Below are 114195 nucleotides of genomic sequence, written 5' to 3' on the forward strand. Positions count from 1 at the left end.
CATGCGCCCGCCTGAACTGGTTCTGTCTTGAGCTCAGTTCCTGCATGACATCATTCAGGCAATCCTCTGACTTAAGGCTCTGAAAATCAGAAAACAGGTGCGGCAGACCTTTATAATCCTCATACCCTTCACCGCTGAGGGCGAAAACAAATTTCAGATCATGCGGGGTATGGTTCATCAAAAGCGACATGATCATATTATCGATCAAATGCTCGGCTTCAGAATCTTCCCCGCCGTGGACCAGCAGGTGCCCGGCTTTTAAAAGTTCAAAGCTGAAAATCTGGTCATCGGCAATCTTTCCGAGAGTGAATTTGTAATCATTTTTCCTGAGCTTCAGGCTGCTCTTCTGGAACAAAGTGCTGAAATAAGCGGGCTTCGGCTCCCTGACGGGCGTTTCGATGCCGATATGACTCGTGCCGATTATGGGGGCGACGATCCGCATGTGGTCGACAGGCAGATGAGGCAGGATATGCGCCTTCAGCTTCGGGATGTTATTGATCCTGAAACTCCTGCTCAACTGGATTTCGTGGGTGCCGATCACACCATTGGAAATATACCGGTGAACGTCTGCAGGGATGCCTGCCGTTTCAAAGGCATGCACAATCGCTTCGCTCAGCTCTTTGTCCTCTTCGGCATAATCCGGTGCCTGCGCCTTCCCGAGCATATTCATGGATGGGAGGCTTTGCGTCGGGCCGAAGCGTTTCTCTGTGGAGCGTTCCTTGATTTTGACTTCGGTGCCCATGGTCCGTATCGGTATTTTTTCATCCAGTAGAGTATCTTTCTTTTTTCCGAGCGGCTTTTTAGCCGGTTTCAGGTTGTAGGTGTCTTCCGCCTTTTTAGCGCGTTTTTCGGCACTTTCCCTTTTCCGTCTTTCATCCCGGGCCTTTTTACGGTTCCTCTCCCTGACGATCTCCCTCACGATATTGGATTGGATGGCATCATAGTTGATGTCGTCTTCATACGTCTCCTCAGCAGCTTTGTTGCCGCGTGGTGAGGCAGGCACTTCAGTGTCCCTTTTCTTCAGCCCGTGTATCGCTGAAGGGATCTCCCGCGCTTTTTTCAGTATGAAGCCGGAATTGTCTTTTCCGGGCAGTCGTGTGGAAGGACGTGGCTCACGTCTTTCAGGCTGCTTCATGAACTCATCGCTCCCGGAGGCGTCGTCCCGGGCGGGCTTTGGGGGTTCATTGATGAAGTCGCTTCCCAAATCCATCGGAAACCTGAAACGGTCGTCCGGCAGATTTCTATCATCCGCCGGCTTGAATTCTCTTCTTTTCCTTGATCTGGACATAGTCTCACCCTATTTCACTTCGAATGGCTGGCCGGTTTCATAGTCATCGCCCAGGACATATATGCCGTCAACGCCGTCGTCCTCAAGATTGAGCTCTTTTCTTGAACAGATCATCCCGCTTGATTCGACCCCTCTTAATTTTGAAGGCCTGATATGGAGTCCGTCCGGCATCCACGCCCCGACTCTGGCAACGACGACTTTCTGGCCCGCATCAACGTTCGGTGCACCGCATACTATATTGAGTGTTTCATCGCCTACATCGACTTTGCAGACGCTGAGCTTATCCGCATCCGGATGCTGGGATTTCTCCTCGACATGTCCGACGACGAACTTCGGACTCAAGTCCGCATCGATTTCCGGTTCACCGAGAGATTTCAGGATTTCATTGATTTTATCGAGGTGCGCTTCCGTCGGTGTGACATTGATGGTCCCGTCTTCAAGATCGAACTTTTCGGATGCTTTGAATATATTCAGCCCGGCGATCTTCTCACCCTCTTTTATCACCGTCACATCACCGTGATGGGTGTATGACGGTGATCCGGCACTTTCCAATGATACAAATAAAACATCGCCTACATGCGCTTTATTATATGTCAGTTTCATTTATTTCCCTCTTTTTGAATTCTTTTGTTTGCCGAGTATGAACACCGGCTGTAGTTTTTTGTCCATATATGAGAATGATAAGGATGTGATCGGCGTCAGGCCTTCTGCGAAATACTGCATCATCATCTGTGCCATGATGTCATAGCCGACCTGGTTCTTCACATCTGCAATGATCAGCACATCCTGGTGCGGCAGGCCGACCATCATTTCACCTTCACATATATCATACATCTCGTTCAGGAATTTTTCATTCAAAATCCTGGATGCGTCATAACCGTCATTATGGTTCACGAAATAAAAATCATTTTCCTGGACGGTCTGCTTCTTATAGTCGATCTTCAGGTTTTCAAGGTTGTTGAATGCAAGCACCCTGATATCTTCATGGCTCATATCGAATGACGATGCAAGTGCCTCGTCGATCAGCCGGTAGCTGTTCTTCAAGTCGATCGCATAATAAATTCTCGTCTCATTCGTATGATCATCCGTTATGAAAGCATTGCCCTCCTTCGTCTCCTTATGGAAACTTGTGGCCCTGACGACCGGATAGATCATCGCCTGATCCAGGTTTACGGGATCATCGGCCATGCGGCTCAGCGTTTCATCGATATAGTAAATGATTTCATCGATGAAATTTTCGTTGTTCTTTGCTTTCTGGACGGCTTTGGCGAGTTCAATATCCACGCCTTTTTTATTGTCTTTCCTTTCAACCCTCAAAGCTTCATCTTTCCGGTTGAATTTGAAATCGAAGTCATTCCTTTTCGAATCCAGTTTTTCAATGATTATATCTTTCAGTTTAAAAACATTCATGCGAATGCCTCCATTAATTTCTACTTATTTAATCCGATGACCTGGTCACCGTCTCTGATCATGTTCATTTGACGCATCAGGGCATAGATGACATACGTGACGAGCGCCGGTAATATGATATGGAATACTGCAATGAGCACCACCACATCCACAGAAGGCCCCATCGTTTCGACCGCCATGATCTGTCCGACGAATCCGCTTGTGCCCATTCCGGCACCGGCTGCATTATTCTCCATCGGGAAGAACACTGTCATGACCGGAGCGATGATGGCACTTGCAAGCGTCGGCGGCACCACGATGAACGGGTTCAGGAAGATGTTCGGCACCTGCAGCATCGATGTGCCGATGCCCAATGATATGAGTCCCGACACGCCGTTATCCCTGTAGCCCTGGACCGCGAAACCGACCATATGGCAGCAGCATCCGATCACAGCTGCACCTGCTGCAAGGCCGCTTATTTCAAGCATCAGCGCAAGGGCCGCGCTCGATAACGGGGCCGTCAGCATCAGCCCGAAGACCACCGCAACGAGCATCCCCATCACGAATGGGCGCTGTTCGGTCGCAAATACGATGAATTCCCCGACATTCGTCATGAAATCCCCGATCCACGGGCCGACGGACTGCGCCACCAGGTAACCTGCAACGATGGTCAACAGCGGGGTGATGATGATATCGATTTTTGTCCTGCCGCTGTAGAGGCGGCTAATTTCAACGGCAGCGACACTCGCGATGAAACTGCCGGCGGCGCCCCCGAATTCATAGGCGGCATGACTCACGACGACCGTCGAAAAAATGACGAGCGGCGGTGCCTTCAAACCGTAACTGATTGCAGCCCCGATTGCAGCCCCCGTCAATGTCATGGCGACAGCGCCGATTTCTGTCATGAACGATAACAAAGGTATATAAGTTCCGATCGTATCCATGATCAATCCAATGATCAGTGATGAAAAGAGCCCGAGCGCCATGAAACCCATGCCGTCTATAAACCATCTTCTCAATAGTTTTCTCATATGTGCCCCCACCCGATCAGTTGCCCTTCAGCGTATTGACCACTCCGGAATCAATGCCCTGGATCAACTCTTTCAAAAATTTATGCGCCTCTAAATAATCGTTGTAATTGATGATCGAGTGCGAAGTGTGGATATAGCGTGCGCAGATTCCGACGACACCTGAGATCACACCTTCACCTGATATATGGATGCTTCCTGCATCCGTTCCTCCGGGCGATGTGTAATATTGATATTTTATCCCATTATCTTCGGCGATTTCAATCATATAATCTCTCATGGGTTTCGACAGTATCATTGAACGGTCCATGAGGCGCAGCAGTGTGCCTTCACCGAGCCTGCCCACATCGTCGCTTTTACCCATCATATCATTGGCAGGTGAGCAATCCACAACGAAAGCTATGTCCGGCTCGATCATATTGCTGCTCACTTTGGCGCCCCGGAGGCCCACTTCTTCCTGGACAGTGGCACCGACATATAAGTCACAGTCGAGTTTTGCGTCTTTCAGTGATTCCAATACTTCGACTGCGATCAGGCAGCCATATCTGTTGTCCCAGGCTTTCGCCAGCAGTTTTTCCTCTTTCTCCATCACTTCGAATTCCACATCCGGAACGATGGAATCGCCGGCTGCTATGCCCATCGCTTCAATTTCCTCCCGGCTGTCCGCACCAACGTCAAGGAGCATGTCCTTGATCTCAGTCTTTTTATCTTTACCGCCTTTTCGGAAATGCACCGGTACACTGCCGACGATGCCGGTGATTTCCTTGTTGTCTTTGGTCCTGACCTTCAGTTTCTGGCTGAGCAGCACATCACTCGACCAGCCGCCGAGCGGGACGAATTTCAGCATGCCGTTCTTCTTGATTTCCGTCACCATGAAGCCGACCTCATCCATATGGGCAGCGATCATGACTTTCGGTGCATCTGTCTTTCCGCTCTTTTTGACGGCAAAAATACCGCCCAGTCCATCGGTGATGATTTCATCGGACAGCGGTTCAAGCTCTTTCCTCAAATAATTCCTGACGAGATCCTCAAAACCCGGTGCACCGTGCAGTTCAGTCAATGTTTTCATTCTATCCAATGTTTTTTGTGATAAATTCATGATAAATCCCCTTTAATTATGATTTTCATATAATCCATATGGTAAACTACATTTAAGGAGGTAGTTTTATGTCAAAAAGATCAATGTTTCTATTATTATCAGTCATCACCACAGTTCCATTCCTGATATGGTTCTTCCTTTACAGAACGGTGGATGCACAAAAAGTGATTGACGGTCTGCATTTACAGTTTGACGATGTATCGTTCATCTCACTGGATTACCATACGGATGAAAGGAACCTGCTCGGCATGAAATCGAAGGTCATCAACGGCATCGTGCACGTCGGTGAAGGCGAAGAGACTTCCAAATACGAATTCACCGCTGATGCCTACACAGGTGAAATCATGGAGATTACTAACCAGTAATCTCCTTTTTTTATACCTTACTTTCCTCTTTAAGACGTTCGATCGTCCTGTGGATCCGTTCCATGCCTTCCTCGATCCTTTTTCTGCTGGAGGCGACATTCATCCTGAAACGGCCATTTTCAGCCAGGTCATACATATGTCCCGGAGATACTGCGATCTCCCCGATGTCCACAAGTGCCTTATGCATGACTGCATCCGGGATGCCGGACTTCTCGAAACTGATCCATGCAAGGTATGTCGAATCGGGTTTTTTGAATGACAGATGTTCAGAGAGGTGTTCATCGATGTAATCGGATATATAATCGAAATTCCCTTCCAGATGGTCGTTCAATTCATCCACCCAGTCCCCGCACTCCATATAAGCCGCTTCGATTGCAGCAAGTATAAGGCTGTTCGCCGTACCGACATTGTAGCGGTGGTCGAATTCGCGGACGATCTTCTCCTTCAACGGCTCATTTTTCGTGATGAAATATGAGTGCGGAAGGCTTGCCAGGTTGAACGTCTTTCCAAGACCGGTCGTGACGAGGATCGGGTCATCCTCTTCCATCAGCTCCGCCATGGAGACAAAATCCTCTTTCGGTCTCACGAAGTCCATATGGATTTCGTCACTGACAAAAAAGACATCGTTTTGAAGACAGATGTCCTTCATCTTCTGAAGTTCTTCCCTCGTCCACACCCTGCCCGTCGGATTATGCGGATTGCAGTGTACATAGACTTTATTCTCCGGTTCGCGGCACAGTGCCTCGAAATGTTCAAAATCAAACGAATACTCATTGTTTTCTTCGATCAGCGGACAGGAGACCACTTTACGGTCGTTCCCCTTCAACACTTTTAAAAATGCATTATATGTCGGCATGGTCAGGATCACTCCGTCGCCCTTTTCGGAATTCAGGCGGATGGCTTCGCTCACCGTATACAGCACAGAAGGCGCATAAGTGATCATGTCATCTGTCAGATCCACATCAAAGCGTGATTTCCACCACTGCTTGACAGGCCCGTAAAATTTCGGGTTCTTCCATATCGTATAACCGAAGATCCCGTTGTCCAGCCTTTTCTTCATTGCTTCGGTGATCGCCTCCGGGGTTTTGATGTCCATATCGGCAATCCAGAAAGGTGCAAGGCCAGTCCTTCCGAAAACCGGTTCCGTACCTTCATATTGAATGCTGAAAGTGCCTTCCCTTGTTGTTTCCTCTTCGAAATTAAACTTAGTCAACTGCATTCCCTCCACAATAAATTTGCTCATAATGTATTTTAGCATTCTTTAATGATAATTACATTGCAAAGAAAAAAAGCATCTTAAAAAGATGCTTTCAAGAAAAATATTTTGCTGCCGTTTCCGGAAAATTTCTCCTCATATTCCGTCCGGATATTGTCTTCCGGCTCTTCTTCATGGAGATCCAGGATGATTTCTTCAAATTTCATGCCGTATGCATTGAGGCTCTGCAGACTATACTCGAAAAGTCCACGGTTATCCGTTTTGAACTGGATTGCACAGCCCGGTTTCAAAATGCTTTCATAACGGCTGAGGAAAGTCTGATGCGTCAGCCTTCTTTTCGCATGGCGGGTCTTCGGCCATGGATCGGAAAAATTAAGATAGATCTTTGAAGCCGTATCAGGCAGGATATAGTCACTGATGAAATTGGCATCCAAAAGTACCAGCCTGACATTCTTCAAATCCATCTCGACGATCTTCTCAACGACCCGGATGATGATGTTCTTATCAAGCTCGATGCCGAGGTAGTTGATGTCGGGGTTCCTTTTTGCAAGTTCTGTGATGAACGTGCCCATGCCCGTCCCGATCTCAATATGAAGGGGCTGTTCCTCTTCAAAGAAATCATGGATGTTTTTTTCATATGCATTTGTTATGTCGACGATGTGACTATGTTCTTCCAGATAGTCCATCGCCCATGGTTTGTTGCGGATTCTCATTTCGTTACTCCATTTCAATTTTACGGCTAGATGAAGCGGTCTCTCCTGATCACATGGTTCAGGAACAAGATCCAGTCATTCATATCTTTGAAACGCTTATGGTCTTCATACCACTGGACCATCGTGATCGCCTGCACCAGTGTATACCACTTCATGCGTTTCCTCAGGTCCCGTGTATATTCGATGCCGTATGATTCGAGCCACGCGTCCCAGTCCTCAGGCTTGACATAAGTATATAGGATCATACCGATATCAATGGCCGGGTCCGCGATCATAGCGCCTTCCCAGTCCACCAGGTAAAGCTCGTCCTGATCGGAGAGCAGCCAATTGTTGTGGTTGACGTCCCCGTGGCAGACCGTGCACAATGACTGGTCGAGCTTGGGGATTTCATTTTCCAGGTATTGGATGGCGCTCCTCACAGTGTGATGGGCATTCACTTTCGGGGATAATGAAGACTGGATTTTGTTCAACAGCAGATCAGGGAGCATGGGTTTCATGCCTATCTTTTTAAGCATGGTCAACAAAGGGCGTGATGAGTGGATCTTCTTCATCAGTGCTGCCACCCTTTTTGAAGTCATTTCCTCATGGGTCAGCTCGCGGCCATTCTTCCAATGTTGTGCTGTTACGACTTCTCCCGTTTCAATGCGTTTAGTCCAAACCAACTTCGGCACTATGCCTTCTGCAGACAGTGCAGCAAGAAAAGGGCTGGCGTTGCGTTTAAGAAAGAGTTTGCGACCATCCTGTTCCGCCTTGTAGGCTTCACCTGAGGCGCCTCCCACCGGGTCCAGTGTCCAGCCGAGCTGATAGAAATGCTCCAAATTCCACACCTCTTTTCGTCCTTAAAAAAAACGCTAAAATAATTGAGGATAGATTAGCGCTTTTTTGTTTCGTGATTAAAATAATATAGTGTTTATGGACGAATTTCAAGACTCATATCCATTTCTTCAAATGACAACTCGAAAAAAACAGCTGTCAAAGTCACATTGTATAAGGCTTCAACCTCTTTTAAAAATATAAGTGTAATATCTCCCGTTAACTTTGTTTAACTGATTTTAATTGTGTGATTTTTTTATTAAAGAGTGACTGCAGTTTACGCGTCGTCCCGCCGACCGAGCCGTCCCCGACCTGTCTCCCGTCGATATTGGTGACCGGTGTGATTTCCTGTGTCGTGCTCGTGTAGAACACTTCATCCGCTTCACTCATGTCGGGGACCGTGAAGCCTTCTTCACGGAAAGGTATTTCATTTGCTTCAGCCAGTTTAAGCACTTCCTGGCGGGTGATCCCATTCAGGATGAGATTGTCCGCCGGGTGGGTGAACAGCGTCCCGTTCCTCACCATGAACACATTTGTCGAGGAACCTTCCGTCACCACACCATCACGGTGCATGATCGTCTCCTTGGCGCCATTTTCCACCGCATATTGCTTCTCCATGACATTCGCCAGCAGGTTCAAGCTTTTAACATGGCACTTCAACCAACGGTAATCTTCCGTCGTCACTGCCCTGACACCTTCCTCCATCTGACCGTGCGGCCGCTTCGCCTCGCGGATGCTCGCATAGATCACTGGTTTGCTGCCATCCGGAAAACTGTGGTCACGCGGGGCGATGCCCCTTGAGACCTGAATGTACAGGGCACCGTCTGTGATTGCGTTCCTCTCCCTGACTTCATGAAGTATTTCAACGATTTCATCCCGCTCCAGCCCTCTGATCATCACTTCTTCTGCACTGGCCATCAGCCGGTCGGTATGTTCATCCAATGTGAAAAACCGGCCGTCGTATATGCGGACCACTTCATAGACGCCGTCACCAAAGTAGAATGCCCGGTCCCCGCTTTTGATCCTCATCTCGTCATGATTGACGTATTCCCCATTATAATAACTTATCCTCACTGATCTCACCCTCTACACATATTCTGTAAACCGCTTCTAAATAAATGGCTGTCGCATTCAACAGTTCTTCGATCTTCATCGTTTCATTCTTCTGGTGCATCGTGTCTTTGGTGTCCTTGAACATCGCCCCGAAAGCCACACCCCGTTCAAGCGTCCTCGCGTAGGTCCCGCCGCCTACCGTGAATGGTTCCGACGGATCATCCACATGGTTGCGGTAACTGTCGAGCAGCACCCCGACCAGCGGATCCGCGGGATCTACGAAATGCGGCGGCTCATCCGACACGTCTTCGATCATGAATCCTTCATCCGAGATCTTTTCTTTGAATGCATCGATCTTCCCCTGGAAATCCAGACCTTCCGGATACCGCAGGTTCACACCGAAGCTTGCCCCGTCCACCTCCGTATAGTTGATCATGCCCGTGTTGACACTCACTTCACCCATCTCTTCATGCCTATGTGCCATATCGAACCGGCTGCCGTCATAGTGGTCAATAATATATTTTTGGGCAAAATGCACAAAATTCCGCGCGTTGTCATCGAGTTCCAGGGTGCTCAGGAATTCAATCAGTATGAACCCGGCATTGACACCCGCTTCAGGCGTCGAGCCGTGTGCGCTCTGCCCTTCGGTGCGGATGATCAGGAAGCCGTTGTCGACTTCATAGTCCCCCTTCACCTTATTGCTCCTCAGGAAATCTTCAAATGACTGGATGACTTCTGTCATATTCTGTATCACTTTCAGCTTCGCCTCGGCCTCTTCAGGGACCATGTTGTACCTCTCCCCTGAAATCAGCACTTTCAATTCAATGTTCGGCTCTACTTCATCAAGATGCGTATGTTTCTGGACGATGTTGAAGGAGGTGATGCCCTTCTCCCCGTATATCAGCGGGAATGATGCATCGGGCGCAAAACCCGCATCCGGCATCTCCTCACTGTCGAAATAAGCTTTCGTGCATTCCCAGTCGGATTCTTCATCGGTGCCGATGATCAGGCGTGTCTTCACCTTGAAGTCGAGGTTCTGCTCTTTTAAGATCTTCAATGCATAATAAGCCGCCATCGTCGGCCCCTTGTCGTCCTGCACGCCGCGTGCCGTGATCGTCTCATCTGTAATGAGCGGATCGAACGGCGAGTGGTCCCAGCCGCTTCCGGGCGGTACGACGTCCACATGCCCGAGTATGCCGAACAGTTCCTCACCCGAGCCTATTTCAATATGCCCTGCCAGTCCATCCACTTCCTTCGTCGTGAAACCGTCCCTTTCACCAAGTTCCATCATATAGTCAAGCGCCGCTTTCGGCCCTTCACCGACCGGTGCATTTTCCGACGGGTCGCCTTTGACGCTTTCCACTTTAAGTAATCCGGCCAAATCTTCAATCAGTGAATCTTTATGCTGCATGACAAGTTCCTGAAAATTCATGACGTACATCCCTGCCCATTCGTTATTTGTACTTCATGATAAATACATTTGCCTCTGAACACAAGTGTTCATCAGCTGTTTTAAGGGAATTTTTTTGAAAATAAAAAAACCGGTTCCTAAGAACCGGTCGCGTCATTTCAAATGACTTACTTATTGTCTTTATTTTTGTCTGATTTTTCATCGGAATCTTCGTCGTAGACGACATGGATGTTGTGGTTGTCGTTTATATCGCCTTTATCGCTGACCACTTCTGCACCCGGTGTTTCCTCTGGATGGAGTATGCCGCCTTCAGAATCGAAGTTGCCCTCCTCCTGATCGGTCGTAAGGTGCCCGTCGCCGTCTTCTGCATCCGGCTTCACATCATAATCGGAATCATTATTTTTATCTTCCTCATTATCTGTGTTCCCACTGGAGCTGTCGGATTCGGATTCCTCTGATTCATCCTTCATCTTTTCAATCTCTTCTTTGGCTTGTTCCTGATACTGCTGAGCCTGCTCGCTCATTTTACTCTGATAATCCTTAGCCTGCTCGGTCACTTTGGACTGCACATCCTGTGCGTAACTCTTAGGATCATCCTTGGCTTTGGAATATTCTTCCTTCGCCATACCCTGGACTTCCTGAGCCTTTTCAGTCACTTTGCTCTGGACGTTCTGAGCATATTCCTTAGGATTTTCCCTAGCTTTCTGATACTCGTTCATGACGGCATCCCTGTTCTCCTTTTCGGATAACTTCTTGACTGCCGCTGCGATACCGACTAATGCTGCAATTCTGAGTAAACCACTAATTAATCTTCCCATTTGTTATACACCTCTATTGAATTTAGTTTCATTTGAATACTAATCAATATTTACCCACTCTAAAATGATTTAAACAAGTTGCATTAATTTTTTCACTTCAGCAGTGGTGAGGTATCTGCTTTCACCGGGTTCCAGGGACTCATCGAGCGGGAGGTTCCCAAACCTGGTCCGCTTCAGGGCCGTCACTTCATTGCCGAGATACAGGAACATCCTTTTGACCTGATGGAACTTCCCTTCATATATGGTGAGGCTGACTATCCCGCTTCCGGTGCGTTTTGCGATCGCCGGGGAGCTGGTGAAATCCTTAAGCGGGATGCCTGCCTCGAGTGCCGCAAGATCTGCGTCGGTGACCTCATCCCTGAGCGCCACTTCGTAAGTCTTGCCGACCCTGCTCCTCGGGCTGAGGAGCGCATGGGAGAACTTGCCGTCATTGGTGATGAGCAGCAGGCCCGTCGTATCTTTATCCAGCCTGCCGACCGGGAACAGCTCATCGATCTGCGGGTGGTCGATCAGTTCCATCACCGTCTGGGTAGGGCCTTCCTCGGTTGAGGAGATGACGCCTTCAGGTTTGTTGAGCATGAGGTAGATGTATTCTTCAAGGATCACCCGCTCGTCATCCAATGCAACATGGGAGTCGTATGAAACATGGTGGTTGGGTTTACTGACGACTTCCCCTTCCACTTTGATGCGTTTATTCCTGATCATTTTGGAAACTTCTTTGCGGCTGCCGATGCCGGCATTGGCCAGAAACTTATCCAAACGCATTATAAAAACCTCAATTTCCGTCTGATTTTATCCGCCCTTGCACCGAGGATCTCATCTGCCAGTCCGCTTCTGAATGACAGCAGTATATAGACCACCGCACCGATCGGTACGGTGATGGCCAGGATGATCACGGAATCAAGCTTCTGCTCGACATCAAAGTAGAACATGAGAAGCAGATAGACGACTTCCACTGCAAGCAGCATGACGATCGTATAGAACCCGATCTGTAAGAGCGGCTTCATCAATGGACGGATATGGAATTTCCCGTATTTCTTGATGATCCACAAGTTGAGCACGACGCCGAGGCCGAGCGCAAGTGCCGTCCCTATGACGGCGCCGACCGTATGGAACTGCATGATCAGCGGGATGTTGACCGCGAGTTTCACGACAAGCACCGCGAGTACGACGTAAAGCGTCAGGTTCTGTTTATCGATGCCCTGCACGATTGAGCAGGTGATCGAGAACAATGAGATGATGATGCTCACCGGTGCATAGAACAGGAGGATCTGTATGGCCACTTCATTATATTCGAAAAATGATGTGTAAAGCGGCGCGGACAGTATCATCATGCCTGCAGCGGCCGGAACCGCGAAGAACAGGAGCATCATGATCATCAGTTTGATCTGATGATGCACATCATCCATCTGTTTGCGCTGGAAGTTCTTTGTGATGAAGGGCAGGATCGTTATTGCGAACGCCGCTGCCAGGGATGTCGGTATCATGACGAGCTTATGCGTCGTCAGATTCAGCATGCCGAACCATGTATCATGGTACCTCGACGGCACACCCGCCAATGCAAGGCCGTTGTTGTGGGTCAGCTGGTCGATGAATATGATGACCGGGATGCTGATGCCGACGATGATGAATGGTATGCCGTAGCGGATGATCTCACCGTACATCTCTTTGTAGCTGAAATCATATCCGGTGTCATCCGAATCCACCAACTTTTGAATGTGCGGGCGCCTCTTCCTCCAGAAATACAGCAGTGTCGCGATTGCGCCGAGACCGCCGATGAATGCGGCGAACACCGCCACTTCATTGGCCGTCTGAACCGTGCCGCCGAGTACATAAATGACGATATACGCACCGCCGAGCAGCACTGCGATCCTCACGATCTGTTCAATGACGGATGAGGCACTCGTCGGACCGAATGATTCGAAGCCCTGGAAGATGCCCCGGAAAGTCGCCATGAACGGGATGATGATCACGGCAATCCCAATGATGCGGATGATGCGTGTGATATCTTCCGCCGACCAGCTGCCTTCCCCGCTCCCTGCCGCCAGCGTCTGGAGATTGGCTATGTAAGGAGCTGCGATATATAATGCGATGAATGCAAGCAATCCCGAACCGACCATGACCCATAAACTCGACCGGTACAATTTCTGGCTGGTCTGGTAGGCGCCGAGTGCGTTATACTTGGCCACATATTTCGATACGGCACCGGGCACTCCTGCAGCAGCAATGGACAGCATGATCGTATACGGCGTATAGGCGTACCCGTAGAGGGCAAGGTTTTCCTCCCCATCCATTATTGCGTAGAATGGGATCAGGTAAAGCATTCCCAAAATCTTGGTGATCAGTGTCGCCAAAGTTAAAAAGAATGTCCCTCTGACTAATTTATTGGAATCTGACATGTTTTAAAACCTTCTTATTTTATACTAAACTACATTATAATCAATATAATATCACTTTCAAACCAAAAGGAGAAAATCATGTATGACGTAATTGTGATTGGCGGCGGTGTGAGCGGCCTGATGGCAGCCTACTCCGCCTCCAAAAATGGCAAAAAAGTAATCCTCATCGAAAAAAATAAAAAACTCGGGCAGAAACTGCTCATCTCGGGCGGCGGCCGCTGCAACGTCACGAACCGCCTGCCCTACGCGGAAATCATCAGCCATATCCCCGGCAACGGAAAATTCCTGTACGGCCCGTTCAGCATCTTCGATAATGAAAACATCATCGACTTCGTCGAGTCCCGTGGTGTGGCACTGAAGGAGGAAGACCACGGCCGCATGTTCCCCGTCAGCAACAAGGCCGTCGATGTACTGAACGTCTTCCTCCGGGAACTGGAGGAGAATAAAGTGACCATCCGCTACAATACAATTGTTGAGGAAGTATCTTCCGAGGACGACAGGATCACCGGCGTCACCTTGACCGACGGCGAAGTCATCAAAGCCGGGAACGTCGTCATCACCACCGGCGGCCGGAGTGTGCCGAACACCGGGTCAACCGGCGACGGCCATAAATTCGCACGAACGGCCGGGCACACCATCACTGAACTGTTCCCGACGGAAGTGCCCATCACCTCCTCCGAGGACTTCATCAAGGCGGGCACCTTAAAAGGGTTGAGCTTTTCCAACGTCGCTTTATCGGTGCTCCGTAAGAACGGCAAACCGCGCATCACCCATCAGATGGATATGATATTCACGCACTTCGGCATCTCCGGCCCCGCCGCCCTCAGATGCAGCCAGTTCGTGTATAAGGAGCAGAAGAGTCAGAAACGAAACGACATCAGCATGATGATCGACTTTTACCCCGATACGGGAAAAGGCGCACTTCAGGAGGAACTCGATGCACTGATTAAAGAAAGCCCCAATAAATCCATCAGGAATATACTGAAGACCATGATGCAGGACCGGCTCGCCGAATTCCTGATCGACTACAACGGCATCGACCGGGAAGCGAACAGCCACCATCTGAAAAATGAAGATAAGCAGAAAATCGTGGAATTCCTGAAAGGCTTCACTTTCAAAGTCGACGGCACCCAGTCCATAGAGAAGGCATTCGTCACCGGAGGCGGCGTCAACTTAAAAGAGATCACGCCCCAGACGATGGAAAGCCGCCTCGTCGAAGGACTTTATTTTGCCGGCGAAGTCCTGGACATCCACGGCTACACCGGCGGCTACAATATAACGAGCGCACTCGTCACGGGCTATGTCGCAGGCCACAGCGCCGGGATGAAGTGAAGAGGCGGCTGATTGGCGATCGCGTCCGCAACTTCCAGGTGAAAGTCGCGTCACCGTTGCGAAATCAGAGGCTGAATCCGCAACCTTCGGATGGAAACCCGGGCAACGTTGCGAAACCGGAGCCAAAATCCGCAAACTTTGAGTGAAAACCTCGCCAACGTTGCGAAACCGGACTCTGAATCCGCAATCTTCGGATGGTAACCCGGGCAACGTTGCGAAATCAGAGCCAAAATCCGCAACCTTCGGATAAAAACCTCGCCAATGTTGCGAAATCAGACCCGCCCCATCTGCGCTCCCCTGCAAATAAACCCCGCAGCTCACTTGAACTGCGGGGTCTGTTCTTATTCCGGCAGGTGCCGGTAGGCGATGTCATAAATGCGTATTTCATTATCTATGATCGGATTGTCCGCAAGTTTCTCCCCGGACGGTTTTGAACCGTGGGCTTTCTGGTTCTTCCTGCTGTCCCTCCATGCCTCAAAGGATGCATGGTCTTTCCACGTCGTCGCGACCAGCAGTTCATCGTGATCTTCAAGCTTTTCGTTCTTCAGCACTTCCATCAGTTCAAAGCCTTCAAAAGTATGGACGGCCTTCGGTTCCTGGAACCTCACCGCAACCTCATCGATCCGGCCCTTCTTGATGCTCAATGCGTTCACCACTTTGATCATTCATACTCATCCTTTCATGATATATCTACATAAACAATATCATATATTCACCGGCACGCCTTATATCAAAGGTTACGAAAAAGCGACGGTGAAAAGTTTGAACATGATGTTATAAAGGAATTGGCTTTAAAGTGCAATTTCCAGAATAAAACCCCAAAGGAGCGTACATATGTCATTTGAAGATATGTTTTTAGGTGATTATGAAACCATACTGCGCACGCTGGTCGTCGGCCTGCTCGCCTATATCGCCCTGGTCGTCATCGTAAGAGTCAGCGGCAAGCGTACATTATCCCAGCTGAATGCCTTCGACTTCATCGTGACGGTGGCCCTCGGCTCGATACTTGCAACAATCATCCTCGACAGCAGCGTGTCGCTGCTTCAGGGCGTCACCGCCTATCTGGTGCTCGTCCTTATGCAGTATTTGATCACGAGGTTCACACTGGCGAGCGACAGGTTCGATGATGTGGTCAAATCCGACCCCAGGCTGCTCTTTTACAAGGATCAGTACCTTGAGGAAAATCTGAAGAAAGAACGGCTGAACAAATCTGAAGTCCATCAGGCGGTGCGGGCAAGCGGAACCGCCAACCTTGAAAAAGTCCAGGCGGTCATCCTGGAGAGTGACGGGAGCATCTCCGTGATCCCAAAAAGTGACGGCCCTTCGGAAAATGATGAAAATGACATCATGAAACATGTAAAAAAGTGAAGCGGGATCCAAAGATCCCGCTTCACTTTTTTAGTTTGCGACTATATTCACGAGTTTGCCCGGTACGACGATCACTTTCCGGATGGTCTTGTCCCGGATGTCATCCTGGATCCTGTTGGATTCGATTGCGATCCTTTCAAGATCTTCCTTCGATGCATCAGCGGGTACATTCCGCTTCTCTTTCACTTTGCCATTGACCTGGATGACGATTTCCACTTCCTCTTCAACGAGTTTGGCTTCATCGTATTCCGGCCATTCCGCATATGCGACCGTACCGGTGTTTCCGAGCCTGTCCCATAATTCCTCGCCGATGTGCGGTGCGATGGCGGAAAGCATCTTCACGAAACCTTCGACATAAGTCTTTGAGACTTCTTCTTTCTTATAACACTCATTCACAAATACCATCATCTGTGAAATGGCCGTGTTGAAGTCGAGGTTCGTATAATCCTCGGTCACTTTCTTCACCGTCTCGTTATAGACTTTATCGAGGTCCGGTGTGTCCTTATCCACGATCTTCGCATTGACTTCGCCGGTATCTTCATTGATGACGAGGCGCCATACGCGGTCAAGGAAGCGCCTGGAACCGTCAAGGCCGGTGGTGCTCCATGCGATAGATGCATCAAGCGGCCCCATGAACATTTCATACATACGCAGTGTATCTGCACCATGTGAATAGACGATATCATCCGGATTGATGACATTCCCTTTGGATTTGCTCATCTTCTCGTTGCCTTCACCGAGGATCATGCCCTGGTTGAACAATTTCTGGAACGGCTCTTTCGTATGGACGATGCCGAGATCGTAGAGCACTTTGTGCCAGAAACGCGCATACAGCAGGTGCAGCACCGCATGCTCCGCCCCGCCGATATAGAGGTCGACCGGCAGCCAGTGTTTCAATTTCTCAGGATCTGCAAGCGCCTCTTCATTATGAGGGTCGATGAACCTGAGGTAGTACCAGCAGCTGCCGGCCCACTGGGGCATCGTGTTCGTCTCGCGGCGCCCTTTGACACCGTCCTCCCTCACGACTTCCACCCATTCCGGATTGTTTGCGAGCGGTGATTCGCCCGTGCCGGACGGCTTGATCGCATCCATCACCGGCAGTTCGAGCGGGAGCTCATCTTCAGGCACTGTGGACATCGTGCCGTCCTCCCAGTGGATCACCGGAATCGGTTCGCCCCAGTAACGCTGACGTGAGAACAGCCAGTCGCGGAGTTTATAGGTGGTCTTCTTCTCACCGTAATTTTTCTCTTCCAGTATTTCAAGCGACTTTTCAATGGCCTCTTCCGTCTCGAGTCCGTCGAGCTCGCCTGAATTGATATGCGGGCCGTTGCCTGTGTAGGCTTCCTCGTTGATGTTACCGCCCTCGACCACTTCAACGATCGGCAGGTCGAACTTGGTTGCGAATTCATAGTCACGCTGGTCATGCGCCGGTACGGCCATGATTGCACCTGTACCGTATGAAGCGAGCACGTAATCCGAAATCCAGATCGGCAGCCTTTCACCGTTGAACGGGTTGATTGCATAAGCGCCTGTGAAGACGCCCGACTTATCCTTGGCAAGATCTGTCCGTTCGAGCTCACTCTTCATCGCTGCCTTATCCTGATAGGCCTTCACTGCATCCTTCTGCGCGTCGGTCGTGATCTTTTCCACGAGCTTATGCTCAGGTGCAAAAACGGCGTAAGTCGCCCCGTAGATCGTATCCGGACGTGTAGTGAACGCCGTGAACTGCTCATCGGTGTCCTCTATCTTGAAATCGATGTTTGCACCTTCGGATTTGCCGATCCAGTTGCGCTGCATATCTTTAAGCGACTCCGGCCAGTCGAGGTCATCAAGATCTTCGAGCAGACGGTCGGCATATTCGGTGATCTTGAGCATCCACTGCCTCATCGGCTTCCTGACCACCGGGTGGCCGCCGCGTTCAGACAACCCGTCGATGACTTCTTCGTTCGCAAGCACTGTGCCAAGCGCCTCACACCAGTTCACAGGTACTTCGTCTATATATGCAAGCCCTTTATTGTAGAGCTGGATGAATATCCACTGTGTCCATTTGTAGTAATGGGCATCCGTCGTATCGATTTCGCGGTCCCAGTCATAGCTGAAGCCGAGCTCTTTGATCTGACGGCGGAAATTATCGATATTCTTCTTATTGAATTCGCGGATATCATTGCCGGTATCGATGGCATACTGCTCTGCAGGGAGGCCGAATGCATCCCAGCCCATCGGGTGGAGGACATTATAACCCTGCATCCGCTTCATCCTTGAGACGATGTCGGTCGCCGTATAACCTTCCGGGTGCCCCACATGAAGCCCTGAACCGGACGGATACGGGAACATGTCCAGTGCGTAGAACTTCTTCTTATCATATTCTTCCTCGGTTTTGAATGTCTTGTTGGTTTCCCAGTATTCCTGCCATTTTTTCTCGATTTCTCTGTGGTTATAAGTCATTTGGCTCCTCCTATTGTATGTAAAAAAGTATATAAAAATCCCATGTTCATAAAAACATGGGACGATCTATCTGACCGCGGTACCACCCGCATTCACTTTGAAAGTGCATCTCTTGAATATTCAGTTGAATGGTATACAGACGAGTTCATACTGCACTGCTGCCGGTTCACACCACCACCGGTTCTCTTGGAACAGTGTCATACTACTACTTCTGTACAAGTACTAATATATGTCATTTGAAAAATATTAGCAAGCATAATCAGGAATTATATGAGCTGCAGCCCTTCAATCGTGAGCAGCGTCGATTTCTTATCCAGCCCGCCCGTATAGCCGCCGAGGGTGCCGTCGCTGGAAATCACCCTGTGGCATGGGACGATGATTGAGACCGGGTTCTTCCCGTTGGCATTCGCCACCGCCCTCGAGTAATTGACGCCGCCGCACCTGAGTGCCAGCGCCTTATAGCTGATGGTCTGTCCGTAAGGTAATTTTCTCAGTTCATTCCATACTTTCTGCTGGAATTTCGTCCCTTTGAAAGATAAGTTCACCGGCACGGTGAATACCGTCCGCTCTCCATCGAAGTACTCACGAAGTTCTTCTCTGCACCGGTTGAGGACATCATTACCGCTGCCCTGCTCCCCTGGTGCATCCTTATAATCCAGACCGGTGATCTCCCCGTCTGCACTCCGTATCTCGAGCCATCCGACCGGACTGTCGTAATAGATTGTCTCTTCCATCCACTTCCCCCCCTTAAACTGAACTTCGTCTTCATAATAAAAACTTTATATTTTGTAGGAATGCCCCGCAACTGATATGGTATCATCTTTACGAGGTGATCATATGCTCATGAAAATACTGCCGGCCGCCAAAAAACTGATGGAGGAGGCTGTCTCCCCCGGTGATACGGTCGTCGACGCTACATGCGGCAACGGCCATGATACAAAATTCCTCTCAGAATTGACGGGGCCCGCCGGAAAAGTGTACAGCTTCGACATACAGAAGGCTGCAATCGACAATGCCCGGGAACTGACCAATGGATCCGGCAACATCGAATTCATACACGATTCGCACGCCCGTGCCGAAAAATATATCGAAACGTCCATCCAGGCCGTCATGTTCAATCTGGGCTACCTGCCGCGGGGCGATAAGTCCATCACGACGGAAGGTGAATCGACCATCGAAGCAATCAGTCAGCTCTTTGAACTGTTGAAGCCCGGCGGCCGCATCGTCATCGTCGTCTACCACGGGCATGAAAAAGGGAAAGAGGAGAGGGATGCACTCTATAGATACCTGTCCGGATTCCCGCAGGAAGCAGCGGACATACTCGAGTACCGCTTCATCAACCAGAGGAACAATGCACCCTTCATACTGTGTGTGGAGAAGGCTCATAAGACCTGACGAAACCCCTTTTTAAAGCAGTCCGATCCTGAACAGCTGGGCATCGAAGAACTTCTCCAGGTGATAGAATGGGATTTCTATATTCTCGCGCTGGAAGATGCTGTGGTCTTCACTGTCCAGCATGATGATATGGAGATCTTTATTCTCGATCTTCTTTACATAATTCGCCGATATGAACGGTTCGATGATTTCATTGCCTTCTGTGAATATGGCGAGGACCGGTACATCGGGGAATTCATCCATGTTTTCAGTGGTGTTCTTCATCTGGTTGATCACGGTCTTATACCAGTGGTAGCTGACTTTGCCCACGATCAGCTCATCGTTCTCGTAGCGGTCCAGATAGTTTTTATCGGTCGTGAAGTCCTTCATGCTGATGCCGGGGTTGAACCTGGTTTCATCGCTCGAAGTCCTGACACTCGTGATCAGGGTATTCTTGCGGTTGATGAACGACTGTTTGAATGATAACAACGGATTCAACAGTGCAATCCCGTCAATATGAATATTATGCTGTTTGATCAATTCTATCGCAATCAGTCCGCCGAGGCCCTGCCCGATGACGAACGTGGGCAGCCGGTAGCCCCTGGTCATTTCAAACCATTCCATCACCCGGTCGATATATTGATAGAAATCGGTGATGTGTCCTTTATGAACCCTTGTGGTCTGTCCGTGCCCCGGCAGATCACCGGTGACGACATGATAGTTTGCATTTCTCAGCTGGCTGATCAGGCCGGTGTAGTACTCATGGTGTTCAAGCATATCATGTATGACGACGACGACACCTTTCGGTTCATATTCCGTTTCCCATTTCCACATTTAACGCAAGTCTCCTTCAGTCCTTTTATAAGTCACTATGATACAATTATTATAACAACAATTGAATGAAAGGATAGTGCAAATGATACTCGATTACAAAGGAATTGAACCACAGATTGATGAAAGCGCTTTTGTAGCCCCGAACGCAACGGTCATCGGGGATGTCGTCATCGGAGAATATGCTTCGGTCTGGTTCGGCAGCGTGCTGAGGGGGGACATCGCACCCATCAGGATCGGCCGGCACAGCAACATCCAGGACCTCTCCGTCCTGCATGAATCACCGGACATGCCCCTCACTATCGGGGACCATGTCACCGTCGGCCATAAAGTGACGCTGCACAGCTGCACGATCGCGGACAACGCATTGATCGGCATGGATTCCACCATCCTGGACGGGGCCGAAATTGGCGAAGGGGCCTTCATCGGCGCCGGAAGCCTGGTCACGCCGGGCACCAGAATCCCGCCTGGGAAGCTTGCGTTCGGGAGACCCGCAAAAGTGGTGAGGGATCTGACTGAGGCTGACATAAAGGAAATGCAGCGGATCAATGAGACATACACCGGCCACATCCCCCACTATAAAAAATAGCACGCTTTAAAAATTCTAAATTTATACAATATTTTTCATGATTTTAATGTTACCGCTTTGGCTTTACGGGTAGACTGTATATTGATATGGGATACTGAATATAATTAAAGTAGGAGAGGTTTTATGCCAGTATTACGAGATTTTTTCATACATCTTTCAGAAAATAAAGTACTCAATGAGGCAACAAAAAAAATCGGCCTGAAATTCGGCGCCGACAAAGTGGTCGGCGGCATCAAAGTCGAAGACACGATTGAGCGCATCAAGGATTTGAACGGCCAGGGCATGGGCGTCACATTCGACAACCTTGGCGAGTTCATCACCGAAAAATCGGAAGCGCTCCAGGAAAAAGGCAATATCATAGAAATGATCAAAGCGATCGACGAACATGGGCTGGATGCCCACGGCTCGGTCAAATTATCGCAGATCGGCCTGCACATCGACTATGACTTCTGCCTTCAGAATGTGAGGGAGATCCTCACTGTGGCGAAGCAGGCGGACATGTTCATCAATCTGGATATGGAGAATTATGCGTCATATGACGATACCATCCGCCTCCTTGATACGGTGAGGGAGGAATTCGATAACGTCGGCACGGTGATCCAGTCATACTTATTCAATTCAAGGGAAGACATCATCAAATATAAGGATATGCGCCTGCGTCTCGTAAAAGGCGCATATAAAGAGGCACCGGAAGTCGCTTTCCAGGCGAAGAAGGATATTGATGCGGCATATATGAGGCTGATCAAGACCCATCTGCTGGAAGGCAGCGGCTACACTTCGATCGCGACGCATGACCACAATATAATAGAAGAGACGATCGACTTCATCAAAGAAAATGATATCCCCGATGACTCTTTTGAGTTTCAGATGTTATACGGGTTCAGGAAGGACTACCAGAGGAACCTTGTGTCCCGCGGCTACAGGACGGTCGTCTACCTGCCGTTCGGCAAGGACTGGTATGCATACTTCATGCGACGTCTTGCAGAAAGGCCGCAAAACATCAACCTTGTCTTAAAAGGTGTGACGAAAGACAAGCGGGTCCAGACCGGTGCTGCAGTGCTTGCCGCTTCCGGTGCACTCCTTGCCGCCTACAGGCTCGTCAAAAATCAATAATAGAAGAAACCCCCGCAGATGCGGGGGTTTTATTTATCCAAATCCTCCATCGCCCCATCCACCATTCTGTTGATGTTTTCAACGAGGATGCGGACCGTGTTTGACAGATAATCCGAATCGAATGTCAGGTGGCCGATGGCATATATGCCGTTCAGAGTGCCGTACCTCGGGCTGATCACCCGGTGCCTCCTGTCGACCAGTATACCGCCGAGGCTGCCGGGTGCGATCAGCATGCGGTCCAGCATATTGGCGATTACGGGCGAACCTTCTTTGGTGATATCCTTTTCCGGCCCTGTCGCGTTGATCAGCCAGTCGATTCCGTATGATGCATCATCCGTCCTGACGGTGAAATCCCCGTCAGACCGTACTTCACTGATATCGTCTATTATTTTAATCCGCCCTGCATCGGCCCATTCCACCAGCTGCTCCGCCACTTCTGCGGGCATCGGAGAATGATTTTTATCGATGTAAGGATGGATCTCCTCCATGAAAATCTCTTTATCTTTTTTTGAAAAGTAGGGAAAAACCCTGCTGAATAAAGGATTCAGCGCAATGATGAGATATTGCAGTTTCCCGACTTGACCGCTGTTGGCAATATCATATTTCAAATCTTCAAGCGTATTGCCGGAGTGCCTGTAAAAAAGGGATTCTTCAATGTTTTGTGCAGCCATTTCCCTTCTGAACAATGTAACGACCGCTTCCAGTGGAATCAGATCATCTTCCATCAAGGCATCCAGCGCTTCCTCTGTGAAATGCCGGATTTCAAATTGATGGCTCTTTCCGCGTACGGAAGGCATGTCCCCGCTTCGCGAAAAGAGATGTACCCGGTCCTTCCCCCTTTCCAGCAGCAGGTATCTGACACAGTCGATCGCTGACAATCCGGTGCCGAGGATGCCGATTTTTCCATCGGCGTCTTGCAGGCGTGCCTTGACGGGATAAGGGTCATGGACGAACTTTTCCATGCCTTCCAGGCCGTAAGGGTCTGCATAACCCATCTGCCCCATTGCCAGAAATACAAGGTCATATTTTTCAGAAGAGGTGTCTGTATCCACCCTGTAGGAAGCCTCTTCGGCATCATATATGATGTCGGTGACTTCCCCGAAGATGGGACGGACGCCTTCATTTGAAGCCGTGAGCCCCCGGAATAGATCCAGAGAGTACGCGCCGAAATGTTTCCTCGGATTGTAGTCATGTACGGGGAGCGACCGGGCTTTCAGCCAGTCCGTGAAATCACCGTCATCGGTGATCCTCATCTCATCAGTCGGTATATTGAGCAGAAGATGTTCGTTGTCATCCATATACGGCTTGCCCCGCCCCATCTTCTCCTCGGTATCATAAATGTCGATTTTCCAGCCATCATGGGAGCCATGATGTGAAATGAGCTGCCGGGTGATATTGACACCGGCGACACCTCCGCCTATGATCGCTATTCTCAGACTCATTTTTTTTGCCTCCCTGCAAAATTGCCAGATGAATATTATTGCAGCATCACTTCAAAGATTTCATGCAAGTCAGTTCTCATGACCTGCCTTCTTCAATCCGGCCACTTCTTTTTGTAATGCCTCGATGGCCCGCTTCATCTCATCAATATCATTTTTAAAGCCGCCTGCATCATCAGGCTCCATGCCTTCAGGCACTTCGAATCTATACATGAGCAGTGTATCCCATTCATTTTCCGAAGTCACTTCTATATGAAGTTTCGGGGTGAACCCCAGAAGAAAGAGGAGGAAATCTGTCAAATGCTTCTCAGTACCCGCAGCGATCAACTGTGTCCTGCCGTCATCGAGTTTCCTCATCCTGCCGCCGAGCCTGTGTCCGGCGGCGGCGTTGAATATCTCCTTCCTGTAACGGTCCACGTCGCCTTCCAGTGTCAGTTCCCTGAGTTCAATCCCTTCCTTCGGCAGCGGCGGCAGGGTGACTTCCCTCGCCGTGCCCTTCCTCATGAAATTGATGATCCTGTCATAGTCAAAGATGAAATACTCGTTTCTTCCTTTGTCCAAACCGGCAGTCTCGGGAAAATAGTAATCGATGATCGCCCCGGGCACATCCCTGAATTTCCCTTCCACCGGGAATAAATGTCCGCCGATGTCCGGCCTGCAGTTGATTTCCAGCACCTTGTTCGAGTCCTGTTCCTCATCCATGATGATGTCCACCCCGGCCATGTTCATCCCCGGGATGCTCTTCACCGCATTGACTGCAGTCGCTTTGTAGTCTTCCGTCATATCATCGGTGATATCCACAGTGTCTGATGCGTCTTTTGCGAAAGTGCTGCTGGTCAAATTGATCCTTTCACCTTTTTTCGGAATGGAAGTGAAGGTGTATCCCTGGCTTTCCACAAAACTGACCAGATCATCATTGATCTCAATCTGACTGCTTTTCAAGTGCGGGTTCATCCTGCGCTCCCGGTTCTTCAATTCTATCAATTCACCAACGGCACTCTCACCGTCTCCTGTTATATTCGCCGGCACCCTTTTGAATGCGGCAATGACCTGATCTTCAATGACGTATGCACGCGTATCAAAACCCGCGGCATGACGCTCTATGATGATGTCGGTATACCCCAGATCCCCATGGACATGGTCCAGTGCAGCGGTGAGGGATGCCCTGTCGGTGAGATTCGTATGTACGCCGATGGTCAGGCTCGCATGCGCCGGTTTTATGATCACCGGATAACCGAGGGTATCAGCGAAATCACAGATCTCCGTATAATCGGCATTTTTCACCTTGAGTACTTTCCCTTCAGGGACTGAGACCCCTGCTGCCGTTAAATATTCCTTCGTCAAAGATTTGCTCTTACCTATTTTTCTCGCTTCTTTTGCCACTTTATCCCCGAGCGACAGCTGGAATTTATATTCTTTGCCGCCGTACAACAGCTTATGACGGATTTTCAGTTCATTTTTGACAAAGACAGTCATGAATTTCACCTGTATCCCCCGCCGCCACGCTTCCAACGCAAGGCTGTATGTACTTATGCCCGCCCCGTACGCTTCAGTTGGATGATGAGCGAGCATCTCCTTCAAATTCAGTTCTTTTTGCATCGTATGTCATCTCCTTCTCCGACTCGTAATTATTGGTTGAAGGCATCTCCTCGAGGATGACCATCCATGAGGGAAGCCTTCTTACCAGTACCCTGTAATGGAATAAGGTAATTAAATTTCACAGTGTACTTTTTCATATGACAAAACCCCGTACATGAAGTACAGGGTTTTTGTCCGTGTATGGAAATCAAGGGTTCAGTGACAGGATTGCATCTTCAATTTCCGCAAGTTCCTTCACCGTATACTGGAATCTGCCATGGAAAATATATTTGAGGAAGAATTCCTCCAATTCCTCTTTTCCGACCAGAACTTTCACACTGTCATCCTCCGAATAATTTGCGATGGAATATCCGCCGCCATCTTTTGGATTGAAGTAGATCATCGGCACCACATCATACTGGAGCTTCAGGATGTTCCGGAGCTTCTCGGCAGAAATTCTCGTTTCATCAATCACCTGATTATAGTGGTTGACCGAAATATTGCTGTCATCCGCTTTATCGAAGATAAGGGTCTGTTCCTGCCTCTTATCGAGGTCGAGGAGCTCGAAGAAAGATTCAATATATGGTAATTCTTCGAAGTTATTCTCGTTCACACCGTGAAGGATATGCCCGCTCCAGTACCTTGAGTCGATCAGGTACAGCCCGGTACGGGTCAGCACGAGATGATCGATTTTGCGGGTGTTCGTGTAGTTACGGCTCGGGAGGAAGACGTTCGATAAAATCAGCATATCCGAGCTGCGGATCTTTTCTTCCCTGACCAGTTTCTCCTTCAGCTGGAACAAAGCCAGATCTGTCAGATATTCTCCCTTATCCACCGTGAACTGGTGGAGACTCGTGAGTTTATTGTTCAAAAGACTCGTATCGTTATGATATTTCTCATTGAGCGTTGAAACTTCTTTTTTACGAGTCAGGTGCTCTTCTTCAAGTTCACTTTCATATTTATCGACCAGGGATTTCTTCTGATCTTCATATGAGTTCTGGACCTTGCTGATATCATTGCGGTGCTTTAAATAATAGACCAAAAATACGATTGCCAGAATAACCAGCAATGCAGCAACCGCTATAAAAACCGGGTCTGTAAAAATTTCTGTGTTCATTCGCATATCTCCTATCCGATTATAATTCCACAAATCTTTTCCATTGATATTATAACAATACTGCAAGTGGTTTTCGACAGAAAAGATAAAAATTATCGGGTGCAGCCCCTCACAATCTTTGATGATCATTGACAGAATTCCCTCAAGAGATTGAAAATTTCTACTTTCAAAAAGTGATTTTTCCACCTTTTCGTTTAACAAATATATGAATATATGTTTTAATGGGTTCAACATGGGTAATATAGATATAACTTGCTGCATAGACAAAGAGAGTCAGCAGGTATTACCCATAAAATATATTAGGAAATAAAATTAGGAGGCTTTTACTATGGACTTGAAGAAATATCTAATGGCAGGCGGACTTGCGTCAGTACTCGTACTTGGAGCATGTGGCGGCGGAGAAGAAGAAGAGGAAGATCCGGCAGCAGAAGATCCAGCAATGGAAGAAGGCGCTGAGGATCCTGCAACTGAAGATCCAGCTGAAGAAGAAGAGGAAGAAGAAGAAGAGGAAGACGACGAAGCTTAATCTCTTCCATGAAATTAAAACCCGAGGGAAAATCCCTCGGGTTTATTTTTGTGTTCAACGGTTTAAATATTCTTTTATATATGCGACCTTGTCCACTGCTTCCCACGGTGCGTCCAGATCTTCACGCCCGAAATGGCCGTAGCTTGCCGTGTCCTTGTAGATCGGCCGCTTCAGATCCAGCATTTCAATGATGCCGTCCGGTGATAAGTCGAACAGTGCACGGATCGCCTCGACGATTTCCGTTTCACTGATATCCGAAGTGCCGAAAGTGTCGACTGCAATGGATACAGGCTGGCTGACGCCGATGGCGTATGCGAGCTGTATCTCACATTTATCACATATGCCGCTTGCCACGATGTTCTTTGCGATGTACCTGGCAGCATAGGCAGCCGAACGGTCGACTTTCGTCGGGTCTTTTCCGCTGAATGCGCCGCCGCCGTGGCGTGCATACCCGCCGTAAGTGTCCACGATGATCTTCCGGCCGGTCAGGCCCGCGTCACCCTGGGGTCCGCCGATGACGAACCTGCCTGTCGGATTGATGAAGTAACGCGTTTCCGAATCAAGAAGATGCTGCGGCACCACCGCTTCAATGACGTGCTCAAGCAGGTCATCGTAAATCTGCTGAGTCGAAACGCCCTCACTGTGCTGCGTGGAGATGACGATGGTATCCACCCGCTTCACATTATCTTCCTCATCATATTCGACCGTCACCTGCGTCTTGCCGTCCGGCCTCAAGTAATCGAGTGAGCCGTTCTTCCTGACTTCAGCCAGCTGCTTGGACAGCTTATGTGCAAGGGAGATCGGCAGCGGCATCAGTTCAGAAGTTTCATTTGATGCATAGCCGAACATGAGGCCCTGGTCCCCTGCCCCTGTCGTCACTTCATCGGTCTTCCTCGTCTCTATCGCATTATCCACACCGACTGCGATATCTTCAGACTGCTCATCGATGCCTGTCAGGACCGACATCGTCTTGTAATCATAACCGTATTTTGCATCGATGTAGCCGATGCCCTTCACCGTCTCCCTCACGATTTTGGGGATGTCCACGTAAGTCTCGGTGCTGATTTCACCGACGATCAGTGCAAGACCTGTGTTGACCACCGTCTCACATGCCACACGCGCATCCTTATCCCGTGTGAGGATTTCATCCAGAATCGCATCCGAAATCTGGTCCGCTATTTTATCAGGATGACCTTCGGTCACCGATTCCGATGTAAATAAAATTCTTTCGCCCATTTTTGTATATTGCTCCTTTAAGTTATTGGCTATCTCTTAAAACAAAATAAAGTCTTTTCTCAAACATAGAGAAAAGACTCCGCTCTTCCCCTTATCGCTCAGAATACTCTGCGTTCTTTAGCACCTTTCTTTAATAAAAAGAGGTTGCTGGGCTTCAACGGGTCTGTTCCCTCCACCTGCTCTGGATAAGAGATAACTCAGGTTATAATATACTAGAATGGCTGCGACAATACAAGAGGATCAGTTTTCTCAGTCCAGGTTATCCACGGCATACTGCGCCTCTTCGGCCGTGAACTGCTCCCCGTATTCCGATATCAGCTGGTCATATATCGCGGCGTTCGACATGCTCATGATTTCCCTGTAAGACTTTGCAGACTCCAATGCATTCGCATTCCAGTCCCACTCCATGGTGTCCACAGCATACTGTGCTGCTTCAGCCGGGAAATTCTCGCCGTATTCAGAGACGAGCTGATCGTAGATGCCGGCTTTTGACATATGCATGATTTCCGCATACGTATAGGCACTGTCAAGCGCCGCCTGCCATTCCGCCGGCACGTCATCCCCCGATGCCGCTTCCTCAGTGTCACCGATATCACCGGTGCCGAGGTCTGCCTCAGCTTCATCCTCTTCTGCGTGGAGGGAAGAAATGTCCTCTTCCAATGATGCGATCTTGCCGTTCAATTCATCGTTTTCCGTTTCCAAATCTTCGACTTCAGACGCCAGGGCCTCATTTTCCTCCTGCAGTTCGGAATTCATTTCTTGAAGCTCTTCATTCTCATTCTGCAGTCCAGTAATTTCTTCATCATCACCTTCACCGCCGGCAGCTTCTTCAGCCTGATCCCTCAATTCCTGGTTTTCTTCTTCCAGGTTTCCGATCTCTTCATTCAACTGCTCGTTTTCAGCTTCTGTCTCAGCGAGTGCTTCAGACACTTCATCAGTTGCGGTATCAGATTCCGCTTCAGGGCTGCAGCCGCTTAAAAGTATCATTATTCCAAGCCCTGATCCTACAAAGAATTTTTTCATGACTTTTACTCCCCTTCTAAATATTTACATATAAGTATATAGCATTTTATTTGTGAAGTAAGAGGGAATATCCTTTTATTTCAAATATTACGAATAATGAATTAATATTATTATATAATAAGTATAAAATGTATCTTTTATAAAAGGTTATCTTAACATTTTATTTCACAGATAGTATGATGAAAGGTAAACGTGAATAGTCCCATTTTTAATGTGTTACATCATTTGATAATGTGTTATACTATTTGCGAATAGTCATCAAATTCTACTCCTGGAGGCATACATATGGTCAACCATTCTGAATTAATTTCCAAGCTGGTATCCAAAGATACCACAAAAGTTCAACTTTCCACTCCCCATCTGGTCACCGCTTCACTCAGAAGAGGCGAAGGCGCACTGACGGACACAGGCGCACTCAGGGCAGAAACTGGAAAGTACACCGGGCGCAGTCCCAAAGACCGCTTCATCGTTGAAGATAATGTTTCGGACCATAAAATCGACTGGGGTGAAGTGAACCAGCCCATTTCCGAAGAAGTATTCGACAATCTCTTCGAAAAAGTGATTGATCATCTGAACAGCAAAGATGAGACATTCGTATTCAAAGGTTATGCAGGGGCTGACGAACGCACACGCCTGAACCTGCAGGTCATCAATGAGTTCAGCTGGCACAACCTTTTCGTACAAAACCTCTTCATCCGTCCGGACACCAAAAAGGAAGCCTTGAATATCGATCCTGAATTCACCATCGTCTCCGCACCGAACTTCAAGGCCGATCCTGAAACGGATGGTACAAACTCAGAGGCATTCGTCATCGTCTCCCTTAAAAAGGGCATCATCCTGATCGGCGGTACGGAATATGCCGGCGAAATGAAGAAATCCATCTTCTCGATCATGAACTATCTGCTTCCGGAGCAGGGTGTCATGAGCATGCACTGCTCTGCAAACGTCGGCGAAAATAAGGATGTCGCTTTGTTCTTCGGCTTGTCCGGGACAGGCAAGACGACATTATCAGCCGATCCCCACCGTGACCTGATCGGTGACGACGAGCACGGCTGGAACGACGAAGGCGTCTTCAACATCGAAGGCGGCTGTTATGCGAAGACCATCGACCTCTCAGCGGAAAAAGAACCTGAGATTCACGGCGCCATCCGGTTCGGTGCAGTTCTTGAGAACGTCGTCCTCGATGAAGACGGCGCACCGGACTATGAGGATAATTCACTGACTGAAAACACACGTGCAGCCTACCCGCTCCACCATATCGACAATGCACGCATCCCTTCAGTGGCCGGCCATCCGCAGACGATCATCTTCCTGACGGCAGATGCTTTCGGTGTGCTTCCTCCGATCAGCAAGCTCGACCGTGATCAGTCGATGTACCATTTCTTAAGCGGCTTCACTTCCAAGCTTGCAGGTACTGAAAGAGGTGTCACAGAGCCGCAGCCGGTATTCTCTTCCTGCTTCGGTTCACCGTTCCTTCCATTAGAAGCGACCGTCTATGCGAAAATGCTCGGCCGTCTGATTGAAAAACATGACGTGAACGTCTACCTGGTGAACACCGGATGGACCGGCGGCGGTTACGGCGTCGGACGCCGCATGGACCTTAAACATACACGCACGATGATCCGCCGCGCAATCAGCGGAGAGCTTGAACTCGGCGAATTCGAAAAGGATGAAGTGTTCGGCCTGAATGTCCCTGTCACGATTACAGGTGTACCCGACGAACTGCTGATGCCTAAAAATACATGGCTGGATGAAGACGGCTATGACGAGCGTGCGAACAAACTGAAAGATCTGTTCAAGGAAAACTTCTCCAAATTCGGTGAAGAATCAAAAGAAATCGCTGAAAAAGGCGGATTCTAATAACACCTTTAAATAATATGAAACCCATCTGAGTTTTCTCAGATGGGTTTTTACATTACATGTGGAAATCCATCCACTTAGGTTACTTTTACAAAGTGCATTACATATAAATATTATAGAACCATATATTAGGTGGTTTGCTTAATATATTCCGTTATGTTAACGTTGATAATGTCGTACAAAAAATAAAGCATTGAAAAGCTTAATTAAGGAATGGGTATTTTGAGTGTGATAGAAATTAAAAATGTCACCAAAGTGTTTGGGACATACACCAAAGAAGTGGAACAGTTATTACATAATAATGCATCCAAAGATGAAATTCTGGATGCGACCGGCGCCACCGTCGCTGTAAAATCCGCGAATCTGGCAATCGAACAAGGTGAAGTCTTCGTCGTCATGGGCCTGTCGGGCAGCGGCAAGTCGACCTTGATCCGGCTGATCAACCGTTTGATCGAGCCGACCGTCGGTGATTTGATGATCAAAGGGAAAAATGTTGCGAAACTGAGCGCCGGGGAACTGAGGAATTTCAGAAGGGAAAACTTGAGCATGGTTTTCCAGAACTTCGCCCTCTTCCCTTTCAAGAGTATATTGGAGAATGCGGCATTCGGCCTTGAGGTGCGCAGCATTCCGAAAAAAGAACGTCTTGAAAAAGCGCGGCATGCGCTTGAGCTGGTCGGCCTCGGCGGTTATGAGAACCAGAAGCCGAACCAGCTGTCGGGCGGCATGCAGCAGCGTGTGGGACTCGCCCGAGCGCTCGCAAGCGACACCGATATTCTGCTGATGGACGAAGCGTTCTCCGCCCTCGATCCCCTGATCCGGAAAGAGATGCAGGGAGAATTGCTCCAGCTTCAGCAGAAGATGCAGAAGACCATCGTCTTCATCACCCATGATCTCGATGAAGCGCTGAGCATCGGGGACCGCATCGCCTTGATGAAGGACGGGGAAATCGCGCAGGTCGGCACACCTGAGGAAATAGTGACCAATCCGGCCAATGACTATGTCAAAGCTTTCGTGAAGGACATCGACCGTTCGAAAGTGTTGAAAGTCAAACACATCATGCGTCCGGCGAATCCGCAGGAAAACACCGATGCCAACCCGGCAATAGATGCCGAAGCCCTCTTATATGAATCTTATTATTCATTCAAGAACGGCGTCAGGGAACTCACTGTGAAGGATAAAGGCGAAGTCGCCGGCATCGTGGAGTTCGAGAAGGTATTCGAAGTTTTATCCATAGGAAATGAGGTGGAAGAAGATGTTAGATAATCTCCCCCGCCTCCCCCTTTCAGAATGGACTTCTGACTTTGTCAGATGGGTCACCAGCGCCTTCGACTTCATTTTCGATCCGATCAACAACTATCTCGGGACTTTGATGGGTTGGATCATCAATATACTGGAGTTTATACCGCCTATAATATTCATCCTGATTGTGATGGGCCTGTCAGTCATCTTCATGAAGAAGAAGATCCTCTCCCCCATCCTTATAGGCATCGGCCTTCTGTTCATACAGAACCAGGGATTATGGGAGAACTTCATTGATACGACGACGCTCGTCATCATCAGTGGATTGATATCGATCGTGATCGGTGTGCCGCTCGGCATATTGATGTCGAAGAGCGACATTTTTGAAACGATCATGAAACCGATACTCGATCTGATGCAGACGATGCCGGCATTCGTCTACCTGATACCGGCAGTGGCATTTTTCGGTATCGGCATGGTGCCCGGTGTGTTTGCATCGGTGATTTTCGCTTCACCGCCGACGATCAGATTGACCAACCTCGGCATCAGGCAGATTTCGACGGAATTGAATGAAGCAAGTGACTCATTCGGTACCACACCAATGCAGAAACTGCTCAAAGTGCAGCTGCCCCTCGCAAGCCCGTCCATCATGGCGGGCATCAACCAGACGATCATGCTTGCACTTTCGATGGTCGTCATCGCATCCATGATCGGTGCGCCGGGATTAGGTACAGAAGTATTGAGCTCGCTCCAAAGGGCTCAAGTTGGACCAGGATTTGTTGCGGGACTTGGAATCGTCATATTGGCAATCATCATTGACCGATTCACCCAGTCCGGCAGTACAAATAAATAAAATATATACAGGAGGATTCATTATGAAGAAATGGCATCTTTTATTTCTTACAGCCGCTCTGACACTCGTGCTTGCTGCATGTGGTGATGAGGGCGCGGAAACAGACACTGGCGAAGAAGACAGTGCAGACAACACCGGAGAAGAAGGTTCTGAAGCATCAGGCGATCTTGGCGAGGAAGACCTCACACTTTCATATGTGGAGTGGGATTCGGAAATCGCATCCACACACGTGATCCAGAAAGTCCTGCAGGATGAAGGCTACAACGTTGAAATCACACCTTTGGACAACGCAGTGATGTGGCAGTCCATCGCAACGGATGAGGCGGATGCGATGGTCAGTGCATGGCTGCCGCTGACACACGGTAACCTGTACGAAGAATACGAAGGCGACATTATCGACCTCGGGCCGAACCTTGAAGGTGCGGCAATCGGCATGGTCGTCCCTGAAGACTTCCCTGTCGATTCAATCGCCGACCTCGGCGATGAAGCAGGTCAGACCGTGACGGGCATCGAACCAGGTGCAGGCGTCGTCCAGGCAGCTGAAAGAGCCGTTGACGAAGATTACGAAAACTTGAGTGACTGGGAAGTCCAGACTTCATCATCAGGCGCAATGGCGACTGAGCTCAGAAGCGCGGTTGAGAACGGTGAAGAGATCGTCGTGACCGGATGGTCACCACACTGGAAGTTCCAGGAATTCGACCTCAAATACCTTGAAGATCCGGAAGGCTCATTCGGGGAAGCTGAGACGATCAACACGATCGTAAGAGAAGACCTTGAAGCAGACAGCCCGCATGCGTACAGTGTACTCGATAATTTCCATTGGGAAACTGACCACATGGAAGAAGTGATGCTTGAAATCGAGCAGGGTGCTTCTCCACAGGAAGCTGCTGAAACATGGGTTGAAGACAACGCCGATCTAATATCAGAGTGGACTGAGTAAAATAAAGATCCCCTGACATCCGTTTGAGATGTCAGGGGATTTTTTTGATCGTTTCTGTATTTATCATTTATGCGATTTGAACGGAAATTTCCAGCGCGTGTGATCGGTTTTTATTGTCTAATCCGATTTGAAGCGCTTGATTTGCTGCCTGAAATCGGTTTTTATGAGTGTATCCGATTTGCAGGCCTTTATTTATCCCGTGAGATCGGTTTGCCCAAGCATATCCGATTTGAGCCTCAAATTACAGGTGTGCAAATCGCTTTTCAAACGGAATTCCGATCTGCGGGAATATTTATTCCCCTTCAAATCGGAAAACCCATTATCTAAAGAATACATTTCCCTGGCTCTCTTCATATAAATACCGGATGCACTCATCTTCCAGAAGCACACTTCTCTCCTCACCCGGGATGTCGTCGACGGCGTCAAAAGTCTCGGGGCCGTGGGTCTCCATATATTCGCACCTGAAGGAGAGGTCGCGCACTTCAACATAGAAGACGGCCTTGTTGAACGGCTTTTCCGCATGCACTGTGTAGGTCCCGATGAATTTCAAATCCTCCACGGAAGCGCCGGTCTCCTCGAACAGCTCCCGCTGCACCGCTTCTTCCGGCGTCTCCCCCGCTTCGACTTTTCCGCCGGGGAATTCCACGCCGCGGACTTTATGGCGGGTGAACAAGTATTTCTGATTGAACTTCGGTATTGCCAGCACATGTCCCGTATCATCCAGCCGCTCTTCAGTGAATGTCACTCTTCTGCCTTCAAAATCCGTAAATTCCTTCATATCATCAGCATCCTTTATTTGCCTAATCTCGGTATACCCTTTATCATTATTATGTATAAAATAATAAAAAATCTGGTGAAATCATGAAAAAGATAGTCATATATGTCTTCCGTTTCTATCAAAAAGCCATCTCGCCGATGTTCCCGCCTTCATGCAGGTTTAACCCGACATGCAGCAATTACGGCATAGAAGCGGTTCAGGAACACGGGGCGCTGAAGGGCAGCTACATGGCTGTGAAGCGCATCCTGAAATGCCATCCGTTCCATCCGGGCGGCTATGATCCTGTACCCTTGAACCCCAAAAATTATCCCGACGGCAAATCAAATCACTAGTCCGGCCTCCCGGACTGGTGATTTTTTATATACTTTTCATAATTTTTCTGCCGGGAGACTTTGCCCGTCGATGTCATGATGACTTCATCAACGAAATGAATTTCACTCGGCATCTTATATCTTGCGAGCGTCTCCGTGAGATGCTTCAGGATATCCTCTTTGATCCCGGCATCACCCTGGACCAGGAGGACCGGGGTCTCGCCCCACTGCACATCCTGTGCTTTTATGACGACGCAGGTCTCCACGCCGTCCACTTCATGCACCCTGTCCTCAATCTCTTTTGGATAGATGTTTTCTCCACCGCTGATGATCAAGTCTTTCCGCCGGTCCAGTATATAAAGATACCCTTCTTCATCCAGCCGGGCGAGATCGCCGGTCCTGAAATAACCGTCCACCGTCTCCATATCGGCATTCAAATATCCGGGGGTGACATTTTCCGCCCTCACCAGCAGTTCACCGCCTGCATCCACTTTCAACTCGACATTGTGAAGCGCCTTTCCGACGGTACCGTCCAGGATTTTCCCATCAGTGTAAGGAATCGAGACGATCTGCGAGCACGTCTCCGTCATGCCGAATGAGTTGTATACCGGGAGCCCGTTATCGAGTGCTTCCTTGAGCACTTTTTTCGTCACACCCGCCCCGCCAAGCAGTATCCCTTCAAGATTTTCTCCAAAGTCGCTGCCGGCTTTCAACAGCCGCTGCAGCATTACGGGTACGAGGCTCGTATGTGTAACTTTTTCGTCTTTCAGCAATTTAAAAATCTTCTCCTCATCGAATTTATCCACGAGGATGTTCGTGCACTGTGCGATGACGCACCTCAATACAATAGACAGGCCGGAGATATGGAAGATCGGGTTTACCTGCAGCCATACACTGTCTGCACCATATCCGAACCTCTTCTCACAGCCTTTGGCGGAGGCGTAATGGTTGGAATACGTCTGCTTGACGGCCTTTGCCCGGCCCGTCGTCCCTGATGTGAACATGATGGAGAGTATATCATCCCCGTTGATGGGACGCTCTTCCAGTGGGACAGGCGCCAGATCATACAACGTCTCAAAACGGACCACTTCAAAGCCTTTCATCTCAAGCGGTTTTGTCGCTATGATCATCTTGACGCCGACATCATTCAATTGCTGCCTGATTTCATGGGGCGTGAGCCTTGTATTGATGAAAACCATCTCGACGCGGGCCTGCATCATTGCATGGATGAGCTTCAATGATTCGGGTGAGTTGTAGATGAAGACACCGATTCTGTCCTCGCCGAGGGACTTTATCCTGTCGGCAAGGGTCTGCGCCTCCCTGTACAGTGCTTCATATGTGATTGTTTCGGAATTGAACTTGACGGCGGTTTTCTCCGGCGCCGCTTCACTTGCCGTTTTCAGCCAGTTCTCCATATTGGACACCTCAAAAAACCCATCGCTCGGATGGGTTTGATTTTTACGGGAATTTCGGGAATTGATCGAAATCCGGTTTCCTTTTCTCTTTGAATGCATCGCGGCCTTCTTTCGCCTCTTCCGTCGTATAGTACAGAAGTGTCGCATCGCCCGCCATCTGCTGGAGGCCGGCGAGGCCGTCCGTGTCGGCGTTCATGGCAGCTTTCAGGAAACGGAGTGCAGTCGGTGAGTGTTCCATCATCTGCTCACACCACTTGATCGTTTCATCTTCCAGGCTCTCAAGCGGCACCACCGTGTTGACAAGACCCATTTCAAGCGCCTCGTCCGCATTATACTGGCGGCATAAGTACCAGATTTCGCGTGCTTTCTTATGTCCGACGATTCTTGCGAGGTATCCTGAGCCGTATCCTGCATCGAATGAACCGACTTTTGGACCGGTCTGTCCGAATCTTGCATTGTCAGCAGCAATCGTCAGGTCACAGACGACATGGAGCACATGGCCGCCGCCGATCGCATAACCTGCAACCATTGCCACAACCGGTTTCGGGATGACGCGGATCAGCCTTTGAAGGTCGAGTACGTTCAGTCTCGGAATCTCATCTTCCCCGACGTAACCGCCGTGACCGCGCACTTTCTGGTCCCCGCCTGAACAGAATGCAAGGTCGCCTTCACCAGTTAAAATGATGACGCTGATATCCTGGTTGTCGCGTGCACGGGTGAATGCATCGATCATCTCCTGGACCGTGAGCGGTGTGAATGCATTGCGCACTTCCGGACGGTTGATCGTGATCTTGCCGATGCCGTTGTAATACTCATATTTTATCTCTCTGTATTCTTTTAACGTTTGCCATTCTACTGCCATAATCATTTGCCTCCTAAGTTAAAAACTCTGATATCATTGTATCAAATTTTTTCTGCGATTCTAAATGAATGTTGTGTCCGGCGCCCTCCACGACCTCAAATCTTGCATGAGGTATGCTTTCCTGCATCTCTTCGTTGATGGAGACGAACTTCCCATCCCGCTCCCCGGCGATCAGCAGCACCGGCATTTTAAGTTCAGCCAGCCTGTCCCAATACGCCGGCTGGACGCCTGTGCCGTATTTCCTGAGACTGTCCGCCACTTCTTCCGGTACTTGCGATTCCCGCATCTTCCGCTGCTCATGGAACGTCTCTTCCGTCAGGGACTGCTGCGACTGGAATAAACCCATGCTCTCCCATTCATCCAGGAAAGCCCGGTAATCATCCGTGATCTTCACTGCCCGCTCTTCATCGATCGCCTGTCGCGCTTCCCTGTCAGACGCGGTCTTGAGACCCGGGGAGGCACTTTCCAGCATCAATGAACGGACGCGCTCCGGATGGAGTATGCCGAACGATAAAGCGACCCTGCCGCCCATGGAGTAGCCGAAGACGTGCACTTCACACAGTCCGAGCTCATCCAGCTTATTTTCAAGGGCGCCGGAGAGCACTTCCATATCATAATCATGTCCCGTGCTCCGTGTGCCCCCGAAACCCGGCAGGTCGATATAGAGTATGTTGAACCGGCCGCTGAGGGCATCACCCACCTTGCTCAGACTGCCCGAGTCGGCCATGAAGCCGTGCAGCAGCAGCACGGTTTCATCACAACCGTTGTCGCTGAAGTGATGATGCAACTTAAATTTCAAATTTTTTCACCAGCTGTCCAATTTCTTTTTTGAGTGCCTGATGTGAATTCAGGTTATCGGTGCGGTCGGTCATGATTTCAATCAGGTTCCTGCCGGATTTTGGAATCACCAATTCATTAAGGTCAGCTGTCGATTCGATTTTGGAGTAAGTGAAGTCATAAAGTTTTGCGGTATGTTCAAAGTCCAGTCCGAGCGGTGTGCCGAACAATCGCTCGAAATGGTCTTTATTTTCGTACTGCGGCAAAAAGTTGAATATGCCGCCGCCATCATTGTTGAACACGACGATGTTGATGTCGATATCATTCAATTTTGCCATGACGAGGCCGTTCATATCATGATAAAGTGCGATATCCCCGATGACGAGCGTGACGCTGTCACTTGCAGCCATCGCAATCGCAGTCGAGACCACGCCATCAATCCCGTTCGCCCCGCGGTTGGCATAGATTTTATGCTTGAGCCGCGTGTCATAACGCTCGACATCCCGAATCGGCATGCTGCTCGAGGCGAAAATGATCCCGTCCGGTGAACGCCTGAGGACTTCATGCATGAAACGCCCTTCATCATCGTAGTCCCCGATTCTTTCTTCGATATGATTTTTCATCTCCCGGTCGAGCCTGGTGAACATCTCCTTCACCGGTGACGCTCCACCGGTCCCGATCAGCTCTTTAAGTATCGCACCGGCATCTCCCGTGTAAACCGTTCCCGGCGGCACCGGGAATGTTTTCAGGCCGTCGTATTCACTGATCAATATCTGTGGAACCGAAGAATTGCCCAGGAAGCGGTTCGTCAGCTTCGATGTGACGGGTTCCCCGACACGCACGATGTAATCGAGTGCATTTTCGAGCTGCCCCAGCTGTTCTTCCGAAAAAGTTGAGAACATCAGATCGTGCGTCGTGACGATATGTTCACTGCCGAGGCGTGCATGCTGCCTCGGGTCTGCGATCACCGTGACATTTTCCTGGCTGAAGACCGCCTCCAAATCATCAAGTGGACGTGACGTCTCACCGAGGATGATCAGTATGTCACCCGTCAGTTTTTCAACATTGTTATGGATCGTCCGTTCCACCGTTTCGATTTTTTTCCTGTGGAATAAATCCGTCCGGCTCAAATCCGGCATCAGCGGCTCACGGATCGGGATGTTGAAATGGACCGGTCCTGTATTCGTACCTGTAAAGAACTGCGCAGCCTGCATCACTTTCGTCTCTATGAGGCCCTTATAATCCTGCGTCCCTTCAGCAACCGGCAGTTCCGTGTAGTATGAAACGTAATTGCTGTACATATCCGCCTGATCGATCGCCTGCGGCGCACCGATATTTTGGAGTTCCGCCGGCCTGTCTGACGTCATGATCACGAGCGGCGAACGGCTGAGGCCCGCTTCAGCGACCGCCGGCGTATAGTTTGCCGCAGCAGTCCCGGAAGTACATATCAGCCCCACCGGCTTCCTGTCTTTCTTCCCGAGCCCGAGGCCGAAAAACGCGGCACTCCGCTCATCCGGATGGATATATGTCGTGATCTCCGGATGGATTTCTGCAGCCAGCGCGAGCGGCGTGGACCTTGAGCCCGGCGAGATGACGACTTCCTCCATGCCACGTGCGTAAAGGCAGTCGATCAGATTGAAGACCTGCGTGGTCAATGCTTCCTGATGATTCAATTCTCCACCTCCAAAACATTCATCATCGGTGTGAATTTCACGTCCGTTTCCTGGAATTCCTTTTCCGATGACGAACCTTTCACGATGCCGCATCCGGCAAAAAGGGTCGCACTTGTCCTGGAGACGAGCATGGAGCGCAGGCTCACGACGAACTCTGAGTCGTTATTATCATGGATGAGCCCGATCGGTGCTGCATACAGACCCCGTGTGCCGTATTCCTGATCCTTGATGTAGTCTTTCGCGATTTTTTTCGGCAGTCCGCCGACTGCAGGTGTCGGATGGATCGCCTGCAGTATATCGAATACTTCGATGCCGTCATTCAGACTGACTTTAATCGGGGTGTGCAGATGATATATATATTTATTTTTCAGGATATGGGGCACTTCATCATATTCGATGATGTAACTGAAAGGCTTCAAGTCTTCAACAATCGACTGCCTCACCAGTTCATGCTCATAACGGTTCTTCTCATCGTGCAGGAGAAAATTCTGCTGATACGTATTATCATCCTCATCATCCGTCCTTGGGGCGGAACCCGCTATCGCATTCGTCCAGAGCTGGTTGTCTTCGATTTCAAAGAGGCGCTCGGGTGATTTCGAAACGAAAGCACTCGTGCCCTTTTCATAGTAGACGGTATAAGTTTCTTTCTCATCCTTCAGACGGTCCAGTATGAACAGCGGGTCGATGCCGGATTTGAATGTGATCAGGCGCTGCCTGGCAAGGACGACTTTCATGAAAGTCTCCTCATCGAGCACTTCCACCGCTTCATCCACAAGTTCTTTCCATTCATCCGGGAAGATGTCCTTGATGATGCTGACTTCAGCCTTTTCATAAGCGTCGGGTTCCGTCTGTGATAGCCCACTCAGTACCTCCGACAAATCCGCCAATGCCTCCGTCAGCTTCTGCGAATGCTGCGGGATGGTATAAAAAACTTCCTGACGCACCAGATCGAACTGATAGACCGGCAGATGGAATTCGACCATCTGGAAATCGGACCATTCATCGTTTGTATCTTTATCATCGAATTTCACCCCGCCGAATAAACTCAGGCGCGATGACAAATCACCATTGAGCGGTACCATCTGTATGCTGTTGTAAAGATCGTTTTTCTCGGAAGTTAAGGATGCTGCTTTGAATTTGTCCCTGGAGATACTCTTCCTGTATCCTATACCGATATTGTCAAATCCACCGTCTTTCGACTGGAACCAATAGCGCTCGCCCGCATAATCCTTGAAATAAGTGAACAACTGGGCATGGCTGATATCATATTCGTGAATCGGTATATGTAAAGTGATATATTTTGAATCAGAGTCTATAATCACTTCCTCGACTAAATCTTCATATTCTACCAAATTCATTCTTTTACACTTCTTTCTCCATAGATACTCATATTTTATCATTTATTGGCTATACTGTGTATCCAGAGTTATCATTTAAGGCGACAAATATGATAATATTAACTCGTCAACTTAAAGGTAAAGGAAGATGAATGTGCAAGGTCCAGATACTCATACAGGCATCAAAAAATACATAAGCTTAACGAGACCCCATACGCTGACTGCAAGTTTCGTCCCCGTCCTCGTCGGAACCTTCAGCGTCCTGCTGTTCGGCCCGATAAGGTGGGACATGTTCATAGCCATGCTGGTTGCAACGCTACTGATACAGTCCGCGACCAATATGTTCAATGAATACTTCGATTACAAGCGCGGGCTCGATACCCGCGACTCTGTCGGCATTGCAGGTGCAATCGTGAGGAACGGCATGTCCCCGCGGTCCGTCTTCAATATCGCGGTCATATTCTACATCATCGCTGCAGCCATCGGACTTTATATCGCGTTCAATTCATCACTGTGGATACTCGTCATCGGAGTGGTGTCGATGGCGGTCGGATATTTTTATACCGGCGGCCCCGTCCCGATTTCCTGGACGCCTTTCGGTGAAATCTTTGCCGGGCTCTTCATGGGCACGGTGATCATCATGATCACGTTTTTCATCCATACGGGCACGCTCCACTACTTCCCGCTGCTGATGTCCATACCGGTCGCGATCACCATCGGGCTCCTTAATATGGCAAATAATATAAGGGACCGTAAGAAAGATCAGGAAAGCGGACGTAAAACATTCGTCATCCTCGTCGGCAAGCCGGTTGCGGTACTCACGTCTGCAGCACTGCTCGCCTTCTGCTACGTCTTCCTGATATGGATTGCGCTTTTCGAATCCTTCGGTTCGGTATTCCTGCTTCTGCCATTGTTGTCCGCCCCGCTCGCATTCAAAACCGTCGTGAAGTGGAAAAATGGCGACACCCCGGTCGAACTGATTCCGGCAATGGCTTCCATGGGCAAATTGAATACGATGTTCGGCCTGCTGCTGTCGATCGGTCTCCTGATTTACGGCATCACCGGCATCTGATGAAAAACCTCTTCGAATGAAGAGGTTTTTTCATTTCCCCCAACATATCAGAAATTCCAGCGACAGCATATGAAAAGCTGCTGTAAAACAATAATTCCATATAATTTAAGGGGAAACCCGCTTCATTACTTCAAAATCCGGAATAAAAATTGATTATTTGTCAAAATATTATTATAATTGTGATGTATCTATAAATTAGGGGGAAACTAAAGATGAGTCTAAAAAAATATTTGCTCGCAGGCGGACTTTCCACAGTTCTGCTTCTTGGAGCGTGTAACGGGGATGACACCACCGAAGAAGAAACTGATGATGCAGCAACAGAAGAAGCCGGGGAAACTGGAGAAGATACTGCTGATGAGGAGGAAGAAGAGGAAGAAGAAGAAGATACAGCAGCCGAGGAGGATGCTGGATCCGAAGATTCGGCCGACAGTGAATCAGGCAGCGATGGAGAAATTACATATTCAGGTGAATATGGAGACTTTGTTGTGGCCGGTTTCGAACAGTACACTTTAGAACCGGAAGAAGCTGAAGAGGAAGAAGAGGAGGAGGAAGAAGAGGAAGCTGAAGAAGCCGAACCGACTGAACTTGTACTCATCGAATTTGAATATACAAACAACGGAGATGTACCGACGACTCCGGAAGAAGCTTTCGGACTTGAGATGGCTGTAAGACAGCTGGCTGAAAGCGGAGATATAACGCTGGATAACCTGACTATGGATCTGCCTGAAGACCATGAGCAATCAGACCTTGTCGACCAATCAGTCGAACTTGTCGAGCCAGGTGAATCAGCCACTGCTCTTGTAGCCTACGGCCCTGTGGACACTACGCTTGAAACAGCACTTCAAAGCCGTAATGACGATTCTCTCAATGAAACGATCGAACTGGAAGACACCGGCACTGAAGAAACCGATGACGAAGAAGAAGAGGAAGAAGAGGATTCCGAAGAGTAAAAGTGAATTTACAGGATGCCTCAGGGCCCGGGTTTATGAACCCCGGCCCTTTTTTCAATATCGTTCTGCTTGATTTTTACACCTCACATGTTGTTATAATGAATTCAGAGCTAATTGGAGGGGTAAAAGATGGTGGATATTAATCTTAAGACAATTGATGAATCTGAGGAAGAAGTCATCGTGAAGAATCATTCTTTCCAGGATGAGGGAGAAGCGAAAGATCTGTATTATAAATTGACGGAGGAGTATGCGGAACAATCCGTACCTTTCTTTGAAAAAGATGAAAAACTGATTAAAATCGAACTGGTGAAAAAAGACTCGGATGAAATGGATTCCGAATGCTATTTGGAGTACAGCAGAGAGCTGCTCCACAGCCTGAGCGAAAGAATCTGAATATGATCCCGGCCAGCTGAAATCAAAAATGGCGGCTCATCGTGATACCTGATGAGCCGCCATTTTTTCATGCCTTTTATATGCCCGGTCATTTAAACACCGGCTTCAATATGATATCGACATCCTTGTTTTCCCTCACGGTGATTTTTATCTCGTCCGGCATTTCATCCAGGTAATATGAATAAGTCATCTCTTCTTTCGGCTGCACCACGGTCGTGCCGAGGAAATTCATGCTGATTAGATGACTGATGTCACGGATGCGCTTTGAATCAATCCGGACGATATCACCGTCCACTTCTTCCGGTGCCTTGAAGCTCGGGTGATGTCCATTATCGAAAATTTCAGTGCCGTTCGAATATAACCTGACATCTGTCAGGACCACAGACTGATCCGATTCATTCGACACTTTGAAACGGTACAATTTTTCATCGTCCATCTCATCTTTAGTGGTCTGCTCATCCTTCAACTTGAGCTTCACTGCCGACTTCCGTTTTACAAGGAGTATCTGCGCCAGGATTCCAATCAGCACCGCTGCGGCGATGATTAAAATTACAGAACCAATATCCATAAGCATCGACTGCCTTTTCTTCCAGACTACTGCAGCTTCCCTCTTGCAGAAACTGCAGCTTCATCCACCACTTCACCATTTTCCACGATATATGCTTTTTCGTAAAGGTTCGAGACCGGGCAGATGTGATTCATTATGATCTCGACTTTCTCGCCGATTTCCACTTCATCACTGAAATTCTTATCATAGATGATTGCATGTTCATCAAAGACACTGTCGACATGCACATCATCGAATCCGACGACCTTACCGAGTCCCTTCGTTGCGGTCAATCCGACCTTCCTGTGCTGCTGGGTGATGCCTTTGGCTCCGACATCGGTGATCACACGTTCATCTGTCGGTTTGCTGATGATGGTCGTCAGGATCGTTGCTGCACACGTGTCATTGTGGCCGAGTACATTGGCCTGTGACCCATCCATCAGTATATAGGTGCCCGGGCGGATTTCAGTGATGCCTTCAGGAATGTCGAAGCCGAGTACGAACGGCGGCGTGGAACCGATGCTGACGACCTCACATTCCATCCCATGATTACGTGCAAGACCTGCAAAGTGAAGTGTTCTCGCTGAACTGTCGTCATACAGTTCTTTCAATTCGTCGGTCGTCTGAGCTTTATACGTATGCCCGTCATGTGAGAATACACCTTTGAAGCTGACATTCCGGCTGTTTTTTATCTCATCCAGCAGGGCGGTGAAATCATCCGGCTGGATGATGCCCGAGCGCTTCTCCCCCACTTCGATTTCAATCATTACATTCGCTTTTTCATCCGCACCTTCGAATACTTCATCAATCTCCTTCACACTGTAGATGCTGTCCACACCGAAGGAGATGCTGACCGATTCGGATAATTTGCGTATCCGCCCCACCTTCGATCTGCCGATGATCTGGTTTGCGATGAAGATGTCACGGATGCCGGCTTCGGCCATGACTTCCGCTTCCCCTACTTTCGCCACCGTGATGCCGGCCGCACCCGCCTCCATCTGCATTTTGGCAAGCTTCGGCATCTTGTGGGTTTTAGTATGCGGCCTTAAGTTCACACCCTTACGGTCGGCATACTCCTGCATGGAAGTGATGTTCTGCTTCAAAATTTTACGGTCGATCAACAGTGCGGGTGTATCCACTTGAATGTCGTTCATCATCATTCTCTCCTGTCCATTGATTACATACCTCCACTATATATTTATTTGACTGAAAAATCCATACGGTCATTTCAAGCATCAAGAAAGACGGCATCGGCTGAAATAAACACCTGTTTAGTTGCATTTCACATACATATTGTTTGTAAGCGAATTTCAAAACCAGGCGTATATTTGTTATAATGAAGGGAATGTAACAAATTTCACTAAAAGGAGAAAACATATGTTAAGTATTAAAGGACTAACAAAAGTTTACCAGGGGAGTACAAAGGCTGTAGATGGCCTTTCCCTGGATATTAAACATGGGGAATTCATCGCCTTCATCGGCACATCCGGCAGTGGCAAAACGACTGCCCTCAGAATGCTTAACAGAATGATTGAACCCACATCGGGCACCATCACGATCAACGGCAAGGATGCCAGTAAGATGAATCCGGTGGAGCTGCGCAGAAAAATCGGTTATGTGCTGCAGCAGATTGGCCTGATGCCCCATATGACGATAAAGGAAAATATCGTACTCGTACCGAAATTATTGAAATGGCCCGAGGAGAAGAAAGAGGCAAAAGCGAAGGAACTGATCAAATTGGTCGATCTCCCGGAAGAATTCCTGGACAGGTATCCATCCGAACTGTCAGGCGGCCAGCAGCAGCGCATCGGCGTTGTACGCGCCCTCGCAGCGGAACAGGATATCATCCTGATGGATGAGCCTTTCGGTGCCCTCGACCCGATTACACGTGATACGCTTCAGGATCTCGTGAAAGAGCTTCAGAAGAAACTGAACAAGACGTTCATCTTCGTCACCCACGATATGGATGAGGCGATCAAACTGGCGGACAGGATATGCATCATGTCCGAAGGCAAGGTGCTGCAGTTCGACACGCCCGATAATATACTGCAGGCTCCTGCCAATGATTTCGTCCGGGACTTCATCGGTGAGAACCGCCTGCTGCAGGACCGTCCGAACATACGTACAGTAGAAGAAGTGATGAAAGTGCCGATCACCGTCAAAGTCGATGAATCATTGAGCAGTACGGTCAAAATCATGCGCGATAAACGGATCGACACGATCTTTGTGGTGAATAACGAGCAGAAGCTCCTGGGCTACCTGGATATAGAGGACATCCAGGAAGGCGTGCGCAAAAACACGGAGCTGATCGACATCATGGAACGTGATGTCTACAGGGTGAGGCTGGACTCCAAACTCCAGGATTCCATCCGCACCATCCTGAAGAGGAACGTACGCAACATACCGGTCGTGGATGAAGATAACATACTTAAAGGGCTCATCACCCGCTCCAACCTGGTCGACATCGTTTATGAATCCATATGGGGAGAAGATGAAGTCACTGGAGCTGATAGCCAATGATGGATTTCATAATGGAAAACAGGGCTGAACTGCTTGAGAAGACTTTGGAGCACTTCTACATTTCAATTTTTGCGCTTGTGATCGGGATTGTCATAGCGGTGCCGCTCGGCATACTGATCGCCAAGAATAAAAGGCTTGCCGGCATCATACTGACGACTGCGGGCGTCCTGCAGACGATTCCGACGCTTGCCCTGCTCGCTTTGATGATACCTTTATTCGGCATCGGGAAAACACCCGCGATCATTGCACTTGCGGCGTATATCCTCCTCCCTATGCTGAATAACACCATCATCGGTGTTCAGAGCATCTCTGGGGAAGTGAAGGAGGCCGCAAAAAGCATGGGCATGACGAATATGCAGCTCATGCGTTCCGTCGATTTCCCGCTGGCTCTGCCCTACATCATGTCAGGCGTGCGCTTATCGAGTGTATATGTCATCAGCTGGGCGACACTCGCAAGCTATATCGGTGCAGGCGGGCTCGGTGATTATGTTTTCCAGGGTCTGAACTTGTATGAACCAGTGATGATCCTTGTCGCTGCCATACTTGTAACAGCAATAGCGCTTATTACGGATGTGCTCCTTTCCTTTGTGGAAAGATGGTCAGTTCCGAAAGGCCTAAAAGTATCCAGATGAATAAGGAAGGAGATCGATTACAATGAAACAATACAGGAAAATATTCATAGTCATGCTGACCTCTTTACTGGTTTTGTCCGGATGCAGCCTGCCGGGGCTCGGCGGAGGTACCGACGACCCGATAAGGATCACATCACTCGATACGAGTGAATCACAGATCATGGCTCATATCGTGAGGCTCATGATTGAACATGACTCGGACGGCGAGCTGAATCCGACAATCATCAATAATCTCGGCGCATCTACACTGCAGCATAACGCAGTATTGAACGGTGATGCGAATATGTCGGCGATCCGCTATTCAGGGACCGAAATGACAGGTCCGCTCGAACAGGAGCCGATCAATGACCCTGAACTGGCAATGGAGACGGCCAAAGAGATATTCTCGGAGCGTTTCGATCAGATTTACTTCGATTCCTATGGTTTTGACAATTCCTATGCGTTCATGGTGACCAAGGAGACAGCCGAGGAATATGACCTCGTAACGACATCCGACCTTGAAGAATACAAGGATGAGCTGCGCTTCGGCGTGGACACCACCTGGCTGAACCGTCCCGGTGATGGTTATGACGGTTTTACGGAACACTACGGCTTTTCATTCGGCAGCATCAGTCCGATGCAGATCGGCCTGGTGTATGATGCACTGGACACCGGAAGCCTGGAAGTCGCACTCGGCTATACATCCGACGGCCGCATCGCAGCTTACGACCTCGTCGTCCTGGAAGATGATAAACAGTTCTTCCCGCCTTATGACGCTGCACCCCTTGCCACAAAGGAGCTGCTCGATGAATATCCGGAACTGATGGATACCATGGATAAGCTTGATGGCATCATCACGACGGACGTGATGCAGCAGCTGAACTATGAAGCGGACGGCCAGGGTAAGGAGCCTGCGATCGTCGCCGAGGAATTTTTGGAAGCGAACCATTATTTCGAGAACCCGGAAAGTGAGGATCAGTCATGACTGGAAATATCGTTACAGACTTTTTCAATTACTATATCGTGAACGGCGGCTACATGTTTGAGCTGTTTTTCAACCATCTGCTGATGTCAGTATATGGAGTGATTTTCGCTTCCATAGTCGGCATCCCCGTCGGGATACTGATTGCACGCTTTTCAAAACTCTCCGGCCTGGTCATCACATTGACCAATATCATTCAGACGATTCCCGTCATCGCGATGCTCGCCATCATGATGCTCGTGATGGGGCTCGGAAGCACCACGGTTGTGATCACCGTATTCTTCTACGCCCTTTTGCCCATCATCAAGAACACATACACCGGCATATCGAACGTCGATTCAAACATTAAAGATGCCGGTAAAAGTATGGGCATGACACGCAACCAGGTGCTGACCATGGTGGAACTGCCGCTTGCACTGTCGGTCATCATCGGCGGCTTAAGGATTGCGCTTGTGGTGGCGATAGGCGTCGTCGCCGTCGGCTCATTCATCGGCGCGACCACCCTTTCAGACGTCATCATCCGCGGGACGAATGCTTCCGACGGAACGGTCTTCATACTCGCCGGTGCGGTCCCGATCGCAATCATTGCAGTGATTGTGGATATCATCCTGAGACTCATTGAAAGAAGGCTCGATCCGACAAGGAGGAAGAAAGCACCAAGTGAAAAGAACCACCGTGTACAGACCATCAATTGAATAAAAAAAAGAGCTGACGGAAAATGATTCGTCAGCTCTTTTACTTATTCACACGCATGACCGTCATTGTCCCTGTCCATCTTCGACTGGTATGCCGGATGGTCGGATGGCACGCCGTCCGGGAAGACTTCACGCAGTTCGGTGCAGTTTGCGAAATTATAATTTCCTGTATCTGCCGAAGTATCGGCAGGTTCCTCAATGGAAGTTTCCGCCGAGCTGGATGAACTTATCTCACATGCATAGCCGTCATTGTCCCTGTCCATCTTGGACTGATATGCCGGGTGATCGGACGCCACACCATCCGGGAAGACTTCACGCAGCTCAGTGCAGTTTGCGAAGTTATAAGATCCGGTATCCGTGCCGCCTCCATCATCTGCAGGCTCTTCAACAGCCGGTTCTTCTTCGTAGTTGAAGCCTTCCCCGCCCTCATTGACATAACCCGGAATCGACCAGATGCCGAGGCCGTTATCTTTCGCATACTGCTCGGCGACCTTGAAATCTTCCAGATACCGCTGCTGCTCATAGATGTAACCGACCCTGGCGAGACCCTCTTCAAGCAGGACTTCATGTACGTTCACATCGTCTGCATAAAGATAGACAAGCTCCCTTCCATAATGATCCTGCTTATCGCCGTCATCATATTCTATGTACAGCTGACCAGCTCCATTCAGGAGATCGGTGAGCCTTTCAGAAGCCTCCGGACCGTATGGCTGTACCGGCTCATTCGGATGGACGGTTTCCGGCGTATCGATCAACAATAACCTCAAGTTCAGATTGTTGCCATCCTCGTCGATGACATGGACCGTATCACCATCCACAACACGGTATAGCTGAACAGGTATCAGTCCATTTTTGACAACATCTTCTTCCTCTGTTTGCTTCTCGGCTTCAGTCTCTTCTGCCGCTTGCTCTTCCTCCGCCTGTTTCTCGGCTTCAGTCTCTTCTGCCGCTTGCTCTTCCTCCGCCTGTTTCTCGGCTTCGGCCTTTTCTGCCGCTTGTTCTTCCTCCGCCTGTTTCTCGGCTTCGGCCTTTTCTGCAGCTTGTTCTTCCTCCGCCTGTTTCTCGGCTTCGGCCTTTTCTGCAGCTTGTTCTTCTTCCGCCCTCTGCTCGGCTTCGGTTTCTTCAGCATCTTCTTCCTCAGTCATTTCATCGATGCCCGCTTCTACAGCGATTTCTCCACTGTCCAAGTGCTCTTCTGTTCCCTCCGGATCTGCAGACAGACCAATCACAACGAATGATAACACCATCAAGCCGAGCGTGATGCCCGTCGTACGGTTGAATTTTCCTCTTTCATTATATTTATTTTTGTAATTCCGGTTGAACAAAAGAGACAGCACCAGTCCGGCAGTCGCCATTAAAAGTATGCCGGTGAATATATCTGCGATGCCGACAGTGCTGCTCACAGCAGTATATAAGAGCATAAGCAAAATTGTCACTGATGCAGATATGGTGGTGCCTTTCCATAAATCATTCTGCGACTCACCGCCCACGCTCCGACTGTAAAGTGCCCTGAGGTAAATTCCCAAAGTGACTAGCACCCCGGTGAATATTAAAGGTAAAAAAATGAAACCCACTGCTCCCGCCTCCTATAATATGTTATTAATATAATTATACAGCATATATTATAGTGATAAATGAAGATTATTTAATACAACTGACAAAATGATACAGTATCCTGTTCCATGTTTTTGACATGTAATACGTTTTTAACATCCCTGCCAATGGGTATAGTAGATATAAATCTATTAATAATGGGAGGATTTATAAATGAACTTCAAGAAATATTTACTTGCCGGCGGTCTGGCTTCCATATTGGTATTAGGCGCCTGTGGAGATGATGCTGCAGATGAGTCTGCAGAAACTTTGGATACTGAAGGCGGCACCGAAGTGGATGATGAAGGCACCTCTGACGGCCCTGTCGAAACCATCCAGGATTCAGGTGAAAGTGTAGACGAAGATGAGATAGACCATGATAGTACGGAGACGGAAACTGAAGCTGATAACACTGCAGATGATGCCGGTGATGAAAACCCGGATGAGGAAGACTCGGAGTGATAAAATCATAAGGGGCTGATGATATTGGCTGATAAGCGAAAAGTCCACCCTGAAAAAGATGAGAAGAAAAATGCATTGGGGTTCAGTTGGATCGTACTCATTGTAAGTGTCATTGTTCTGGTCGGCGGCTTCATATGGCTGCTGTTATAAAAACCATCAGTGCCCGGGAGTGACCAGCTCCCGGGCTTCTTTGTGATCATACCGGCATAAAAAAAAGCGCTGTTCATTTCATATGAAATGAACAGCGCTTTATATCAAGGTAAGCCGACAGCGAGAATCGAACTCGCATCGCAGCCTTACCATGGCTGTGTTCTACCATTAAACTATGTCGGCGAAAATTTGCAATGGCTTGATTGCATTACTTATACATTATAGCAGTGAATGTCAAAATCATAAACACCTTTTTGCAACTTTTCATTAAATAAAGTGGTAAAAATCCACGAAATCCGTACCAGGAAATTTGAGAGGTGCCGGCTCCCCTCACCCAGCGGGCTCCAGATCGGCACACTCATCAATTTTTGAACAGGACTTTTCTCTTCCAGCCACCGAATTTATAGTACAGATACGCAAATGCGCTGCTGATGATGAAACTGACACCCATTCCGATCCCGATACCGGTCTCCCCATATATTGAAGAGAAAATATCGGCCAGCGGGAACCTCAGGACCCAGAACGAAATGATGTTCAGTATGAGCACCTGATACATCGCACCGGATGCCCGTACGATACCGTTCAACACGAAATTCAATCCGAGGAATGGATAACACAGTGCAACTGTCCTCAAGTAGGTCGTACCGAATGCCACAGCCGCTTCATCCTGGATGAACAATCGAATGGCATGCTCTGCAAATATGATTGCGAGGATGGCGACAGTGACCATCAGGCCGAAGTTGTACAGTGAAGCGTATCTTGCTATTTTCTTCACCCGCGACCAGTTGCCGACACCGATATTCTGCCCGGCCATACTGTTCACTGCGGTGCCGAGTGCCATCGCTGGAAGCATGATCAGGCTGTCCAGCCTCTGGGCCGCACTGAAGCCGGCAACCGTGTCGCTGCCGAAGCCTGTCACAACACTGAGTATCGCAGCAATGCCCGCATGGATGACTGCCATCTGGAGACCGCCCGGTATGCCGAGTCCAAGTATCAGGCTGACCTCTTCTTTCTTCGGCAGTGATGGACGGCTGAAAGGAATCAGCCGGTGCCTGAATGAATGCTGGATGCTGTACAGGAAGGCGAGCCCCTGGGAAATGACGGTAGCAAGCGCCGCACCGACGATGCCGAGATCAAGCACGAACATGAAGAAAGGTGCCAGTACAGCATTCATGATGACCGCAATCAGGACGATCCTCATCGGCGTCTTGCTGTCACCGAGTGCACGGAGCACCGTATTGATAAAGTTATATCCGAATAAGAAGAACATGCCGAGGAAACTGATCTGCAAATATGTAACGGCCATGTCCATGATGGCTTCCGGCGTGCCGATCAGGCGCAGCAGGGGTTCTGCAGATATGTAACCGGCGATTCCAAAACCCACCGACATCATCGACATGATGACGATGAAAGCATTCAAATAATTCCGGAGCCCCGCATCATCGCGGCGTCCGTATTGCTGGGACAAAATCGTGAGGGCCGCATTGTTCAAGCCGAGTATGAACGACAGCACCGTCACAAGAATCGTCGTCGCAACCGCCACGGCGCCAAGCGCCTCTGCCCCGAGGATGTTCCCGACCCAAAGGCTGTCGACGATCTGGAATGATGTCTGCAGAAGGTTCGTCAGCATGATGGGCCCTGAGAATAAGATCAAGGGCTTTAAAATCGGCCCGGTCGTAAAGTCATATTGGTTCTTTTTCATCTTTTCACCCACAAAAACTTTTAAGTACAATGTTATATTATAAGACCTTCGGCCATTTAATGCTAAAGAACCGGTTTGTATATACAATTCGATTCATCTCAATAAAAATGGAAGTGCATGTTCTGCACCTCCATATATAAATCATATGAAATCTAAAAGATCAATTTCACGTCTCCGATTTATCTGCCAGATGAGCTGTACCCAGTTCCATCACATCATCGAGAGACAGATCATTCAGCCTTTCATCCTGAGCTTTGGCCAATTTTTTGACACCGGCATGATTGGCCTCGTCACTGAATATGTCGATGAACAGCTGTCCTCTGTCGGTGAGGTGCGCTTTACTTAAGAAATGCCAGCTCCCGCCGGCGGCGCTGCACTCAAATTCAGCAAGCCCATGCTCCCGCATCAAATCGTATTGATGCAGATCGGCGTCATTCACCATTTCAACGAGCGCATTCGATTTCTCGTTCCCCTTCATATCCTTCGCGAGTTCTATTATACGGTCCAAGTTACTCTTGTGAGTCGATCTCTCCATTAGTCTCCTCCTAATATCATACTTATCAAGTATATCAAATAATGACACAAAAGAGGCTTTTATGGTTTACATGCACCGCAGCGGAGACCCTTTCCCTAACCATTTATTGATTATTTCCAACCGTATTATTAACTTTATATAATTTCGTAGTTGTCTCTTCCTATATGCAGCGCCATTTTTTTAAGATGCTTTTCCACCACTTTATCGAATTGAGTTGTATGTTCTTTATCAGTTAGGATTGGAAGTCGTATTAAGTTTTTGTCATCTCCACTAATTGGGTTGAAATCTTCGTAATAAAAATATTTATCATCATTTAATACCTTAACCAATATATTAGCCAGACCTAAACTGTCTACCTCGATAGTAAACTTAGTAGTATCATTACTTTCTTTTTCACTGTCTTTCAACAGATGATAACTGATTAGGGGTTTATTATTATATAACACTTCTATTGTCTCACCTGTTTTATATGGTTGGAATTCTTTCACCCCGTCAGGATTCTCAACATGTTTTTTAACATCGGCATGAACATTAAACCTGTCACTTACAGCTCCCACAATGGAGGCATATTCTTTCAGCAGTTTATCCAGATCTTTTTCTACAGCCTCCCGCTTGAGCTCCCTTAACCGCTCCTGTTCTTTAGCCCCATCATACTTCGCTTGAATGCTGTCTAATTCATCAATAAATATCTGCTTATAGTCCATCCATTTCACCCCCTGAAGTTTACAGTATATATTTTGAATCTATTTCAATTATTATATTTGCCAATAAAAAAATATGTATTCTATAAATTTTTCCAATTACTTATAGTGTCTTCATAAAAAGCATTCATGAATCCTTTAAACAGGTCAAACTTTTAAAGGTTAATCTTTATTACCCTGTCACCTCTATAATGTAACTCAATTCAGGCACAAAAAATGCACCACCATTTCAAGTAATTTGAAATGATGGTGCATATGTAAACGGACAGCGAGGGATTTGAACCCTCGATACGGGGTTGCCGTATACACGCGTTCCAGGCGTGACAGTTAATCCACAATTGAAGACCAATTTTATATCTATTAAGTGTCTCATTCATGCCTTAATTTAATCGGTTCTCAGCGTCTTTGTATACTTCTTTCTCTGAACGTTTCCCAATTGCCACTATCTCGATGATTTCTATATTATCACCGTCTTGTCGAAAAATTATTCTCAAACCGGCTTTCTTATACTTAAGTTTACGGCAATGTTTTAACTCACCACGAAGTTCTTGCCCGGCGCTCATGCCCTGTTCTTGAATTCGTCTTAAACCTTTATTGATTAATTTCTTTTGGCTACCGTCTAAATTCTTGTATTCTTCCTCTGAATAGACGTTGAAATGAAGATGATACATAGGTTATTCCCAACCATCATCTTCATGAAGTTCATCCGAAGATAAATCGTATCCTATTACTTCATTGACTGGAACACGGCCACGGTCAGAATCGGCCAGGCGCGATTTCACTTCCATTTCATCTATACGCTCATAAAGTGCCTCAATTTCATTATTTAAACTTTCATACTGTTCCTGGGTAAGGATGACTCCGACCACTTTATTACGATTAAAAATGTAGACTCCGTTGTTCAGTTCTTCAGCTTCTTTAAATATATCCATTGGAGCTCGTTTAACATCACTGATACTTTTATGTGGAACGTCTAATATTTTCATGATTTAAGCCCTCCCAGTTAAATGAAGATTTTTTATTCATATATTATTTATACTTATTATAGCACTTCTTAAAGTCTTTTAAAAGTACTTTCAGGGCTGGTGAAAACCCTTTTCTCCATCATTTGTGTTGATTAAGGGAAACGGATTCTGCTGTTTTCAATCAATAAAAGCCCTATTTATCGAATAAGTTTCGATAAATAGGGCTTGATGAAGCCTATCTTTAAGTTAGTTATAAAAGTACGGACAGCGAGGGATTTGAACCCTCGATACGGGGTTGCCGTATACACGCGTTCCAGGCGTGCGCCTTAAGCCGCTCGGCCAGCTGTCCACAATAAAAATAGAAGTGCGTTTTACACTTCTAATATGACCCCTACGGGATTCGAACCCGTGTTACCGCCGTGAAAGGGCGGTGTCTTAACCGCTTGACCAAGGGGCCATGGCTCCACAGGTAGGATTCGAACCTACGACCGATCGGTTAACAGCCGATAGCTCTACCACTGAGCTACTGTGGAATATTGACAAAAGCGGGTGATCGGAATCGAACCGACAACATCAGCTTGGAAGGCTGAGGTTATACCATTTAACTACACCCGCATGGTGCTTTAAGGGCGGCTGATGGGGATCGAACCCACGAATGCCGGAACCACAATCCGGTGTGTTAACCACTTCACCACAACCGCCATTCTGAATGGTCCAGGACGGAATCGAACCGCCGACACAAGGATTTTCAATCCTTTGCTCTACCGACTGAGCTACTGGACCTGCATATGTACTCAAAAAAAAATGGCGGTCCCGACGGGAATTGAACCCGCGATCTCCTGCGTGACAGGCAGGCATGTTAACCGCTACACCACGGGACCACTGAAAATAAAAAAATTGCGGGAGTTGGATTTGAACCAACGACCTCCGGGTTATGAGCCCGACGAGCTACCACTGCTCCATCCCGCGGTAATATTATTAATGCGTTATTTAACGCCTGAATATTATATTATACTTTCTTCGAAGGTTTTTCAAGTGTTATTCACCATGTTTTAATAACAAATTTACACTTTCTTGATTATTGCCGGTGATAATTATCCAACCGCCATTATGGGTATTGCATATATAAACATGTTAGGAGGATGAGAATGGAAAAGAATCAGGATGTCAAAATGTCTTATTGGAGTGCTTCCGTGGACCTCCCCCAGTTCCCGGAACTGGAGGAGGACATCGACACCGAGGTGCTTGTCGTCGGTGCCGGCATCACAGGGATCATGAATGCCTATCAGCTCATGCTGAAAGGTTATGACGTGACTATCATCGAAGGAAATGAAATCTTAAGCGGTACGACGAAAAATACCACCGCAAGGGTCACTGCACAGCAGGGGGTGCTCTACGGACAGCTGGCAAAACAGATGGATGAAGCATCCGCCCGTAAATATTATGACTCCCAGATGGCTGCCATCACCGAGATGGAAAACGTGGCAGTGAAGCACGATATCGACTGTGACTTCAAACGTGTGGACACTGTGATATATGCGGTCAATGAAGAATCCATAAAAGAGCTGGAACAGGAAGCGGAGATGTATGACTCACTCGGCATTGAGGGTCACCTGTCCAAAGGGGAACTCAAACTGCCGTTCGAAACCGTTGCTGAACTGGTGATGAAGAACCAGGCTGAATTCCATCCGCTTAAATTCCTAAAAGGTGTGTTGGATGTCGCAGTGGACAGCGGCGTCAAAGTATATGAACAGACGCGCGCAAAATCAGTCGACGAAAACACTCTCCATACTGAAAACGGTCAAAAGATTAATTTTGAAAATCTTGTGATTGCCACCCACTTCCCATTTCTTGATTTTGATGGTTTTTATTTCAACAGTTTCAAAATCAGCTACGGTTACGGCCTGGTCACCACAACCACCACCCCTCCGCCTGAAGACATCAATATGGCCGGATATGATGGACCGGGTCTTTCCTTACGGAACATCGTCAACCCGTCGAAAGAAACTCCGACGGTGCTCTTCGGCGGAGCCGGTCATATGTCATATGAAGATAAAGATATGGATAAGCAGCTTGAGGTATTGAAATTGTATGCAGATCAGATGACGATGAACGAAGAAACGCTTTATGCCTACCGTGCCCAGGATCTGATGACCGGGGATTCACTGCCGTTCATCGGCAAGTTCCAGAAATCCCACGATAACCGTTTCGTCGCGACTGGCTTCAATAAGTTCGGTATGACGAACGGCGTTTTGTCATCGATGATCATCAGAGATTTGATGACCGGGGATGATAATGAATATGCAGACCTGCTCGACCCGCACAGGAAGCAGACGGCCTTCCAGCAGCTGAAGCAGCATATCACCAATCCACTGCACATCATCGAGTCTGAAGCAAAGAATATGACGGATTCCCATCCGGATATCGAATCGATTGAACTCGACAGCGGCCAGGGCACCGTCGCCAGCGAAGGTATGAAGAAAAAAGGCGTCTACCGTGAAGACGATGCCTACTACGTCGTCTCCAACCGCTGTACCCATATGGGCTGCAGCCTCGGCTGGAACGGCGAGGACAAGACTTGGGACTGCCCTTGCCACGGCTCCCGCTTCAACTACGACGGCAAAGTGATTGAAGGACCGGCCGTCGACGATCTCGATATGGAGATCAGACGTTTGGATTCATAATAAAATGACTTTAAATCACTTCAATAAAATTCGTTAAGATAAAACCCTACACCACTACTTCTTTCTTAAATAATTAAAGAAGTAGTGGTTTTTACTTAATCACTTTATAAATATTAAAAATTCAGATATTTAGTTTATAAATTCCTATAAATGTATTATACTGGAATTATAAGAAAATATATCTATACATATCAGGAGGCGTAGGTTTTGGCAGAAGAAGAGAGAAGGCAATTGGATGAAGAAAGACGAAGATTGGAGCAGGAAAGACGAGAATTTGAAGCCCAAAAACAGGGGCCTGGTAAGAAAAAGAAAGGCGGATGTCTCAAGTGGGCATTAATCATTTTCGGTGTCTTAATCTTGTTCGGTGCATGTACAGCCATGATTACAGATGATGACCCGGTTGACGAAGAAGCACAAGAACAATCCTCCCCTGAAGATGACACTGCGGAAGAACAAGGCACCGAAGAAACAGAAGAAGCAGAAACCACTGAAACAGATAGCGGAGAACAGGAAGAAACCGCTACAGAAGATGAAGAGGTTGTTGAAGAAGAAGAGGCTGATGAAATTGTAGGTATCGGAGAACCTCTGGAAGTTGATGGTGTAGAATTCACTGTGAATGAGTGGTACCAGTCAGATACTGTAGGGTCAGATTTCATGGTATCAGAAGCAAATGACACTTATATCGTCATGGATGTATCAGTTGTAAATAACCAAAATGAAGCCATTACTATCGACAGTAACTTCTTTAAAATCATAGAAGGCGAAAGAGTTTTTGAACCGGATTCTTCAGCTTCTATGGATGCAAACGAGGATGATATCGGCTTGTTTTTAGAGGAGATCAATCCAGGATCATCACGTACAGCCAATGTCGTTTTCGATGTTACACAAGATGTAGTTGACAGCAGTGAAAAGCAATTACAGGTGCAGTCAGGTTTCTGGGGAACGGAAACGGGCATCATCAATCTTCAATGACTTTAAGAGTCCAATCATTACTGATTGGACTCTTTTTTTACTCTATATTATTTAAAGTCATTTTTCTCCTTTCAAAATTCTGGTATAATATATATGTTATTTTACAGGCTGGTATATCACTGGATATAAGGAGCCATTGAGAGGATTGTACTATTATGAAAGAAAATTTTTGGCATGAGCTCCCCCGCCCGTTCTTCGTGCTGGCGCCGATGGAGGATGTGACGGATGTCGTATTCCGCCATGTCGTGGCCGAAGCTGCGGCACCGGATGTCTACTTCACCGAGTTCACGAACTCTGAAAGCTACTGCCACCCGGAAGGGAAAGCGAGTGTGCGCGGACGCCTGACGTTCACTGAAGACGAGCAGCCGATTGTCGCCCATATATGGGGGGACAACCCGGATCATTTCCGTGAAATGAGCATTGGCATGGCCGAGGCCGGATTCAAGGGGCTCGACATCAATATGGGCTGCCCTGTGCCGAACGTCGTCGGAGACGGTAAAGGCTGCGGTCTGATCCGGCGTCCGGACGTTGCCGCGGAATTGATTGAAGCCGCCAAAGCGGGCGGCCTCCCCGTCAGCGTGAAGACACGTCTCGGCATGACCGACGTGGACGAATGGCATGACTGGCTCAGGCATATACTGGAGCAGGATATTGTTAACCTGTCCATCCACCTCAGGACAAGGAAGGAAATGAGCAAGGCGGACGCGCACTGGGAACTCATTCCGGAGATCAAGAAACTGCGTGATGAAGTCGCACCGAACACGCTGCTCACGATCAACGGCGACATCCCCGACCGTGCCAAAGGGCTCGAACTCGCGGAGAAGTACGGCGTAGACGGCGTCATGATCGGCCGGGGGATCTTCAAAAATCCCTACGCTTTCGAACATGAAGTAAAAGAGCATACGAGTGAGGAACTTTTGAATCTGCTGCGTGTCCACCTCGATCTGTTCGATGAGTACTCCGAGATCGAGCCTCGCAAATACACACCGCTCCACCGCTTCTTCAAGATTTATGTCAAAGGGTTCAGGGGTGCTGCGGAACTGAGGAATGCACTCATGAATACCCGTTCGACCGATGAGGCAAGAGCATTGCTCGACAGTTTCCAGCACAAATCTACAGACGTTTAAATCTTCAAAGGAGAGATGTTCATGAGATATGTGGCCCTTCTCCGCGGCATCAACATCGGCGGAAGAAATAAGATCGATATGAAAACCCTTAAAACCACTTTCGAGAAGGCCGGCATGAGAGACGTCGTCACCTACATCAATTCCGGCAATATCATCTTCACCGATGACAATACCCCGGAAGAGGCGCTCCCCGGCATACTTGAAGCGGCGATTCAGGAGGATTTCGACCTGGATATCAAAGTGCTAGTGCGCAGCAGTACAGAGATCGAGGCGATCGGTGCGTCACTTCCTGAATCATGGCGGAACGATAAAGAGATGAAAAGCGACGTCATGTTCTTATGGGAGGATATTGATGACGCCTCCATCATGGACAGCTTGAAGATACGCCCGGGCGTCGACACCGTCATATACAGCCCCGGCGCAGTGCTCTGGTCCGTGTGGAAGCGGGATGCGGACAGAAGCGGCATCTCCAAAATGGTCGGCACCGACATTTACAGGCATATGACCGTGAGGAATGTGAACACCTTCCGTAAAATCCACAGTTTGATGACAGAAAAATAACCCCTGACGGGGTTATTTATTTTGGTCATAATATTCAGCCATGGCATCCCGCATGAATTCAGCAAGGCCGCTGCCGTATTGATCGATGTTCTTTTTGAACCTCTCATCCTCGACATACATCTCCCCGAGTCCTTTGAACATCTCCGGAGTGTAGTCGCCCATTTCATTAAGGAAGTGATACCACTCCCCTATCCTGCTCTGCGCCTCAACCGATGCGGGATCCATATGCCTGATGGCTGCAAGGCCCAAGTATATTTCATCGAATCTTTCCTTTGCATGTTCAGGGCCCATCTGTTCAAGCTTTTCCCCGGCCTGATCGACCGCTCCATCACCCCAGCGCGCCCTCGCCTCCGCTTCATAAGGATTGCGGCTGAAATCGATGCCTTTGAATTTATCCGCATTCGTCATTTCAATCTCTCCTTTCAAGTCTCTGATCGTCAGATCAATCGTTTCAATCATTTTAGAAATGCGCACCTTCTCTTCTTGCAGCATTTCTTTCTGCATCATCAGCGCCTCTTGCTGGTCATAGTCCGGGCGGCTGAGGAGCTCTTTTATATGGGAGAGCTTGAAACCCAGCTTCTTGAAGAATAAAACCTGCTGCAACCGGGCAAGGTCCGCATCCGTGTATTCACGGTAGGCATTCTCCCCCGACCGCTCCGGACTGATCAGACCGATATCATCATAATGATGCAGCGTCCTGACGCTCACCCCCGTCAGTGCCGCCGCTTCCTTTATTTTCATGTCCCCACCTCCCTTAATTACAATTTAACCTATGACGCTGCGTCAGGGTCAACACTTTTTAATTACTTTAAGTATATGTAGTATAATGAAGAGCAATGATTTTTAAATGAAGGATGTTCAATATGAGGCAGAATCGAAAATTCGATGTCAGTGCACTTGATAATAAAAGAAACCGGCGGATGATCAAAAAGCTCGGCTGGCCTGGACTTGTACTCATCATCGTCATAGCCGGCATCACCTATCTCTTTTCAGGGACGGAGAATGATGGGGAGGAATACACACTCGGTGTGTTCCATGAAGTCACCGTCGATCAATTCATCGACGGCGATACGACGCGTTTCAATTTCAACGGCAGCAGCGAAAGCTTCCGGTATTTGATCATCGACACGCCTGAGGTGCGGACAAATTCAGGCAGGCCTGAGCCCTACGCCGTCGAAGCGTCAGAGAGGGTGCGGGAACTTCTGACTGAAGCGGATACTGTGGAAGTCGAATTCGATGTGGGTCCCCTGACGGATGATTACGACAGATATTTGGCCTACATCTATGCAGATGGGAAAATGGTCAATGAAATACTCGTCCGGGAAGGGCTCGCCGAGGTGAGGTATGTACATCCGCCGAATATGAGCCACCTGGAGCGCCTTGAAGAGGCGGAGGCAGCCGCGCAGGAGGAAAATGCCGGCATGTGGGCGGAATGAAAAGAGCACCAGGGAAATTACTCCCGGGTGCTCTTTCATTTCATAAAGCTTCACTTTTCGACAGTTTCTTTTTCTGTATCAGGCTTTTCGATCCATTCCTGCGACCAGTTTTCAATATCCCTCAGTACAGGCTCTAGTGATTCACCCTTTTCAGTCAATGAATATTCAATGACTACAGGTGTTTCCGGATAGACATCCCTCTTGATCAGACCTTCCTGCTCCATATGCTTCAGTCTGTCGGATAAAACTTTCCCGCTTACGCCGATTGCCGACTGTATTTCACCGAAGCGCCTTGGTGCGTCAAGCATCTGATATATGACGAGCGCAGTCCAGCGCTGACTTAAAATATTAACAGCCTTTTCAAAACGAGGGCACATTTCACTTTTAACTTGCCTCATAGCTATCACTTCCTTTTCAAGTATTATATCATATGTACCTTTCTTTTAAAAGATAAATACATAACTTGATTATATCAGTTGTTTATATTATACTTACTAACGTATAGTAAGTTAATGAGGAGGATATAAATGAATTTCCATAAAGCACCCGTAAATTATGTTTCTGAAGTAACAATAAATGTAAGTGATTTGAAAAAATCTCTGGATTTCTATCAGGAAGTCATCGGTTTCAAGGTGAAGTCCCAGACAGGTAAAGAAGCAGAACTGACTGCAGACGGCAAAACCACGCTGCTCAGACTGGTTGAACCTTCAAATCCTATAAACAGACACCGTACAAGTGGATTATACCACTTTGCGATCCTTCTGCCCGACCGTTCCGACCTTGCGGCTTTCATCAAACATCTGGCAGAGAAGGATGTCCGGCTCGGCGCTTCCGACCATGCCGTCAGTGAGGCACTCTACCTTGATGATCCGGATGGCAACGGTATCGAAGTATACCGTGACCGCGCACCGGAAGAATGGTCCTGGAACAATGGCGAAGTCCATATGGTCACGGAACCCTTGAATGTACAGGATGTAATGTCGACTTATAAAGGACAGCCATTCAACGGCCTGCCTGAAGACACCGTCATGGGTCACCTGCACCTTCATGTGTCCAATATAGAAGATGCCGTGAAATTCTACACAGAAGGACTCGGCCTTGAAATGATTTTAAGATTCGGACCGCAGGCGGCATTTATGGGCTTCGATAAGTACCACCACCATATTGCGGTGAACGTATGGAATGGTGTCGGTGCACCAAAACCTGCCAAAAACAGTGTCGGTCTGAACCACTATATTATGAAGTATCATACTGAGGAAGCGGTCGAAGAGATTGTGAACAATTTGAAATCCCTTGGCTACCCTGTTGAAGAAACACCTGAAGGCACCTTCTCCGAAGACCCAGCGGGCAACAGAGTCAAAATCAGTGTATAATTTCCCAATGGATTCTTATATATTCAATTGACAACGATTCTCATTTAGAATATAATTCTAATTGAAAATGATTATCAGTTAATAATTATTGGCCCCCCAAAATTAGTACACTTGAGTACTGTACCAAATCATTTTCAACTACGAGAAAATATATTCGAAACTTGAGACCGGGAACCCCGGTCTTTTTTTATTCGCCTATCTCGTCAGCACATAATATATGACGTAGATCCAACTCAACAGGCCGTGGATGATCGCCCAAAGGATCGACTGATGCACGCTCCATGATATCGTGATCGCCAGCACCGTGCCAAACCCCACCCCTGTTTTAACAACAGACTTCCCATTATCCATAAAAGCACTCCCTTTATTGAGAAGGTGTAAATTTCTCTTAATAAATGCCTGTTTGCCATTGAAAAGGTATGGTCATGTTGCTATAATTGATAATGTTCGATTGAAAAAGAATTATTATTCCACAGTAGCTCAGTGGTAGAGCTATCGGCTGTTAACCGATCGGTCGTAGGTTCGAATCCTACCTGTGGAGCCATATGGAGATGTACTCAAGTGGCTGAAGAGGTACCCCTGCTAAGGGTATAGGTCGCATTGCGCGGCGCGAGGGTTCAAATCCCTCCATCTCCGCTCCTAATTTATACCCGCTAAACGATAAGTTTAGCGGTTTTTTTATTTTTCCCGGCTCTGCACAGGCGGCAAAAAAGCAGGCATTCCTGGAAATCCACGGATGCCTGCTTTTTTAATATTGTAAAGTGCATTTATAAAATAATAAATTACTCACCTTCACCTGCTCCAGTAATTCTGTAGATCAGCCCGCCATCAGTGCTAGCAATAAGCGCGCCATCCTCAGTGACAAGAATATCACGGAAACGTTCGCCTTCTTCAGTCAATAGACGTTCCTCCCCAACGATGATGTCATCTTCTATAATGACACGTACAATATAGTTCGGCGCCAGTCCCCCGATGAACAAGTTGTTCTCCCATTCAGGAATTGCGTCGTTATCATAGAATGACATACCGCTTGGTGCACTTGTCGGATCCCAATAATATCTTGGTTCAACAAAGCCCTGCGCCTCGTGTTCTGAAATGCCCTCATTGATTAATTCACCAGTGTACTCGATACCGTAGGAAACAACCGGCCATCCATAGTTATTGCCCGGTTCAATGATATTCAGTTCGTCCCCGGCCTGCGGACCGAATTCAACAATCCATAAGTCCCCTGTTTCAGGGTGGAAGTCCACACCTTGAGTATTACGGTGACCGTAGCTGTAAATACCGTCCAGTGCGTCTTCATCTTCGATGAATGGGTTCGTATCCACTGGTTCCCCGTCTTGTGTAATGTAAATGACTTTGCCCAGGTATGCATCCAAGTCCTGTGCACGTTCGCGGATTGGGTCATCTGAACGTTCACCAGTTGTTAAGAATAAATTCTCCTCATCATCAAAGATGATACGTCCGCCATAGTGTAAGGTCCCGTCATATGCCGGTGTTGCCTGGAAGATCACTTCAAAATCTTCAAGTGAGGTTTCATCTTCTGATAAAGCACCTTTACCGACAGAAGTTACAGTACCACCTTCAATATCTTGGGAAAACGTCAAAAATACTAACCTTGATTCGTCAAAATCAGGTGCAATGGTTACATCAAGCAAGCCACCTTGATCTTCGTTATTCACTTCCGGTGTACCTTCGATTGGATCTGAAACAGAGCGATCTTCAAGGTTTACAATAAGAAGTTCTGCTGAATCCCTTTGCGTAACAAGTAAGCGGTTTGTATCAAACTCTTCCATACCCCAGGACACACCAAGATCCTCAACAACAACTTCCACATCCAATTCCGCTTCAGTCACGACTTCAGGTGCTCTTGTCTGTTCTGGAAATGCCGGTTCAAAATCAGTAACTTGTGGTTCAGTTTCTGCCGGTTCGGCTTCTCCATCTGTATTTGCACTTTCGTCAGCACCCTCGTCAGCACTTTCCTCTGTTGAAGCATCCGACTCTTCACTTTCTTCTGTTGCGGTATCCGGGTCATCGGTTGGTTCTTCTAAAGCATCATCATTGCCGCATGCTGCCAACGCCAATATAAAGATCAGCATCAGCGAGAACGTTGATCTTGGCCACGAAACTTTTCCCATTGTTTTTTCTCCCCTTTTATAAGATATTGAACTGACTATATTAAAATTCAGGCCACTGAAACCAGCACCAAAAATCAATTAAGACTTTCATATCTTGGTTCAAAAGGTGAATCTCTTAAAATTATTTTATCATAATTATCTGAAAACATAATAACTATCCGTTTCTTTCATTGTTGGCATATTTTTACTGCTACGCTGAAATTCATCGCCGTTGGTCCTGTACAGACCCTCTCCCTTCTACGATTTGCCCTCGGACAATCTATGATAGAATAAATCCGAGGTGATAGATAAATGGAAAAAATCAAGCTCGGTGCTTCGACACTCGAGGCTTCAAGAATCGTGCTCGGCTGCATGCGCATCGCTGATATGGAAGATAAAGCACTCGCCACACATGTCAACAGGGCTATTGAACTCGGCATCAACCTGTTCGACCACGCGGACATCTACGGCGATGGTGAGTGTGAGTACAAGTTCAGCAAGGTACTCGCCTCTGAGGTGAACCGTGAAGATATATTGATACAAAGTAAATGCGGCATCCGTCATGCCGGCAACAGCACCAGCAAAGAAAATGAGTACTACGACCTTTCAAAATCACATATACTAGATTCCGTCGACGGCATACTCGAGCGTCTCGGTACGGATTACCTGGATATACTCATGCTTCACCGGCCGGATGCATTGATGGAGCCGAGGGAAATTGCAGAAGCCTTCGACCACCTGCATGACAGCGGAAAAGTGAGGCATTTCGGTCTCAGCAACTTCCATGCTGCTCAGTTCGACTTCGTCCAGAAGCACACAGATCATAAACTCATCACGAATCAGGTCCAGTTCGGAGCCGGTGCGCCGCATATGATAAACAGCCGCATGCAGGCGAATACGCCTTTTGAGAGTGCTGGAGACCGTGACGGCGGCCTGCTCGATCATGCCCGTCTGCATGACATTACACTGCAGGCATGGTCACCGTTCCATTACGGCTACTTCGACGGCATCATCATGGATGATCCAAAATACGAAGCACTGAACAATGTGCTCGAAGACATCGGAGAAGCTCATGGCATCACCAAAAATGCGGTGGCAGTCGCATGGATACTCAGACACCCCGCCGATATGCAGACCATTATCGGCACGACGAACACTTCAAGACTTGAAGATATCGTAAAAGCCTCCGATGTTAAACTGACCCGTGAAGAATGGTACCGGATTTATAAAGCTGCAGGTCATATACTGCCATAAACAGAAGAACCTCCTGCCGGTGCAGGAGGTTCTTTTATATGCAGCCCTCTGTTCCAATAAAATACTCAAGCGGCTTATCACTGATGATCCTGTTCAAATCAAGGTGTCCAACATAACCCGGCAGCCTTCCCTTGTCGGTATATTGATGGATATCCGCCGGAAATTTCGGGGTGCTGTCCGCCGATGCACTGCCGGACCCGTAGTGCGGGATCCACACGGCGTCCGCTTCACTGGTATCCAGACTGAGCCGTTCATACAGGTGATGGGCGATGTAAAGCCCGACCTTTTCAGCCCCGTGTTTGCGCATTTCATTTACATAAATGCTGACGCCCTTCCTCATATCGGAATGCGTGACGGCTTCCACATCCAGCCACCAGAAGGTCGGATTGAGGTCTTTCGTCCTGTCCCAGAACATTTTCGCTTCATTAATCATATGGGTATCATTCTGCCCGCGCACAAACGCATAGGCTGCCGTCGGCACACCCTGCGCCCTGAATTTTCTATGATGTTTTTCATATTCCCTGTCGATCACATCTGCGTCCATCGTTCTGATGATGGCGTGGTCCACATGTTTTGCCAACTCCTCATAATTGATTGACTCAGAGGGCTGGTGATGGGAGATATCGATGATCATAGCCTCCTCCGCTTTTATCGCTGATGAATTTTTTGGATTCATTATTCCACTCCTTTTAATATTACCGATGTTTTGATGTTCACCTCAACAGAGCGATTAAAATGATCAAAAACAATATGGAAGCGACGAAAGGGAGTATAAGGAAAAAGTAACATCCAAGTTCCATATCCGGTATCTCTTCTTTGTCAGGACTGCTTTTGTGCACCTGCTGACTTGAAGACACGCCTTCCTTTGGCTTCTGACCCGGCGATTTCATTTTTACGCTCTTATTCTCTGCTCTTTTTTTCTCCCGTTTCCTCATCCTGTCGATGATGTATTCGGTGTCTTCATTTCGTTTTTTATCAGGCATCATACCATCCCCTTCACCTCTATAGAGAGAATCTAAAATCGGTGTGCCTCTTTATAATCAATAGCCTCCATTGTATATGTCTAACCTTCATTGAAGAAAAAAACTCCCGCAATGGCATCGTCACTGCGGGATTGAGATATTGATACGTTAATTTTCAACTCACTTAAAATTCATGGAGATCGGAGACCTTGCCCGCTTTGACGACTTGTCCTGGATAATCCGATCTGCCTATGATATTCGGCAGTTCTTTTGAGATGGCTATCACTTCATCCAGGTCCACTGTATGCGGGATACCCATTTCACCGAGCATATGCACCACATCTTCCGTGCATATGTTGCCGCTCGCCCCCGGGGCAAACGGACAGCCGCCGATGCCGCCGATGGCGGAATCGAACCGGTTCACTCCCGCTTCTATGCCTGCGAGCAGATTGGCAAGTCCCATGCCGCGCGTATCATGGAGATGCAGCGTCAGCGGCGTGTCTTCGAAACTCGCCTTCACGTCAGTGATGAATCTTTTGATCTGGTTCGGATTGGCCATGCCGGTCGTATCCGCCAATGTGATGCTGTCCATGCCGAGGTCAATGTATTTCCTAATAAAATCCATCACGGCTTTTTCTGAAATCGCACCTTCAAATGGGCAGCCGAATGCAGTGGCAACGGTGCCGTTGATCTTTATGCCGCTTCCTTTGACGAACTCCGCTATTTTAGCGAATTCCTCGAGGGATTCTTCATGCGTCTTGTTGACATTCTTTTTGTTATGGCTTGCGCTCGCTGACATGACGAGGTTGATTTCATCCAGGCCGGCATCCGTAGCACGTTCAGCCCCGCGCAGGTTCGCCACCAGCCCCACGTAAATGATGGCATCATTTCTGTCTATATTTTTCGCCACTTCTTCGGCATCGCTCAGCTGAGGGACAGCCTTTGGGGAGACGAACGATGTCACCTCGATTTTCGAAACACCCGTCCTGCTGATGCGGTTGATGGTCTTTATCTTATCTTCCGTCGGTATGAACTTATTTTCCATCTGGAAACCGTCACGCGGTATGACTTCCTGAATGTGTATGGTCATGCATCTTCACTCCTCATCAAATAATGCCTTTCTTTGTCAAATAATCCATATGTTCATCAGAATAGTTCAGGAGCTCCCTGTAGACTTCCTCATTATGTTCACCGAGCTTCGGGCCAGCCCACTTTATCTCACCCGGTGTCTCGGAGAATTTCGGCATGATCCCGGGCATCTTCAGCTGCCCGAGGCCTTCGACTTCCACATCTTCGATCATGTTCCTTGCCTGATAATGGGCATCCTCGAAAATATCCGCAATACTGTAGATCGGGCCGTTCGGCACATCAAATTCATCCAGCTTCTCTTGGGCTTCCGAGAGCGTGTGCTGAAGCGTCCATTCCGTGATGACACCGTCCAGGAATTCCGGATATTTTGCCCGGTCGTCGTTGGAGCGGTATTTGGAGTCTTCCCGGATGTCCTCCCTGCCTATCGCTGTCATCAGCCTTTTGAAGATACTGTCGCCGTTACCGCCGATCACAATGTACTTCCCGTCTTTGCACTGATATGTATTCGATGGCACGATGCCCGGCAGCGCACTCCCGGTGCGTTCCCTGATGAAGTTGTAATAATCATATTCCGGCACCATGCTCTCCATCAGGCTGAACACGGCTTCATACAGTGCCACATCAATGAACTGACCGGTTCCGGTGCCCGCAACATCCCTATTGTAAACGGCCATCATCGCGCTGATCACTGCATATAACGAAGAGATGGAATCACCGAGGCTGATGCCGACCCTGACCGGCGGCCTGTCCTCGTAGCCCGTGACATTGCGTATCCCGCCGATCGATTCGCCCACACTGCCGAAACCGGGTTTTTTGCTGTAAGGGCCGTCCTGTCCGTAGCCGGATATTCTGACCATGATGATCTTGGGATTTATTTTCTTCAAATCCTCATAGCCGAGACCCCATTCTTCAAGCTTTCCCGGCCGGAAATTTTCAATCAGTATATCCGTACTCTTAATGAGATCTTTGATGATGTCCTGCCCTTCCTCCGATTTCAAGTCAACCGTAACCGACTTCTTGTTCCTCGACTGCACATACCACCACAGTGAAGTGTCTTTGTGCATCATCCGCCATTTCCTGATTGGATCGCCCGACCCCGGTGTCTCAACTTTAATGACCTCGGCCCCGAAGTCGGCGAACAACCGGCCTGCAAAAGGACCGGCGATCAGCGACCCCATCTCCAGAACACGGAGACCGCTCAATAATTCTTTTGATTTCTCATCAAACATTTCATCCACTCCACAAAGTTATTTTCCTGCTGCTTATAAAGGTTATATGATTTCATCTCCAATAATGCTGACTATTAATAATAGTATGTATTTCAGAAAATTCTTTGTCAATGACCAACAGAGGAAGCTTTTTTATATATTTGAGGATGGTTACATTTTGCCCTGCCGATTCCTGCAGTGGTATAATTATTAAACTAAAACAGTGACTTATTATAGTTTTTATCATACATCATCACTTCTGAATGCCTGGGGACTTTATTCGTATTTCACTACCGGAAGGAAGTAGTCATATGTTTTTTGACTCAGAAGTCCTTTTAAAATTATTCCTTGCCTTAATCTTCGGCATGTTGATCGGTATAGACCGGAAGCTTAAACATAAACCGCTCGGCCTTAAGACATGCTCGGTGATCAGTATAGCAAGCTGTCTCGTGACGATCGTTTCCATCCAATCCTTCGAGCAGTTCGCCACTCCAACCTACAATGCGATAGATCCCATGCGTCTTGCGGCACAGATTGTAAGCGGGGTCGGTTTTTTGGGTGCAGGTGTCATTCTGCACAGAAAAAATGATGTCATCTCAGGTTTGACCAGTGCAGCTTTGATCTGGGCTGCATCAGGACTGGGAATTGCAGTGGGTGCCGGGTTTTATTTTGAAGCTGCTTTTGCGGTGTTTTTCCTGATCATCGCTGTCAACTTCATACCGAGGATATTCAGGTTGATCGGTCCTGAGAAACTGCAGAATAAAGAGATGTCTTTGAAAATGAATGTCGATAAGAATTTGAAGGTGACGGATGTGCTTAAAATCGTCGAGGAGAAATTGCATGAGAAGAATCAACAGGAGAGCAAGGATATTACGATTTTGGACGTTAAGATAAAGAGCTATGAAAGTGGCAGCCAGAAGATCGACCTGAGGCTGTTGGTGCCGGAGAGCCAGTATACGACTGAAATTTATGAGCTGACCAAGGAAATAGACGGCGTACTGGCTGTTGATATACAAAGCTTGTAAGCATTGAGCTCACCAGTCCTGCATAAAACCGGAAAATAAAACCCCTCAGGTTGAGGGGTTCTTTACTACATATTCTTACCGGAATAAAAGTCTTCCTGCTTCATATCTTCAAAAATGACGCTGACGGATTCCTTCGGTGCAAATTTCGATGCATCCATCGTTTTGATGATCTCTTGTGCGAGCGTTTCTTTCTGTTCAGCCGTACGGCCTTCTTTCAGCTGGATTCTTACAAATGGCATGCTTTCCACTCCTGTAGTTTTAAGTTCATTATACGTTGTTTATGTAATGCGGTCCATCTTATGAGGCTCGCTGTCCTTTACATACTGCAAGTAAGCCTTGTATGAAACATCGCTGATCCTGTCCCCTGCAGCGTCCCTGTAATAGCCGGCGCTGTTGTTCTTATATTTTGCCATCTCGCTGAATTCATACTTCTCTTTTTCCAGATTGAATTTATAGTGCAGTTTCAGGGCATTGAGGTACTGGTTGTTGAACGAAGTGAATGATATGTCGACTTCGATTTCCTCATTATTATTAAATCTGACCCTCGTATTCCCGTTGTAATCCCTGTACGAATGGATGTGCTTTATATTGAACCAGCTGTTCTCATTCACCCTGTCCGAATGTGTGCAGAAGAAAATGATTGAACCGAAAAGGTCGATGATGATCGGCAATTTCGCGCTGAGTCCTGTCAGCTTCCTCGTCAATTCTTTTCTGGCCGGGTAACTCTGAGAATACTGTTTACAGTTCCTTTCCATGATCTTATTCGGTGATGATAGACACAAGGCGCTCTCACCGCCGAATAACTCCCCTATCCTTGTTTCAGTCAAACCTTTGTTTCCTACAGACAACATATACATGGTCTCATCGTGGATGTGATAAAATTGTTTCATTGTCCTGCCCCTTTATTTTTGATAAATATAATATAACATATGTTAACTAAGTTGTTAACTTCCAATGACTATTTATATTAAATTTGTAATACATATTGTAAAGAGTATTTTTACAATATTTAATTGTCAAAATATTCAAAACGGATTTGACAATGTTAATTACACCCTTTATAATTCAATACAAGATAAATTAAGGGGGCGGAATACTATGAGTAAACAAGTCTATCCCGTAAACCAGTTACGCGTTTTCATCAACACGATTAACGACCTTTCTGCAGACATCCTGCTTCAAGAAGCGCTTGATGATTTCAACACAAAGCTTTACAGAGAGAAGATTGAAGAAGCATTGGTCGAAAGAGATGAAGAGAAGTTCAATACCTATACTAAACTGTTGAGAGAGATTACTGAAGATGAAAATTAAATTACACCGTTCAACAAAAAATAGCTGACTTTACTTTGTATTATCAACATACATGAGTAAAGTCAGCTAATTTTATTTTATACGGCCAGTTCCAGGAACTCTTCCCTTGTGATCCTGCCAAGATAATGGCTGATGTCGATATCTTTCAGTGCATTGTCGATTGCCTCATAGCTGTGTTCCACACCTTCAAGACGTTCCTCGATATCCACCACTTCACCGACACCGAAAAAGTCCCCGAAGATCTTCGCCTGTTCAATCCTGCCCTGATTGACCTCAAATCTGATATCCAGGAGTCCTGCCGGGAATTTATGGGAGGCGTTGAAATTATACTTGGGGTTTCTGCCGTAGTTCCACTCCCATGTCTGGTACTTCTCCTTGGATAACTTGTCGATCTTTTCCCAGTCTTCATCAGTCAGTTTGTATTCTTCGACTTCTTCCAGAGAACCGAATATTTTAATCAGTATACGGCGTTTGAATTCTTCTATATCTATCTTTTCATCCAGGAAGTCATTGATGTTGCCGACTCTTGCGCTCACTGATTTGATGCCTTTGGATTCGATCTTTTTAGGGTTCACTTTAAGTGCATTCTGGACTTCACTGATATCACTGTCGAGCATGACAGTGCCATGGGAGAACATTCTGCCTTTCTGGGTGAACATCGCGTTTCCGGAAACCTTTTTGCCGTCGACTTCGATATCGTTCCTGCCGGAAAGTGCTGCATTGACGCCCATCTCCTGAAGCGCATCGACGATTGGCTGTGTGAAGCGCTTGAAGTTATGGAAACTGTCGCCATCGTCCTCGGTGATGAAGCTGAAGTTCAAGTTGCCTTCATCATGGTACACTGCACCGCCGCCGGAAACACGCCGGACCACTTTGATGCCGTGCTCACGGATATAGGGTTCATTGATTTCCTCGATCGTATTCTGGTTTTTGCCTATGATGATGGACGGCTGATTCACATAAAATAAAAAGTATGAGTCATCAGTGGGGATTTCCCTCAGTACGTACTCCTCCATCGCCAGGTTGACCATGGGATCTGTAATGTTGTTGTTGGATATGAATTTCACGGTATGACCTCCTATAAAAAATGATCTGAGACCATTATATATTAATCAGGTGTCATAGTGCGTCCATTATGATTTTGAACCGGAAAGAACATTTTCAGCAGCTTCCTTGCCGCCTTTAACACAGTCCGGCAGGCCGACGGCATAGTGTGACGCACCGATCAGCTGTATGCCGGGATACGTCTCTTCCATATGTTCATGGATGCCGTCGATCATTTCTTTATGGCCGACGTTGTAATTCGGCATCGAGTTCTTGAGCTTGGTGACTATTTTCAATTCAGGCTCCCCTTCAATGTCCATGATCCTGTCCAGATCTTTACGGGCGAGACGGAGGATGTCCTCTTCAGATTTCTCTTCGACGATGAAATCACCGGGTCTGCCGACATATGCCCTGAGCAACACCTTGCCTTCAGGGGTGGAATGCTTCCACTTCTTATTGGTCCATGTGCAGGCGGTGATTGCAGTATCCATATTACGGCTGACCACGAATCCGGTGCCGTCAATGTCATTCTTCACCTGATCGGCATCAAACGACATGACGACGGTTGCCACACTCGTTGCAGGCATATGCTTGAAATACTCGAGTTCTTTATCCTCGAACCAGCGCTTGTACTGGAAGTGCGGGGTCGTGATGATCACCTGGTCATAATGTTCTTCTTTGCCGTTGACCGTCACTTTGTAACCTTCACCGGATTTCACTATCGCTTCAACATCACTGTTGAAATGCAGATTGGCATTTTGTGACTCCACTCTCTCCTGGAGCCTTTCGATGAATGATATCAATCCATTTTTGAACTGGAAGAACTGTCCGACTTTTTTTGTGTTCTTCTTAGGCTGCTTCGATTTGATCATGCCTTTGATCAGGCTGCCGTGCTTCTGTTCCTGATGCTTGAAATTGGGATAAGTCGACATCAGGCTGAGCCTGTCGATCGGAGTACTGTAAACCCCGGACAACAGGGGATCGATCAAATTCTCAAGGACTTCATCGCCGAGCCTCTCCCTGAAGAAGCTGCCGGCGGAAACATCCGTGTATAGAGGTGTCCTGCCTTTGGCCAAATCTATCAGCGCACGCAGCTTGCCCGATACAGAGATCAGACTTGATGTCAGGAAAGGCATGATTTCCGTCGGTACGCCGAGCATCGTGCCGGGAGGCACCGGATGCAGCCGGTGTCCGGCATAAATATACGCCTGCCCTGTTTCATTCCTGACGAGATCGTCTTCAAGCCCAATTTCCTTTGCAAGGTCCGTCAACGCTTCTTTACGGCTCAAATATGATTCGGGGCCAAGTTCGATGACAAAACCGTCTTTCCGGTATGTCATGATCTTGCCTCCGGCATGGTCCGCCTTCTCATAGATGTCCACTTCGATATCCTGGCCGTCCCTGGTCAGATAGAAACCTGCAGACAGTCCTGTGATGCCTGCCCCGATAATGGCAACTTTCGTCATTTAAAACCCTTCTTTGCTACTATTATAGTCTCTCGAGCTGGTTGATCATCGACTGGATGAATCTTTCGTCTGTGTTCGGCATTGTCGGCCTGTGGTAGCCGGCACCGACTTCGTCACACACGACTTTACATTCATAGTCGTTGTCATAGAGCACTTCCAGGTGCTCACAGACAAATCCGAGCGGCAGGTAGATGAAGTGTTTGAAACCATGCTCGTTATAAAGATCACGCGTCAGATCCTGCACGTCGGGTCCGAGCCATGGTTCCGGCGTATTGCCCTCCGACTGCCAGCCGACGAAGACGTTCTGAAGCCCCGCCTGCTCTTTCAGCAGCTGTGCAGTTTCTTCGAGCTGCCCCGGATAAGGGTCGTTCTGTTCTTTGATCTTCTCCGGAAGACTGTGGGCACTGACGATGATCGCCGTCTCACCATGTTCTGCTTCATCGATTTCACTCAGTGACGACTTGACCGCTTCCGTCCAGAAATCGAGGAACGGCTGCTCATCATAAAATGATTCCACCGACTTCAGTTCGATGCCGTATTTTTCGCACTCTTCCTGGGCACGCTGGTTGTAGGTGCCGACGGAGAAATTGGAATAGTGCGGTGCCAGCACGACGGACTCGGCTTCTTTTATACCGTCTTCAGACATCTGTTTGACTGCATCCTCGATGAACGGATCGATATGCTTCAAGCCGATGTAGAGCTGATATTCATCTTCAGATTTTGAATTATATTGCTGCAGCAGTGCTTCCGCCTGCCTCTCAGTCGTATCAGCCAGAGGTGAGATTCCGCCGATCGCTTCGTAGCGGTCCTTCAAGTCCTGAAGCGCCTCTTCACTTGGCGGCCTGCCTCGTCTGATATGGGTGTAGTAAGGCTCGATATCCTCTTCTTTATAAGGCGTTCCGTATGCCATGACCAATAATCCTTTTTTCTGTGCCACTAAAATCACAATCCTTTACTGTAAGTATGAACTAATTCTGTCAATCTCTTAAGGGTATCAGGTTCCACTTCAGGGAACACACCGTGTCCAAGGTTGAATATATGTCCGGTCCTGTTGCCCTGCGCCACGATCTCCTTGGCTTTCGCTTCGATGATTTCCCAGTCCGTCAGCAGCAATGCCGGTTCAAGGTTCCCCTGCAGTGCTTTTTTGACACCCATTTCCCTCGCTTCGTTGATGGATGTCCTCCAGTCGAGTCCGATCACATCGACATCAAGCGTGTTCCATTCAGGTATGAGATGGGAAGCACCGATACCGAAGACGATTACAGGAACACCTTTCGACCTCACGTGTGAAGCAATCCTGTTCATGTAAGGTGACAAATGTTCGGCGTAAACCGGCCTGCTCAACGCACCGCTCCAGGAATCGAATATTTGGATGATGCTTGCACCCGAATCGATCTGCGCATCCAGATAGGTGATGCTCATATCCGTCAGCTTCTCCATCAACAGGTGCCAGGTCTTCGGCTCGTTGTAAAGCAGCTGCTTTGTCTTATGGAAGTTTTTTGTCGGCCCGCCTTCGATCATGTAGCTCGCCACTGTAAACGGCGCGCCGCAGAACCCGATCAAAGGTACATTGAGCTTTTCTTTCGTCAATATTTCAATCGTTTTATAAATGTAGTCGAGGTCTTTATAAGGATCGAGTTCCCCAAGTTTCTCGACATCTTTAATATCCTTGATCGGATTATGGATGACCGGCCCGACGCCCGCCTTGATCTCCACATCGATGCCAATCGGTGCCAGCGGTGTGATGATGTCTTTGTACAATACTGCCGCATCAACGTTGTAATTCTCCACCGGGGTCGCCGTTAAGTAAGCTGTCAGCTCAGGCTGCTTCGTGATTTCAATCAAAGAATACTTTTCCTTGACCTTCAAATACTCAGGCTGGCTGCGCCCCACCTGCCTCATGAACCATACAGGTGTATGTTCTGTCTTCTCACCTTTTGCCGCTCTAATCAAAGTATCATTAAACAATTCAAAAGCCTCCGTCTCATAATTTCCCATACTATATTATCATACCTTACATTCAGTGTCATAACGTAGAAATTAATGACAAAAAAATGATATTTGCCGGGCGCTCAAGTTTAAATCGGCACAGTGGAAGGTATAGTAGATATAAGACATGATAAGAGGTGAACATAATGAAATTACACGTTACAACAGGCACTCTTGACTATATGACTTCCATGAAAGAAAAAAACCCCAAGCTGATGATGAATGCAAGGGATCGTGAAGCAATGTTGTACACTGAGGATGAAGATGCATCACTTTTTGCTTCAGGGTATGATTATGAAATTTTGCACAGCCACGGCTCATTGAATGAGGAAAACACCATTCATATACAATATATACCTGTTTCAGGAAGCGGCAATGCGTCCATTTTGGGGCATCTGTCGGATTTGAACCAGAAGCTTCAGAACGTAAAAGGCCTCCTTGCATACCGCATCGGCCATTCCGATGAGAGGGATACTTTCATCGTCTTCACACAGTGGCCGGCCAGCTCGACGATAAGCGACTTCAAAACGTCCGACATCTACAGGGACTACCTGACGACCGATGTCCTGAAGAAATTCCGGGATGCAGGAGCCATGTTCCACAGCTACAGCGCATCCAAGATTTATTTGCCTGTCAAAGAGAATGAAGAGGCGCTGCAAGACCAGCCTGAAGACGAAGAAGATTACTGAGCGGATCAATCACTCAGTAATCTTTCTTTTTTATATACATTTTTGCTGAAGTAGCTGTTCAGCATATAGCCCCATAAGGGGAAGACTGCCGCAATATAGAAATAGACGGGATGCAGGAGGATGAATATGACTGCAAGGAGCAGCGCAATCATGAAGATCATCTTATGGGAAAAACGGATGTACCCGTCCTGGATATACTCCCTTTTCACCGGCCATATTTTAGGCCACAGCAGATACGCCTGCGCGGTGTAGAGCTGTGACATCTGAAGGACGATGACGTAAAGTGCAAACAGCAGGACAATCACCGATAATACGAGCTGATCCACCCATATGATGACGACTGAGAATATAAGCAGAAGCCTCAGGATGATCATCGGAAGATCATTGTCCCTTAGAAATGTCCTTCTGAAGAGGTATTCATACATATGATCTTTATTGAAACGGCCCGCCTTCGGCCGTCTCAAAAGAAAATCGAAGTACTTCCTCCTCTTATATTGCTTCGACGCCTGCCGGACATTGGTGAACATCGACACATACTGATAATACTTCTGCTTCATCGATGCTTCATAATCAATGATTTTCGGCCAGTCCAGATTTTTATGCTGCTTCTTCTGAACCCAGAAGTACAGGCCGCCGATCAGCAGAAGACCCAGGATGGTGAATGCCGGATGGATAAGCAGTGAAAGGAGCGATACAAAGTGGATGATGATCAGCAGCGATATTACAGTGTTCTGGGAAACCGGCGAATTGACGGCATCCCGCCTGATCAAAAACGCCATGATATATAAAAGTACTGACATCGCTGCAAATAAAGCCATCACCCACCCCGGATGTCCGACCCGGAGCAGCAGCAGCGATATGGCGAGCCCGATTTCCGGGAGGTAGATGCCGAGCCAGACTGAATACCTGTCCATGGATGAAAAGTAGCGCTTCATATGCTTTTCGTACGGCGGCAGGAACAGCACATCCGCCTCCTTCAAAAGCGGGCGGTACTTCGGCAGCAGAGTGAAGCTCATGAGCAGCGCCGCGATGATGTCCAAGTAGATGCTCGGCTCCATCATCGACAGCATCCCGAGGAGCGAGTACAGGAACACACCTGCCGCAATCGTCAGGAATATTAAAAAGTGGCTGTTGAATATATACTTGCCGTAATATGCCCGGACCCTGATATCATCCTCTATCCTGCTTTTATGAAGGGGTGCTTTCATTGGAACCTGCGCCCCCCGTCAGTGACAGATACAGCTCGTCGAGTGATGCCCCCGGCATGCCGAGCCCGTCCCTCAGTTCATCAATCGTGCCGGAGACCAGCAGCCTGCCGTCATCCAGTATCACATAGCGGTCGCAATAGCGCTCAGCCGTGGATAAAATATGTGTACTCATCAGGATCGAGCGGCCTTCCGTCCTTTCAGACACCATAAGTTCAATCAATGACTCGATGCCGAGGGGATCGAGGCCAAGGAAGGGTTCATCAATGATGTAAAGGTCCGGCTCTACGATGAATGCACAGATGAGCATCACTTTCTGCTTCATCCCTTTTGAGAAATGCGTCGGGAACATTTCGCCCTTCTCATCCAGCCTGAACACTTTCAAAAGCTGCTCAGCACGTTCCCACGCCATCCCCTCCTCCAGCCCGTAAGCCATAATGGTCATATCGATATGCTCGTTCAGCGTCAATTCCTCATACAATATCGGTGACTCGGGGATATAGGCAAGCGCACGCCTGTACTCTTCTGTATCTTCCCCGATCTCTATACCGTTGACTTCGATGCGCCCGGCCTGCGGGTTTAATAGGCCCAGTATATGTTTGATCGTCGTGCTTTTACCTGCGCCGTTCAAACCGATCAGGCCGACGATCTCGCCTGCCTTGATATTGAAACTGATATCATGGATGACGGCGGTCTTGGAATAACCGCCCGTCAATTTCTCTATATTCAGAACCATATTCGACTTCCTTTAATTTAAATAAAATTATTTGTATACTGATACTAAGTTACAATATATCATAATAAAACTACGGAGGTACAATGAATGAGTAAAACAATTTTTGAACAGATCGTCGACAGGGAAATCCCGGCAAACATCGTCTATGAAGATGAGACGGTACTCGCTTTCATGGATGCATTCCCTTTGTCGAAAGGCCATACACTCGTCATTCCGAAGCGCCCGATTGAAAACATCTACGACCTGGACGATGAGACCGGTGCAGAAGTGATGGCTGCAGTGACGAAAGTCGCCAGGGCACTCCGGGCCGCGTTCAATCCTAAAGGCCTGAACGTCGTTCAAAATAACGGCTCTTATGCCTCACAGTCCGTATTCCACCTGCACTTCCACCTCATACCAAGATATGATGATGAATACGACGGCTTCAACTACAAATGGGACCCGGTCTCGGAACCAGGTTCGGATGACGAACGCAAGGAGCTGGAAGACCGCATCAAATCCGAGCTCGATGAGTAGGACCCATTCTTAATGGGTAATGGTTTATATAAACTCGCTAAAAGGACGTGTCATGAATGAAGCTTAAGAACATAGCAGTCGGTTTTCTTGTCGGAGTGACCGGCGGTGCACTCGTATCCATACTGAATGCACCGAAATCCGGTTCAGAATTGCAGCAGTCTTTAAAGGAAGAATCAGGCAACTTCAAATCCCAGATGAATCAGGTGAAAATTGAAGCCAATGCAGTCAAATCCTCATTTTTAAAGACGAAGCATGAGTCTCAGGAAGTGTTCAGCAGTCTGGGTGATGAAATCAAAACGATGATCAGCAACTTCCAGGCGGATATCAATCCCAACATCGAAAACATCCAGAACCATGTGGATAACGTTTCGAACCGCGGGGAAGAGATCAGTAAAACTGCGAGCAATATAACGAGCAGGAAGAAAAAATAATATCATACTGATGATGGCGGAACGCAATACTATTTGTGTTCCGCCATTTTTGTATGATATTATCACTTGTAGGATGACTAAAGGAGAAGTGTTTATGAAGAAAAAATTGATGCCTGTTCTTATCGGACTGGGCCTGATCGGACTCGCAGGATGCGGGAACGGCGAAGAAAGCAGTTCGAACGGCGGGGACGGCGAAACACAATTTGGGGAAGTATTGGCAACAAGTGATGCAGGAGACGTCACTGTTGATGATATATTGAATGAAATGGGTACGACCCAGGTTGCAAACCAGACTTTCCAGCTTGTGCTTGATCAGATACTGCAGGATAAATACAGCGATGAAGTCGATGAGGCTGAAATCAACGAGCAGGTCGATGCCGAGATGGAGCAGTACGGCGGCGAGGAACAGTTCGAAATGATGATGGCCCAGCAGCAGCCTGGCATGACAGCGGAAAACTACAGAGAACAGCGTATAGCAAGTACATACCATGATCTCTTCTTCGCTGAAAAATTCGACATCACCGATGAAGAAGCCATGGAAAACGCAGCAGAAGGTGCACATATCCTCATTGCAGTGGATGAAGAGGAAGAGGACGGTTTATCAGATGAAGAAGCGGAAGAAAAAGCGGAAGATCTGATTTCTGAAATCGAAGACGGCGCAGACTTCGGTGAAGTCGCCGAAGAAGAGTCGGGTGATCCGGGCAGTGCTGCAGAACAGGGTTCACTCGGCCTGGTCACTGAAGGACAGATGGTACCTGAGTTTGAAGAAGCACTTTTTGAACTCGAGCAAGGTGAAATGACAAGCGAGCCTGTGGAATCTGACTTCGGTTATCACATCATCCAAAGAGGCGAAGAAGAAAATCTCGATGAAGAAATTGATGCTGTGAAGAGCCAGATGGTCAACCAGAGAATCCAGGAAGATCCGGGCCAGGTCCTGACTTTCTATCAGGATCTCCTTGACGAGTACAATGTCTCCTTTGAAAATGATGAAATTGAGTCATATATTCAGGAAACTTACATGATGGACGGCGAAGAAGCCGCTGTTGAGGAAGAAGAAGCTGAAGAAGACAGCGAAGACGCAGAAGAAGCACCTGCTGAAGACACAGAAGAAGATACTGATGAAGAATAAAATTCATTTAAACTTGAGATCTGCACCCCGGTGCAGATTTTTTTGTGGAGTTTATCCTGCCCGGAGGTCGTTGTGCCGATTTGAACCGTGATTTTTGAGGCCTCAAATCGGATTCCCTCCCCTATTCCGATCTCGATGACGATTCCCTCCGCCTCAAATCGGATTCGCCTCCATATTCCGATCTCGATGACGATTCCCCCCGCCTCAAATCGGATTCTCTCCCCTATTCCGATCTGGATGGCGATTCCCGCTGCTTCAAATCGGATTCTCTCCCCTCTTCCGATCTGAACGACGATTTCCACCTATGCAAATCGGTCTTTATTAAAACCTCCCCCCAATCCTCCAAAAAAATAAAAAAATTAAACACCATATTCTTTTCTCAATTTTCTGTCTTTTGATGCTATAATAAAATCATATAAAGTTAACCAGCTGCTCAAGTTCAAGGGGATTTAAAACAGTTTTATGAAAGCGTTATCATTTCGGTCCAGGGGGGAGTAATATGAAAGTCGGTAATCGTTTAACACTCTATATCGTCATTGGTTTAGTCGCAGGTATCATCATCGGATCGGTGCTGAACCCGATATCCGACCAGACATGGGTGCAATGGCTCGATCAGTATGTCTTCAACCTCGTCGGTCAGATTTTCCTCAGTTTGATTTTCATGGTCGTCGTGCCTGTCGTCTTCATTTCAATTGTACTTGGTGTCGTCGGTGTCGGGGATCCGAAAAAGCTGGGGAGCCTCGGCATCAAGACACTGGCATTTTACCTGGCCACCACCGCAATCGCGATCACCCTCGCACTGATCATTGCACTCGTGCTGCAGCCGGGTGAAGGTCAGTCGGAATTGCTCAACTCATCGGAAGTTGAGGAATACCGTGAAACGGAGCTTGGGGGTGATACGGGTGAAGCTGTCGAGCAGACTTTCGACCAGACGATCATCAATATCATCCCGGATAATGTGATCGACGCCATGGCCACGGCCAATATGCTTCAGATCATCGCTTTCGCAGTCTTCATCGGTATAGGGATCATCGCCGTGGGGGATAAGGCGAAAGGGTTGATCAAAATATTCGAAGAGGCCAATGAAGTCATCATGTGGATCGTTCTTGCAATCATGAAATATTTCGCAGCGATCGGTGCATTCGGCCTCGTGGCGACAGCCTTCATACAGGCAGGGTTCGGTGCCATCCAGCAGCTCGGCATGTACTTCGTCTGTGTGCTGCTTGCCCTGTTCATACATTTGATATTCGTTTACGGTGCAGTCATCCAGTTCCTCGGTAAACGGAGCTTCATCTGGTTCATCAAAGGGTTCCTCCCTGCGATGGGTGTCGCCTTCAGTACATCTTCATCCAGTGCGACACTTCCCGTTTCCATGGAGACCGCCCAAAATAACCTCGGAGTGAGGAAGAGCATCTCGAGCTTCGTCCAGCCGCTCGGTGCGACGATCAACATGGACGGCACCGCAATCATGCAGGGGGTGGCGACGGTCTTCATCGCCCAGCTCACGGGAATCGACCTCACCATCATGCAGATGATCACGGTCGTCCTCATCGCGGTTGTCGCGAGCATCGGTACGGCGGGCGTGCCGGGCGTCGGCCTGGTCATGCTTGCGATGGTGCTCACCGCGGTCGGCCTGGATCCTGCAGCGATCGGTATCATCCTCGGCATCGACCGGCTGCTTGATATGACCCGTACAGCTGTGAACATCACGGGTGATGCGGCAATCTCGGTCGTACTGAACGAACAGCAGGTGAGAAAAGAGTCGGACGGCAACGCACGCCATGCTGAATGATCCAACAAAAAAACCACCCTCCCCGCTTCAAGCAGGGAGGGTGGTTTATTTTAGAAACTTTCAGGCTTATAAAGGTTCCTGTTTTCCAGAGGGAATATCCGTTCCGTAAACATGCCTTCTTTCGTGTTGTCCAGATGCTTATCCATCATCATCATACGTGCATCGATGTTGTCGATGAAATGCAGGATTTCCGCCTCCTTCAACATCGGCACTTTCGGTGAACCGTACTCGAGCTTGCCGTGGTGCGAGAGGATCAAGTGCTTCAGCAGCAGAACTTCCTCTCCATCAATTTCCAGTTCATCTGCAATTTTGGTGATCTCCTCCACTGCGATGACGATATGGCCGATCAGGTTGCCTTCCGTCGTGTAAGTCGTCCCTATCGGTCCGGACAGCTCCTTCACTTTGCCGATGTCGTGCAGTATGATGCCGCTGTACAGCAGGCTCCTGTTCAATGACGGGTAGATGTCGCATAATGCTTCCGCCGTCCTCAGCATATAGTGTACATGGTATGCGAGTCCGGATACAAAGTCATGATGATTCGTCATCGCGGCAGGATAAGTCAAAAATTCATTCTTATATTTCGACAAAAGCTGACGGACGATGCGCTGAAGCGCACCGTTCTCTATCTTCAAAGTATAATCCAGTATGCTTTCAAGCAGTTCATCTTCATCCATCGGCGCTTTTTCGACAAAGTCCTTCGGCTGCAGTCCATCCTGCTCCGTCGCAAGGCGGTACATCGCGATCTTCATCTGACGTTTATTGCGGTAATCGATGACGTCACCTTTCACTTTGATCAGCGTCTCGGGAACAAGGGATTCCATATCTTCCTTGGAGACCGTCCAGAGCTTGGCTTCGATTTCACCTGACTTGTCCTGGAGATACAGTGTCATGTAAGGTTTCCCCTGGGTGGTGACACCCTGTTGGCTTCTTTTGATCAGGTAGAAAGTTTCCACACTGTCCCCTGCTTTAAGATTTGCGATATTCGTCACAAAATTCACCTCTATTTAACTTTCTCTTTTAATCTGATTGTCTGGTTGGAAGGTATTGCGGTATCAAGATTACACGTAAAATAAAGGACCTGGTCTTTCACTTCGCTCCGCAGATAATCCATTATGATTTTCTTGCGCTCTCTATCGAAATGGACGAATGCATCATCAATGATCAACGGCAGCTTATAATAGCCCTGCAGTGCCTGGATCAGGCTGAGCCGGAGACTGATGTAGAGCATCTCCTTTGTCGACTGTGAGAGCTCCAGCGGATGGAAGAGCTGGCCGTTCGAATGTCTGACGGTGATGCCGTTGTCATCATAGATGACATTGATGTACCTGCCCTTGGTCACGAATTCGAATATGTTCCTCGCTTCCTCGATGACGATCGGCAGCCTCTCATCCTTGATCGCTTTTATGTGGGTCTCGATGAGCAGCTGGATATATTTGAGCGACAGATAATCTTCCGAAAGGCCCTGGATCAGGCTCTTGCGCATTTCATACTCATGGTTGAGCTCGCTCAATTTGCCGTCGCCTTCAAGCACTTCGATTTCCTTGTTCAGTTCCGCAAGCACTTTCTGTTCATCCTGCACAAGTTCGTTGAAATGTTCAATCTGTCTGTTGATGCCCTCTTCCTCTTCTTTCAGGTCGGCAAGCATCAAGGAAGCAAGGTCGTTCCTTATATCATAATCGAACAGCTCTTCCTCCAGCTTGGCATCGAGTGCCCTGAACTGATTCAGGTTATTCTGATACTCTTCGAACTTGCGTGCATGGTAGTAGTATTCATCCTCATCTTCCGCATCGACATGATCGAACAGTCCTTCGATCTCCCTGCCGGCTGAAGCCACTCTTTCTTCCATGACGCTGATTTCATTTTCGAGCAGCTGGATCTGATCGGACAGATGATTGTAATTTGCGATATCCTCATTGAGTTCGGTGAGTCTTGCATTCACTTCATAGAAGATGGAAGCATCATTGTACGTGATGCCGAACCTTGAAATTTCAGCCTTCACTTCACATTTGAACGCCTGCAGGCTCCTGATGACATTGTCCTTCTCGACGCTGTGCCTGTTGATCTGATTGCGCTTTTGCTTGATGTCACGGATCGTATGGATTGCATCCACAATATATTTGTTCTCGATGTCAGGATTGATTTTAAGTTTCCGCTTCACTTCCAGAAGGTCGGTGTTCAGACGGTCATGTTCGGTTTCTTTCATCGCGAGCGTCTCTTTCAACTCTTCAATCTTCACGTTGAGGGAAATGCGTTTTGATTTCAGGGTGCGCAGATCCATCTTCAAGTCCCTTGCATCATTCAGGTCGAAATCGATGTCGTGTGCCTGTTTGATCCCTTCGATTTCATCTTTCAGTTCCGCCACTTCATTTTCATAATCGGTCCGCAGGTTCTCCTCTTCTTCCCTGTTCGTCAGAAAAAGGATGAGGAGCGCTGCCAGGCCGATTGCCGTGAATACCGTTCCCATGATCAGTGCGGAGTTGATGAAATAAAAGATCCCGATGCCGAGTGTGACTGCACTGATGGCAAGGATGAGGAAAGTCTGGTTCCTTTTTGCACGGTTGCGTTCCCGCTTCTCCCTCTCATATTCCTTTTCAATGAGCTGGAACATCTTACCCTTTTCCTTAAGCTCGACCTGCTTGTCCAGCACTTCCTTTTTGACCCTGATGCGTGCGTCACTGATCTGGGCCGCCTCGAGCTCCGTGATTTCCTGATCGAGCTGTCTGACGTCGGATTTGATATGTTCAACCTCACGCACGAGGTACTGCTCTTCAAGGTTGACTTCGTCAAGTTTGGCAAGCAGCGCCTGGACGGATTCCCGGACGATGTTCGAATCATCCACCTCGAGGTGTTCATTCTCCCAGCCGATGTCTTTCTGCAGCTGGACGATTTCATCTTCAAGGTTTTCGATTGCATTGGTGAGGCGGGTGACTTCCAAATTCTTCTGCTTGATGTCAGGCTCCCGGGACTTGAGTGCCTCGAGATACTCCATATCTTCTGCTGCAGGCAGTTTGATTCGGTTGATTTCACTCTTCAATGATTTCAACTTTTCCAGACGGAGATCGATATCCTTTGTCGCCTGTTCATAACTGTTTTTCAATGACTCGTATCTTTCGATACCTTTTTCAGGGAATGTGGGGGGCGCGACATTCAGTATGCCTTCCAGAGCCTTCCATTCTTTTATATCTCTGTGATACATGATTTCCTTCATCTTCTGTTTTCTGACTGTATCCAGCTGGTGCAGCGCATCCCGTTTGGCGCTGATGCTCTCCTCATATTTCATCTGTTCTGTCGTCAGATGATTATAATTCGATTCCTCTGCTTCCAGTTTGCGGATCTTTTCATTGATCTCGCGGAGTTCCACCAGTTCCTGATTGATTTTCGGATTGATGCCGTTCTTCTTGTATAAATCCTTCAATTCCTGATCGATGGCCGAGAGCATCTCATCATATTGATGGGAGCCGAGCGCCCCTGCACGGAGCAAGTACTCCTGGAGTTTGTCTTCCGTCATATTCTTATGGATATCCTGGAGTCCGAGCACATCGAATGAAAATATCGAACGGTATGTGCGTTTATCGATGAAGTTCATCTTCCTGATCAGCCAGTCTTCACTGCGTGAAGAGCCGTCATTCAAATATATCTTCACGTCACCCTGGACTTTATTGCCTTTGACCCTTTCTATCTCGACCGGGCCCTCGCCCTCTTCAAAGTCGACGGTGAGTTTGCCGCCGTACATGTTATGCATGCGCGGTTCACGTCTGGGTTCAGCTTCTTTTCTCGTAGGAAAACCGAAGAGTACAGAATGGATGAATGACTGCATTGTGGATTTGCCCGCTTCATTTTCACCGAATATCTGGACGAACTGATGGGGTGTCCTGATTTCAGTTTCTGCAATCTTCCCGTAACCGTATATGTTTAATGATAGAATCTTCATCTTTTCACTACTTCCTCATCAGCATTTTCAAACGCTCTTCGCCAAGGTCAAGATAGTCTTCTTTTTCCAGTTCATTCATCGGCGGCAGCAGACGGTTGATCTTCGGATCCATGTACATGCTGTTCAGGGCTTCCTTGAATATTTCATCATTGTCTGAATAACTTGCCTTGATATCATTCAGTATTGCGGTCTGATTCTGGTTTGCATAATCGACCGCCAGTGAATCGATCCATATGAAGTCCTTCACGTCCTGCTCATCCTCATGGAGCAGCAGCAGGAGTTCATTATAATCCGCTTCCGACAGTTCATCATCCCCCGCGTGGTGAAGCGTCAGCTGAATGATTTTCTTACCGGCTTCACGCAGCCTTGATTTGAATTCGATGATGGCCTGATATACATCATGCTTGTCCAAGGTCGGCATATCCAGGGTGTATTCGGCAAAAGTGATTTCATGTACAGGTACGAAGGTGGTGCTGAGGAAGACCTCATCCCCTTCGACAAGCAGGAATCCTTTATCGCCGTACTCGTTCTTGTTCCGCCCCTGTATATTGCCGGGGTAGTGGATCGGTGGGAGGTCAGAGAGCTGTTCCCTGACATGGATGTGCCCAAGCGCCCAGTAATGATAAAGCTTGCTGTTGAGCGTCTCCAGATTGAATTCCGTATAACGTGCCTGATTATGGCTCGAGTTTGCATAAGTCCCGTGCAGTATGCCGATATGGATGCCCTCATTCAGTTCATTGACCGGATAGTCATCAAGCTTGTTTTCATATGTATCATCAAGGAAGTAGCTGAAACCGTGCAGGAAGATGCGCTCACCCTTCGAACTCACGGATTCGAACGTTTCCACCTGCTCCTTGAAGACACTCACGTTGTCCGGCCACTTCGTCTTCGCCTTTTCAGTGAGCGGATCATGGTTGCCGTGCAGCATATAGACGAATATGCCGTTATCCTTCAGACGTTCAAACTGCCTCTTCAAAAACGTTTCGGATTTCAGGGTTCGGTTTTCCTTGTCGAAGACATCACCGGCGATGATGATGAAATCCACCTGTTCTTTAATCGCGGCATCGATCATCCTTACCACGCTTTTATATGTACTTGAGATCAGATCCTCAAAAATGTTCTTCGGCATCCTGGTCCGGGATTTGAACGGACTGTCCAGGTGGAGGTCCGCACAATGTATAAATTTGACCATCAATTTCACCAACTTTACTTTATATGTTCATACACAACCAGTATACCAAATTTCAAAACAAAAGAGGCCTAAGAATAGACCTCTCAATGATTAATTTTGGTTGTTGATTCCGTACAATTCTTCGATCGGTTTCATGATGACACGATTCAAGTCCTGAATCAGCTGACTCATGTTCTGTTCAGCTTCCATCAAAGCTTTGATATTCTCATCATTTTCTATTTCCGCAGCTGAGCTCTGTGCCTTCTGCACGTCTTCTTCGAGGATTTCCTCACCCTGCATCTGCTTTTGCTGAAGTTCCATCTGCACCTGTCTGAATTCATCAAACAATGCCTTGGATTCAGGGTTGCTGTTCACTTTCCCATAAAGTTCCTTCATGTTGTTGAATTCATCTGATTCTCTTAACGCACTTTCGAGTGCATTGGCCTGATCGTATACATTTACTGACATCATAAAACTCCTTATTTTTTTGATGTGTCTACTGTAACATATTCTTTTAATTTATAACAACACTACCACGATGCCCTGGAACAATCCGATGACCGCCCCCAGGATGAACCCGAGCAGCGTGATCATCTGGAACTCTTTTTTCGCCACATCCATGACAAGATCTTCGATGTGTGCAAGTTCGAAGCTGTCTATCTGCTTCTTGATCACTTCGGCAAGCTGAAGTTTATCCATGATGCGACCCATATTGTGGGCCAGATAATTGATCGTGTTGTCTTTCAGCGTATACTTGCCGCGCTCTTTGAAAGAGTCGAAGAACTCCCTGTTGAATTCAATGATCGGCTTATCCAGCAGGCTGCGCACGTCGATGCGTGCTTCCAGTGCACTGCTGATGCTTATGACGAGCCCGTCCTTATCATCCTCGGACAGGAAGTCATTGACCGGCCTGCCTTTCACTCTCCTGTACTCTTCGATGATGAACTTTTCCATGATATCCACCATCTTGGGATGATGGATCAATTTCATGAGCTCTTTTCGGATATTCAGGGTGATGTTCTCTTTTGTCATGAAATATTTCAATGATTTTGCGAGACGCCCTCTTTTTTCTATGAACTCATCCGTCATCGTGTACAGATCTTCGTATCCTTTGTCGGAGGCCATGTATTCTTCGAGTTTGCGGGTGAGCTGGGGCCGGAGTTCTGCCACTTTCATGTCGATTGTATGCATGGCATCGCGCGGCATAAGGTCTTCTATCTTCGATATATAAAGTTTTTCGCTTTCTTCCGATATCTTATTCTCAAGTTCTGCATTGAAGCCCGTGATCACTTTCTCACTCAGTCCGGCATGCAGCCGTTCAAGGAAGTAACCGATGCTCAGTTTTTCCTCTTCGATCGTTCTGATCTGCCTGTCTATAAAATTCATTATGAACCGGTCTGTCTCGGGACTTTTGACTTTATCTATGAAAACATCCGGGGTCAGCAGGTGGCCGGTGATGATCCTGCCGAGCTTCGTCGAAGCCTCGCTCCGCCGGCTCGGTATGACGCCCGGTGTGAACGGCAGCTTGATGCCGAATAAATATTTCGCTTCATAGGGACGGAACAGCATCCTGATGGCAAGCATATTTGTAAAGCCTGCAATCAATGATCCCGTGACCACCATGAATATTATCAATCCAATTGTATTCATCCAGTGCCTCCCCTGCCTGTATCATTTTCTTCACTTCGTAAATAATACCATAAAACCATTCTATTATTGAAAAAAAGGGGCAAAGCGTCATGCGCTTTGCCCTTCATTTATGGGATCACAGAGTTTATACCGGCTGCAGATCGGTCTGTTTGTTGAAGAATGTCCGGATTTCCCGTTCGATGTATGAAGCATGCACCGGCTGGTGCTGCTCATTCAATACTCTGTAGATTTTATTACCTTTATTGAATTGAAGCTCATAACCACTTCTTGTTTCAAGTGTTTCCCAGTACACTTTCTCATTGTCGTAAAGCGGATATACACAATGACCTCTGGATATCACCTGAGCGAGTTCCAGTGGATCTCCGGAGAATGTGTTGGTCAATACTTCACTGTTCCTGAAAAGTGCACATAAAGAAATACATGTCGTCCAGTTCGGCAAAATGCGCTCTTTTTCAATCTGAACTAATGTCTTCTTTGATAATCCGATCGTGTGGCTCATCGAGTCCTGTGTGTACCCGGCTTCAGTACGCACCATCTTGAATTTGGACTGTAAAGTTTCTATAAAAGCTTGTTTATCCATTTTATACACCCTTTCAAAAATACAACGGCCTATCGCTGCCGGCGATAACGTTAAAAAACTACACTTAAAATATAATAATATAAATTTACCAAAAATAAAAGAGTATACAAGATAAGTTCAATAAGTGTTCACTTATGGAAATCTTATATACCCTTATTATTATACCACTTTTCCATCTAAAGTGTAATATTATGCTTGCGTTTCCGCCTTCTCCTCTTTCCTCGTCATCTGTTCATTCAGCACGACGGAGATCGCAGCGTCACCCGTGATGTTCACGGCTGTACGCGTCATATCGAGCAACCGGTCGATGCCGATGATGATGCCGATGGCTGCAGGATCCAGGCCGACTGCGGTCAGCACCATCGCAAGCATGACCAGGCCGACGCCCGGCACGCCCGCCGTTCCGATGCTCGCCACGACGGCGATGATGACGACCGTAATCATCTGCATGATGGTGAGGTCCACCCCGGACAGCTGGGCGATGAAGACCGTCGCCACGCCCTGCATGATGGCGGTGCCATCCATGTTGATCGTCGCACCGAGCGGCTGGACGAAACTGGATATTCCTTTCCTCACGCCAAGATTCTTCTGCGCAGTCTCCATTGAAATCGGCAGCACTGCACTCGATGAAGATGTACTGAATGCGACACCCATCGCAGGTGCGAAACCTTTGATGAACCAGATGAAACTACGCTTCGCAAGGAAGCGGATGGCGCCGCCGTAAACAAATAAGAAATGTATGAACAGTGCAAGCAGCACACAGACGAAGTACATGCCGAGCTGCTGGATCGCCCCGAATCCGGCCTGCACGAAAGCCGTTGCCACGAGTCCGAAAGCGCCGATGGCTGCGAAATATTTCATGATCGCAAGCACGATCCACATGACGACTTCATTGGCCTCTTCGAACAGCCTGATCAGTCCCGGCACTTTGTCTTTCACGGCAATCAATGCGATGCCGATGAATATCGCAAATGCGATGATCTGCAGCATATTCGCAGTTCCCATCGCTTCGATCACATTGGTCGGGATGATATTGATGATCGTCTGGTCGAATGTCTGATTGATCGCTTCGCCGGTCTCACCTTCAAGCTCCGTTTCACGGTACTCCTCCACTTCGGATGAAGCGAGAAGCTCTGATTGACCCTCACCCGGCTGAAGCACAAGGGCGATGATGATCGCGATTGAAATGGCGATGGCGGTCGTCGCCAGATAAAATGCCAGCGTCTTGATCCCGAGGCTCCCCAGAGTCTTCGGATCCCCGACACCGACCACACCAAGCACGATGGAGATGAACACGACGGGCACGACCATCATGAATATCATGCTGAGGAACAATTGCCCCACGACGTTGAATATGTACTGATCGATCCACTGCACCCAGCCTTCGCCGGACATTGGGCTGAGGATGGAGCCGATGATGATCCCGGCAACCAGCCCGATGACGATATATAATGTTAAACGGTTACTTACTTTCATATTTTTCCTCCCTGATGCGTAGTGAAAACACTTCCAAATTATACAGCGAAACAATTTTTTTAACAACTGAAACTTTTACTAATCCCGACCCACCGGGCTGTGCACCGCTTTTGGGGGATAAGTCCTTTATTCATCGGCCGGATGGAATTACATTTCCGATATCTTCTATATGTAAGCTGCATAAATAAAGGCACCGTCACTGAAATGACGGCGCCCTGGAACATCAAAGTTTCACAAGATTATATTTGATCGCATAGATCACAGCCTGTGTACGGTCTGAGACTTCCAGCTTGTTCAGAATATGGCTGACATGCGTCTTCACTGTCTTCTCACTCACATAAAGGGCCTCCCCGATCTCCTTGTTGGATTTACCCTTCACGATCTCCTTCAGCACATCGATTTCACGTGCGGATAAGGCATTCCTTTCATGCGGCAGGTTTCCGGTGTTATCGATGATCTTCAATATGTTCGGATGGATGACTTTCTCACCCTGGATCACATCCCTGATGGATGAGACGAGTTCCTCCGCTTCCATCTCCTTGATGATGTAGCCGTCCGCCCGTGCCTGGAACACCGGTCTGATATATTCCTCGCTCGTGTAGCTCGAAAGTATGAGCACCTTCACTTTCGGATAATCCGCCTTGATCATCCGGGTGAGTTCGATGCCGTCAATCTCCGGCATGACGAGATCCAACAGTACCAGGTCGACTTCCGCGTGGTGTTCTTTCAAGTATTCGAGCGTTTCCCTGCCGCTGCCGAAATCTTCAAGTACATTGATGTTGTCGGTGGTCGACAGCAGGAATTTCATGCCTTCCCTTACAATATGATGATCGTCTGTGATGATGACGTTATACATATGCTTCACTCCTCAATCGGTACAGTGATCCTGACGACTGTACCTTCATCAATTCCTGTATCTATATCCAGTTCACCGCCGAGTTTCCTGATGCGTTCCCTCATGTTGCCGAAGCCGTAGCTCGTCGCCCGCTTGTTGCCGAGATCGAACCCGGCTCCCCTGTCGGTCACCGTCGTGTAGAGCTTTTTATCCCGTACGGTCATTTTGACATCCGCCTCTTTTACACCGGAGTGTTTCATGACGTTGTTCAGGCTTTCCTGTATGATGCGGTAGAGCTCTATCTCTGCAGCGTCGCTGATGCTGTAGAAGCCTTCAAGTTCGATGTTGACCTTGACCCCGATGAGTCCGCTGTACGATTCGATGGCATGGAGGATGCCGTTCTCCAGCCCGATTGGCTTCAGCTGCCATATCAGTGCCTTCATTTCCTTCATGGCATGTTTCGATGTGTTTTCGATGGAGCTCAGGGCATCGTCGATTTTCTCTGCATCGGAGAGGGATTTCGCCGCATGCGACGTGATGCCGATTGAAAACAGCATCTGGTTCACCGAGTCGTGGAGGTCGCGTGCGAGCCGCTGACGCTCCTTGATGACGATACTTTCCTTCTCCTTTGCGGTGAGTTCGATCCTTTTCAGGGTCGACCCGATCTGGAAGGCCACCGATTCGAGCAGTGCCAGCTCGTCCTTGTCGAACTCTTCACGGTCCGGACTCGCCACGTTCAAAAGGCCGTATGACTCAGAACCCGAAATGAGTGGCATGGTGGCATGGTGGGTGATGCCTTTATTTTCACCGGGGAATTCCAGCTGGGCTTTTTCAAGCCTGGAGCAGACGAAGATGTTCGTCGCGGTCCTGAGCTGGCCTTTATGGTATGCCCTGACGCACCAGCAGCTCCCGTCATCCAGGTAATGGCATTCCCGCTTTTTAAGCGACGGCGGGAGCCGGTAGTGGGCCGCGAGTTCATGTTCACCCTCATCATTGATGAAGAATATCCAGCCGGTATCGAATTCCGTATGGTCGATGAGTTCACGGAGCGCACCGTCGAGCATCGTCTTCAGATCGGTCTCTTCATTCAGGAACTCTGCGATATCTTTCAATAATTTCAATTTACTCTTCATGGAAACACCCATCTTCATTTCTGTTGTAATCAATTTGTAAAAATATTGATGGCAAATGATCCTACTCATACTATAATATTATAGTATGTAACCAAGTAAAGAAAGTAAGAGGAAGGTCGTCCATATGAAATATAACAAACTATTCATGCAGCTGATATTCCTTGTCTCATTGATTGCGACACTCGGGTCGCTGTATTTCAGTGAAATCAGGCTGTACCTGCCCTGCGAGATGTGCTGGTATCAGCGGATCATCATGTATCCGATCGTGCTTATATCATTCATCGGCCTCATCAGGAATGATATGAATTCAAGGATTTACTTGAGGGCGTTCAGCGGCATCGGCATCCTCACCTCCGCCTACCACTACAGCCTGCAGAAATTTTCGTTCATCGCCGACAGCCAGCCTGCTTGCACGGGTGTGGACTGTACTGTACAATATATAAATTGGTTCGGCTTTATAACGATTCCGTTTCTCGCACTCATCGCGTTCATACTGATCTTTACAATGTCATTTTTAATTAAAAAATAAAAGGAGTTATCATTGAATGGGAAATAAAATATTTTACGGCATCATTGCAGCAATCATTGTTGCATTCATCGCAATTTTCGTCGTCATGAACAACAATTCATCCGAGCCTGACCAGCTGAGCGACTCGGGCTACTACCCTTACACGGATATGGAACCGGAGGCACTGAGCGGCCCGACGATCGACGCACTGGATAATGAGGATTACCATTATAACCAGACGCCGGCTGAAGTCGCAGGTGCCATCGAGAGCGGCGACGGCCAGTACGTCTACTTCTGGTCCCCTACATGTCCACACTGCCTGGAAGCCACACCACTGCTTGTGGACGCTTTCGAACAGGCGGATGAAGATCTGATCCAGCTGAACGTGCTCGAGTACGAGGAACCGTGGAACACATACGAGCTTGAAGCGACACCGACACTCATCTACTTTGAAGATGGGGAAGAAGTCGAGAGAATGACCGGGAATCCGGGAGACGTTGAAAGCTATGAGTCCTTCATCGCTGCAACTTCAGGAGAATAATTGATGAAATTCACAGTGCATGAAAATTTTGACGGCCAGTCGCTCGAAGACGTCTTAAAGACGCTTCACTTATCGAAAAAGGAACTTCATCTTCTGCGCATGTCAAAAGATATCGAAATCAACTCGGAGAAGCAGCCTTTGAACACCGACCTCCATACGGGGGATGCCGTTAATCTCCCGGCGTCGGAGAAAAAAAGCCAGTACAAGCCGAGTTACAGGACATGCGAAGTATTGTACGAGGACAGGTATCTCGCCCTCCTCTTCAAACCGCGCGGTGTCAAGACACATCCGAATGAAATGCACGAAACGAACACTTTGATGAACCATGCGCTCTACACGCTCGATGTGGATTATCTCGAACCCGTCCACCGTCTCGATCAGGAGACGAAAGGCGTGATACTCGTGGCCAAGCACCCATACGTCAAAAAGATGCTTGACCATATGCTCGCTGAACGCGAGATCAAACGCGTCTACATCGCAAGGGTCGATACGAAGAAACGTCTGGAGCCCCAGACCATTTCAGCACCGATCGCCAAAAACCCGAAAGAAAGAAATAAATATCACGTCACCCCCCGCGGGAAGGAAGCCGTGACGAACATCATCAAATCCAAAGTGACGGATGAGTACTGTGAAATCGAGCTGGAGCTTGAGACCGGACGCACCCACCAGATCAGGGTCCATCTTGCCCACATCGGTTTTCCCATCATCGGAGATCCGTTGTACGGCGGCTCGACACTCAGGGATCTGCAGCTGTTCAGCTATAAGATGTCATTCATCCATCCGATCCTGCAGAAAGAATTGACCATCGCACTGGATAAAGATGAATTATAAGTAAAATCCCCTTTGAAATCACAATGATTTCAAAGGGGATTTTTTATGATGCCGCATATCAGTTGCTCTTCTTGAATCTGTTCCTGATCCGCGTCAGCAGATAATTTTCCTTATGTTCTATCTGTTCACGGTTCACTTTCAAGGCGCGGCGCATCAGTTCTTCCTGCGCGCTGAGCAGCGGCGCATCGTTCCTCACATATGCGTATGTGCCGTCCGGCTTCTGGTAGCGGGCTTTTTTATTGTCCCTGAGATAAAGTTCATTGATCTCCTTCAATTCTTCGATGAATCTTTCATCATTCACCGGGAAGAGGATCTCCACACGTTTGATCATGTTCCTTGTCATCATATCCGCAGAGGATAAGAACATCTTGTCTTGCCCGTTATGACGGAAGTAATAGATCCTTGTATGTTCAAGGAACCTGCCGACTATGCTCACGACACGGATATTTTCGCTGACACCGGGGATGCCCGCCTTCAGGCAGCATATGCCGCGGATCACGAGGTCGATCTTGACACCCTCCTGTGAAGCGATGAGCAGCTTATCAATGATCTTCTTGTCGGTGAGTGAGTTCATCTTGGCGAATATATACCCGTTGCCGTGTTCTTTATGGAACGCGATTTCCTTGTTGATGTAATCATCGAATAAGTCCCTGATTTCAAAAGGCGCCACGTGCAGCGATTTATATTCGGGTTTCAGTGAATATCCGCTCAAATAGTTGAAGAAATTGATCGCATCGTCGCCGATATCCGGATCTGTCGTGATGATGCCCATATCCGTATACTGCTTGGCTGTGGAGTCATTGTAATTGCCCGTGCCGAGATGGACGAACCTGACCAGTTTATTCCTCACCCGTTTGATGACGAGCGTGATTTTACTGTGCGTCTTCAAATAGTTCATCCCGTAGATCACATGGCACCCGGCATCTTCAAGTTCCTTCGCCCAATGGACGTTGCTTTCCTCATCGAACCTTGCTTTCAATTCGACCAGAACGGAAACCTGCTTGCCGTTCTCGGAAGCTTCCTTCAGGGCGGCGATGATCGGTGAATCGCTCGAGACACGGTACAGCGTCTGCTTGATCGCGAGCACGTCCGGATCCGCCGCCGCCTCTTTGACGAAATCCACGATCGGCTGGAATGACTCGAACGGATGGTGCAGGAAAATATCTTCCTTCAAGGCGCGCTCATATACGTCGTCTGTACCGAGGAACTTCGGGGACTGCGGTTCGAACGGTTTATAGATCAGGTTCGGGTGCCTTCCCTTAAGGTTCGAGACGAACTCGAAAAGGAAAGTCAGGTCCAGCGGCCCGTCAAATTTATAGACATCATTTTCACCAAGGGACAGCTCCTCCATTAAGAATGAGCCTTTGATCGCACTGTTCCCGCCGCTGTCGATCTCAAGGCGCACTGCTGCACCCTTCGTGCGTTCCTTAAGGAACCTTTCGATCTCGATCAGCAGATCCTGCGCCCCTTCTTCATGGATGGTGAGGTCGGCATTCCGGGTGATTCTGAATGCGAATGTACGGTCTATTTTGTACCCTTTGAATAACTTGCCGACATTTCTGATGATGATGTCTTCGGACAGTACGACGTATGTCCTGCCGTCATCATGGAAAGTGTAGAACCGCTTGATGATCGTCGGCAGCTGCACGATTGCCGTCTGATCACCGAGCTCATTCGACAGATTCACGAATATATTGATCTTCTTATTCATGAGCTTCGGGAAAGGGCGGTATGCATCTATGCCGAGCGGCGTCAGTGAAGGAAAGATTTCTTCGTCGAAGATCTCATCCGCTTCCACTTTGAATCGCTCAGGCAGATCTTCCGGCTTTTTGAAATAAACGCCGTAACTTTCAAGTTCATCTTTAAGGTCGTTGAAGATGCGGTACTGGGCGGTGCAGTTTTCCCTGTTCAACCTGCTGATGTTTTCAAGCTGCTCACCCGGGGTCATCTTCGTCTTATTTTCAGGTTCATGGTAATTCATCTTCACCTGATCTTTCAGTCCGCCGACTCTGACCATGAAAAATTCATCCAGATTGGAACTGGTGATTGCGAGGAATTTGAATCGTTCGAGCAATGGATTATGGTCATCGATTGCTTCTTCCAGCACTCTGTAATTGAACCTGAGCCAGCTCAGTTCACGGTTATCATAATATTCCCTGTTGTCGAGTTTGTATTCCACGGTCATCCCTCCAATCACCATTGTACTGTTCTAATGTTAAGCTTCTGTAAATTTTATCTCCAATTTTTTATCGAGCATCTTCTCGATATGCTTCTTCTGCCTTGATGCCTGATATTCCTCGGCGATTGGATCGCCCTGATATTCAACGGTGAGGACATATTCGTCTTCATTCTCATCCAGGTACAGATCAGTGACGATGTTCGTATGCGATATGTTCAGTGCATTCGCAAACTTGAGTATGCTCCCGAGATCGAGCAGCAATTTGATGTCATCGTCATCGAACCATCCCACGTCCTCGGCATAAAATTTAAGGAGCGTCTTGTTCTTGAAGCTCGCAATCAACGCAAGCCGCACCCGGTCGCGGTGGACGATGCCGTTGATGTTGCTGTTGGCGAGCAGATAGAATGTGTGCTGGCTCGTCGCATCCCGGTCTATGAAATCACCGAGATAGAATATTTTCGCCGCATTCTTCAAAAGATATTTGTCATGCTTTGATATCGTGAGCAGATCATGCCGGTTCAGTTCATGGTAGATGCGCTCCGTGATCTCAGTGCGCTTCGCGGATGTTTCCGCATTCAGCTTGAAATCATTTGCAAGCTCGCTCATCGCATCCTCGTAGATTTTATATTTGTTGAAGGCATACGGCTTCTCCTGCGAGATGATGGACATCGCAAGACCTTCACGCAGCCCCTTGCGGCTGAATTTGAATTCCCTCGCATCGACGATGTCGTAAAGTGTCTTGAAGACAAGCAGGCTCGGCAGTATGATGTCGCTGCGGTCCCTGCTCAAGCCGTCGATATCATCCAGCTCCTCACCTTCCGTATTCATGAGGATGTCCATGACACCTTCCAGGCCGTCACGTTCCAGTGCATAGCCGTGGACACCCGCAATTGGATAATTGATCATCGACTGGTGGATGCGTGCGACGTTCCTTGCACTTCCGCCGATCGCAAGGATCGTCACCCGGCGTTTGGACAACCATCTCACATTGCCGAGCTGTTCCTCAACATACGCCTTTGCTTCCCGGATGGCGTCTTCATCATTATGTGCTCTGCCTTCAAAGAACATCTCCTGGAGCGTCACCACACCGAAGGGGAGGCTTTCTGAGTAAATCAGCTCTTTATCTTCAAAGAAGGTGAGCTCGGTGCTTCCTCCGCCGATATCTATGGTGACGGCATCATGGGTGCTGATCGTATGGGTGACTGCATGGAAGCCGTAATAGGCTTCCTCTTTGCCGGAGATCACTTTGATGTCGATGTCCAGCTCTTCTTTGACACGTTTCACAATCTCATCGACATTAGATGAATTCCTGATGGCTGCCGTGGCGACGGGACACAAGTCGACCACATCGTACTTGTCGGCAATCTGCTTGAAGCTGTGGAGTATGTTCACTAAAAGGTCGATACCTTCTTCTTCCATGAGGTCGTCTTCAGTCAGGTAGCCTGCAAGCCTTGCAGGCGTTTTTATATTCTGGATCTCCTTCAGACCCGTCTCTTCGGTATACTCGAACAATACCAGCCGTACGGTGTTCGAGCCTATATCTATCAAGCCTATCCGTTTCATAGTGAGTTCACCTATTCTTTAGATTCAGTCATATCTTCAGGTCTGATCCACTCATCGAACTGAGCTTCCGTCAAATGGCCGGATTCGACAGCCGATTCTTTCAGCGTGATGCCTTTTTCATGGGCATTCTTGGCAATTTTCGCCGCTTTTTCATAACCGATATGCGGGTTCAGTGCCGTGACGAGCATCAGTGAATTGTTCAGGAACCTGTCTATGTTTTCATGTATCGGTTTGATGCCGACAGCACATTTATCATTGAATGTCACCATGCCGTCCGCGAGGAGATAGATCGACTGCAGTGTATTGTACAGGATCACCGGTTTGAAAACATTCAGTTCGAAGTTGCCCTGTGATGCCGCAAATCCGACTGCTGCATCGTTTCCGAAGACCTGTGTCGACACCATTGTGAGCATTTCCGACTGGGTCGGGTTGACTTTGCCCGGCATGATGGATGACCCCGGTTCATTGGCAGGAATCTCGATTTCGGCAATGCCCGCACGCGGTCCTGAAGCAAGCCATCTCACATCGTTTGCGATTTTCATGAGGTCTGCTGCAAGCGCTTTAAGCGCACCATGCAGGTAGACCACTTCATCATGCGCAGTGAGTGCATGGAACTTGTTCGGGCTTGTGACGAACTCGTAGCCTGTCTGGACGGATAGTTCCCTTGCGACACGCGCACCGAATTCAGGATGTGCATTGATGCCGGTGCCCACTGCCGTACCGCCGATCGCAAGGTTCCTGAGCTGGCCTTTCGACTCCTCGATGAGTTCCTCGCACTTCTCAAGCATATATCTCCAGCCGCTGATTTCCTGTCCGAGCGTGAGCGGAGTGGCATCCTGCAGATGCGTACGGCCGATTTTGATGATATCATCATACTCTTTTTCCTGTGCTTCGAAAGTTCTTTTCAATTTCATCAGTGCAGGCAGCAGCTGCTCTTCAACAGATACGAGGAGTGCCACATGCATTGCTGTCGGATAAGTGTCATTGGAGCTTTGAGACATGTTCACATCGTCATTCGGATGAACTTTCTCATCTTCGATACCCTTTTCCTGCAAGTACTCGTTGGCGACATAGCTGACGACTTCGTTGACGTTCATGTTGCTCTGTGTGCCGCTTCCGGTCTGCCAGACGACAAGCGGGAAATGCTCGTCCAGTTCACGGTTGATCACACGGTCGCATGCATATGCGATCGCATCTCTCTTGTTGTCCGACAGCTTGCCCAGGCTGTTGTTCGCAACAGCTGCCGCTTTTTTCAACTCGGCGAATGCCACGATCACTTCAATCGGCATCTTCTCTTTGCCGACCGGAAAATTCTGGCGGCTGCGTTCAGTCTGTGCTGCCCAGTATTTATCAGCGGGTACTTTGATTTCTCCAATAGTATCTTTTTCAATTCTGTATGACAATGAAAAAAACCTCCTGTAAATTAGTATACATCAACATTTTATACTAATTCACCAGAGGATTCATCTGTTATTCATCATTTTCTTTCCCATCATCATGCGACTCATCAACGGAAGTATCAATTGGATAGTCCGGATTTTGGGAAAGCTGTTCCATTTCCCGGCCGAGCTCACGCACATCTTCCATATCATACGTCATCGTATTCGGATCTGGTTCCACCAGATCCTTATAGTCTTCATCCTCATCATTTCCGTATCGGACTTTCCAGTCTTCCTTCTTCATCCCGCTCTCACCTCTTCAGACTTATGCAAATTTGAAACTGTAATAATCGGCGATATCCGGATCCAGCCCAGACGCCGCCTCCCGGTCCAGCACAACCGTCACCATACGGTGCGATTTGATCTGGCTGTATGCATCCTTGTCATTTTCCTTGGCATTGTACAGCGCCCTGACCACATCCGCCTTGTCTGCACCTGCAGCCACCACGAACAATTCGCGGGCATCGAATACCGGCTCATTTTTATCCTCATCATTGAAGCCGACATTGCCTTTATTGTCGAGATACAAGAGTCCCAGACTGATCTGTTTTTTATCTTTATCGTCATCATCAAGGAGACTGTTCAGCGATTCACTCGAGCCGTCTTTGTGGAACTGGTTTTCAGGTATCGTGAGCTTATCAAGCACATCCGTTGTCGGTCTGCCGATCAATGTGATGTTCACCTGGGAGAAATCTGCAGGATGCTGCTTCGTCTCACCGACGAACTTCTCATATGTCCAGTTCAAATCTTCATTCATTTCCAATGCAAGCAGGCTGGTAGGATTGTTGTGGACCTGTTTCCTTAAGATATCAGCAGTATATACACTTAAAGTTTCTTTGGTGTCGAAAATTTTAAAATTCATAGCCATGATAATTTCCTCCATATAATGTGTTTTAAGACATATCATACTTAGTTTACCCATAATTTTATCACAAATAACACTGAAGGAACTTTAAAATGAAAATACCGCAACTTTGTGAGCAGAATATACATATCCGCTCCGGATAGCACTTATAATTATAATTAGAGATTAATTTCACAAACTATGAATGGAGAGGATGATTCAAAATGGAAGGTTCAACCAGGAATTTCAACTGGCCTTCACTGATTGTCGGAATCATATTCATCATTCTGGCAATCTTTTTATTCGCAAACCCGGACGCCACGATTTTGGCCGCAGTCTTCCTGCTCGGCTTCGGCGCAATATTCAAAGGTGTCTTTGAGATTTTCTTCAGAAGGAAGATAAAGGATTACTCGGACAGGAACTATACCCTGATGCTCGTGATCGGCATCATCGACATCATCATCGGGCTGCTGATCCTGTTCAACATACAGCTCGGCATCATCGCCCTGCCTGTGCTTCTCGGCGCATGGTTCATCGTCGACTCAGTCTACCTGCTCATCACATCGAGCTACATCAAAGAACGGAGCACCAGCAGGTTCTGGGCCGCGGTCATCATAGGTATCATCGGCATACTGCTCGGCCTCATGGTCCTGTTCAACCCGTTGACCGGACTCTTTGCCATTGCATTCCTTATGGGGATCTACTTCCTGATCACAGGAATCGAGTTCATAATCGAAGCGTTTGATTCATAACATCCCAAAATTATTTAAAAGCCTCTTTTTAAATGTGGTATAATCAGATATAATGTTAATTATATAAGCGAGTACGCTAGGAGGCAGACTAATGGATGCATTTTTAATCTTAATGGTATGTATTGCGTTTTTAACTGCAATTTTAACTGCTTGCCGCGAATCTGAGTATGGTTACAAGGATGACGGCGAAAAGAGAATCAGATAATATTTAAATTCGAAAGACCTGCTCAAATTGAGCATGATGCCGTAGATCCTTTGTGATCTATGGCATTTTTTTGTGACGTTTGTGTGGATTTCAGCTCAAAGTTGCGAATCCTCCCTCGTGATTCGTAACCCTTCTGAGATTTCTGTGTCAATGTTGCGAATCCAGCACCCTATTTCGCAACCTTTATGAGACTTGCCTGCCAACGTTGCAAATTCTTCCTCCTATTTCGCAACCTTCTACCAAACTCCTGGTCAAAGTTGCGAATCCTCATCCATATTTCGTAACCTTTCCAAGATTTATCTCCCAACCTTACGAACTCAAGGAAGTAAGCAATTGTAATTTTATGATAATCAATTAAAGTTTGACTGGTAAATGGTAACAAGAAAAGGACGACTTCAAATCAATTGATTTGAAGTCGCCCTTTTTCATGTATAAATTCAAGATCAGGATGAAGCACGCTTCACTCTCTATCTCAAAAATATTCATTATTCTATTATTGTTTTCTTCTTGTGAAGAATGTCAGCAATGCGCCACCTGCGAACAGAATGGAAGCAATAATCCCCATAGGTAATGCCGCTACACCCGTATCAGGAAGCGTCGATGACTTGCTGCCGTCATCAGCCTGATCACTTCCATCGGCTGCGCTTACGACATCCTCTTCAACATCCGGCACAGTGATTGCAACACCGGAACTGGTGAATGATTGAAATCTCCGTATATTTTCTTACTGCCCCAGGAATCCCTGCTTTTTAACGACTTCGTCGACATCCAGGCGCTGCTTTTTATTGAGCATGCCGACCACCTGGTCGCTCCAGGAATCATCCCGCTTCCCGCCTGTGCGTTCTTTATAGTACGCGCTCACACGCTCGTCATAATCTTCGATTTCCTCTTTCGTCTCATCCAGATGCTGATAAGTGTTCTCGTGATACACCGCTTCAAACGGCAGGCGTTCCTTAACACTGCCTTCGTGTGCCGGGAATCCAGCCACCATGCCGAAGAGCGGGAATGTGCCTTCAGGCAGCTCCAGTATCTCGATCACTTTCGCCATATCATTTCTCAGGGAACCGATGTAGCAGATTCCGAGCCCGATGCTCTCTGCCGCAACGGCCAGGTTCTGCGCCGCAAGCGCCGCATCGACGGTGCCGACGATGAACTGCTCCGTCAGATGGAAATTGATCGGGGCATCTTTTTCTTCCGACAGATCACGGTGCCTTCTGTAGTCTGCGACGAAGACGAATAAATGCCCGTTGTTCTCGACATAGGGCTGTGTGCTGATTTCCTTCAGCGCTTTCTTCTTTTCAGGATCCGTCACGCCGATGATTGTATATGCCTGCACATAACTTGAAGTGCTGGCACTCTGTGCCGCTTCAACGAGCATCCTGATCGTCTCGTCTGGTAATTTTTCATCGGTGAATTTACGTATTGAACGGTGGTTTTTAAGCAAGTCAATCACTGCATACTTTTCCATGTTAAAAATGTCCTCCTATATAAGTCCCGGGTAGTTTTGTTGTCTTAATGCTTCATACACCAGCATTGTAGCTGTATTTGCCAAGTTCAACGACCTGACGTTTCCGGTCATCGGCACCCTCAGCAGTGTATCATCATATTCTTCCCTGACCCACTCCGGCAGGCCTGTCGTCTCACGGCCAAAAACGAAATAATGGTTCTCGTCAAAATCAGAGTAATCCATATCGGAATGGGCCTTCTTGCCGTGTTTTGAAAGCATGTAGTAATTGCCTTCATTTTCTTCAAAAAACTGTTCTATCGATTCATAATAATGGATGTCCACAAACTCCCAGTAATCCAGACCTGCCCGCCTCACCATCTTCTCTTCGACGCTGAAGCCGAGCGGCTTGATCAAATGCAGTGTAGTATCCGTCGCTGCACATGTACGGGCGATGTTCCCCGTATTCTGGGGTATTTCCGGTTGAAATAAAACGATGTGGTTCGGCATGACTAATTCCTCTCTATTGACTGGTTTCCTGGATGCCTTTCAGCATTTCCGCTTTCACTTCCGCATCCTGTTCATGCGGATATCTTTCATGGATGTACCCGGCGGCGTCACTGCCCTGGATCTGGCCGATCGCCCAGTAGGCGGTGCCCTTGATCACCGGACGCGGATCATTTTCCGCAACACGCTTCAAAGTGTCCACTGCGGATTCCTCTTTAAAATGTGCCAATGCAATTATAGCATTTCTCTGGATCGGCTTCTTCCCCCTCCAGACTCCGGCGAGGTGGCCGTACTTTTCCTTGAACTCCCTGTTGGATATTTCAAGGAGCGGTTCCAGCTCAGGCTTCAATATTTCCGGTTCGAGGACGATATCCTCATGGTGGTCGGTGTTGATGCCTTTATTCCTCGGGCAGACCTGCTGGCATGTATCGCAGCCGTATAAGCGGTTGCCGATCTTATATCTGTACTCGTCCGGCATCCAGCCTTTGATCTGTGTGAGGAACGAGATGCATTTGTTGGAGTCGAGCTGGCCGTTGCCGACGAGCGCCCCTGTCGGGCAGCGGTCGACGCATATGTTGCAGTCTCCGCATGAGTCGATCAGTTCCTCGTCAGGCGGGAACGGGTAGCTTACGATCATTTCACCGAGATATGTGTAGGTCCCGAGTTCCGGATTGATGACGAATCCGTTCTTGCCGATGTACCCGAGACCGCTTCGCCGCGCCACTTCACGGTCTGAGAGCACGCCTGTATCCACCATCGATTTCGTCTCAATCCCTGGGTCGATGGACTTGATGTAGGCTTCAAGCTTATCGAGGCGCCTGTTCAGCAGTTCATGGTAATCCATGCCCCATGAAGCACGGGCAAACATCCCCCGCCGGCTGCCCTTCCTGCCCTTCGGCGCATCCGGGAGTTTATTCGGATACCCCACGGCGATCGCAATGATGCTTTTCGCACTCGGCAGGCTCGCTTTCGGGTTCGTGCGCTCTTCCACGCTGCCTTTTTCAAAGCCAGACGCATATCCCTTGTCCAGGTAATCGATGAGCTTCGCCTTATATTCCAAAAACGGCTCGGCATGCGTGAAGCCGATATCGTCGATGCCGATGCTGTGGGCGTAATCTATGACTTTTTGCTTGAATTCACGACGGTCCATGATCATTCCTCCTTTCATTGAAAATAAACACTAAAAAGTGTAATATGGAATTAATTATAGAGAAAAGGAGTGGAATCAGGCCGATGAAGTAGATTATCCCCTACCCATGACATATTGATGCTTATTCAGCATGCAAAAAATGTCGGATCAGGATAATAACGGCCTAATTTTCTCCTTAATATTCATTATGAATGATGTTATTTAATATGTTTTATGAAGCATATTATAACATAGAGGCCCGTCGTACCCTGATTCGAAATACTGAATTCGGGGGTTTTTTTATGCTTGAATTGAAAGATATCCACTTGGAAGTGAATGGTGAACATCTGCTCTCAGTCGATCACCTGCTAATACAGGAACATAAGGCGATCGGATTAATCGGCAGAAACGGCAGCGGCAAGACGACACTCTTCAACCATATGATTGAAAGCAGTGATATTTATACGGATGACATCATCCAACTGATCCCGCAGATCAAGGATACCGACATTAAAAGGAGCGGCGGCGAGACGACACAGCTGTATTTAAACCGGACACTGAATGAGGATGCGGGGATCCTGCTTTTGGATGAGCCGACGACACACCTCGATGAGCAGCATTCCGAAGCTCTGGTGAAAAAGCTGCAGCACATTGATAATATCAAGATCATCGCCTCACACGACCGTGAATTCCTGAACAGGACCGTTGATGAAATATGGTCCATTGAGGACAATTTGATCAAAGTCTATCCGGGCAACTACGATAAATATAAGGAGATGAAAGAGCACTCCATAAAGAGGCAGCAGGATGAGTATGACAAGTATGTAAAAGTTAAAAGACATTTATCAAACGCAATTGATAAGAAAAAACGTCAGGCGGATGGCGCCGCAAAGGTAAAAGATAAATCTGATTCCGATGTGAATGTCCTTGGTGCAAAACCCTACTTCAACAAGAAACAGAAGAAATTGGACCAGGTGGCAGGCGGCATGAAATCACGTATAGAACAGCTTGAAGTAAAGGACAAACCGATCGAGGAGAAGGAAATCAAGTTCCATACCCAGGGTATGGAGTCCCTCGGTCAAAAGACAATCATCAGGATTGAGAATGAAGAGATCAAACGTGAAGACAAAACCATATTGACCGGGGCTTCTTTATTTGTAAGAGCGGGTGAAAAGATCTCAATAACCGGCGCAAACGGCAGCGGCAAAACCACCCTGCTCAACCATATCCAGGAAAAATATAAAGATGCTTCACTTAAAATCGGCTATTTCCATCAGCAGCTGGAATCACTGGATAATGACAAAACTATTATTGAAAACATCATGACAGCGAGTCACTATGATGAGACGACTGTCAGGACCGTTCTCGCCCGACTGAATATAAAGCGTGATGCAGTCCATAAGAAAATAAACGTCATCAACGGCGGAGAACGCGTCAAAGTCCAGCTCGCGAAAATTCTGATGGCGGATATTCAGGTGGTGATGCTCGACGAGCCGACCAACTTTCTCGACATCCATACGATTGAAGCACTTGAAGTCATGCTGCAGAGCCATCCTGCGACCATCGTCCTCGTTTCCCATGACCGGATATTCCGTGAAAATATCACTGACACCAATTACAATATTGAGGATGGAAAACTGTTTAGTGACCAGACCGCTGAATCTCTAGATGACACCGGGGAAGCACTGATGGTCCTTGAGAATAAAATCACCGAGGTGCTCAGCAGATTATCTCTTGACCCTACTGAAGCTCTCGATGCCGAGTTCAACCGCTTACTCGAAGAAAAACGGGTATTGTTGAAGAAACGGGATAGGAGGAGATGATATGATGCTCAAACTTAAAAGGGTGTATGATGATGTATCGCGGCAGGATGGGAAGCGGATACTTGTGGACGGCATCTGGCCGAGGGGCATCAAAAAGGAAGATCTTGAACATGATGAATGGCTTAAGGATATCGCCCCTTCCAAAGAGCTCAGAAAATGGTTTGACCATGATCCCGAAAAATGGGAGGAGTTCAAAGAAAAGTATAAGAAGGAACTGGATGACCATAAGGAAGTTTTGATGCAAATCAAGAAGGATTCCGACGGACGTAATGTCACCCTGCTCTATGCTGCAAAAGACGAAGAACACAATCAGGCTGTGGTGATCAAGGAATATATTGGAGATATGAAGTAGCCGCGCAAATGAAAAAGGTCCCAAACCCGATAGGTTTTGAGACCTTTTCTATTTAATTCAATTTCAGCGTCATCGCATTCAGCGCAACAACAACTGTGCTGATCGACATCAGTATGGCACCGACGGCCGGTGAGAGGATCAGCCCAATGGAAGCGAGCACACCTGCTGCGAGCGGAACGGCGATTATATTATAGCCTGCCCCAAGCCACAGGTTCTGCACTGTTTTATTCATCGTCTTCTCCGAAAGTGAGAGGAAGTTCATGATGTCCGACGGATCACTCTTGACCAGTATGACATCACCGGATTCGACCGCAACATCCGTTCCTGCGCCTATAGCCACACCGATGTCTGCGCGTACGAGGCTCGGTGCATCATTGATGCCATCCCCCACCATCATCACTTTCTTCCCTTCCTTCTGATACGCCTGGATCATCGCTTCCTTATCTTCAGGCATCATCTGGGCATGCACTTCACTGATACCGAGTTCCGCTGCGACCGCTTCTGCAACCTGCCTGTTGTCCCCGGTCATCATGACGGGTTCGATTCCGCGTTCAATCAAATCTTCAACCATGCCTTTAGAGCTTGCCTTGATTTGGTCGCCCTGTGCGACGATGCCGCTGTTTTCACCGTCTATGATCAGGAAACTGACCGAGTTCCCACGCCCTGCAAGGGACTCAAACTGCTTTTCATCGTAATCTATATTATGATCTTCCAGATAGGACATGCTTGTGATCTTCATATCCCTGCCGGCAATTGTCGCTTCCAGCCCGATGCCCGGAATGTTGTTGACATCTTCAGCCTGCGGGACAGTGATGCCCTCCTCCGCTGCTTTATCCAGTATGCCGAGGGCCAATGGATGACTCGAACTTTTTTCGATTGCTGCCATGAACCCTAATATTTCTTCATCGGAATACGCATCATTGAAGCTTTCAAAATGATTCACTGCAAAGTTACCTTCTGTGAGCGTCCCTGTCTTATCCATCATGACTGCATCCAGGTGCCTTGCAGTTTCCAGCGATTCACGGTTTTTAACAATCAGTCCGTTCCTCGCACCGATGGAAGTCGACCGTGCCGTCACGAGTGGAATGGCGAGACCGAGTGCATGTGGACACGCGATGACGAGCACCGTCACCAGCCTTTCAGTCGCAAAGCTCATGTCGTTTGAAATCATCATCCATACTATGAATGCAATCAATCCGGCACTGAGCGCGAAGTAGAATAAATACCCCGCAATCCTGTTGGCAAGCAGCTCTGCGTGCGACTTATCGCTTTGAGCCCGGCTTACGAGCCCCATCACCTGCGACAGATAACCGCTTTCCCCGGTACCCGTCACTTTCACCGTAATGGTGCCGGATCCGTTCACAGAGCCGCCGATGACAGTATCTTCCACCGTCTTCTCAACATTCCTTGACTCTCCTGTAACAAGTGATTCATCCACGGAAGTTCTTCCGGATACGATGGTACCGTCGACGGGGATGTTATCCCCTGCATTCACCTGTACGACGTCACCTTCATTCACTTCAGAGAGCTTGACCTCTTTGGTATTTCCATCCTCTTCAACGATGACTGCAGTGTTCGGCAGGAGCTCGGCCATTTTTTTGAGTGCATCCCCTGCATTGCCGACCGCATTCATCTCAATCCAGTGGCCCAGCAGCATGATGACGATCAATGTCGCAAGTTCCCAGAAGAAATCCATCGTATGTGTGTCTGCTGCACCGAAGTGATTCATATAGAACGCGTATAAGCTGTAGAAATATGCGACCGAGATGCCCATTGATATCAAGGTCATCATGCCCGGCTTACGGGCCTTCAGCTCTTCCTTCGCACCACTCAGGAAAGGCTGGCCGCCGTAGAAATATAGTATTGTTGCGAGCACCAGCACCACCCAGTCGGATCCGGGGAACGTGAACTGGAAAGGCAGTTCGATGCCCATCATCGGGGCGAGAAAAATAATCGGTACTGCGAAAATCAGTGAAACAAAAAACTTTTTCCTGAAATCTCCATGATGGTGATGGCCGTGATCCCCATCGTGATTTCCGTGTCCTTCCTGGTGATCATGAGCGGCATGTCCGACGTGATGGTCTTCGCTGTCATGATGGTGATTATGATGTTCATGCTTATGTTGTGACATATTCATCCCTCTTTTCTTTAACATTAAATAGATGCGTGTTTAAACAGAAGTCTCGACTTATACCCTAATGGGGTATATAAAATCTTAAAAAATTTTGCCTCAGTCATCTCCATTCAAAAACCAGTGTTACGGATGATGAATCTGACATCTGCATTGGCCGGGTGTGCAGCTGCACGGCACTTCTTCCACTGCGTCTTTTTTCTTTTTCTCTATCATTCTTTCAAGCAGTTCTATATCTTCAATGCTTAACACCGATTTCTCGATCAACCCCGCAATCATACTTCCATTATCCTTATCGCAGATATTACTGAACGTCTCATCCAGGGTGTTCCTGAGGAATTCATCCTCGCGGATCTTGGCTGAATACAAAAACTTCCTGCCCTCTTTTTCTGTATCAAGCATTTCTTTTTTAACGAGCCTGCCGATGAACGTTTTAATCGTGGCAGGGCTCCAATCCTTCTTTTTCTGCAGCACTTCTATGATTTCCCTGCTCGTCACCTGCTCCTGTGCCCAGACAGCACGCATGACTTCCCATTCGGAATCCGTGATTTGATAATCCGGCTGTGTCATCTTCATCCCTCCACCATTTACATCTGTAGTCTTATTATCTTTAGTTTACATATGTAATCATTAAATGTCAAGCTTCTTGGAATTTTATCCCTTATCAACACTCAAGTGTCTACTTGAATGTAAAATTAAAAGAGCGTATACTTTTATTCAAATATATACTTGAATGAGAGGTACGTTATGAATATAGAAGAGACCTGCGAAGTTTTCTGTTATGACGAAGAAAAGGTCGACCGCGTGCAAAAAGATTTACAGACTGTGGACATTGCCGGTGTCTCACAGATGCTTAAAGCCATCGCCGATGTGAACAGGGCTAAAATCACGTATGCCCTGTGCCGGGAAGATGAATTATGTGTGTGCGACATCGCAAATATACTCGGCGTGACCATCGCCAACGCCTCCCACCATCTGCGCACCCTTTATAAACAGGGGGTCGTCACTTTCAGGAAAGAAGGGAAACTTGCCTTCTATTCGATTGAGGACCAGCATATCAAGCAAATCATGATGATTGCACTGACGCAGAGGAAAGAAGTGACGGCCAATGTCTGAGGGACTCGTTAAACTAGATCAGAAAGAAGAAAGCGTTTATCGTGTAGATGGTTTTTCCTGTGCGAATTGTGCCGGGAAGTTTGAAAGTAATGTCAAAAAGTTGCCCGAGGTCCGGGATGCTAAAGTCAACTTCGGCGCTTCTAAAATCTCGGTCTACGGCTCGGCGACGATTGAAGAGCTGGAAGCTGCCGGGGCATTTGAAGGTCTTAAAGTTGCACCGGAGAAAACAACTGAAGATCACGACCCTCAAAAGGAAACGCCCCTCCCGTTTTATAAGAAGCACAGCACCCTGCTCTACTCGCTGTTATTCCTCATTTTCGGTTTCATTTCCATGTTTGTGAACGGCAATGATAATATCCTCACGCCTTTGCTGTTCATCACCTCGATGCTCGTGGGCGGAAGTTCGATGCTGAAAACCGGTCTTCAGAATTTGATCCGTCTGGAATTCGATATGCGGACGCTGATGACGGTCGCAGTGATTGGCGGTGTCATCATCGGAGAATGGGCTGAAGTTGCGATTGTCGTCATCCTTTTTGCCCTCAGTGAAGCTTTGGAGCGTTTTTCGATGGAACGTGCAAGGCAGTCCATCAGTTCACTTATGAACATCGCGCCTAAAGAGGCACTCATCAAGCGGAACGGACATGAAATGACGGTTCACGTCAATGATATTGAAGTCGGCGACATCATGGTCGTCAAGCCGGGTCAGAAAATCGCAATGGATGGCGTCATCGTCGATGGATATTCTGCCGTCAACCAGGCAGCCATCACAGGTGAATCGGTGGCTGTCGAGAAATCCCGGGATGATGAAGTATTTGCAGGTACACTGAACGAAGAAGGACTGCTCGAAGTCAAAATCACCAAGCTGGCTGAAGATACGACCATTTCAAAAATTATACATCTCGTCGAAGAAGCTCAGGGTGAACGCGCCCCGGCCCAGGCCTTCATCGATAAATTCGCAAAATATTACACACCGGCCATTATGGTCATTGCTTTATTGGTTGCAGTCATACCACCCCTATTCTTCGGGGCCGCCTGGTCGACGTGGGTGTATCAAGGACTCGCGGTCCTTGTTGTAGGCTGTCCATGTGCACTGGTGATATCCACCCCGATATCGATCGTTTCCGCCATCGGAAATGCGGCCAAAAAAGGTGTCCTTATAAAAGGCGGGGTCCATCTGGAAGAGATGGGCGGGTTAAAAGCCATAGCATTCGATAAGACAGGGACACTCACAAAAGGCGTACCCGTTGTGACCGATTATCAGTTGATTGATGATTCTCTTGATGAAAAAGAAGTGCTGTCAATCATCACAGCCCTGGAACACCGTTCCGAGCATCCATTGGCGTCCGCCATCATAAAAGAAGCGGATGATAATAATGTGCCGTACGCAAATATACCTGTCGAAGATTTTTATTCCGTCACAGGAAAAGGGATACAGGGCAGGATCAACGGCGAAATGTATTATATCGGCAAGCCCGCATTATTCAATGAGATGGAGGCATCCGGTTTCAGCAGTGCAGTTGAAAACAAGGTGAAGGCGCTCCAGGATCAGGGGAAGACGGTCATGATTGCAGGTACCGGGGAAAGTATTCAGGCAATCATCGCCGTTGCGGACGAAGTGCGTGAATCGAGCCGGGAAGTGATCGGCAAGCTGCATCAGGCAGGCATCCGGAAGACAGTCATGCTGACCGGCGATAACCGCAGTACGGCCCGGGCCATCGGTGAACGGACCGGCGTGACGGATGTCCAATATGAGTTGATGCCACATGATAAGCTGGATGTCATTAGACAGTTAAAGTCTGAATATAAGCACGTTGGGATGGTGGGAGACGGCGTGAACGATGCGCCGGCACTCGCCGCCTCCACAGTCGGCATCGCCATGGGCGGCGCAGGCACAGATACTGCCCTCGAAACGGCAGATGTCGCCTTAATGAGCGATGACCTGAGAAAACTGCCGTTCACGATAAAGCTCAGCCGTAAAACGTTGAACATCATCAAAGCGAACATCGCTTTTGCCATCGGCATCAAAATCATTGCCCTGCTGCTCGTCATCCCCGGATGGCTGACGCTCTGGATTGCGATCCTCTCAGACATGGGTGCAACACTCATCGTGGCATTGAATGGTATGAGGCTCATGCGGGTGGAGGAAGATGAAGCCGGAGATGAGCCGGTGAATAAAAACACCTATGCTGAAACGTTGAAGCTGGAGAATTGATTATAAAAGTATCCATATACCCAAAACACCCCCACTGTAATGGTCGGGGTGTTTATTTTATGGGATATCCAGTTTGACTACTGAGATCACCTGGCTCACGGCTTTTTCCAGATTGAAGCGGGTGGCTTCGGCATCCATCGCTTCTTTTAAGGATATCGGTGTCCGTTGGATGGAAAAGATCGCATCGAGATGGTTTTCGGTCAATGTATAGGCATCTTCAGTCAGACTGCCGCCGAACGCG

At 48.0% G+C, this 114195-nt stretch carries 116 protein-coding genes, 11 tRNA genes and 1 riboswitch (2 of these 128 running past the window's edge); of the genes, 45 read left to right on the forward strand and 82 right to left on the reverse strand.

Annotated elements, in window-relative coordinates; all coding sequences use genetic code 11:
* The 5 genes in view from CRN96_RS04000 to CRN96_RS04020 are tightly spaced (at most 20 nt apart) and all read right to left on the reverse strand, a layout consistent with a single transcriptional unit that may run on beyond the window.
* Positions 1-1288: the 5' portion of a DNA translocase FtsK gene (locus CRN96_RS04000; RefSeq protein WP_097039372.1), read on the reverse strand. The gene continues 410 nt to the left of window position 1, outside the view; only the first 1288 of its 1698 coding nucleotides appear in the window; it begins with the start codon at positions 1286-1288; its stop codon lies beyond the left edge, outside the window.
* Between the two features lie 9 nt (positions 1289-1297).
* The gene (ytpR, locus tag CRN96_RS04005) at positions 1298-1891 is read right to left on the reverse strand and encodes a YtpR family tRNA-binding protein (RefSeq protein WP_097039373.1); all 594 of its coding nucleotides are present in this window, start codon (positions 1889-1891) and stop codon (positions 1298-1300) included.
* Positions 1892-2698: a DUF1444 family protein gene (locus CRN96_RS04010; RefSeq protein WP_097039375.1), complete on the reverse strand. Its 807-nt coding sequence runs from the start codon at positions 2696-2698 to the stop codon at positions 1892-1894.
* A 20-nt stretch (positions 2699-2718) separates the two neighbouring features.
* Complete coding sequence (locus CRN96_RS04015) at positions 2719-3708, reverse strand: PTS sugar transporter subunit IIC (protein WP_097039377.1); 990 nt, start codon at positions 3706-3708, stop codon at positions 2719-2721.
* A 16-nt stretch (positions 3709-3724) separates the two neighbouring features.
* Positions 3725-4804: a M42 family metallopeptidase gene (locus CRN96_RS04020; protein ID WP_097039379.1), complete on the reverse strand. Its 1080-nt coding sequence runs from the start codon at positions 4802-4804 to the stop codon at positions 3725-3727.
* Between the two features lie 68 nt (positions 4805-4872).
* Here CRN96_RS04020 and CRN96_RS04025 point away from each other — a divergent pair, with 68 nt between their 5' ends.
* Positions 4873-5169 (forward strand): hypothetical protein, encoded by a 297-nt coding sequence (locus tag CRN96_RS04025; RefSeq protein ID WP_097039382.1) that lies wholly within the window; start codon positions 4873-4875, stop codon positions 5167-5169.
* Positions 5170-5179: 10 nt separating this feature from the next.
* Here CRN96_RS04025 and CRN96_RS04030 read toward each other — a convergent pair whose 3' ends face one another.
* The 8 genes from CRN96_RS04030 to CRN96_RS04065 all read right to left on the reverse strand — a co-directional run bounded on the left by CRN96_RS04030 (position 5180) and on the right by CRN96_RS04065 (position 13592).
* Complete coding sequence (locus tag CRN96_RS04030) at positions 5180-6382, reverse strand: MalY/PatB family protein (protein ID WP_097039383.1); 1203 nt, start codon at positions 6380-6382, stop codon at positions 5180-5182.
* An 83-nt stretch (positions 6383-6465) separates the two neighbouring features.
* Complete coding sequence (gene trmB / locus CRN96_RS04035) at positions 6466-7098, reverse strand: tRNA (guanosine(46)-N7)-methyltransferase TrmB (RefSeq protein ID WP_097039385.1); 633 nt, start codon at positions 7096-7098, stop codon at positions 6466-6468.
* A 26-nt stretch (positions 7099-7124) separates the two neighbouring features.
* On the reverse strand, positions 7125-7916 hold the full coding sequence (locus CRN96_RS04040; RefSeq protein ID WP_097039387.1) for a phosphotransferase family protein: 792 nt from the start codon (positions 7914-7916) through the stop codon (positions 7125-7127).
* Between the two features lie 214 nt (positions 7917-8130).
* The gene (dat, locus tag CRN96_RS04045; protein WP_097039389.1) at positions 8131-8985 is read right to left on the reverse strand and encodes a D-amino-acid transaminase; all 855 of its coding nucleotides are present in this window, start codon (positions 8983-8985) and stop codon (positions 8131-8133) included.
* Positions 8966-10396 carry a dipeptidase PepV gene (gene pepV, locus CRN96_RS04050; RefSeq protein ID WP_097039391.1) on the reverse strand — a complete coding sequence of 477 codons (1431 nt, stop codon included), beginning with the start codon at positions 10394-10396 and terminating at the stop codon, positions 8966-8968. The genes dat and pepV overlap by 20 nt, the downstream gene beginning before the upstream one ends.
* 146 nt (positions 10397-10542) lie before the next feature.
* On the reverse strand, positions 10543-11193 hold the full coding sequence (locus tag CRN96_RS04055) for a hypothetical protein (protein ID WP_097039393.1): 651 nt from the start codon (positions 11191-11193) through the stop codon (positions 10543-10545).
* Positions 11194-11262: 69 nt separating this feature from the next.
* Positions 11263-11958 (reverse strand): pseudouridine synthase, encoded by a 696-nt coding sequence (locus CRN96_RS04060; protein WP_097039394.1) that lies wholly within the window; start codon positions 11956-11958, stop codon positions 11263-11265.
* Positions 11958-13592, reverse strand: coding sequence for a putative polysaccharide biosynthesis protein (locus CRN96_RS04065; protein ID WP_097039396.1), 1635 nt, complete (start codon positions 13590-13592; stop codon positions 11958-11960). The genes CRN96_RS04060 and CRN96_RS04065 overlap by 1 nt, the downstream gene beginning before the upstream one ends.
* Positions 13593-13670: 78 nt before the next feature.
* On the opposite strand from CRN96_RS04065, the gene CRN96_RS04070 reads away from it, so the two are divergent.
* Positions 13671-14924, forward strand: coding sequence for a BaiN/RdsA family NAD(P)/FAD-dependent oxidoreductase (locus tag CRN96_RS04070; RefSeq protein WP_097039398.1), 1254 nt, complete (start codon positions 13671-13673; stop codon positions 14922-14924).
* Positions 14925-15265: 341 nt separating this feature from the next.
* On the opposite strand, the gene CRN96_RS04075 is transcribed toward CRN96_RS04070, so the two are convergent.
* Positions 15266-15589 carry an antibiotic biosynthesis monooxygenase gene (locus CRN96_RS04075; protein ID WP_097039400.1) on the reverse strand — a complete coding sequence of 108 codons (324 nt, stop codon included), beginning with the start codon at positions 15587-15589 and terminating at the stop codon, positions 15266-15268.
* A 169-nt stretch (positions 15590-15758) separates the two neighbouring features.
* On the opposite strand from CRN96_RS04075, the gene CRN96_RS04080 reads away from it, so the two are divergent.
* Positions 15759-16292 (forward strand): DUF421 domain-containing protein, encoded by a 534-nt coding sequence (locus CRN96_RS04080; RefSeq protein WP_245844535.1) that lies wholly within the window; start codon positions 15759-15761, stop codon positions 16290-16292.
* Positions 16293-16322: 30 nt separating this feature from the next.
* Here the strand turns inward: CRN96_RS04080 and leuS are convergent, their stop codons facing one another.
* Positions 16323-18737: a leucine--tRNA ligase gene (gene leuS / locus CRN96_RS04085; RefSeq protein ID WP_097039402.1), complete on the reverse strand. Its 2415-nt coding sequence runs from the start codon at positions 18735-18737 to the stop codon at positions 16323-16325.
* A 266-nt stretch (positions 18738-19003) separates the two neighbouring features.
* A complete protein-coding gene (locus CRN96_RS04090; RefSeq protein ID WP_097039404.1) occupies positions 19004-19471 on the reverse strand; it encodes a methylated-DNA--[protein]-cysteine S-methyltransferase in 468 nt (155 codons plus the stop codon).
* Positions 19472-19574: 103 nt separating this feature from the next.
* Here CRN96_RS04090 and mnmM point away from each other — a divergent pair, with 103 nt between their 5' ends.
* Entirely contained in the window at positions 19575-20132 is a 558-nt protein-coding gene (mnmM, locus tag CRN96_RS04095; RefSeq protein ID WP_097039406.1) for a tRNA 5-(aminomethyl)-2-thiouridylate-methyltransferase MnmM, read from the forward strand.
* Positions 20133-20144: 12 nt separating this feature from the next.
* Here the strand turns inward: mnmM and CRN96_RS04100 are convergent, their stop codons facing one another.
* Positions 20145-20945, reverse strand: coding sequence for an alpha/beta hydrolase (locus CRN96_RS04100; RefSeq protein WP_097039408.1), 801 nt, complete (start codon positions 20943-20945; stop codon positions 20145-20147).
* Between the two features lie 82 nt (positions 20946-21027).
* Here CRN96_RS04100 and CRN96_RS04105 point away from each other — a divergent pair, with 82 nt between their 5' ends.
* Both CRN96_RS04105 and CRN96_RS04110 read left to right on the forward strand, forming a co-directional pair.
* Positions 21028-21531, forward strand: coding sequence for a gamma carbonic anhydrase (locus CRN96_RS04105; protein ID WP_097039410.1), 504 nt, complete (start codon positions 21028-21030; stop codon positions 21529-21531).
* A gap of 123 nt (positions 21532-21654) precedes the next feature.
* On the forward strand, positions 21655-22644 hold the full coding sequence (locus tag CRN96_RS04110; RefSeq protein WP_097039412.1) for a proline dehydrogenase family protein: 990 nt from the start codon (positions 21655-21657) through the stop codon (positions 22642-22644).
* A gap of 29 nt (positions 22645-22673) precedes the next feature.
* Here CRN96_RS04110 and CRN96_RS04115 read toward each other — a convergent pair whose 3' ends face one another.
* The 3 genes from CRN96_RS04115 to CRN96_RS04125 all read right to left on the reverse strand — a co-directional run bounded on the left by CRN96_RS04115 (position 22674) and on the right by CRN96_RS04125 (position 26778).
* Positions 22674-24086: an FAD/NAD(P)-binding protein gene (locus tag CRN96_RS04115; RefSeq protein WP_097039414.1), complete on the reverse strand. Its 1413-nt coding sequence runs from the start codon at positions 24084-24086 to the stop codon at positions 22674-22676.
* Between the two features lie 69 nt (positions 24087-24155).
* Positions 24156-25682: an ATP-binding protein gene (locus tag CRN96_RS04120; RefSeq protein WP_097039416.1), complete on the reverse strand. Its 1527-nt coding sequence runs from the start codon at positions 25680-25682 to the stop codon at positions 24156-24158.
* A 187-nt stretch (positions 25683-25869) separates the two neighbouring features.
* The gene (locus tag CRN96_RS04125) at positions 25870-26778 is read right to left on the reverse strand and encodes a nuclease-related domain-containing protein (protein ID WP_097039418.1); all 909 of its coding nucleotides are present in this window, start codon (positions 26776-26778) and stop codon (positions 25870-25872) included.
* A gap of 328 nt (positions 26779-27106) precedes the next feature.
* Between CRN96_RS04125 and CRN96_RS04130 the strand changes: the two genes are divergently transcribed.
* Entirely contained in the window at positions 27107-27304 is a 198-nt protein-coding gene (locus tag CRN96_RS04130) for a hypothetical protein (protein ID WP_097039420.1), read from the forward strand.
* Between the two features lie 54 nt (positions 27305-27358).
* Here the strand turns inward: CRN96_RS04130 and metK are convergent, their stop codons facing one another.
* Both metK and CRN96_RS04140 read right to left on the reverse strand, forming a co-directional pair.
* Positions 27359-28540: a methionine adenosyltransferase gene (gene metK / locus CRN96_RS04135; RefSeq protein ID WP_097039422.1), complete on the reverse strand. Its 1182-nt coding sequence runs from the start codon at positions 28538-28540 to the stop codon at positions 27359-27361.
* A gap of 88 nt (positions 28541-28628) precedes the next feature.
* A riboswitch (SAM riboswitch) is annotated at positions 28629-28732 on the reverse strand.
* A 57-nt stretch (positions 28733-28789) separates the two neighbouring features.
* A complete protein-coding gene (locus CRN96_RS04140) occupies positions 28790-29563 on the reverse strand; it encodes an Ltp family lipoprotein (protein WP_245844536.1) in 774 nt (257 codons plus the stop codon).
* Between the two features lie 285 nt (positions 29564-29848).
* On the opposite strand from CRN96_RS04140, the gene pckA reads away from it, so the two are divergent.
* The 4 genes from pckA (at position 29849) to CRN96_RS04160 (ending at position 34455) form a co-directional block, all read left to right on the forward strand.
* A complete protein-coding gene (pckA, locus tag CRN96_RS04145; protein ID WP_097039424.1) occupies positions 29849-31423 on the forward strand; it encodes a phosphoenolpyruvate carboxykinase (ATP) in 1575 nt (524 codons plus the stop codon).
* Between the two features lie 222 nt (positions 31424-31645).
* Positions 31646-32686 (forward strand): quaternary amine ABC transporter ATP-binding protein, encoded by a 1041-nt coding sequence (locus CRN96_RS04150; protein ID WP_097039426.1) that lies wholly within the window; start codon positions 31646-31648, stop codon positions 32684-32686.
* Positions 32676-33515 (forward strand): ABC transporter permease, encoded by an 840-nt coding sequence (locus tag CRN96_RS04155; protein ID WP_097039428.1) that lies wholly within the window; start codon positions 32676-32678, stop codon positions 33513-33515. The genes CRN96_RS04150 and CRN96_RS04155 overlap by 11 nt, the downstream gene beginning before the upstream one ends.
* Before the next feature lie 22 nt (positions 33516-33537).
* The gene (locus CRN96_RS04160) at positions 33538-34455 is read left to right on the forward strand and encodes a glycine betaine ABC transporter substrate-binding protein (RefSeq protein ID WP_097039430.1); all 918 of its coding nucleotides are present in this window, start codon (positions 33538-33540) and stop codon (positions 34453-34455) included.
* Positions 34456-34774: 319 nt separating this feature from the next.
* On the opposite strand, the gene CRN96_RS04170 is transcribed toward CRN96_RS04160, so the two are convergent.
* A complete protein-coding gene (locus CRN96_RS04170) occupies positions 34775-35233 on the reverse strand; it encodes an NUDIX domain-containing protein (RefSeq protein WP_097039434.1) in 459 nt (152 codons plus the stop codon).
* Positions 35234-35316: 83 nt separating this feature from the next.
* On the opposite strand from CRN96_RS04170, the gene yidD reads away from it, so the two are divergent.
* Complete coding sequence (gene yidD, locus CRN96_RS04175; RefSeq protein WP_097039435.1) at positions 35317-35565, forward strand: membrane protein insertion efficiency factor YidD; 249 nt, start codon at positions 35317-35319, stop codon at positions 35563-35565.
* On the opposite strand, the gene menE is transcribed toward yidD, so the two are convergent.
* The 5 genes from menE to CRN96_RS04200 are packed head-to-tail and all read right to left on the reverse strand — an operon-like array spanning position 35562 to position 41629.
* Positions 35562-36959, reverse strand: coding sequence for an o-succinylbenzoate--CoA ligase (menE, locus tag CRN96_RS04180; protein WP_097039437.1), 1398 nt, complete (start codon positions 36957-36959; stop codon positions 35562-35564). The genes yidD and menE overlap by 4 nt on opposite strands.
* Before the next feature lie 43 nt (positions 36960-37002).
* The gene (gene menB / locus CRN96_RS04185) at positions 37003-37821 is read right to left on the reverse strand and encodes a 1,4-dihydroxy-2-naphthoyl-CoA synthase (protein WP_097039439.1); all 819 of its coding nucleotides are present in this window, start codon (positions 37819-37821) and stop codon (positions 37003-37005) included.
* Between the two features lie 13 nt (positions 37822-37834).
* Positions 37835-38620 carry a 2-succinyl-6-hydroxy-2,4-cyclohexadiene-1-carboxylate synthase gene (menH, locus tag CRN96_RS04190; RefSeq protein WP_245844537.1) on the reverse strand — a complete coding sequence of 262 codons (786 nt, stop codon included), beginning with the start codon at positions 38618-38620 and terminating at the stop codon, positions 37835-37837.
* The gene (menD, locus tag CRN96_RS04195; protein WP_097039441.1) at positions 38610-40271 is read right to left on the reverse strand and encodes a 2-succinyl-5-enolpyruvyl-6-hydroxy-3-cyclohexene-1-carboxylic-acid synthase; all 1662 of its coding nucleotides are present in this window, start codon (positions 40269-40271) and stop codon (positions 38610-38612) included. Before menD ends, menH begins: the two co-directional genes overlap by 11 nt.
* The gene (locus tag CRN96_RS04200; RefSeq protein WP_097039443.1) at positions 40268-41629 is read right to left on the reverse strand and encodes an isochorismate synthase; all 1362 of its coding nucleotides are present in this window, start codon (positions 41627-41629) and stop codon (positions 40268-40270) included. The genes menD and CRN96_RS04200 overlap by 4 nt, the downstream gene beginning before the upstream one ends.
* Before the next feature lie 127 nt (positions 41630-41756).
* Between CRN96_RS04200 and CRN96_RS04205 the strand changes: the two genes are divergently transcribed.
* The 3 genes from CRN96_RS04205 (at position 41757) to CRN96_RS04215 (ending at position 44023) form a co-directional block, all read left to right on the forward strand.
* A complete protein-coding gene (locus CRN96_RS04205) occupies positions 41757-42680 on the forward strand; it encodes a 1,4-dihydroxy-2-naphthoate polyprenyltransferase (protein ID WP_097039446.1) in 924 nt (307 codons plus the stop codon).
* 212 nt (positions 42681-42892) lie between these two features.
* Positions 42893-43630 (forward strand): DUF5067 domain-containing protein, encoded by a 738-nt coding sequence (locus CRN96_RS04210; RefSeq protein WP_097039447.1) that lies wholly within the window; start codon positions 42893-42895, stop codon positions 43628-43630.
* A 129-nt stretch (positions 43631-43759) separates the two neighbouring features.
* Positions 43760-44023 carry a hypothetical protein gene (locus tag CRN96_RS04215; RefSeq protein ID WP_097039449.1) on the forward strand — a complete coding sequence of 88 codons (264 nt, stop codon included), beginning with the start codon at positions 43760-43762 and terminating at the stop codon, positions 44021-44023.
* Positions 44024-44111: 88 nt separating this feature from the next.
* Here the strand turns inward: CRN96_RS04215 and CRN96_RS04220 are convergent, their stop codons facing one another.
* Both CRN96_RS04220 and CRN96_RS04225 read right to left on the reverse strand, forming a co-directional pair.
* On the reverse strand, positions 44112-44597 hold the full coding sequence (locus CRN96_RS04220) for a hypothetical protein (RefSeq protein ID WP_097039451.1): 486 nt from the start codon (positions 44595-44597) through the stop codon (positions 44112-44114).
* Between the two features lie 20 nt (positions 44598-44617).
* Positions 44618-45724, reverse strand: a complete 1107-nt coding sequence (locus tag CRN96_RS04225) for an alanine racemase (protein WP_097039453.1) — start codon at positions 45722-45724, stop codon at positions 44618-44620.
* A gap of 223 nt (positions 45725-45947) precedes the next feature.
* On the opposite strand from CRN96_RS04225, the gene CRN96_RS04230 reads away from it, so the two are divergent.
* Genes CRN96_RS04230 through CRN96_RS04245 form a run of 4 tightly spaced genes read left to right on the forward strand, consistent with a single transcriptional unit; the run spans position 45948 to position 49378 of the window.
* Positions 45948-47090, forward strand: coding sequence for a betaine/proline/choline family ABC transporter ATP-binding protein (locus tag CRN96_RS04230; RefSeq protein WP_097039455.1), 1143 nt, complete (start codon positions 45948-45950; stop codon positions 47088-47090).
* A complete protein-coding gene (locus tag CRN96_RS04235) occupies positions 47087-47722 on the forward strand; it encodes an ABC transporter permease (protein ID WP_097039457.1) in 636 nt (211 codons plus the stop codon). The genes CRN96_RS04230 and CRN96_RS04235 overlap by 4 nt, the downstream gene beginning before the upstream one ends.
* 22 nt (positions 47723-47744) lie before the next feature.
* Positions 47745-48686, forward strand: coding sequence for an osmoprotectant ABC transporter substrate-binding protein (locus CRN96_RS04240; RefSeq protein ID WP_097039459.1), 942 nt, complete (start codon positions 47745-47747; stop codon positions 48684-48686).
* A complete protein-coding gene (locus tag CRN96_RS04245) occupies positions 48683-49378 on the forward strand; it encodes an ABC transporter permease (RefSeq protein WP_097039461.1) in 696 nt (231 codons plus the stop codon). The genes CRN96_RS04240 and CRN96_RS04245 overlap by 4 nt, the downstream gene beginning before the upstream one ends.
* A gap of 44 nt (positions 49379-49422) precedes the next feature.
* Here the strand turns inward: CRN96_RS04245 and CRN96_RS04250 are convergent, their stop codons facing one another.
* Positions 49423-50781 (reverse strand): excalibur calcium-binding domain-containing protein, encoded by a 1359-nt coding sequence (locus CRN96_RS04250; RefSeq protein WP_179647089.1) that lies wholly within the window; start codon positions 50779-50781, stop codon positions 49423-49425.
* A gap of 364 nt (positions 50782-51145) precedes the next feature.
* On the opposite strand from CRN96_RS04250, the gene CRN96_RS04255 reads away from it, so the two are divergent.
* Positions 51146-51433 carry a hypothetical protein gene (locus CRN96_RS04255; RefSeq protein ID WP_097039464.1) on the forward strand — a complete coding sequence of 96 codons (288 nt, stop codon included), beginning with the start codon at positions 51146-51148 and terminating at the stop codon, positions 51431-51433.
* An 18-nt stretch (positions 51434-51451) separates the two neighbouring features.
* Positions 51452-51583: a hypothetical protein gene (locus tag CRN96_RS13445; RefSeq protein ID WP_281254118.1), complete on the forward strand. Its 132-nt coding sequence runs from the start codon at positions 51452-51454 to the stop codon at positions 51581-51583.
* A gap of 112 nt (positions 51584-51695) precedes the next feature.
* Here the strand turns inward: CRN96_RS13445 and CRN96_RS04260 are convergent.
* The 14 genes from CRN96_RS04260 to CRN96_RS04325 form a co-directional block, all read right to left on the reverse strand.
* Positions 51696-51766: transfer RNA gene (locus CRN96_RS04260), tRNA-Thr, on the reverse strand.
* Positions 51767-51944: 178 nt separating this feature from the next.
* Positions 51945-53285 (reverse strand): MATE family efflux transporter, encoded by a 1341-nt coding sequence (locus tag CRN96_RS04265; protein ID WP_097039466.1) that lies wholly within the window; start codon positions 53283-53285, stop codon positions 51945-51947.
* A 166-nt stretch (positions 53286-53451) separates the two neighbouring features.
* Positions 53452-53820, reverse strand: a complete 369-nt coding sequence (locus tag CRN96_RS04270) for a hypothetical protein (RefSeq protein WP_097039469.1) — start codon at positions 53818-53820, stop codon at positions 53452-53454.
* Between the two features lie 134 nt (positions 53821-53954).
* Entirely contained in the window at positions 53955-54524 is a 570-nt protein-coding gene (locus CRN96_RS04275; RefSeq protein ID WP_097039471.1) for a hypothetical protein, read from the reverse strand.
* Positions 54525-54901: 377 nt separating this feature from the next.
* Positions 54902-55192, reverse strand: a complete 291-nt coding sequence (locus CRN96_RS04280) for a type II toxin-antitoxin system RelE family toxin (RefSeq protein WP_097039472.1) — start codon at positions 55190-55192, stop codon at positions 54902-54904.
* 3 nt (positions 55193-55195) lie between these two features.
* Positions 55196-55507 (reverse strand): hypothetical protein, encoded by a 312-nt coding sequence (locus CRN96_RS04285; RefSeq protein WP_097039474.1) that lies wholly within the window; start codon positions 55505-55507, stop codon positions 55196-55198.
* A gap of 240 nt (positions 55508-55747) precedes the next feature.
* Positions 55748-55835, reverse strand: a tRNA-Ser gene (locus CRN96_RS04290).
* Between the two features lie 36 nt (positions 55836-55871).
* Positions 55872-55943: transfer RNA gene (locus tag CRN96_RS04295), tRNA-Glu, on the reverse strand.
* 1 nt (position 55944) lies between these two features.
* Positions 55945-56019 (reverse strand) — tRNA-Asn (locus tag CRN96_RS04300).
* Positions 56020-56030: 11 nt separating this feature from the next.
* Positions 56031-56101, reverse strand: a tRNA-Gly gene (locus tag CRN96_RS04305).
* Between the two features lie 13 nt (positions 56102-56114).
* Positions 56115-56187: transfer RNA gene (locus CRN96_RS04310), tRNA-His, on the reverse strand.
* Positions 56188-56196: 9 nt separating this feature from the next.
* A tRNA-Phe gene (locus CRN96_RS04315) sits at positions 56197-56269 on the reverse strand.
* A 22-nt stretch (positions 56270-56291) separates the two neighbouring features.
* Positions 56292-56367: transfer RNA gene (locus CRN96_RS04320), tRNA-Asp, on the reverse strand.
* A gap of 16 nt (positions 56368-56383) precedes the next feature.
* Positions 56384-56455: transfer RNA gene (locus CRN96_RS04325), tRNA-Met, on the reverse strand.
* Positions 56456-56634: 179 nt separating this feature from the next.
* On the opposite strand from CRN96_RS04325, the gene CRN96_RS04330 reads away from it, so the two are divergent.
* The 4 genes from CRN96_RS04330 to CRN96_RS04345 all read left to right on the forward strand — a co-directional run bounded on the left by CRN96_RS04330 (position 56635) and on the right by CRN96_RS04345 (position 60830).
* Entirely contained in the window at positions 56635-58170 is a 1536-nt protein-coding gene (locus tag CRN96_RS04330; RefSeq protein ID WP_179647090.1) for an FAD-dependent oxidoreductase, read from the forward strand.
* A 207-nt stretch (positions 58171-58377) separates the two neighbouring features.
* Positions 58378-59142 (forward strand): DUF4352 domain-containing protein, encoded by a 765-nt coding sequence (locus CRN96_RS04335; protein ID WP_245844538.1) that lies wholly within the window; start codon positions 58378-58380, stop codon positions 59140-59142.
* Between the two features lie 155 nt (positions 59143-59297).
* Positions 59298-60269, forward strand: coding sequence for a tRNA dihydrouridine synthase (locus CRN96_RS04340; RefSeq protein WP_097039478.1), 972 nt, complete (start codon positions 59298-59300; stop codon positions 60267-60269).
* A gap of 21 nt (positions 60270-60290) precedes the next feature.
* Positions 60291-60830: a DUF1697 domain-containing protein gene (locus tag CRN96_RS04345; RefSeq protein ID WP_097039480.1), complete on the forward strand. Its 540-nt coding sequence runs from the start codon at positions 60291-60293 to the stop codon at positions 60828-60830.
* A gap of 12 nt (positions 60831-60842) precedes the next feature.
* On the opposite strand, the gene CRN96_RS04350 is transcribed toward CRN96_RS04345, so the two are convergent.
* Entirely contained in the window at positions 60843-61571 is a 729-nt protein-coding gene (locus CRN96_RS04350; RefSeq protein ID WP_097039483.1) for a MerR family transcriptional regulator, read from the reverse strand.
* Positions 61572-61693: 122 nt separating this feature from the next.
* Between CRN96_RS04350 and CRN96_RS04355 the strand changes: the two genes are divergently transcribed.
* Positions 61694-62266 carry a thermonuclease family protein gene (locus CRN96_RS04355; protein ID WP_179647091.1) on the forward strand — a complete coding sequence of 191 codons (573 nt, stop codon included), beginning with the start codon at positions 61694-61696 and terminating at the stop codon, positions 62264-62266.
* Positions 62267-62316: 50 nt separating this feature from the next.
* Here the strand turns inward: CRN96_RS04355 and CRN96_RS04360 are convergent, their stop codons facing one another.
* Positions 62317-62664 (reverse strand): winged helix-turn-helix transcriptional regulator, encoded by a 348-nt coding sequence (locus CRN96_RS04360; RefSeq protein WP_097039488.1) that lies wholly within the window; start codon positions 62662-62664, stop codon positions 62317-62319.
* Positions 62665-62793: 129 nt separating this feature from the next.
* On the opposite strand from CRN96_RS04360, the gene CRN96_RS04365 reads away from it, so the two are divergent.
* Complete coding sequence (locus tag CRN96_RS04365; protein ID WP_097039490.1) at positions 62794-63639, forward strand: VOC family protein; 846 nt, start codon at positions 62794-62796, stop codon at positions 63637-63639.
* Between the two features lie 195 nt (positions 63640-63834).
* Here the strand turns inward: CRN96_RS04365 and CRN96_RS13220 are convergent, their stop codons facing one another.
* Entirely contained in the window at positions 63835-63990 is a 156-nt protein-coding gene (locus CRN96_RS13220) for a hypothetical protein (RefSeq protein ID WP_179647092.1), read from the reverse strand.
* Between the two features lie 118 nt (positions 63991-64108).
* Here CRN96_RS13220 and CRN96_RS04370 point away from each other — a divergent pair.
* A tRNA-Asn gene (locus CRN96_RS04370) sits at positions 64109-64183 on the forward strand.
* 3 nt (positions 64184-64186) lie between these two features.
* Positions 64187-64275 (forward strand) — tRNA-Ser (locus tag CRN96_RS04375).
* Between the two features lie 146 nt (positions 64276-64421).
* On the opposite strand, the gene CRN96_RS04380 is transcribed toward CRN96_RS04375, so the two are convergent.
* Entirely contained in the window at positions 64422-65855 is a 1434-nt protein-coding gene (locus CRN96_RS04380; RefSeq protein WP_245844539.1) for a PQQ-dependent sugar dehydrogenase, read from the reverse strand.
* A 213-nt stretch (positions 65856-66068) separates the two neighbouring features.
* On the opposite strand from CRN96_RS04380, the gene CRN96_RS04385 reads away from it, so the two are divergent.
* A complete protein-coding gene (locus tag CRN96_RS04385) occupies positions 66069-67010 on the forward strand; it encodes an aldo/keto reductase (protein WP_097039495.1) in 942 nt (313 codons plus the stop codon).
* Between the two features lie 34 nt (positions 67011-67044).
* Here the strand turns inward: CRN96_RS04385 and CRN96_RS04390 are convergent, their stop codons facing one another.
* From CRN96_RS04390 to CRN96_RS04405, 4 genes are all read right to left on the reverse strand, one after another.
* Positions 67045-67686: a GH25 family lysozyme gene (locus CRN96_RS04390; protein ID WP_097039497.1), complete on the reverse strand. Its 642-nt coding sequence runs from the start codon at positions 67684-67686 to the stop codon at positions 67045-67047.
* Between the two features lie 37 nt (positions 67687-67723).
* Entirely contained in the window at positions 67724-67993 is a 270-nt protein-coding gene (locus CRN96_RS04395) for a hypothetical protein (protein WP_097039499.1), read from the reverse strand.
* A gap of 163 nt (positions 67994-68156) precedes the next feature.
* Positions 68157-69062, reverse strand: a complete 906-nt coding sequence (locus CRN96_RS04400; RefSeq protein ID WP_097039501.1) for a hydroxymethylglutaryl-CoA lyase — start codon at positions 69060-69062, stop codon at positions 68157-68159.
* Positions 69063-69078: 16 nt separating this feature from the next.
* The gene (locus CRN96_RS04405; RefSeq protein WP_097039503.1) at positions 69079-70290 is read right to left on the reverse strand and encodes a CaiB/BaiF CoA transferase family protein; all 1212 of its coding nucleotides are present in this window, start codon (positions 70288-70290) and stop codon (positions 69079-69081) included.
* Between the two features lie 290 nt (positions 70291-70580).
* On the opposite strand from CRN96_RS04405, the gene CRN96_RS04410 reads away from it, so the two are divergent.
* The gene (locus CRN96_RS04410; protein WP_097039505.1) at positions 70581-71294 is read left to right on the forward strand and encodes an MgtC/SapB family protein; all 714 of its coding nucleotides are present in this window, start codon (positions 70581-70583) and stop codon (positions 71292-71294) included.
* A 65-nt stretch (positions 71295-71359) separates the two neighbouring features.
* On the opposite strand, the gene CRN96_RS04415 is transcribed toward CRN96_RS04410, so the two are convergent.
* Complete coding sequence (locus CRN96_RS04415; RefSeq protein ID WP_097039507.1) at positions 71360-71533, reverse strand: tautomerase family protein; 174 nt, start codon at positions 71531-71533, stop codon at positions 71360-71362.
* Positions 71534-71572: 39 nt separating this feature from the next.
* A complete protein-coding gene (locus tag CRN96_RS04420) occupies positions 71573-72184 on the reverse strand; it encodes a competence protein ComK (protein WP_097039509.1) in 612 nt (203 codons plus the stop codon).
* A 208-nt stretch (positions 72185-72392) separates the two neighbouring features.
* On the opposite strand from CRN96_RS04420, the gene CRN96_RS04425 reads away from it, so the two are divergent.
* Positions 72393-72605, forward strand: coding sequence for an IDEAL domain-containing protein (locus CRN96_RS04425; protein ID WP_097039511.1), 213 nt, complete (start codon positions 72393-72395; stop codon positions 72603-72605).
* A 77-nt stretch (positions 72606-72682) separates the two neighbouring features.
* Here the strand turns inward: CRN96_RS04425 and lplA are convergent, their stop codons facing one another.
* The 4 genes from lplA to hemE form a co-directional block, all read right to left on the reverse strand.
* Positions 72683-73672, reverse strand: coding sequence for a lipoate--protein ligase (gene lplA / locus CRN96_RS04430; protein ID WP_097039513.1), 990 nt, complete (start codon positions 73670-73672; stop codon positions 72683-72685).
* A gap of 66 nt (positions 73673-73738) precedes the next feature.
* Positions 73739-75115: a protoporphyrinogen oxidase gene (gene hemY, locus CRN96_RS04435; RefSeq protein ID WP_097039514.1), complete on the reverse strand. Its 1377-nt coding sequence runs from the start codon at positions 75113-75115 to the stop codon at positions 73739-73741.
* A gap of 22 nt (positions 75116-75137) precedes the next feature.
* Positions 75138-76052 (reverse strand): ferrochelatase, encoded by a 915-nt coding sequence (gene hemH, locus CRN96_RS04440; RefSeq protein WP_097039515.1) that lies wholly within the window; start codon positions 76050-76052, stop codon positions 75138-75140.
* Positions 76053-76057: 5 nt separating this feature from the next.
* The gene (hemE, locus tag CRN96_RS04445) at positions 76058-77113 is read right to left on the reverse strand and encodes a uroporphyrinogen decarboxylase (RefSeq protein ID WP_179647093.1); all 1056 of its coding nucleotides are present in this window, start codon (positions 77111-77113) and stop codon (positions 76058-76060) included.
* A gap of 182 nt (positions 77114-77295) precedes the next feature.
* On the opposite strand from hemE, the gene CRN96_RS04450 reads away from it, so the two are divergent.
* Positions 77296-77793, forward strand: coding sequence for a hypothetical protein (locus CRN96_RS04450; RefSeq protein ID WP_143544282.1), 498 nt, complete (start codon positions 77296-77298; stop codon positions 77791-77793).
* A gap of 5 nt (positions 77794-77798) precedes the next feature.
* Here the strand turns inward: CRN96_RS04450 and CRN96_RS04455 are convergent, their stop codons facing one another.
* Positions 77799-79001 (reverse strand): ABC transporter permease, encoded by a 1203-nt coding sequence (locus CRN96_RS04455; RefSeq protein WP_097039517.1) that lies wholly within the window; start codon positions 78999-79001, stop codon positions 77799-77801.
* Positions 78982-79734 carry an ABC transporter ATP-binding protein gene (locus tag CRN96_RS04460; protein ID WP_097039518.1) on the reverse strand — a complete coding sequence of 251 codons (753 nt, stop codon included), beginning with the start codon at positions 79732-79734 and terminating at the stop codon, positions 78982-78984. The genes CRN96_RS04455 and CRN96_RS04460 overlap by 20 nt, the downstream gene beginning before the upstream one ends.
* An 87-nt stretch (positions 79735-79821) precedes the next feature.
* Between CRN96_RS04460 and CRN96_RS04465 the strand changes: the two genes are divergently transcribed.
* From CRN96_RS04465 to CRN96_RS04480, 4 genes are all read left to right on the forward strand, one after another.
* A complete protein-coding gene (locus tag CRN96_RS04465) occupies positions 79822-80250 on the forward strand; it encodes an HIT family protein (RefSeq protein WP_097039520.1) in 429 nt (142 codons plus the stop codon).
* A 56-nt stretch (positions 80251-80306) separates the two neighbouring features.
* Positions 80307-80681, forward strand: coding sequence for a YtxH domain-containing protein (locus tag CRN96_RS04470; protein ID WP_097039523.1), 375 nt, complete (start codon positions 80307-80309; stop codon positions 80679-80681).
* Between the two features lie 94 nt (positions 80682-80775).
* A complete protein-coding gene (locus tag CRN96_RS04475) occupies positions 80776-81810 on the forward strand; it encodes a peptidylprolyl isomerase (protein ID WP_097039525.1) in 1035 nt (344 codons plus the stop codon).
* 499 nt (positions 81811-82309) lie between these two features.
* Positions 82310-83602, forward strand: a complete 1293-nt coding sequence (locus tag CRN96_RS04480) for a dicarboxylate/amino acid:cation symporter (RefSeq protein ID WP_097039527.1) — start codon at positions 82310-82312, stop codon at positions 83600-83602.
* A gap of 50 nt (positions 83603-83652) precedes the next feature.
* On the opposite strand, the gene yhaM is transcribed toward CRN96_RS04480, so the two are convergent.
* The 9 genes from yhaM to CRN96_RS04525 form a co-directional block, all read right to left on the reverse strand.
* On the reverse strand, positions 83653-84591 hold the full coding sequence (gene yhaM / locus CRN96_RS04485) for a 3'-5' exoribonuclease YhaM (protein WP_097039529.1): 939 nt from the start codon (positions 84589-84591) through the stop codon (positions 83653-83655).
* Between the two features lie 11 nt (positions 84592-84602).
* Positions 84603-87533 (reverse strand): ATP-binding protein, encoded by a 2931-nt coding sequence (locus CRN96_RS04490; RefSeq protein WP_097039531.1) that lies wholly within the window; start codon positions 87531-87533, stop codon positions 84603-84605.
* A gap of 7 nt (positions 87534-87540) precedes the next feature.
* Positions 87541-88725 carry a metallophosphoesterase family protein gene (locus tag CRN96_RS04495; RefSeq protein WP_097039532.1) on the reverse strand — a complete coding sequence of 395 codons (1185 nt, stop codon included), beginning with the start codon at positions 88723-88725 and terminating at the stop codon, positions 87541-87543.
* A 90-nt stretch (positions 88726-88815) separates the two neighbouring features.
* Positions 88816-89172 (reverse strand): YlbF/YmcA family competence regulator, encoded by a 357-nt coding sequence (locus CRN96_RS04500; protein WP_097039534.1) that lies wholly within the window; start codon positions 89170-89172, stop codon positions 88816-88818.
* A gap of 51 nt (positions 89173-89223) precedes the next feature.
* Positions 89224-90354 carry a DUF445 domain-containing protein gene (locus CRN96_RS04505; RefSeq protein ID WP_097039535.1) on the reverse strand — a complete coding sequence of 377 codons (1131 nt, stop codon included), beginning with the start codon at positions 90352-90354 and terminating at the stop codon, positions 89224-89226.
* Positions 90355-90478: 124 nt separating this feature from the next.
* Positions 90479-90934 carry an XRE family transcriptional regulator XdrA gene (gene xdrA, locus CRN96_RS04510; RefSeq protein WP_097039537.1) on the reverse strand — a complete coding sequence of 152 codons (456 nt, stop codon included), beginning with the start codon at positions 90932-90934 and terminating at the stop codon, positions 90479-90481.
* A 189-nt stretch (positions 90935-91123) separates the two neighbouring features.
* Complete coding sequence (locus CRN96_RS04515) at positions 91124-92410, reverse strand: dicarboxylate/amino acid:cation symporter (RefSeq protein ID WP_097039539.1); 1287 nt, start codon at positions 92408-92410, stop codon at positions 91124-91126.
* Positions 92411-92633: 223 nt separating this feature from the next.
* On the reverse strand, positions 92634-93266 hold the full coding sequence (locus tag CRN96_RS04520; RefSeq protein WP_097039542.1) for a response regulator: 633 nt from the start codon (positions 93264-93266) through the stop codon (positions 92634-92636).
* 5 nt (positions 93267-93271) lie between these two features.
* Positions 93272-94411: a GAF domain-containing sensor histidine kinase gene (locus tag CRN96_RS04525; protein ID WP_245844540.1), complete on the reverse strand. Its 1140-nt coding sequence runs from the start codon at positions 94409-94411 to the stop codon at positions 93272-93274.
* 91 nt (positions 94412-94502) lie between these two features.
* Here CRN96_RS04525 and CRN96_RS04530 point away from each other — a divergent pair, with 91 nt between their 5' ends.
* From CRN96_RS04530 to CRN96_RS04540, 3 genes are read left to right on the forward strand one after another with little or no spacing between them, the layout of a single operon-like run.
* Positions 94503-94907 carry a disulfide oxidoreductase gene (locus CRN96_RS04530; protein WP_097039546.1) on the forward strand — a complete coding sequence of 135 codons (405 nt, stop codon included), beginning with the start codon at positions 94503-94505 and terminating at the stop codon, positions 94905-94907.
* Positions 94908-94923: 16 nt separating this feature from the next.
* Positions 94924-95427, forward strand: a complete 504-nt coding sequence (locus CRN96_RS04535; RefSeq protein ID WP_097039547.1) for a thioredoxin family protein — start codon at positions 94924-94926, stop codon at positions 95425-95427.
* A 3-nt stretch (positions 95428-95430) separates the two neighbouring features.
* Positions 95431-96258: an RluA family pseudouridine synthase gene (locus CRN96_RS04540; protein ID WP_097039549.1), complete on the forward strand. Its 828-nt coding sequence runs from the start codon at positions 95431-95433 to the stop codon at positions 96256-96258.
* Positions 96259-96316: 58 nt separating this feature from the next.
* On the opposite strand, the gene CRN96_RS04545 is transcribed toward CRN96_RS04540, so the two are convergent.
* The 5 genes from CRN96_RS04545 to CRN96_RS04565 form a co-directional block, all read right to left on the reverse strand.
* The gene (locus CRN96_RS04545; RefSeq protein ID WP_097039551.1) at positions 96317-98443 is read right to left on the reverse strand and encodes an RNA degradosome polyphosphate kinase; all 2127 of its coding nucleotides are present in this window, start codon (positions 98441-98443) and stop codon (positions 96317-96319) included.
* Positions 98444-98473: 30 nt separating this feature from the next.
* A complete protein-coding gene (locus tag CRN96_RS04550; protein WP_097039554.1) occupies positions 98474-100000 on the reverse strand; it encodes a Ppx/GppA family phosphatase in 1527 nt (508 codons plus the stop codon).
* A gap of 11 nt (positions 100001-100011) precedes the next feature.
* Positions 100012-101403: a class II fumarate hydratase gene (gene fumC, locus CRN96_RS04555; RefSeq protein ID WP_097039556.1), complete on the reverse strand. Its 1392-nt coding sequence runs from the start codon at positions 101401-101403 to the stop codon at positions 100012-100014.
* A gap of 67 nt (positions 101404-101470) precedes the next feature.
* Positions 101471-101683, reverse strand: a complete 213-nt coding sequence (locus CRN96_RS04560) for a hypothetical protein (protein ID WP_097039559.1) — start codon at positions 101681-101683, stop codon at positions 101471-101473.
* A gap of 21 nt (positions 101684-101704) precedes the next feature.
* Complete coding sequence (locus CRN96_RS04565; RefSeq protein WP_097039561.1) at positions 101705-102307, reverse strand: sugar phosphate isomerase family; 603 nt, start codon at positions 102305-102307, stop codon at positions 101705-101707.
* Between the two features lie 200 nt (positions 102308-102507).
* Between CRN96_RS04565 and CRN96_RS04570 the strand changes: the two genes are divergently transcribed.
* Positions 102508-103035 carry a DUF308 domain-containing protein gene (locus tag CRN96_RS04570; protein WP_097039563.1) on the forward strand — a complete coding sequence of 176 codons (528 nt, stop codon included), beginning with the start codon at positions 102508-102510 and terminating at the stop codon, positions 103033-103035.
* 698 nt (positions 103036-103733) lie between these two features.
* On the opposite strand, the gene CRN96_RS04575 is transcribed toward CRN96_RS04570, so the two are convergent.
* The 4 genes from CRN96_RS04575 to queG are packed head-to-tail and all read right to left on the reverse strand — an operon-like array spanning position 103734 to position 106341.
* Entirely contained in the window at positions 103734-103913 is a 180-nt protein-coding gene (locus CRN96_RS04575) for an LPXTG cell wall anchor domain-containing protein (protein WP_097039565.1), read from the reverse strand.
* Between the two features lie 51 nt (positions 103914-103964).
* Positions 103965-104708, reverse strand: a complete 744-nt coding sequence (gene nfsA / locus CRN96_RS04580) for an oxygen-insensitive NADPH nitroreductase (RefSeq protein ID WP_097039567.1) — start codon at positions 104706-104708, stop codon at positions 103965-103967.
* Positions 104709-104723: 15 nt separating this feature from the next.
* Complete coding sequence (gene trmL / locus CRN96_RS04585; protein ID WP_097039569.1) at positions 104724-105194, reverse strand: tRNA (uridine(34)/cytosine(34)/5-carboxymethylaminomethyluridine(34)-2'-O)-methyltransferase TrmL; 471 nt, start codon at positions 105192-105194, stop codon at positions 104724-104726.
* Positions 105195-105207: 13 nt separating this feature from the next.
* Positions 105208-106341 (reverse strand): tRNA epoxyqueuosine(34) reductase QueG, encoded by a 1134-nt coding sequence (queG, locus tag CRN96_RS04590; protein ID WP_097039571.1) that lies wholly within the window; start codon positions 106339-106341, stop codon positions 105208-105210.
* A gap of 281 nt (positions 106342-106622) precedes the next feature.
* On the opposite strand from queG, the gene abc-f reads away from it, so the two are divergent.
* The gene (gene abc-f, locus CRN96_RS04595; RefSeq protein ID WP_179647094.1) at positions 106623-108143 is read left to right on the forward strand and encodes a ribosomal protection-like ABC-F family protein; all 1521 of its coding nucleotides are present in this window, start codon (positions 106623-106625) and stop codon (positions 108141-108143) included.
* Positions 108144-108147: 4 nt separating this feature from the next.
* Complete coding sequence (locus CRN96_RS04600) at positions 108148-108495, forward strand: DUF488 domain-containing protein (RefSeq protein WP_097039718.1); 348 nt, start codon at positions 108148-108150, stop codon at positions 108493-108495.
* Positions 108496-108547: 52 nt separating this feature from the next.
* Here CRN96_RS04600 and CRN96_RS04605 read toward each other — a convergent pair whose 3' ends face one another.
* Both CRN96_RS04605 and CRN96_RS04610 read right to left on the reverse strand, forming a co-directional pair.
* Positions 108548-110632: a heavy metal translocating P-type ATPase gene (locus CRN96_RS04605; RefSeq protein ID WP_097039574.1), complete on the reverse strand. Its 2085-nt coding sequence runs from the start codon at positions 110630-110632 to the stop codon at positions 108548-108550.
* Positions 110633-110752: 120 nt separating this feature from the next.
* A complete protein-coding gene (locus tag CRN96_RS04610) occupies positions 110753-111196 on the reverse strand; it encodes a CopY/TcrY family copper transport repressor (protein ID WP_245844541.1) in 444 nt (147 codons plus the stop codon).
* Between the two features lie 177 nt (positions 111197-111373).
* On the opposite strand from CRN96_RS04610, the gene CRN96_RS04615 reads away from it, so the two are divergent.
* Both CRN96_RS04615 and CRN96_RS04620 read left to right on the forward strand, forming a co-directional pair.
* On the forward strand, positions 111374-111742 hold the full coding sequence (locus CRN96_RS04615; protein WP_097039578.1) for an ArsR/SmtB family transcription factor: 369 nt from the start codon (positions 111374-111376) through the stop codon (positions 111740-111742).
* Positions 111735-113954, forward strand: a complete 2220-nt coding sequence (locus CRN96_RS04620; RefSeq protein ID WP_097039580.1) for a heavy metal translocating P-type ATPase — start codon at positions 111735-111737, stop codon at positions 113952-113954. The genes CRN96_RS04615 and CRN96_RS04620 overlap by 8 nt, the downstream gene beginning before the upstream one ends.
* A gap of 57 nt (positions 113955-114011) precedes the next feature.
* On the opposite strand, the gene CRN96_RS04625 is transcribed toward CRN96_RS04620, so the two are convergent.
* Positions 114012-114195: the 3' portion of a glycerate kinase family protein gene (locus CRN96_RS04625; protein ID WP_097039582.1), read on the reverse strand. It continues 956 nt past the right edge of the window; only the last 184 of its 1140 coding nucleotides appear in the window; its start codon lies beyond the right edge, outside the window; it ends in the stop codon at positions 114012-114014.

The sequence above is a fragment of the Salinicoccus kekensis genome, assembly GCF_900220995.1.
GTDB lineage: Bacteria > Bacillota > Bacilli > Staphylococcales > Salinicoccaceae > Lacicoccus > Lacicoccus kekensis.

What these genes read in the sequence shown, in the direction of transcription:
- CRN96_RS04280 (WP_097039472.1), bottom strand. Translation starts at nt 55,192, where the DNA reads ATGTATCATCTTCATTTCAACGTCTATTCAGAGGAAGAATACAAGAAT.
- CRN96_RS04515 (WP_097039539.1), bottom strand. Translation starts at nt 92,410, where the DNA reads ATGAAAGTAAGTAACCGTTTAACATTATATATCGTCATCGGGCTGGTT.
- CRN96_RS13220 (WP_179647092.1), bottom strand. Translation starts at nt 63,990, where the DNA reads ATGGATAATGGGAAGTCTGTTGTTAAAACAGGGGTGGGGTTTGGCACG.
- CRN96_RS04125 (WP_097039418.1), bottom strand. Translation starts at nt 26,778, where the DNA reads ATGAACACAGAAATTTTTACAGACCCGGTTTTTATAGCGGTTGCTGCA.
- CRN96_RS04340 (WP_097039478.1), top strand. Translation starts at nt 59,298, where the DNA reads ATGAAAGAAAATTTTTGGCATGAGCTCCCCCGCCCGTTCTTCGTGCTG.
- CRN96_RS04075 (WP_097039400.1), bottom strand. Translation starts at nt 15,589, where the DNA reads ATGATCAAAGTGGTGAACGCATTGAGCATCAAGAAGGGCCGGATCGAT.
- CRN96_RS04455 (WP_097039517.1), bottom strand. Translation starts at nt 79,001, where the DNA reads ATGAAAGCACCCCTTCATAAAAGCAGGATAGAGGATGATATCAGGGTC.
- CRN96_RS04285 (WP_097039474.1), bottom strand. Translation starts at nt 55,507, where the DNA reads ATGAAAATATTAGACGTTCCACATAAAAGTATCAGTGATGTTAAACGA.
- CRN96_RS04255 (WP_097039464.1), top strand. Translation starts at nt 51,146, where the DNA reads ATGAACTTCAAGAAATATTTACTTGCCGGCGGTCTGGCTTCCATATTG.
- CRN96_RS04065 (WP_097039396.1), bottom strand. Translation starts at nt 13,592, where the DNA reads ATGTCAGATTCCAATAAATTAGTCAGAGGGACATTCTTTTTAACTTTG.
- CRN96_RS04605 (WP_097039574.1), bottom strand. Translation starts at nt 110,632, where the DNA reads ATGAATATGTCACAACATAAGCATGAACATCATAATCACCATCATGAC.
- CRN96_RS04565 (WP_097039561.1), bottom strand. Translation starts at nt 102,307, where the DNA reads ATGGCTATGAATTTTAAAATTTTCGACACCAAAGAAACTTTAAGTGTA.
- CRN96_RS04210 (WP_097039447.1), top strand. Translation starts at nt 42,893, where the DNA reads ATGAGTCTAAAAAAATATTTGCTCGCAGGCGGACTTTCCACAGTTCTG.
- CRN96_RS04225 (WP_097039453.1), bottom strand. Translation starts at nt 45,724, where the DNA reads ATGAACGACATTCAAGTGGATACACCCGCACTGTTGATCGACCGTAAA.
- CRN96_RS04240 (WP_097039459.1), top strand. Translation starts at nt 47,745, where the DNA reads ATGAAACAATACAGGAAAATATTCATAGTCATGCTGACCTCTTTACTG.
- CRN96_RS04230 (WP_097039455.1), top strand. Translation starts at nt 45,948, where the DNA reads ATGTTAAGTATTAAAGGACTAACAAAAGTTTACCAGGGGAGTACAAAG.
- CRN96_RS04270 (WP_097039469.1), bottom strand. Translation starts at nt 53,820, where the DNA reads ATGGAGAGATCGACTCACAAGAGTAACTTGGACCGTATAATAGAACTC.
- CRN96_RS04410 (WP_097039505.1), top strand. Translation starts at nt 70,581, where the DNA reads ATGTTTTTTGACTCAGAAGTCCTTTTAAAATTATTCCTTGCCTTAATC.
- CRN96_RS04490 (WP_097039531.1), bottom strand. Translation starts at nt 87,533, where the DNA reads ATGAAGATTCTATCATTAAACATATACGGTTACGGGAAGATTGCAGAA.
- CRN96_RS04245 (WP_097039461.1), top strand. Translation starts at nt 48,683, where the DNA reads ATGACTGGAAATATCGTTACAGACTTTTTCAATTACTATATCGTGAAC.
- CRN96_RS04520 (WP_097039542.1), bottom strand. Translation starts at nt 93,266, where the DNA reads ATGTATAACGTCATCATCACAGACGATCATCATATTGTAAGGGAAGGC.
- CRN96_RS04610 (WP_245844541.1), bottom strand. Translation starts at nt 111,196, where the DNA reads ATGACACAGCCGGATTATCAAATCACGGATTCCGAATGGGAAGTCATG.
- CRN96_RS04360 (WP_097039488.1), bottom strand. Translation starts at nt 62,664, where the DNA reads ATGAGGCAAGTTAAAAGTGAAATGTGCCCTCGTTTTGAAAAGGCTGTT.
- CRN96_RS04415 (WP_097039507.1), bottom strand. Translation starts at nt 71,533, where the DNA reads ATGCCATTTGTAAGAATCCAGCTGAAAGAAGGCCGTACGGCTGAACAG.
- CRN96_RS13445 (WP_281254118.1), top strand. Translation starts at nt 51,452, where the DNA reads ATGATATTGGCTGATAAGCGAAAAGTCCACCCTGAAAAAGATGAGAAG.
- CRN96_RS04615 (WP_097039578.1), top strand. Translation starts at nt 111,374, where the DNA reads ATGAATATAGAAGAGACCTGCGAAGTTTTCTGTTATGACGAAGAAAAG.
- CRN96_RS04275 (WP_097039471.1), bottom strand. Translation starts at nt 54,524, where the DNA reads ATGGACTATAAGCAGATATTTATTGATGAATTAGACAGCATTCAAGCG.
- CRN96_RS04070 (WP_097039398.1), top strand. Translation starts at nt 13,671, where the DNA reads ATGTATGACGTAATTGTGATTGGCGGCGGTGTGAGCGGCCTGATGGCA.
- mnmM (WP_097039406.1), top strand. Translation starts at nt 19,575, where the DNA reads ATGCTCATGAAAATACTGCCGGCCGCCAAAAAACTGATGGAGGAGGCT.
- abc-f (WP_179647094.1), top strand. Translation starts at nt 106,623, where the DNA reads ATGCTTGAATTGAAAGATATCCACTTGGAAGTGAATGGTGAACATCTG.
- CRN96_RS04155 (WP_097039428.1), top strand. Translation starts at nt 32,676, where the DNA reads ATGTTAGATAATCTCCCCCGCCTCCCCCTTTCAGAATGGACTTCTGAC.
- CRN96_RS04480 (WP_097039527.1), top strand. Translation starts at nt 82,310, where the DNA reads ATGAAAGTCGGTAATCGTTTAACACTCTATATCGTCATTGGTTTAGTC.
- CRN96_RS04110 (WP_097039412.1), top strand. Translation starts at nt 21,655, where the DNA reads ATGCCAGTATTACGAGATTTTTTCATACATCTTTCAGAAAATAAAGTA.
- CRN96_RS04080 (WP_245844535.1), top strand. Translation starts at nt 15,759, where the DNA reads ATGTCATTTGAAGATATGTTTTTAGGTGATTATGAAACCATACTGCGC.
- nfsA (WP_097039567.1), bottom strand. Translation starts at nt 104,708, where the DNA reads ATGGAAAAGTATGCAGTGATTGACTTGCTTAAAAACCACCGTTCAATA.
- CRN96_RS04330 (WP_179647090.1), top strand. Translation starts at nt 56,635, where the DNA reads ATGGAAAAGAATCAGGATGTCAAAATGTCTTATTGGAGTGCTTCCGTG.
- CRN96_RS04495 (WP_097039532.1), bottom strand. Translation starts at nt 88,725, where the DNA reads ATGGTCAAATTTATACATTGTGCGGACCTCCACCTGGACAGTCCGTTC.
- CRN96_RS04365 (WP_097039490.1), top strand. Translation starts at nt 62,794, where the DNA reads ATGAATTTCCATAAAGCACCCGTAAATTATGTTTCTGAAGTAACAATA.
- CRN96_RS04170 (WP_097039434.1), bottom strand. Translation starts at nt 35,233, where the DNA reads ATGAAGGAATTTACGGATTTTGAAGGCAGAAGAGTGACATTCACTGAA.
- ytpR (WP_097039373.1), bottom strand. Translation starts at nt 1,891, where the DNA reads ATGAAACTGACATATAATAAAGCGCATGTAGGCGATGTTTTATTTGTA.
- CRN96_RS04140 (WP_245844536.1), bottom strand. Translation starts at nt 29,563, where the DNA reads ATGAAAAAATTCTTTGTAGGATCAGGGCTTGGAATAATGATACTTTTA.
- CRN96_RS04405 (WP_097039503.1), bottom strand. Translation starts at nt 70,290, where the DNA reads ATGTTTGATGAGAAATCAAAAGAATTATTGAGCGGTCTCCGTGTTCTG.
- pckA (WP_097039424.1), top strand. Translation starts at nt 29,849, where the DNA reads ATGGTCAACCATTCTGAATTAATTTCCAAGCTGGTATCCAAAGATACC.
- CRN96_RS04400 (WP_097039501.1), bottom strand. Translation starts at nt 69,062, where the DNA reads ATGACCATACACATTCAGGAAGTCATACCGCGTGACGGTTTCCAGATG.
- CRN96_RS04470 (WP_097039523.1), top strand. Translation starts at nt 80,307, where the DNA reads ATGAAGCTTAAGAACATAGCAGTCGGTTTTCTTGTCGGAGTGACCGGC.
- CRN96_RS04115 (WP_097039414.1), bottom strand. Translation starts at nt 24,086, where the DNA reads ATGAGTCTGAGAATAGCGATCATAGGCGGAGGTGTCGCCGGTGTCAAT.
- CRN96_RS04500 (WP_097039534.1), bottom strand. Translation starts at nt 89,172, where the DNA reads ATGTCAGTAAATGTATACGATCAGGCCAATGCACTCGAAAGTGCGTTA.
- CRN96_RS04385 (WP_097039495.1), top strand. Translation starts at nt 66,069, where the DNA reads ATGGAAAAAATCAAGCTCGGTGCTTCGACACTCGAGGCTTCAAGAATC.
- hemE (WP_179647093.1), bottom strand. Translation starts at nt 77,113, where the DNA reads ATGGGAAATTATGAGACGGAGGCTTTTGAATTGTTTAATGATACTTTG.
- trmB (WP_097039385.1), bottom strand. Translation starts at nt 7,098, where the DNA reads ATGAGAATCCGCAACAAACCATGGGCGATGGACTATCTGGAAGAACAT.
- CRN96_RS04025 (WP_097039382.1), top strand. Translation starts at nt 4,873, where the DNA reads ATGTCAAAAAGATCAATGTTTCTATTATTATCAGTCATCACCACAGTT.
- pepV (WP_097039391.1), bottom strand. Translation starts at nt 10,396, where the DNA reads ATGAATTTTCAGGAACTTGTCATGCAGCATAAAGATTCACTGATTGAA.
- CRN96_RS04420 (WP_097039509.1), bottom strand. Translation starts at nt 72,184, where the DNA reads ATGAAACAATTTTATCACATCCACGATGAGACCATGTATATGTTGTCT.
- CRN96_RS04160 (WP_097039430.1), top strand. Translation starts at nt 33,538, where the DNA reads ATGAAGAAATGGCATCTTTTATTTCTTACAGCCGCTCTGACACTCGTG.
- CRN96_RS04545 (WP_097039551.1), bottom strand. Translation starts at nt 98,443, where the DNA reads ATGACCGTGGAATACAAACTCGACAACAGGGAATATTATGATAACCGT.
- menB (WP_097039439.1), bottom strand. Translation starts at nt 37,821, where the DNA reads ATGGCAGTAGAATGGCAAACGTTAAAAGAATACAGAGAGATAAAATAT.
- CRN96_RS04390 (WP_097039497.1), bottom strand. Translation starts at nt 67,686, where the DNA reads ATGAATCCAAAAAATTCATCAGCGATAAAAGCGGAGGAGGCTATGATC.
- CRN96_RS04535 (WP_097039547.1), top strand. Translation starts at nt 94,924, where the DNA reads ATGGGAAATAAAATATTTTACGGCATCATTGCAGCAATCATTGTTGCA.
- CRN96_RS04205 (WP_097039446.1), top strand. Translation starts at nt 41,757, where the DNA reads ATGAATGTGCAAGGTCCAGATACTCATACAGGCATCAAAAAATACATA.
- trmL (WP_097039569.1), bottom strand. Translation starts at nt 105,194, where the DNA reads ATGCCGAACCACATCGTTTTATTTCAACCGGAAATACCCCAGAATACG.
- CRN96_RS04560 (WP_097039559.1), bottom strand. Translation starts at nt 101,683, where the DNA reads ATGAAGAAGGAAGACTGGAAAGTCCGATACGGAAATGATGAGGATGAA.
- CRN96_RS04105 (WP_097039410.1), top strand. Translation starts at nt 21,028, where the DNA reads ATGATACTCGATTACAAAGGAATTGAACCACAGATTGATGAAAGCGCT.
- CRN96_RS04425 (WP_097039511.1), top strand. Translation starts at nt 72,393, where the DNA reads ATGAGTAAACAAGTCTATCCCGTAAACCAGTTACGCGTTTTCATCAAC.
- CRN96_RS04015 (WP_097039377.1), bottom strand. Translation starts at nt 3,708, where the DNA reads ATGAGAAAACTATTGAGAAGATGGTTTATAGACGGCATGGGTTTCATG.
- CRN96_RS04215 (WP_097039449.1), top strand. Translation starts at nt 43,760, where the DNA reads ATGGTGGATATTAATCTTAAGACAATTGATGAATCTGAGGAAGAAGTC.
- CRN96_RS04350 (WP_097039483.1), bottom strand. Translation starts at nt 61,571, where the DNA reads ATGAAAATAAAGGAAGCGGCGGCACTGACGGGGGTGAGCGTCAGGACG.
- xdrA (WP_097039537.1), bottom strand. Translation starts at nt 90,934, where the DNA reads ATGGATAAACAAGCTTTTATAGAAACTTTACAGTCCAAATTCAAGATG.
- CRN96_RS04600 (WP_097039718.1), top strand. Translation starts at nt 108,148, where the DNA reads ATGCTCAAACTTAAAAGGGTGTATGATGATGTATCGCGGCAGGATGGG.
- CRN96_RS04020 (WP_097039379.1), bottom strand. Translation starts at nt 4,804, where the DNA reads ATGAATTTATCACAAAAAACATTGGATAGAATGAAAACATTGACTGAA.
- leuS (WP_097039402.1), bottom strand. Translation starts at nt 18,737, where the DNA reads ATGACTTATAACCACAGAGAAATCGAGAAAAAATGGCAGGAATACTGG.
- CRN96_RS04220 (WP_097039451.1), bottom strand. Translation starts at nt 44,597, where the DNA reads ATGCTTATGGATATTGGTTCTGTAATTTTAATCATCGCCGCAGCGGTG.
- CRN96_RS04355 (WP_179647091.1), top strand. Translation starts at nt 61,694, where the DNA reads ATGAGGCAGAATCGAAAATTCGATGTCAGTGCACTTGATAATAAAAGA.
- CRN96_RS04130 (WP_097039420.1), top strand. Translation starts at nt 27,107, where the DNA reads ATGGACTTGAAGAAATATCTAATGGCAGGCGGACTTGCGTCAGTACTC.
- CRN96_RS04530 (WP_097039546.1), top strand. Translation starts at nt 94,503, where the DNA reads ATGAAATATAACAAACTATTCATGCAGCTGATATTCCTTGTCTCATTG.
- menE (WP_097039437.1), bottom strand. Translation starts at nt 36,959, where the DNA reads ATGGAGAACTGGCTGAAAACGGCAAGTGAAGCGGCGCCGGAGAAAACC.
- CRN96_RS04550 (WP_097039554.1), bottom strand. Translation starts at nt 100,000, where the DNA reads ATGAAACGGATAGGCTTGATAGATATAGGCTCGAACACCGTACGGCTG.
- CRN96_RS04265 (WP_097039466.1), bottom strand. Translation starts at nt 53,285, where the DNA reads ATGAAAAAGAACCAATATGACTTTACGACCGGGCCGATTTTAAAGCCC.
- metK (WP_097039422.1), bottom strand. Translation starts at nt 28,540, where the DNA reads ATGGGCGAAAGAATTTTATTTACATCGGAATCGGTGACCGAAGGTCAT.
- CRN96_RS04060 (WP_097039394.1), bottom strand. Translation starts at nt 11,958, where the DNA reads ATGCGTTTGGATAAGTTTCTGGCCAATGCCGGCATCGGCAGCCGCAAA.
- CRN96_RS04395 (WP_097039499.1), bottom strand. Translation starts at nt 67,993, where the DNA reads ATGCCTGATAAAAAACGAAATGAAGACACCGAATACATCATCGACAGG.
- yidD (WP_097039435.1), top strand. Translation starts at nt 35,317, where the DNA reads ATGAAAAAGATAGTCATATATGTCTTCCGTTTCTATCAAAAAGCCATC.
- CRN96_RS04450 (WP_143544282.1), top strand. Translation starts at nt 77,296, where the DNA reads ATGAAAGAAAAAAACCCCAAGCTGATGATGAATGCAAGGGATCGTGAA.
- CRN96_RS04120 (WP_097039416.1), bottom strand. Translation starts at nt 25,682, where the DNA reads ATGCAAAAAGAACTGAATTTGAAGGAGATGCTCGCTCATCATCCAACT.
- CRN96_RS04100 (WP_097039408.1), bottom strand. Translation starts at nt 20,945, where the DNA reads ATGTGGAAATGGGAAACGGAATATGAACCGAAAGGTGTCGTCGTCGTC.
- CRN96_RS04345 (WP_097039480.1), top strand. Translation starts at nt 60,291, where the DNA reads ATGAGATATGTGGCCCTTCTCCGCGGCATCAACATCGGCGGAAGAAAT.
- CRN96_RS04570 (WP_097039563.1), top strand. Translation starts at nt 102,508, where the DNA reads ATGGAAGGTTCAACCAGGAATTTCAACTGGCCTTCACTGATTGTCGGA.
- CRN96_RS04055 (WP_097039393.1), bottom strand. Translation starts at nt 11,193, where the DNA reads ATGGGAAGATTAATTAGTGGTTTACTCAGAATTGCAGCATTAGTCGGT.
- CRN96_RS04475 (WP_097039525.1), top strand. Translation starts at nt 80,776, where the DNA reads ATGAAGAAAAAATTGATGCCTGTTCTTATCGGACTGGGCCTGATCGGA.
- CRN96_RS04465 (WP_097039520.1), top strand. Translation starts at nt 79,822, where the DNA reads ATGAGTAAAACAATTTTTGAACAGATCGTCGACAGGGAAATCCCGGCA.
- hemY (WP_097039514.1), bottom strand. Translation starts at nt 75,115, where the DNA reads ATGACGAAAGTTGCCATTATCGGGGCAGGCATCACAGGACTGTCTGCA.
- CRN96_RS04540 (WP_097039549.1), top strand. Translation starts at nt 95,431, where the DNA reads ATGAAATTCACAGTGCATGAAAATTTTGACGGCCAGTCGCTCGAAGAC.
- CRN96_RS04090 (WP_097039404.1), bottom strand. Translation starts at nt 19,471, where the DNA reads ATGGAAGAGACAATCTATTACGACAGTCCGGTCGGATGGCTCGAGATA.
- CRN96_RS04620 (WP_097039580.1), top strand. Translation starts at nt 111,735, where the DNA reads ATGTCTGAGGGACTCGTTAAACTAGATCAGAAAGAAGAAAGCGTTTAT.
- CRN96_RS04235 (WP_097039457.1), top strand. Translation starts at nt 47,087, where the DNA reads ATGATGGATTTCATAATGGAAAACAGGGCTGAACTGCTTGAGAAGACT.
- CRN96_RS04200 (WP_097039443.1), bottom strand. Translation starts at nt 41,629, where the DNA reads ATGAATTTGGTAGAATATGAAGATTTAGTCGAGGAAGTGATTATAGAC.
- CRN96_RS04460 (WP_097039518.1), bottom strand. Translation starts at nt 79,734, where the DNA reads ATGGTTCTGAATATAGAGAAATTGACGGGCGGTTATTCCAAGACCGCC.
- CRN96_RS04010 (WP_097039375.1), bottom strand. Translation starts at nt 2,698, where the DNA reads ATGAATGTTTTTAAACTGAAAGATATAATCATTGAAAAACTGGATTCG.
- queG (WP_097039571.1), bottom strand. Translation starts at nt 106,341, where the DNA reads ATGGACCGTCGTGAATTCAAGCAAAAAGTCATAGATTACGCCCACAGC.
- CRN96_RS04505 (WP_097039535.1), bottom strand. Translation starts at nt 90,354, where the DNA reads ATGAATACAATTGGATTGATAATATTCATGGTGGTCACGGGATCATTG.